113 protein-coding genes, 2 tRNA genes and 1 pseudogene (2 of these 116 only partly in view) are annotated in these 110383 nt (G+C 69.9%); 82 read left to right on the forward strand and 34 right to left on the reverse strand.

Annotation, left to right across the window (positions count from 1 at the left end):
* The 6 genes from ACV7JO_RS01960 to ACV7JO_RS01985 form a co-directional block, all read left to right on the forward strand.
* Positions 1 to 222: the 3' portion of a DUF8056 family protein gene (locus ACV7JO_RS01960; RefSeq protein WP_470354663.1), read on the forward strand. Its footprint begins 312 nt before the window's first position; only the last 222 of its 534 coding nucleotides appear in the window; the start codon falls outside the window, past its left edge; the stop codon is at positions 220 to 222.
* A gap of 54 nt (positions 223 to 276) precedes the next feature.
* Complete coding sequence (locus ACV7JO_RS01965; protein WP_470354664.1) at positions 277 to 1674, forward strand: cytochrome P450; 1398 nt, start codon at positions 277 to 279, stop codon at positions 1672 to 1674.
* Between the two features lie 53 nt (positions 1675 to 1727).
* Positions 1728 to 2273 carry an FxsA family protein gene (locus ACV7JO_RS01970; protein ID WP_470354665.1) on the forward strand — a complete coding sequence of 182 codons (546 nt, stop codon included), beginning with the start codon at positions 1728 to 1730 and terminating at the stop codon, positions 2271 to 2273.
* A gap of 84 nt (positions 2274 to 2357) precedes the next feature.
* Positions 2358 to 2431 (forward strand) — tRNA-Ile (locus tag ACV7JO_RS01975).
* Positions 2432 to 2714: 283 nt separating this feature from the next.
* Complete coding sequence (locus tag ACV7JO_RS01980) at positions 2715 to 2945, forward strand: Lrp/AsnC ligand binding domain-containing protein (RefSeq protein WP_470354666.1); 231 nt, start codon at positions 2715 to 2717, stop codon at positions 2943 to 2945.
* Between the two features lie 43 nt (positions 2946 to 2988).
* Positions 2989 to 3306 carry a DUF7991 family protein gene (locus tag ACV7JO_RS01985; protein ID WP_470354667.1) on the forward strand — a complete coding sequence of 106 codons (318 nt, stop codon included), beginning with the start codon at positions 2989 to 2991 and terminating at the stop codon, positions 3304 to 3306.
* On the opposite strand, the gene tmk is transcribed toward ACV7JO_RS01985, so the two are convergent.
* Entirely contained in the window at positions 3303 to 3893 is a 591-nt protein-coding gene (tmk, locus tag ACV7JO_RS01990; protein ID WP_470354668.1) for a dTMP kinase, read from the reverse strand. The genes ACV7JO_RS01985 and tmk overlap by 4 nt on opposite strands.
* 105 nt (positions 3894 to 3998) lie before the next feature.
* On the opposite strand from tmk, the gene ACV7JO_RS01995 reads away from it, so the two are divergent.
* The 5 genes from ACV7JO_RS01995 to cofG all read left to right on the forward strand — a co-directional run bounded on the left by ACV7JO_RS01995 (position 3999) and on the right by cofG (position 8811).
* On the forward strand, positions 3999 to 4901 hold the full coding sequence (locus ACV7JO_RS01995; protein WP_470354669.1) for a complex I NDUFA9 subunit family protein: 903 nt from the start codon (positions 3999 to 4001) through the stop codon (positions 4899 to 4901).
* 202 nt (positions 4902 to 5103) lie between these two features.
* The gene (locus ACV7JO_RS02000) at positions 5104 to 6288 is read left to right on the forward strand and encodes a tubulin/FtsZ family protein (RefSeq protein WP_470354670.1); all 1185 of its coding nucleotides are present in this window, start codon (positions 5104 to 5106) and stop codon (positions 6286 to 6288) included.
* On the forward strand, positions 6260 to 7042 hold the full coding sequence (locus ACV7JO_RS02005) for a hypothetical protein (protein WP_470354671.1): 783 nt from the start codon (positions 6260 to 6262) through the stop codon (positions 7040 to 7042). The genes ACV7JO_RS02000 and ACV7JO_RS02005 overlap by 29 nt, the downstream gene beginning before the upstream one ends.
* Positions 7043 to 7645: a 2-phospho-L-lactate guanylyltransferase gene (gene cofC / locus ACV7JO_RS02010; RefSeq protein WP_470354672.1), complete on the forward strand. Its 603-nt coding sequence runs from the start codon at positions 7043 to 7045 to the stop codon at positions 7643 to 7645.
* 53 nt (positions 7646 to 7698) lie between these two features.
* Positions 7699 to 8811: a 7,8-didemethyl-8-hydroxy-5-deazariboflavin synthase subunit CofG gene (gene cofG / locus ACV7JO_RS02015; protein WP_470354673.1), complete on the forward strand. Its 1113-nt coding sequence runs from the start codon at positions 7699 to 7701 to the stop codon at positions 8809 to 8811.
* 58 nt (positions 8812 to 8869) lie between these two features.
* Here the strand turns inward: cofG and cofH are convergent, their stop codons facing one another.
* On the reverse strand, positions 8870 to 10219 hold the full coding sequence (cofH, locus tag ACV7JO_RS02020; RefSeq protein ID WP_470354674.1) for a 7,8-didemethyl-8-hydroxy-5-deazariboflavin synthase subunit CofH: 1350 nt from the start codon (positions 10217 to 10219) through the stop codon (positions 8870 to 8872).
* Positions 10220 to 10391: 172 nt separating this feature from the next.
* On the opposite strand from cofH, the gene ACV7JO_RS02025 reads away from it, so the two are divergent.
* On the forward strand, positions 10392 to 11285 hold the full coding sequence (locus ACV7JO_RS02025; protein WP_470354675.1) for an NAD+ synthase: 894 nt from the start codon (positions 10392 to 10394) through the stop codon (positions 11283 to 11285).
* 36 nt (positions 11286 to 11321) lie between these two features.
* The gene (locus tag ACV7JO_RS02030; RefSeq protein ID WP_470354676.1) at positions 11322 to 12356 is read left to right on the forward strand and encodes a phosphoribosylaminoimidazolesuccinocarboxamide synthase; all 1035 of its coding nucleotides are present in this window, start codon (positions 11322 to 11324) and stop codon (positions 12354 to 12356) included.
* Positions 12357 to 12427: 71 nt separating this feature from the next.
* On the opposite strand, the gene ACV7JO_RS02035 is transcribed toward ACV7JO_RS02030, so the two are convergent.
* Complete coding sequence (locus tag ACV7JO_RS02035; RefSeq protein WP_470354677.1) at positions 12428 to 13393, reverse strand: formyltetrahydrofolate deformylase; 966 nt, start codon at positions 13391 to 13393, stop codon at positions 12428 to 12430.
* A gap of 121 nt (positions 13394 to 13514) precedes the next feature.
* Here ACV7JO_RS02035 and ACV7JO_RS02040 point away from each other — a divergent pair, with 121 nt between their 5' ends.
* Genes ACV7JO_RS02040 through purQ form a run of 4 tightly spaced genes read left to right on the forward strand, consistent with a single transcriptional unit; the run spans position 13515 to position 16073 of the window.
* On the forward strand, positions 13515 to 14408 hold the full coding sequence (locus ACV7JO_RS02040) for a GAF domain-containing protein (protein ID WP_470354678.1): 894 nt from the start codon (positions 13515 to 13517) through the stop codon (positions 14406 to 14408).
* Complete coding sequence (locus tag ACV7JO_RS02045; RefSeq protein WP_470354679.1) at positions 14405 to 15052, forward strand: DUF7504 family protein; 648 nt, start codon at positions 14405 to 14407, stop codon at positions 15050 to 15052. Before ACV7JO_RS02040 ends, ACV7JO_RS02045 begins: the two co-directional genes overlap by 4 nt.
* 39 nt (positions 15053 to 15091) lie before the next feature.
* Entirely contained in the window at positions 15092 to 15346 is a 255-nt protein-coding gene (purS, locus tag ACV7JO_RS02050) for a phosphoribosylformylglycinamidine synthase subunit PurS (RefSeq protein ID WP_470354680.1), read from the forward strand.
* A gap of 49 nt (positions 15347 to 15395) precedes the next feature.
* Complete coding sequence (gene purQ, locus ACV7JO_RS02055; protein ID WP_470354681.1) at positions 15396 to 16073, forward strand: phosphoribosylformylglycinamidine synthase I; 678 nt, start codon at positions 15396 to 15398, stop codon at positions 16071 to 16073.
* Positions 16074 to 16296: 223 nt separating this feature from the next.
* On the opposite strand, the gene ACV7JO_RS02060 is transcribed toward purQ, so the two are convergent.
* Genes ACV7JO_RS02060 through ACV7JO_RS02070 form a run of 3 tightly spaced genes read right to left on the reverse strand, consistent with a single transcriptional unit; the run spans position 16297 to position 19180 of the window.
* Positions 16297 to 17373, reverse strand: a complete 1077-nt coding sequence (locus ACV7JO_RS02060; protein WP_470354682.1) for an archaeosine biosynthesis radical SAM protein RaSEA — start codon at positions 17371 to 17373, stop codon at positions 16297 to 16299.
* A 38-nt stretch (positions 17374 to 17411) separates the two neighbouring features.
* The gene (locus ACV7JO_RS02065; protein WP_470354683.1) at positions 17412 to 18779 is read right to left on the reverse strand and encodes an outer membrane protein assembly factor BamB family protein; all 1368 of its coding nucleotides are present in this window, start codon (positions 18777 to 18779) and stop codon (positions 17412 to 17414) included.
* A gap of 41 nt (positions 18780 to 18820) precedes the next feature.
* A complete protein-coding gene (locus tag ACV7JO_RS02070) occupies positions 18821 to 19180 on the reverse strand; it encodes a VanZ family protein (protein ID WP_470354684.1) in 360 nt (119 codons plus the stop codon).
* Between the two features lie 137 nt (positions 19181 to 19317).
* On the opposite strand from ACV7JO_RS02070, the gene ACV7JO_RS02075 reads away from it, so the two are divergent.
* From ACV7JO_RS02075 to ACV7JO_RS02105, 7 genes are all read left to right on the forward strand, one after another.
* Positions 19318 to 20772 carry an SLC13 family permease gene (locus tag ACV7JO_RS02075; protein WP_470354685.1) on the forward strand — a complete coding sequence of 485 codons (1455 nt, stop codon included), beginning with the start codon at positions 19318 to 19320 and terminating at the stop codon, positions 20770 to 20772.
* 111 nt (positions 20773 to 20883) lie between these two features.
* Positions 20884 to 21534 (forward strand): helix-turn-helix domain-containing protein, encoded by a 651-nt coding sequence (locus ACV7JO_RS02080; protein ID WP_470355741.1) that lies wholly within the window; start codon positions 20884 to 20886, stop codon positions 21532 to 21534.
* A 128-nt stretch (positions 21535 to 21662) separates the two neighbouring features.
* Positions 21663 to 23588: an ABC transporter substrate-binding protein gene (locus ACV7JO_RS02085; protein WP_470354686.1), complete on the forward strand. Its 1926-nt coding sequence runs from the start codon at positions 21663 to 21665 to the stop codon at positions 23586 to 23588.
* A gap of 172 nt (positions 23589 to 23760) precedes the next feature.
* Positions 23761 to 24756 (forward strand): ABC transporter permease, encoded by a 996-nt coding sequence (locus tag ACV7JO_RS02090; RefSeq protein ID WP_470354687.1) that lies wholly within the window; start codon positions 23761 to 23763, stop codon positions 24754 to 24756.
* Positions 24753 to 25673: an ABC transporter permease gene (locus ACV7JO_RS02095; RefSeq protein WP_470354688.1), complete on the forward strand. Its 921-nt coding sequence runs from the start codon at positions 24753 to 24755 to the stop codon at positions 25671 to 25673. The genes ACV7JO_RS02090 and ACV7JO_RS02095 overlap by 4 nt, the downstream gene beginning before the upstream one ends.
* Complete coding sequence (locus tag ACV7JO_RS02100) at positions 25670 to 27781, forward strand: dipeptide ABC transporter ATP-binding protein (protein ID WP_470354689.1); 2112 nt, start codon at positions 25670 to 25672, stop codon at positions 27779 to 27781. The genes ACV7JO_RS02095 and ACV7JO_RS02100 overlap by 4 nt, the downstream gene beginning before the upstream one ends.
* Before the next feature lie 3 nt (positions 27782 to 27784).
* Complete coding sequence (locus tag ACV7JO_RS02105) at positions 27785 to 29137, forward strand: hemolysin family protein (protein WP_470354690.1); 1353 nt, start codon at positions 27785 to 27787, stop codon at positions 29135 to 29137.
* A 13-nt stretch (positions 29138 to 29150) separates the two neighbouring features.
* Here ACV7JO_RS02105 and ACV7JO_RS02110 read toward each other — a convergent pair whose 3' ends face one another.
* Positions 29151 to 29603 (reverse strand): universal stress protein, encoded by a 453-nt coding sequence (locus ACV7JO_RS02110; RefSeq protein WP_470354691.1) that lies wholly within the window; start codon positions 29601 to 29603, stop codon positions 29151 to 29153.
* Between the two features lie 125 nt (positions 29604 to 29728).
* Positions 29729 to 31516, reverse strand: a complete 1788-nt coding sequence (arcS, locus tag ACV7JO_RS02115; RefSeq protein ID WP_470354692.1) for an archaeosine synthase subunit alpha — start codon at positions 31514 to 31516, stop codon at positions 29729 to 29731.
* 122 nt (positions 31517 to 31638) lie between these two features.
* Here arcS and ACV7JO_RS02120 point away from each other — a divergent pair, with 122 nt between their 5' ends.
* From ACV7JO_RS02120 to ACV7JO_RS02140, 5 genes are all read left to right on the forward strand, one after another.
* Complete coding sequence (locus ACV7JO_RS02120) at positions 31639 to 32505, forward strand: SDR family oxidoreductase (RefSeq protein WP_470354693.1); 867 nt, start codon at positions 31639 to 31641, stop codon at positions 32503 to 32505.
* Between the two features lie 42 nt (positions 32506 to 32547).
* Entirely contained in the window at positions 32548 to 32793 is a 246-nt protein-coding gene (locus ACV7JO_RS02125; RefSeq protein WP_470354694.1) for a hypothetical protein, read from the forward strand.
* 209 nt (positions 32794 to 33002) lie between these two features.
* Positions 33003 to 34196, forward strand: coding sequence for a poly-gamma-glutamate biosynthesis protein PgsC/CapC (locus tag ACV7JO_RS02130; RefSeq protein ID WP_470354695.1), 1194 nt, complete (start codon positions 33003 to 33005; stop codon positions 34194 to 34196).
* Positions 34193 to 35476 (forward strand): Mur ligase family protein, encoded by a 1284-nt coding sequence (locus tag ACV7JO_RS02135; RefSeq protein ID WP_470354696.1) that lies wholly within the window; start codon positions 34193 to 34195, stop codon positions 35474 to 35476. The genes ACV7JO_RS02130 and ACV7JO_RS02135 overlap by 4 nt, the downstream gene beginning before the upstream one ends.
* Entirely contained in the window at positions 35473 to 37590 is a 2118-nt protein-coding gene (locus tag ACV7JO_RS02140) for a CapA family protein (RefSeq protein WP_470354697.1), read from the forward strand. Before ACV7JO_RS02135 ends, ACV7JO_RS02140 begins: the two co-directional genes overlap by 4 nt.
* 15 nt (positions 37591 to 37605) lie before the next feature.
* On the opposite strand, the gene tgtA is transcribed toward ACV7JO_RS02140, so the two are convergent.
* Both tgtA and ACV7JO_RS02150 read right to left on the reverse strand, forming a co-directional pair.
* Entirely contained in the window at positions 37606 to 39078 is a 1473-nt protein-coding gene (tgtA, locus tag ACV7JO_RS02145) for a tRNA guanosine(15) transglycosylase TgtA (protein ID WP_470354698.1), read from the reverse strand.
* Between the two features lie 48 nt (positions 39079 to 39126).
* On the reverse strand, positions 39127 to 39672 hold the full coding sequence (locus ACV7JO_RS02150) for an NUDIX hydrolase (RefSeq protein WP_470354699.1): 546 nt from the start codon (positions 39670 to 39672) through the stop codon (positions 39127 to 39129).
* A gap of 85 nt (positions 39673 to 39757) precedes the next feature.
* On the opposite strand from ACV7JO_RS02150, the gene ACV7JO_RS02155 reads away from it, so the two are divergent.
* Both ACV7JO_RS02155 and ACV7JO_RS02160 read left to right on the forward strand, forming a co-directional pair.
* On the forward strand, positions 39758 to 41686 hold the full coding sequence (locus ACV7JO_RS02155) for a glutamate-cysteine ligase family protein (RefSeq protein ID WP_470354700.1): 1929 nt from the start codon (positions 39758 to 39760) through the stop codon (positions 41684 to 41686).
* Between the two features lie 78 nt (positions 41687 to 41764).
* Positions 41765 to 42241, forward strand: a complete 477-nt coding sequence (locus ACV7JO_RS02160; RefSeq protein WP_470354701.1) for a redoxin domain-containing protein — start codon at positions 41765 to 41767, stop codon at positions 42239 to 42241.
* Positions 42242 to 42319: 78 nt separating this feature from the next.
* On the opposite strand, the gene ACV7JO_RS02165 is transcribed toward ACV7JO_RS02160, so the two are convergent.
* The 3 genes from ACV7JO_RS02165 to ACV7JO_RS02175 are packed head-to-tail and all read right to left on the reverse strand — an operon-like array spanning position 42320 to position 44680.
* Positions 42320 to 43330, reverse strand: coding sequence for a DUF1611 domain-containing protein (locus tag ACV7JO_RS02165; protein ID WP_470354702.1), 1011 nt, complete (start codon positions 43328 to 43330; stop codon positions 42320 to 42322).
* 44 nt (positions 43331 to 43374) lie between these two features.
* Positions 43375 to 44268 (reverse strand): Vms1/Ankzf1 family peptidyl-tRNA hydrolase, encoded by an 894-nt coding sequence (locus ACV7JO_RS02170; protein ID WP_470354703.1) that lies wholly within the window; start codon positions 44266 to 44268, stop codon positions 43375 to 43377.
* A 46-nt stretch (positions 44269 to 44314) separates the two neighbouring features.
* Positions 44315 to 44680: a DUF5802 family protein gene (locus ACV7JO_RS02175; RefSeq protein WP_470354704.1), complete on the reverse strand. Its 366-nt coding sequence runs from the start codon at positions 44678 to 44680 to the stop codon at positions 44315 to 44317.
* Positions 44681 to 44805: 125 nt separating this feature from the next.
* On the opposite strand from ACV7JO_RS02175, the gene ACV7JO_RS02180 reads away from it, so the two are divergent.
* The 3 genes from ACV7JO_RS02180 to ACV7JO_RS02190 all read left to right on the forward strand — a co-directional run bounded on the left by ACV7JO_RS02180 (position 44806) and on the right by ACV7JO_RS02190 (position 47755).
* Positions 44806 to 45438, forward strand: a complete 633-nt coding sequence (locus ACV7JO_RS02180) for a DUF1405 domain-containing protein (protein ID WP_470354705.1) — start codon at positions 44806 to 44808, stop codon at positions 45436 to 45438.
* Between the two features lie 95 nt (positions 45439 to 45533).
* Positions 45534 to 47057, forward strand: a complete 1524-nt coding sequence (locus ACV7JO_RS02185; RefSeq protein ID WP_470354706.1) for a hypothetical protein — start codon at positions 45534 to 45536, stop codon at positions 47055 to 47057.
* Positions 47058 to 47107: 50 nt separating this feature from the next.
* Positions 47108 to 47755: a metalloregulator ArsR/SmtB family transcription factor gene (locus ACV7JO_RS02190; protein WP_470354707.1), complete on the forward strand. Its 648-nt coding sequence runs from the start codon at positions 47108 to 47110 to the stop codon at positions 47753 to 47755.
* Here ACV7JO_RS02190 and ACV7JO_RS02195 read toward each other — a convergent pair.
* Positions 47747 to 48250 (reverse strand): hypothetical protein, encoded by a 504-nt coding sequence (locus ACV7JO_RS02195; RefSeq protein WP_470354708.1) that lies wholly within the window; start codon positions 48248 to 48250, stop codon positions 47747 to 47749. The genes ACV7JO_RS02190 and ACV7JO_RS02195 overlap by 9 nt on opposite strands.
* Before the next feature lie 138 nt (positions 48251 to 48388).
* Between ACV7JO_RS02195 and gatD the strand changes: the two genes are divergently transcribed.
* The 3 genes from gatD (at position 48389) to ACV7JO_RS02210 (ending at position 52316) form a co-directional block, all read left to right on the forward strand.
* Entirely contained in the window at positions 48389 to 49636 is a 1248-nt protein-coding gene (gatD, locus tag ACV7JO_RS02200) for a Glu-tRNA(Gln) amidotransferase subunit GatD (RefSeq protein ID WP_470354709.1), read from the forward strand.
* A 54-nt stretch (positions 49637 to 49690) separates the two neighbouring features.
* On the forward strand, positions 49691 to 50578 hold the full coding sequence (locus tag ACV7JO_RS02205; protein ID WP_470354710.1) for a GNAT family N-acetyltransferase: 888 nt from the start codon (positions 49691 to 49693) through the stop codon (positions 50576 to 50578).
* Between the two features lie 88 nt (positions 50579 to 50666).
* A complete protein-coding gene (locus ACV7JO_RS02210) occupies positions 50667 to 52316 on the forward strand; it encodes a histidine kinase N-terminal 7TM domain-containing protein (RefSeq protein ID WP_470354711.1) in 1650 nt (549 codons plus the stop codon).
* A 7-nt stretch (positions 52317 to 52323) separates the two neighbouring features.
* Here the strand turns inward: ACV7JO_RS02210 and ACV7JO_RS02215 are convergent, their stop codons facing one another.
* Genes ACV7JO_RS02215 through ACV7JO_RS02225 form a run of 3 tightly spaced genes read right to left on the reverse strand, consistent with a single transcriptional unit; the run spans position 52324 to position 55796 of the window.
* Positions 52324 to 52602: a ubiquitin-like small modifier protein 1 gene (locus ACV7JO_RS02215; protein WP_470354712.1), complete on the reverse strand. Its 279-nt coding sequence runs from the start codon at positions 52600 to 52602 to the stop codon at positions 52324 to 52326.
* Positions 52603 to 52644: 42 nt separating this feature from the next.
* Positions 52645 to 54513 carry a TrkA C-terminal domain-containing protein gene (locus tag ACV7JO_RS02220; RefSeq protein WP_470354713.1) on the reverse strand — a complete coding sequence of 623 codons (1869 nt, stop codon included), beginning with the start codon at positions 54511 to 54513 and terminating at the stop codon, positions 52645 to 52647.
* Entirely contained in the window at positions 54510 to 55796 is a 1287-nt protein-coding gene (locus ACV7JO_RS02225) for a potassium channel family protein (RefSeq protein ID WP_470354714.1), read from the reverse strand. Before ACV7JO_RS02225 ends, ACV7JO_RS02220 begins: the two co-directional genes overlap by 4 nt.
* A gap of 30 nt (positions 55797 to 55826) precedes the next feature.
* On the opposite strand from ACV7JO_RS02225, the gene ACV7JO_RS02230 reads away from it, so the two are divergent.
* Positions 55827 to 56996 carry an NAD-binding protein gene (locus tag ACV7JO_RS02230; RefSeq protein ID WP_470354715.1) on the forward strand — a complete coding sequence of 390 codons (1170 nt, stop codon included), beginning with the start codon at positions 55827 to 55829 and terminating at the stop codon, positions 56994 to 56996.
* Between the two features lie 149 nt (positions 56997 to 57145).
* Positions 57146 to 58441, forward strand: coding sequence for a DUF6498-containing protein (locus ACV7JO_RS02235; RefSeq protein WP_470354716.1), 1296 nt, complete (start codon positions 57146 to 57148; stop codon positions 58439 to 58441).
* 32 nt (positions 58442 to 58473) lie between these two features.
* Here ACV7JO_RS02235 and ACV7JO_RS02240 read toward each other — a convergent pair whose 3' ends face one another.
* The 3 genes from ACV7JO_RS02240 to ACV7JO_RS02250 form a co-directional block, all read right to left on the reverse strand.
* Complete coding sequence (locus ACV7JO_RS02240; RefSeq protein ID WP_470354717.1) at positions 58474 to 59937, reverse strand: HPP family protein; 1464 nt, start codon at positions 59935 to 59937, stop codon at positions 58474 to 58476.
* A gap of 57 nt (positions 59938 to 59994) precedes the next feature.
* Positions 59995 to 60720 carry a nucleoside phosphorylase gene (locus ACV7JO_RS02245; RefSeq protein ID WP_470354718.1) on the reverse strand — a complete coding sequence of 242 codons (726 nt, stop codon included), beginning with the start codon at positions 60718 to 60720 and terminating at the stop codon, positions 59995 to 59997.
* A gap of 93 nt (positions 60721 to 60813) precedes the next feature.
* A complete protein-coding gene (locus ACV7JO_RS02250; RefSeq protein WP_470354719.1) occupies positions 60814 to 61650 on the reverse strand; it encodes a DUF63 family protein in 837 nt (278 codons plus the stop codon).
* Positions 61651 to 61746: 96 nt separating this feature from the next.
* Here ACV7JO_RS02250 and deoC point away from each other — a divergent pair, with 96 nt between their 5' ends.
* The 4 genes from deoC (at position 61747) to ACV7JO_RS02270 (ending at position 66071) form a co-directional block, all read left to right on the forward strand.
* The gene (gene deoC, locus ACV7JO_RS02255; RefSeq protein WP_470354720.1) at positions 61747 to 62385 is read left to right on the forward strand and encodes a deoxyribose-phosphate aldolase; all 639 of its coding nucleotides are present in this window, start codon (positions 61747 to 61749) and stop codon (positions 62383 to 62385) included.
* A 48-nt stretch (positions 62386 to 62433) separates the two neighbouring features.
* Positions 62434 to 63717: a tRNA (N(6)-L-threonylcarbamoyladenosine(37)-C(2))-methylthiotransferase gene (locus ACV7JO_RS02260; protein ID WP_470354721.1), complete on the forward strand. Its 1284-nt coding sequence runs from the start codon at positions 62434 to 62436 to the stop codon at positions 63715 to 63717.
* A gap of 668 nt (positions 63718 to 64385) precedes the next feature.
* Positions 64386 to 65162, forward strand: a complete 777-nt coding sequence (locus ACV7JO_RS02265; RefSeq protein ID WP_470354722.1) for a 2-keto-4-pentenoate hydratase — start codon at positions 64386 to 64388, stop codon at positions 65160 to 65162.
* Positions 65163 to 65309: 147 nt separating this feature from the next.
* Positions 65310 to 66071, forward strand: a complete 762-nt coding sequence (locus ACV7JO_RS02270; protein WP_470354723.1) for an IclR family transcriptional regulator — start codon at positions 65310 to 65312, stop codon at positions 66069 to 66071.
* Positions 66072 to 66109: 38 nt separating this feature from the next.
* Here ACV7JO_RS02270 and ACV7JO_RS02275 read toward each other — a convergent pair whose 3' ends face one another.
* On the reverse strand, positions 66110 to 66889 hold the full coding sequence (locus ACV7JO_RS02275) for a 2-keto-4-pentenoate hydratase (protein WP_470354724.1): 780 nt from the start codon (positions 66887 to 66889) through the stop codon (positions 66110 to 66112).
* Between the two features lie 138 nt (positions 66890 to 67027).
* Between ACV7JO_RS02275 and ACV7JO_RS02280 the strand changes: the two genes are divergently transcribed.
* From ACV7JO_RS02280 to dmpG, 3 genes are all read left to right on the forward strand, one after another.
* Entirely contained in the window at positions 67028 to 68521 is a 1494-nt protein-coding gene (locus ACV7JO_RS02280; protein ID WP_470354725.1) for an aldehyde dehydrogenase family protein, read from the forward strand.
* 165 nt (positions 68522 to 68686) lie between these two features.
* Complete coding sequence (locus ACV7JO_RS02285; protein ID WP_470354726.1) at positions 68687 to 69628, forward strand: acetaldehyde dehydrogenase (acetylating); 942 nt, start codon at positions 68687 to 68689, stop codon at positions 69626 to 69628.
* Positions 69621 to 70652 (forward strand): 4-hydroxy-2-oxovalerate aldolase, encoded by a 1032-nt coding sequence (gene dmpG, locus ACV7JO_RS02290; protein ID WP_470354727.1) that lies wholly within the window; start codon positions 69621 to 69623, stop codon positions 70650 to 70652. Before ACV7JO_RS02285 ends, dmpG begins: the two co-directional genes overlap by 8 nt.
* Before the next feature lie 358 nt (positions 70653 to 71010).
* Here the strand turns inward: dmpG and ACV7JO_RS02295 are convergent, their stop codons facing one another.
* Entirely contained in the window at positions 71011 to 71385 is a 375-nt protein-coding gene (locus ACV7JO_RS02295; protein WP_470354728.1) for a VOC family protein, read from the reverse strand.
* Positions 71386 to 71486: 101 nt separating this feature from the next.
* On the opposite strand from ACV7JO_RS02295, the gene ACV7JO_RS02300 reads away from it, so the two are divergent.
* From ACV7JO_RS02300 to ACV7JO_RS02315, 4 genes are all read left to right on the forward strand, one after another.
* Complete coding sequence (locus tag ACV7JO_RS02300) at positions 71487 to 72452, forward strand: amidohydrolase family protein (RefSeq protein ID WP_470354729.1); 966 nt, start codon at positions 71487 to 71489, stop codon at positions 72450 to 72452.
* A gap of 123 nt (positions 72453 to 72575) precedes the next feature.
* A complete protein-coding gene (locus ACV7JO_RS02305; RefSeq protein ID WP_470354730.1) occupies positions 72576 to 73535 on the forward strand; it encodes a VOC family protein in 960 nt (319 codons plus the stop codon).
* Positions 73536 to 73713: 178 nt separating this feature from the next.
* Positions 73714 to 75024, forward strand: a complete 1311-nt coding sequence (locus ACV7JO_RS02310) for an amino acid ABC transporter substrate-binding protein (protein ID WP_470354731.1) — start codon at positions 73714 to 73716, stop codon at positions 75022 to 75024.
* 127 nt (positions 75025 to 75151) lie between these two features.
* Positions 75152 to 76498 carry a methyl-accepting chemotaxis protein gene (locus tag ACV7JO_RS02315; protein WP_470354732.1) on the forward strand — a complete coding sequence of 449 codons (1347 nt, stop codon included), beginning with the start codon at positions 75152 to 75154 and terminating at the stop codon, positions 76496 to 76498.
* A gap of 175 nt (positions 76499 to 76673) precedes the next feature.
* On the opposite strand, the gene ACV7JO_RS02320 is transcribed toward ACV7JO_RS02315, so the two are convergent.
* Both ACV7JO_RS02320 and ACV7JO_RS02325 read right to left on the reverse strand, forming a co-directional pair.
* Positions 76674 to 77588, reverse strand: coding sequence for a cation diffusion facilitator family transporter (locus ACV7JO_RS02320; protein ID WP_470354733.1), 915 nt, complete (start codon positions 77586 to 77588; stop codon positions 76674 to 76676).
* A 26-nt stretch (positions 77589 to 77614) separates the two neighbouring features.
* Complete coding sequence (locus ACV7JO_RS02325; protein ID WP_470354734.1) at positions 77615 to 78199, reverse strand: HIT family protein; 585 nt, start codon at positions 78197 to 78199, stop codon at positions 77615 to 77617.
* Positions 78200 to 78441: 242 nt separating this feature from the next.
* Here ACV7JO_RS02325 and ACV7JO_RS02330 point away from each other — a divergent pair, with 242 nt between their 5' ends.
* Positions 78442 to 78639, forward strand: coding sequence for a DUF7835 family putative zinc beta-ribbon protein (locus ACV7JO_RS02330; RefSeq protein WP_470354735.1), 198 nt, complete (start codon positions 78442 to 78444; stop codon positions 78637 to 78639).
* Between the two features lie 36 nt (positions 78640 to 78675).
* On the opposite strand, the gene map is transcribed toward ACV7JO_RS02330, so the two are convergent.
* Positions 78676 to 79572, reverse strand: coding sequence for a type II methionyl aminopeptidase (gene map, locus ACV7JO_RS02335; protein WP_470354736.1), 897 nt, complete (start codon positions 79570 to 79572; stop codon positions 78676 to 78678).
* 141 nt (positions 79573 to 79713) lie between these two features.
* Here map and icd point away from each other — a divergent pair, with 141 nt between their 5' ends.
* Positions 79714 to 80976 carry an isocitrate dehydrogenase (NADP(+)) gene (gene icd, locus ACV7JO_RS02340; RefSeq protein ID WP_470354737.1) on the forward strand — a complete coding sequence of 421 codons (1263 nt, stop codon included), beginning with the start codon at positions 79714 to 79716 and terminating at the stop codon, positions 80974 to 80976.
* A gap of 99 nt (positions 80977 to 81075) precedes the next feature.
* Here icd and ACV7JO_RS02345 read toward each other — a convergent pair whose 3' ends face one another.
* Positions 81076 to 81870 (reverse strand): hypothetical protein, encoded by a 795-nt coding sequence (locus ACV7JO_RS02345; RefSeq protein ID WP_470354738.1) that lies wholly within the window; start codon positions 81868 to 81870, stop codon positions 81076 to 81078.
* A gap of 105 nt (positions 81871 to 81975) precedes the next feature.
* Between ACV7JO_RS02345 and ACV7JO_RS02350 the strand changes: the two genes are divergently transcribed.
* Together ACV7JO_RS02350 and ACV7JO_RS02355 are read left to right on the forward strand one after the other, a co-directional pair.
* The gene (locus ACV7JO_RS02350) at positions 81976 to 82500 is read left to right on the forward strand and encodes a DUF5817 domain-containing protein (protein WP_470354739.1); all 525 of its coding nucleotides are present in this window, start codon (positions 81976 to 81978) and stop codon (positions 82498 to 82500) included.
* Positions 82497 to 82847, forward strand: coding sequence for a hypothetical protein (locus ACV7JO_RS02355; protein ID WP_470354740.1), 351 nt, complete (start codon positions 82497 to 82499; stop codon positions 82845 to 82847). The genes ACV7JO_RS02350 and ACV7JO_RS02355 overlap by 4 nt, the downstream gene beginning before the upstream one ends.
* Here ACV7JO_RS02355 and ACV7JO_RS02360 read toward each other — a convergent pair.
* The 3 genes from ACV7JO_RS02360 to ACV7JO_RS02370 form a co-directional block, all read right to left on the reverse strand.
* Positions 82838 to 82972: a hypothetical protein gene (locus ACV7JO_RS02360; RefSeq protein ID WP_470354741.1), complete on the reverse strand. Its 135-nt coding sequence runs from the start codon at positions 82970 to 82972 to the stop codon at positions 82838 to 82840. The genes ACV7JO_RS02355 and ACV7JO_RS02360 overlap by 10 nt on opposite strands.
* 103 nt (positions 82973 to 83075) lie before the next feature.
* On the reverse strand, positions 83076 to 84287 hold the full coding sequence (gene hmgA / locus ACV7JO_RS02365) for a hydroxymethylglutaryl-CoA reductase (NADPH) (protein WP_470354742.1): 1212 nt from the start codon (positions 84285 to 84287) through the stop codon (positions 83076 to 83078).
* Positions 84288 to 84398: 111 nt separating this feature from the next.
* On the reverse strand, positions 84399 to 84818 hold the full coding sequence (locus tag ACV7JO_RS02370) for a DUF8059 family membrane protein (protein WP_470354743.1): 420 nt from the start codon (positions 84816 to 84818) through the stop codon (positions 84399 to 84401).
* 209 nt (positions 84819 to 85027) lie between these two features.
* Here ACV7JO_RS02370 and nadA point away from each other — a divergent pair, with 209 nt between their 5' ends.
* From nadA to ACV7JO_RS02395, 5 genes are all read left to right on the forward strand, one after another.
* A complete protein-coding gene (gene nadA / locus ACV7JO_RS02375) occupies positions 85028 to 86155 on the forward strand; it encodes a quinolinate synthase NadA (RefSeq protein ID WP_470355742.1) in 1128 nt (375 codons plus the stop codon).
* 2 nt (positions 86156 to 86157) lie between these two features.
* A complete protein-coding gene (locus ACV7JO_RS02380) occupies positions 86158 to 87723 on the forward strand; it encodes an L-aspartate oxidase (protein WP_470354744.1) in 1566 nt (521 codons plus the stop codon).
* Entirely contained in the window at positions 87723 to 88565 is an 843-nt protein-coding gene (nadC, locus tag ACV7JO_RS02385; RefSeq protein ID WP_470354745.1) for a carboxylating nicotinate-nucleotide diphosphorylase, read from the forward strand. Before ACV7JO_RS02380 ends, nadC begins: the two co-directional genes overlap by 1 nt.
* Positions 88566 to 88666: 101 nt before the next feature.
* Positions 88667 to 90154 (forward strand): sensor histidine kinase, encoded by a 1488-nt coding sequence (locus ACV7JO_RS02390; RefSeq protein WP_470354746.1) that lies wholly within the window; start codon positions 88667 to 88669, stop codon positions 90152 to 90154.
* A 39-nt stretch (positions 90155 to 90193) separates the two neighbouring features.
* Positions 90194 to 90859, forward strand: coding sequence for an RNA 2'-phosphotransferase (locus ACV7JO_RS02395; RefSeq protein WP_470354747.1), 666 nt, complete (start codon positions 90194 to 90196; stop codon positions 90857 to 90859).
* Between the two features lie 31 nt (positions 90860 to 90890).
* On the opposite strand, the gene gpmI is transcribed toward ACV7JO_RS02395, so the two are convergent.
* A complete protein-coding gene (gene gpmI, locus ACV7JO_RS02400) occupies positions 90891 to 92450 on the reverse strand; it encodes a 2,3-bisphosphoglycerate-independent phosphoglycerate mutase (RefSeq protein ID WP_470354748.1) in 1560 nt (519 codons plus the stop codon).
* Positions 92451 to 92613: 163 nt separating this feature from the next.
* On the opposite strand from gpmI, the gene ACV7JO_RS02405 reads away from it, so the two are divergent.
* Both ACV7JO_RS02405 and ACV7JO_RS02410 read left to right on the forward strand, forming a co-directional pair.
* Complete coding sequence (locus ACV7JO_RS02405) at positions 92614 to 93006, forward strand: DUF7522 family protein (protein WP_470354749.1); 393 nt, start codon at positions 92614 to 92616, stop codon at positions 93004 to 93006.
* Between the two features lie 39 nt (positions 93007 to 93045).
* Positions 93046 to 94296 carry a DNA double-strand break repair nuclease NurA gene (locus ACV7JO_RS02410; RefSeq protein ID WP_470354750.1) on the forward strand — a complete coding sequence of 417 codons (1251 nt, stop codon included), beginning with the start codon at positions 93046 to 93048 and terminating at the stop codon, positions 94294 to 94296.
* On the opposite strand, the gene ACV7JO_RS02415 is transcribed toward ACV7JO_RS02410, so the two are convergent.
* Positions 94293 to 94628, reverse strand: a complete 336-nt coding sequence (locus ACV7JO_RS02415; protein ID WP_470354751.1) for a DUF7113 family protein — start codon at positions 94626 to 94628, stop codon at positions 94293 to 94295. The genes ACV7JO_RS02410 and ACV7JO_RS02415 overlap by 4 nt on opposite strands.
* 104 nt (positions 94629 to 94732) lie before the next feature.
* A complete protein-coding gene (locus ACV7JO_RS02420) occupies positions 94733 to 95533 on the reverse strand; it encodes an endonuclease/exonuclease/phosphatase family protein (RefSeq protein ID WP_470354752.1) in 801 nt (266 codons plus the stop codon).
* Positions 95534 to 95776: 243 nt separating this feature from the next.
* On the opposite strand from ACV7JO_RS02420, the gene ACV7JO_RS02425 reads away from it, so the two are divergent.
* The 5 genes and pseudogenes from ACV7JO_RS02425 to ACV7JO_RS02445 all read left to right on the forward strand — a co-directional run bounded on the left by ACV7JO_RS02425 (position 95777) and on the right by ACV7JO_RS02445 (position 99882).
* Positions 95777 to 96052: a hypothetical protein gene (locus ACV7JO_RS02425; protein ID WP_470354753.1), complete on the forward strand. Its 276-nt coding sequence runs from the start codon at positions 95777 to 95779 to the stop codon at positions 96050 to 96052.
* Complete coding sequence (locus tag ACV7JO_RS02430) at positions 96049 to 96477, forward strand: type II toxin-antitoxin system VapC family toxin (RefSeq protein ID WP_470354754.1); 429 nt, start codon at positions 96049 to 96051, stop codon at positions 96475 to 96477. The genes ACV7JO_RS02425 and ACV7JO_RS02430 overlap by 4 nt, the downstream gene beginning before the upstream one ends.
* Before the next feature lie 350 nt (positions 96478 to 96827).
* Positions 96828 to 98638: pseudogene (locus ACV7JO_RS02435) on the forward strand (ATP-binding protein).
* A gap of 59 nt (positions 98639 to 98697) precedes the next feature.
* Complete coding sequence (locus ACV7JO_RS02440; protein ID WP_470354755.1) at positions 98698 to 99399, forward strand: Bax inhibitor-1 family protein; 702 nt, start codon at positions 98698 to 98700, stop codon at positions 99397 to 99399.
* A 51-nt stretch (positions 99400 to 99450) separates the two neighbouring features.
* Entirely contained in the window at positions 99451 to 99882 is a 432-nt protein-coding gene (locus tag ACV7JO_RS02445) for a universal stress protein (RefSeq protein WP_470354756.1), read from the forward strand.
* Positions 99883 to 99913: 31 nt separating this feature from the next.
* On the opposite strand, the gene ACV7JO_RS02450 is transcribed toward ACV7JO_RS02445, so the two are convergent.
* Positions 99914 to 100357 (reverse strand): universal stress protein, encoded by a 444-nt coding sequence (locus ACV7JO_RS02450; protein ID WP_470354757.1) that lies wholly within the window; start codon positions 100355 to 100357, stop codon positions 99914 to 99916.
* Between the two features lie 91 nt (positions 100358 to 100448).
* On the opposite strand from ACV7JO_RS02450, the gene ACV7JO_RS02455 reads away from it, so the two are divergent.
* Both ACV7JO_RS02455 and ACV7JO_RS02460 read left to right on the forward strand, forming a co-directional pair.
* Entirely contained in the window at positions 100449 to 101006 is a 558-nt protein-coding gene (locus tag ACV7JO_RS02455) for a response regulator (RefSeq protein WP_470354758.1), read from the forward strand.
* Positions 101007 to 101187: 181 nt separating this feature from the next.
* Positions 101188 to 102546, forward strand: a complete 1359-nt coding sequence (locus ACV7JO_RS02460; RefSeq protein WP_470354759.1) for a PAS domain-containing sensor histidine kinase — start codon at positions 101188 to 101190, stop codon at positions 102544 to 102546.
* Positions 102547 to 102657: 111 nt separating this feature from the next.
* Here the strand turns inward: ACV7JO_RS02460 and ACV7JO_RS02465 are convergent.
* Positions 102658 to 102729, reverse strand: a tRNA-Gly gene (locus tag ACV7JO_RS02465).
* A 387-nt stretch (positions 102730 to 103116) separates the two neighbouring features.
* Here ACV7JO_RS02465 and ACV7JO_RS02470 point away from each other — a divergent pair.
* The 14 genes in view from ACV7JO_RS02470 to ACV7JO_RS02535 are tightly spaced (at most 4 nt apart) and all read left to right on the forward strand, a layout consistent with a single transcriptional unit that may run on beyond the window.
* Entirely contained in the window at positions 103117 to 103962 is an 846-nt protein-coding gene (locus ACV7JO_RS02470) for a putative RNA uridine N3 methyltransferase (protein WP_470354760.1), read from the forward strand.
* 3 nt (positions 103963 to 103965) lie between these two features.
* Positions 103966 to 104982: a 50S ribosomal protein L3 gene (gene rpl3p, locus ACV7JO_RS02475; RefSeq protein WP_470354761.1), complete on the forward strand. Its 1017-nt coding sequence runs from the start codon at positions 103966 to 103968 to the stop codon at positions 104980 to 104982.
* 3 nt (positions 104983 to 104985) lie between these two features.
* Positions 104986 to 105726 (forward strand): 50S ribosomal protein L4, encoded by a 741-nt coding sequence (gene rpl4p / locus ACV7JO_RS02480; RefSeq protein ID WP_470354762.1) that lies wholly within the window; start codon positions 104986 to 104988, stop codon positions 105724 to 105726.
* The gene (locus ACV7JO_RS02485) at positions 105723 to 105980 is read left to right on the forward strand and encodes a 50S ribosomal protein L23 (protein WP_470354763.1); all 258 of its coding nucleotides are present in this window, start codon (positions 105723 to 105725) and stop codon (positions 105978 to 105980) included. Before rpl4p ends, ACV7JO_RS02485 begins: the two co-directional genes overlap by 4 nt.
* 2 nt (positions 105981 to 105982) lie before the next feature.
* Complete coding sequence (locus ACV7JO_RS02490; RefSeq protein ID WP_470354764.1) at positions 105983 to 106705, forward strand: 50S ribosomal protein L2; 723 nt, start codon at positions 105983 to 105985, stop codon at positions 106703 to 106705.
* A complete protein-coding gene (locus ACV7JO_RS02495) occupies positions 106702 to 107124 on the forward strand; it encodes a 30S ribosomal protein S19 (protein WP_470354765.1) in 423 nt (140 codons plus the stop codon). The genes ACV7JO_RS02490 and ACV7JO_RS02495 overlap by 4 nt, the downstream gene beginning before the upstream one ends.
* 2 nt (positions 107125 to 107126) lie before the next feature.
* Entirely contained in the window at positions 107127 to 107588 is a 462-nt protein-coding gene (locus tag ACV7JO_RS02500) for a 50S ribosomal protein L22 (protein ID WP_470354766.1), read from the forward strand.
* Positions 107588 to 108496, forward strand: a complete 909-nt coding sequence (locus ACV7JO_RS02505; protein ID WP_470354767.1) for a 30S ribosomal protein S3 — start codon at positions 107588 to 107590, stop codon at positions 108494 to 108496. Before ACV7JO_RS02500 ends, ACV7JO_RS02505 begins: the two co-directional genes overlap by 1 nt.
* Positions 108493 to 108708 (forward strand): 50S ribosomal protein L29, encoded by a 216-nt coding sequence (rpmC, locus tag ACV7JO_RS02510; protein WP_470354768.1) that lies wholly within the window; start codon positions 108493 to 108495, stop codon positions 108706 to 108708. The genes ACV7JO_RS02505 and rpmC overlap by 4 nt, the downstream gene beginning before the upstream one ends.
* Positions 108708 to 109040: a ribonuclease P protein component 1 gene (locus ACV7JO_RS02515; RefSeq protein ID WP_470354769.1), complete on the forward strand. Its 333-nt coding sequence runs from the start codon at positions 108708 to 108710 to the stop codon at positions 109038 to 109040. The genes rpmC and ACV7JO_RS02515 overlap by 1 nt, the downstream gene beginning before the upstream one ends.
* Positions 109031 to 109363, forward strand: a complete 333-nt coding sequence (locus ACV7JO_RS02520) for a 30S ribosomal protein S17 (protein ID WP_470354770.1) — start codon at positions 109031 to 109033, stop codon at positions 109361 to 109363. The genes ACV7JO_RS02515 and ACV7JO_RS02520 overlap by 10 nt, the downstream gene beginning before the upstream one ends.
* The gene (locus ACV7JO_RS02525; protein WP_470354771.1) at positions 109363 to 109761 is read left to right on the forward strand and encodes a 50S ribosomal protein L14; all 399 of its coding nucleotides are present in this window, start codon (positions 109363 to 109365) and stop codon (positions 109759 to 109761) included. Before ACV7JO_RS02520 ends, ACV7JO_RS02525 begins: the two co-directional genes overlap by 1 nt.
* Before the next feature lie 4 nt (positions 109762 to 109765).
* The gene (gene rplX / locus ACV7JO_RS02530; RefSeq protein ID WP_470354772.1) at positions 109766 to 110128 is read left to right on the forward strand and encodes a 50S ribosomal protein L24; all 363 of its coding nucleotides are present in this window, start codon (positions 109766 to 109768) and stop codon (positions 110126 to 110128) included.
* Positions 110125 to 110383 carry the 5' end (the start) of a 30S ribosomal protein S4e gene (locus ACV7JO_RS02535; RefSeq protein ID WP_470354773.1) on the forward strand. Its footprint extends 455 nt past the window's final position, so 259 of the gene's 714 nt are visible here — the first part of the coding sequence; its start codon is at positions 110125 to 110127; its stop codon lies off the right edge, out of view. The genes rplX and ACV7JO_RS02535 overlap by 4 nt, the downstream gene beginning before the upstream one ends.

Genomic DNA, 110383 nt, shown 5'->3' on the forward strand with positions numbered 1-110383 from the left:
ACCGGCTCGACCGTCGGTTACGACCGCGCGCTGGCGCTGTCGGGCGTGACCTTCCTGCTGTCGCTGTACGTCGGCCTCGTGATTTCGGTCCCGCCACAGCTCCAACAGCCCACGGCCAGCCCCGTCGTCGGCGCGCTGTACGACCTCCCCCAACTCGCCGGCCTCCTCCCGCCCGCGCTGGCCGCCGGCCTCGTCTACGCGGTCCACCGTCGACTCCGGTAGGTTCCGTTCGGACCCGACGAAAGCGACAACAGCGCCCGGTCCCAACGCCGGGGTATGTGCGCCCGACGGCGCGGCGAGCGGGACGAACGGGACCCGGACCGACGCGGCCCGGTGACGCCGGGTGACCGACCGCCCCGACCGGGTCGCCTCCCGCCCGTGACGAACACGCTGGCGATGTTGCGGGACCCGCTGGCCTTCTACGACCGCGTGGCCGGCATGGACGCCGATGTCGTCGGCTACAGCGTCGCCGGCACGACGGGCTACTTCCTCACTCACCCGGCCCTCGTCGAAGACGTGCTGGTCACGAACCCCGACGCCTACGAGAAGGGGCGGCTCCTCCGAAGCACGCTCGGCCAGTTCGTCGGCGAGGGGCTGTTCCTGCTGGAGGGCGCGGAGTGGCAGCGCCAGCGGACCGCCCTCCAGCCGGCCTTCTACCGCGAGCGCGTCGCGGCCTACGGGGAGACGATGACCGCCTTCGCCGCCGAGACGGCCGCCGGGTGGACCGACGGCGAGACGGTCGACCTGCTGCCGGCGATGCAGTCGCTGACGCTTCGCATCCTCGGGAAGACGCTGCTGGACGTGGACGTCGAGACGACCGCCGACGCGCTGGAGCCGCTGCTGTCGGCGCTCCGGGAGCGCCTCGACCCCCGGCGGCTGTCGGCCTACACCCCGCTGTGGGTGCCGACGCCGACGAACCGGCGGGTCCGCCGGGCGCGGGCGGCCTTCGAGGCGACGCTCGACGACATCGTGGCCCGCCGCGAGCGCGAGGACGCCGCCAGCCGCGAGGCTCGCGACGACGTGCTCTCGCTGCTGCTCTCGCTCCCCGCGGAGCGGCTGGACCGCGAGCGCCTGCGCCACCAACTGCTCACGTTCCTCGTCGCCGGCCACGACACGACGGCGCTGACGCTGACCTACGCGTGGTTCCTGCTGGGCCACCACCCAGAGGCACAGCGCCGCCTCCACGCGGAACTGGACGCGACGCTCGGCGACGCCGACCCGACGCCGGCGGACCTCCCGGACCTCCCCTATCTCGACCGCGTACTCACCGAGGTCCTGCGGCTCTACCCGCCGGCGTTCACCGTCTTCCGCCAGCCCACCGAACCGGTGGAACTGGGCGGGTACGCGGTCGAACCGGGCGCGCAGTTGACGCTCCCACAGTGGCTCGTCCACCGCGACGAACGGTGGTACGACGCGCCCGACAGCTTCCGGCCCGACCGCTGGACCGACGGCTTCGAGGCCGAACTCCCGGACTACGCCTACTACCCCTTCGGCGGCGGGCCGCGCCACTGCATCGGCATGCGCTTCGCGCGGCTGGAGGCCAAGCTCGCGCTGGCGACCATCGCGCAGCGCTACCGGGTCGAGGCGGTGACCGAGCCGCCGCTGTCGCTGGCGATGCGCATCACGCTCTCGCCGACCGACTCCGTCGCAGTACGGCTCCGCGAACGGGACTGACGAGCCGCCGTCGCTCTCGAAAGGGGTTTGGGGCCGGCCCTGCAAGCGGGGGTATGCTCCGGGTCATCGGGCTCCTGTTGCTCATCCCGCTGTTCGACGCGGTCCTGCTGGTGGCGCTTGCGACCGGGGTCCTCTTTCCCGTCCCGCCGCTCGTGGTCGTCGCGCTCGTCGTCCTGACGGCGCTGATCGGCATGCTGCTCGTCCGCGCCGAGGGCCGGGCGACGCTGCGCGAGATACAGCGCAAGCTCGCACAGGGCGAGGTCCCCACCGACGAACTCGTCGACGGCGGCCTGCTCATCGCCGCCGGGGCGTTCTTCCTCACCCCCGGACTGGTGACGGACTTCGTCGGCCTGCTCATCGCCGTCCCGCTCACCCGCTACCCCATCCGGCTGGCGGTCACTCGCTGGTTCGTCGGCCCCTACATCGACGCCAAGACCGGCGGCTTCGCCTCCGGGCAGGTGTACGTCGGCGGCTTCCCCAACGAGGACGGCGCGGGCCCCGGTCCCGACGCCGGTCGCCCCGGTCCCGACGACGGCGGCGACGGCATCGACCCGACGACCGCGACCGACATCGACTTCGAGGAGTCCGACGAGGACTGACCGCCCTGTGGCGGTTTCTCACGGCTCTGCTGGCGAAACGTTACCCTTTTCAATACCCCTCGGGTACACCAAGACGCGCCCGTCGGGCCAATAGCTCAATCAGGTTGAGCGCTCGGCTGATAACCGGGAGGTTCGCGGTTCAAATCCGCGTTGGCCCATCCCGATTCCTGCCCGTTCCCAGCTTTTCCGAAAGCGGCGCTACAGCCGCTCTTCGGGAATTTTTCGGCGGAATTGGAAAAGTGCCGTCGAAGGTACTTTTTATTAGCTCGCAAGGAAACCTTGCGGACACCGAAGCCGTCTGGCGGTTACTATAGCTCAAGCCGTTCCCGGCGGAATCACCGGAGGTGGGTCCGGCCGTGCCCGCCCTCGGCGGGCCGGGAGTCCACGCTTCGCCTGTCACCGCAGGAACCTTTTTGGCTCCATGACACGACATACCAAAGCATGGTACGAGCGTTCATCATGATAAAGACCGTCGCCGGCAAGTCGGACGAACTGCTGGCAGCGGTCCAGTCCTCGGCGGGTATCACCGAGGCCCACATCGTCGCGGGGCAGTACGACATCATCGCCGAGGCGACCGGCGACGAGGTGTACGACGTGATGCAGTCGGTCGCCACGCGGGTACGGGAACTAGACGGCGTCGCGGACACGCGGACGTACATCTGTCTGGAGTAGCGCGGTCCGACACGGCAAAGAGCGTCGGGCCCCAAGCAAGTGCATGGTCACCGTCGTCGGACTCGTCGGGCTCGTCGTCATCGTGCTGGTGAACAGTGCCGTGACGGCCCTCATGACGCGGTTCTTCCGCGTGCGGCTCAACACGCGCTGGGGCGGGCTGCTCTACTCGGTATTGCTGTGTCCGGTCGCGGTCGTCGTCGTCGCGGTGATACTGTCGGTGCCCGTCGGGCCGTTCGTCACGCTCGGACGGGGGACGTTTCTCTCCGTGACGGTCGTCCTGCCGCTGGCGGTCGGCATCACGTTCGACTACTTCTGGATGCCCTCGCCCGAGGAGGTCACGCTGCCGACGTCGACGGACTAAGCGCGGTCGCTCACCGCGGCGCGGACCCGTTCGTACACCGCGTCGGGGTCGGCTCTCGCGTCGACGCGGACGAACCGGTCGGGGGCGGCGTCGACGAGCCGTTCGTAGTTCGCCCGCACGTCGGCGAGGTAGTCGGCCGTCTCGAACTTGTTGGTCGCGCCGCTGCGGCGCGCGGCGGTCTCCGGGTCGAGGTCGAGATACACTGTCAGGTCCGGCGGCCGGGTCCACGGCGCGTGGACCGCGCGGACGTACTCCAGCGGGTCGTCGAAGGCGTCGTGGCCCGCGAGCGTCGCCCCCTGATAGGCGTACCGCGAGTCGGAGTAGCGGTCCGAGACGACCAGTCGGCCGGCGTCGAGGGCCGGACGGACGGTGTCGGCCAGATGGGCGGCGTGGTCGGCGGTGTAGAGGAACAGTTCGGCGAGTTCGTCGGCGTCGGCGTCGTCGATGGAGCGCTGGACGGCGTCGCCGTACCAACTGTCGGTCGGCTCGCGGGTGAAAACGGCGTCCTCGAAGGCGTCGTCGGCCCGTAGCCGCTCCCAGACGGTCGTCTTGCCGCTGCCGTCGAGGCCCTCCAGCGTGACGAGCATACCCGACCGTCGACGCCGGGGACCGTAAGACCCCCGGACCGGGACGCGGTGGGGCCAAACTAGTTGCGCCCTACCTTTAGGTGGCCCGCCGTCGTCCGGTCGACCATGGACGTACTCGTAGTCGGCGGGACCGGATTCGTCGGACAGCACCTGTGTCGGGAACTCGACGACCGCGGCCACGAGGTGACCGCGCTGTCGCGGAACCCACACGACGCGGACCTCCCAACCGGCGTCGTCCGCACGGAGGGCGACGTGACCGACTACGACAGCATCGAGGGAGCCTTCGAGGGACAGGACGCCGTCGTCTTCCTGCCGGCGCTGACGCCGCTGTTCGAACCCGACGGCGGCAACGAGATGCACGAACGGGTCCACCTCGGCGGAACGAGAAACGCCGTGCGGGCGGCGGAGGCCCACGGCGTCGACCGGTTCCTCCAGATGAGCGCGCTCGGCGCGGACCCCGACGCGGCGACCCACTACCTCCGCGCGAAAGGCGAGGCCGAGGCGGTCGTCAGAGAGTCCTCGCTGGACTGGGTCGTCTTCCGTCCCTCCATCGTCTTCGGCGAGGGCGACGAGTTCGGCTACTTCGTCAAGCGACTCAAGCGGATATTCGCGCCGGGCGTCCCGCTGTATCCGCTGCCGGGCGGCGGCGAGCGGGCCCACTTCCAACTCATCTGGGTCGCGGACCTCGTTCCGATGCTGGCCGACGCGCTCGAAGACGACGAACACGTCGGCGAGACCTACGAGGTCGGCGGGCCCGAGCGGCTGACCCTCCGGGAGGCGACCGAACTCGTCTTCGAGAGCGAGGGCAAGTCCGTCACCGTCGTCCCGCTCCCGATGCCACTGGCCAAGGTCGGCCTGCCGGTCCTCGGGGCGCTCGGGTTCCCGATGGGCAGCGACCAGTACGAGGGGCTGGACTTCGACAACGCGCCCGCCGACAACGACGCGCCCGCGTTCGGCTACGACCCGGCCGAGATGCGGAGTTACGCCTCGTATCTCGGGCTCGACTGAACGGCGTCGGAGTCGTCCGGACCGGCCGAGCCGACGGCCGACAGCGGTCACCGCCCGCCCGGTTCTCTCCGGGCACGGCCGGGCGGCCGACCCCGGCCCCTTCGGCCGTTTCTGTTACTCAAGTGGGCTTTCATGGCTGAGATTTGGGCAAAAAACTTATACGCGCATTCCTACTTAGGCCTTTTAAGCGGAGTACCATATAATGAAACTCGCGATGATCGGCTTCGGGCAGGCCGGCGGCAAGATTGTGGACAAGTTCCTCGAGTACGACCGGAACACGGGCTCGGGGATAGTCCGGTCGGCCGTGGCGGTCAACACGGCCAAAGCCGACCTGCTCGGGCTGGAACACATCCCGGACGAGAATCGAGTGCTCATCGGTCAGGCGCGCGTCAAGGGTCACGGCGTGGGCGCTGACAACGAACTCGGCGCGGAGATCGCCGAGGAGGACATCGACGAGATTCAGGGTGCCATCGACAACGTCCCGGTCCACGAGGTCGACGCCTTTCTCATCGTCTCGGGACTTGGCGGCGGGACCGGCTCCGGCGGCTCGCCGGTACTCGCCAAACACCTCAAGCGCATCTACACCGAACCGGTCTACGGACTTGGCGTCCTGCCGGGCAGCGACGAGGGGGGTATCTACACGCTCAACGCCGCCCGCTCGTTCCAGACGTTCGTCCGCGAGGTCGACAACCTGCTCGTGTTCGACAACGACGCGTGGCGACAGACCGGCGAGTCCGTCGAGGGCGGCTACGACCACATCAACGAGGAGATCGTCCGTCGCTTCGGCGTCCTGTTCGGGGCCGGCGAGGTCGGCGAGGGCGACAACATCGCCGAGAGCGTCGTCGACTCCTCGGAGATAATCAACACGCTCGACGGCGGCGGCATCTCCACCGTCGGCTACGCCTCCGAGGAGGTCGAAGTCTCCTCGGGCGGGGGCGGCCTCCTCTCGCGGTTCAAGGGCGGCGACGACGCGGCCGACGACGGGATGGACACAGTCAACACGACGAACCGCATCACGTCGCTGGTCCGGAAGGCGGCGCTGGGCCGGCTCACACTCCCCTGCGAGATAGACGGGGCCGAGCGCGCCCTGTTGGTGATGGCCGGGCCGCCGGCCCACCTCAATCGGAAGGGAATCGAGCGCGGGCGCAAGTGGCTGGAGGAGCAGACCGGCTCCATGGAGGTCCGGGGCGGGGACTACCCGACCCAGACGAACAAGGTGGCCGCCTCCATCCTGCTGGCCGGCGTCCACAACGTCCCGCGAATCAAGGAACTGCAGCAGGTCGCCATCGAAGCGCAGGACAACATCGACGACATTCGCCAGCAAAGCGAAGATAACTTGGAGGAGTTGGTGGAAGACGATGAAGATGAACTCGATCCGCTGTTCTAGTCGCGCGATAACGCTGCTTTGCGTCGTCGGCCTGCTCGCCTTCGCGGGCACCGCTAGCGCTTTTACCGTCTCGGCCGACGGCGTCCCCGGCGAGTCCGGGGTCGACGAGGAGGTCAGCGTCACCTACACCATCGACGACCCCTTCACCGACGCGCCCAACCAGTGGACCCTCGCCGCACAGACCGAACTCCGCAACGTCAGTTGGACGGTCACCGTCTTGCGGGCCGGTAATCAGGTGAGTCAGGACACCTACGGCGACCAGAACGTCACGCAGGACCTCGACATCGACAACAACGGCGACCAAGTTCGGGTGGAACTGGTCGGAACGACCCCGGCCATCGAGAACTACACCTACCAGCCCGAGGAGACGTACCTCGTCGCGTCGCTCGACCGCATCAGCGGGAACAACCGCGAGGAGTTCCAAGTCGACAGGGCCCACCACTACACCGAGGAGAGCCGCGAGGCCCGACAGGCCATCGAGTCCGCGCAGTCGGCCATCGACGCGGCCGGCGGCAACGAGGAGGCCGAGGGGCTGGTCAACAACGCTATCTCGGCCTACGAGAACGAGAACTTCGGCAACGCCGTCGACCTCGCCAGTCAGGCCGAGTCCACCGCCCAACAGGCCCAGCAGAGCCAACAGACCACGCGGACACTTCTGCTCGCCGGTGCCGGCGTCGTCGTCCTCCTCCTGCTGGGCGGGGGCGGCTACGTCCTCTACCAGCGCCAGCAGGGCGACGACTACGACAGGCTGTAGATGCGGACCGTCGTCCCCGTCTCGGGGTCCGACCCCAAGACGCGCCTCGCTCCCGTTCTCGACGCCGACGAGCGCCGCGCGTTCACCGAAGCGATGCTCGCGGACGTACTCGACGCGCTGACGGCCGCGGGTCGTGACCCCGAGGTGGTCTCGACGGCCCCGCTGGACTGCGACGCGCCGGTCACCGTCGACGACCGCGGGCTGGACCCGCTCGTCAACGACCTGCTCGGCGACGGCCCGCTCGCGGTGGTGATGGCCGACCTGCCGCTGGCGACCCCCGGGAGCCTCGCCCGACTGTTCGACGCCGACGCCGACGTGGTCCTCGCGCCCGGACTGGGCGGCGGGACCAACGCCGTCGTCTGCCGCCACGAGGGCTTTCGCGTCGACTACCACGGCGTCTCGATTCGGGACCACCGCGCCATCGCCCGCGCGGCGGGTGCGACCGTCGCCGAGGTGGACTCCCGGCGGCTGGCGACCGACATGGACGAACCGACCGACCTCGCCGAGGTGTTGCTCCACGGCGACGGCGCGGCCGCGGACTGGCTGGCCGACGCCGGTTTCGAGGTGGTCGCCGCCGACGGCCGCGTCGGCGTCGAGCGGTAGCCGGCGACCCGACGACCTGCACGCTTTTGCGTCCCGAGCGCGGAGGGGCGGACGTGATTCCGGGCGCGGACGAACACGGCGTCGACCTCTCGGTAGCGGACGGCGACATCGAGCGCCTGCTGTCGGTGACGCCGGCCGACGTGGCCGCGGCCGACGAACTCTCGTACTGCCGGAACGTCTTCGTCCCGCTGACGACGGCCTGCCGGTACACCTGTACGTACTGCACCTACTACGACCCGCCGGGCGAGGCCGACCTCATGAGTCCCGCGGAGATACGCGAGACGTGCCGTCAGGGGGCCGACGCCGGCTGTACGGAGGCGCTGTTTACCTTCGGCGACGACCCCGACGACCGCTACACCGCCGTCCACGACCAACTGTCGGCGTGGGGGTACGACTCGATTCACGACTACCTGCGCGCGGCCTGTGAAATCGCGCTGGCGGAGGGGCTGCTCCCCCACGCGAACCCCGGCGACCAGACCCGCGAGCAGATGGCGACCGTCGCCGACTGCAACGCCTCGATGGGCGTGATGCTGGAGACCACCGCCGACGTGCAGGCACACGGCGGCCCGCGGGCGAAGTCCCCGGGCCAGCGCCTCGCCACCATCGACACGGCGGGCGAGTTGGGCGTGCCCTTCACGACGGGCGTGCTGGTCGGTATCGGCGAGGACTGGCACCACCGCGCCGAGAGCCTGCTGGCTATCCGGGCGCTCCACGAGCGCCACGGCCACGTGCAGGAGGTCATCGTCCAACCGGTCGTCGAGAACGAGCGCTGGCGGGGCGGGTCGCCCGACCTCGCCACGATGCGCCGCGTGACGGCGATGGCCCGCGCCGCCCTGCCCGAGGAGGTGTCGGTGCAGGTGCCGCCGAACCTCGCCCCGGCCCGGGACCTGACCGACTGCGGCATCGACGACCTCGGCGGCGTCTCGCCGGTGACCGACGACCATATCAACCCCGACTACGAGTGGCCGGCGCTGCGGGAACTGGCGGCCGTCGCCGAGAGCGCGGGCGTCCCCCTGCGCGAGCGGCTCCCGGTCTACGAGCGGTTCGTCGACGAGGGGTGGCTCCCCGAGCGCGTCGAGCGCGCCATCGCGGGTGACGACGCGGCCGGCGAGCGGTTCCGCGCCGTGCTGGAACGGGGCGAGAACCCGGTTCCGGCCGGCGACTGACGGGACGGACCGCCGCCCCCGCGGCAGGCGCGGCCGGTTCGGAACGGACGGTCGGCCCTCACTCCAGCAGCGGCGTTCCGTCGGCCCGCGGGCCCAGCGTCGGCCCGAGAACGTCCGCCTCGGGGTCGACGACCCGGCGCTGTTCGTAGTCCGTCGAGCGCTCGACCGGCGTGCGCCCGATGGCCCGAATCATGTCGCTGTACTCCTGTACCGAGCGGAACTCGCCGTGGTCGCCGCCGGCCCGCTTGGTTATCTCCTCGGAGAGGATGGTCCCCATGAAGTCGTCGGCCCCGCAGGTGAGCATCTTCAGGCCGCGGGCGTCGCCGTACTTCACCCACGAGGACTGGATGTGGGTGACGTTGTCGAGGAACAGCCGCGAGACGGCTATCATCAGTTCGTCCTCGTCGGGGCTCGCGCCGCCCTCGACCAGCCCCCGCTCGTACAGCGGCGTCGCCTCGTGGACGAACGATAGCGGGACGAACTCCGTTATCGCGCCGGTGCGGTCCTGTAGCTCCCGGACGCGAGCGAGGTGTTCGGCCCGGTGGCGGTCGTTCTCGACGTGGCCGTACATGATGGTCGCCGTCAGGTCCAGCCCGACGCTCGCGGCGGCGGTCATCGCGTCCAGCCACTCGCCGGTCCCTATCTTCCCCGGGCAGATGACCTCGCGCACCTCGTCGACGAGAATCTCGGCGGCGGTGCCGGGGACGCTGTCGAGGCCGGCCGCCGAGAGCCGTTCGAACACCTCCTCGTAGCTCCAGTCGGTACCCCGGCGGGCGTGGTAGGCCTCCTCGGGCGTCATCGAGTGGACGTGGACGCCGTCGACGCTCATGGCCCGCAACTGCTCGCAGTAGGTGCCGGGGTCGGTGTCGTACTCGGCGGCCGGCCGGTAGTTCAGGTCCGCCTGCTCGCTGGCGGCGAGTATCTCGCGGTGGTCGGCGTCGAGCGCCAGCGCCGGGTGGAGCCCGGACACTGAGCACACCTCGTAGATGCCGCGCTCGACGGCGTTCCGGACGATTTCGCGGGACTCCGGGGGCGTCTTCGTGAACCCGCCGTGGTCCTGCTGGTAGTCGCTGCGGAACTGCTCGGAGCGGTCCTTGAAGTTACAGAACTGACAGCCCGTGTTGCAGGCCGTCGTCACGTTGTTGTTGAGGTTGGCGACGAAGGTGACCTCGTCGCCGACGACCTCGGCCCGGCGGCGGTCGGCGGCCTCCAAGACCTGTTCTTTCCGGCGCTGGTCGATGCCCGCGCGGTCGGTGCCGGTCGAGAGGAGTTCGACCCCGTCCGCGACGGTCAGGCGCTCGCCGTCGCGGGCCTTCGCCAGCGCGTTCTCGAACGACTGGTCCGTCGTCGGCCGGCGTTCGAAATCGAACTCGCCGGCCGGCGACGCCCGGTCGAGGGGGTCAGCCATTGCCACACCGAACGGTCAGGACGGCCAAAAGCGTGTGGGTCGGCGGGTGGCCGTCGCGGGAGCGGCGCGGTCGCACGGCTACCGACCGACGTACCAACACACTAGCCCTCCTCGGAATCACGTAAGGTGTTTAAGGGGTAGCGGTAAGTGTGGCAACTCCCTCGCTCGGCCCATGACCGGAAACGCAGACGCACGCCCCGCCGACCGTCCCGACCTATTGTCCCGTGCGGACGCGGCGGCCGTCGAATCGACGCTGACCGCGTTCCTCGAAGACCGGGTCCGCGCCGCCGACGCCGACGGCGTGGTCGTCCCGATGAGCGGCGGCCTCGACTCGTCGGTGGCTGCCGTCCTCGCCGCCGAGGCCCTCGGCAGCGACCGCGTCCTCGGTCTCGCGCTCCCGTGTCACAAGACCGACGCGACGGCCGCCGCCGAGGCCGCCGCGGTCGCCGAGGCCCTCGACATCCGGTTCGACCGGGTCCACCTACGCCCGCTCGTCCAGCAGTTCGAGCAGTCCGTGCGGCCGTCGCTGGACCCCGAGGCCGGCGACGGGGCGGTCCCGACGCCGGACCGGGCACTGGGAAACGTCGTCGACCGGTTCCGGATGACCTGCGCGTACTACGCCGCCAACCGGACGAACTCGCTCGTCGTCGGGACCGCGAACCGCTCGGAGCTGTTGCTGGGCTACGTGACGAAACACGGCGACGCCGGCGCGGACTGCTTCCCGCTGGGGGAGCTCTACAAGACCGAGGTGCGGACGCTGGCCCGCGGCCTCGGCCTCCCCGACGTGGTGGTCGAGTCGACGCCGACCGCCGGACACTACCCCGGTCAGACCGACGCCGATGACCTCGGCGCGCCCTACGACCGCATCGACCCGTTCCTCCGCCGGGTCGTCGACGAGGGCATCGCCGTCGACGCGGCCGCCGAGGCCGCCGGACTCGACGCGGCGACGGCCGACCGCCTCGCGGAGATGTGCCGGGAGACGGTCCACAAGCGGGCCCGCCCGCCCACGCCCGACCGCACCGACCGAGCGCGCCGCCCGGTCGCGGCGTGGCGCGGCGGCGAGTGAGAAACGTCTTTGTCCCCCGCGGGGAACTCGCCGACAATGACGAGCGTGAAGAACTTCCGCGTGGACGAGCCCGCGACGGCCGACCGGCTGGGCCGTGGCGCGTTCGCCTTTACCGACGCCTACTCGGTGTTCGACTGGGGGCAGATGCCCGACCGGATTCCGGACAAGGGAGCGTCGCTGTGCGCGATGGGCGCGTTCAACTTCCAGCTGTTAGAGGAGAACCACATCCCGACCCACTACGAGGGCGTCCGCGTCGACGGCCACGACGGGACCCTCGATCTGGGCGAGGCGCTGTCGACCGGCGCGGTCCCCGAGGAGATGGTCATCGAACTGACCCAAGTCCCGGACCTGCCGTTCGCCGACGGGGCCTACGACTACGACGCCTACCACGCCGCGGCCGGCGAGAACTACCTGATTCCGCTGGAGATAGTCTTCCGGAACCGCGTCCCCGTCGGCTCGTCGCTGCGGAGCCGCACCGACCCCGCGGACCACGGGCTGGACTACGACGAGTGGCCCGACGAGGTCGTCGACCTCCCGGAGCCAGTCGTGGAGTTCTCCACGAAGTACGAGGAGCAGGACCGCTACCTCGACCGCGCGGCGGCCGACCGCATCGCCGGTGCGGCCGACATCGACCGGCTGGCGGAGGTCGCCCGCGCCGTCGACCACGTCGTCACGCGTCAGGCCGAGGACGCCGGGCTGGTCCACGAGGACGGCAAGATAGAGTGTCTCTACTACGAGGGCGAGATTCGAGTCGCCGACGTGGTCGGCACGTTCGACGAGAACCGCTTCTCCTACGACGGCCAGCAGGTCTCGAAGGAGGTCATCCGCCAGTACCACAAGCGCACCCAGCCCGCGTGGGTCGAGGCCGTCGGCGAGGCCAAGCGCGCGGCGACCGAGCGCGGCGTCGCCGACTGGAAGTCCCTGTGTGACCGCTCGCCCGAACCGCTGGACGAGTCGGTCGTCGAGGCCGCCCGCGACCTCTACTGCGCCGGGACGAACGCCTACGTCGACGGCGAGGTGTTCGACGCGCCCGCGCTGGCGACGGCCGTCGAGGCCGTGCGGGACCTCTGAGCGGCGGCCGAACACGGACAGCCGACCGACGACCGCGGAAAAGCGCGGCGGTGCGTCGGCCAACGGCGGCGCTACTCGCCCTGTTCGGCGACGAACTCCCCGAGCCCGTCGATGGGGCGGTCGGGGTTCTCGCGGTCGAGGTCCTCGGGCGCGCCCAACTGCGCGTCCGTGTTCTCCGGGTCCCGGAGCTTCGTCCGGCCGCGGTGGACCGTCACCTCGTCGTCAAGGTGGAGCTTGATGGCCTCGATGAGCGCCTCGGCTTCGAGGGGCTGGCCCAGCTGTTGGAGCTCTTCCTCGGTGGCGTCGTCGGGGACGTTGAACGCCCGCTGGGTGATGATGGGGCCCTGGTCGAGGTCGGTCGTGACGTAGTGGGCGGTGACGCCGGCGATGCGGACGCCCTCCTCGATGGCCTGCATGTACGCCGACGCGCCGGGGAAGGCGGGCAACAGGGACGGGTGGACGTTGATGATGCGGCTCTCGTAGCGAAAGACCACGTCCGGCGAGAGGATGCGCATGTACCGGGCCAGCGCGATGAGGTCGACGTTGTACTCCGCGAGAAGGTCGAGCAGGCGCTCCTCGTCGGGGGTGCCCTTCTCGTCCCCGATGTCGTGGAAGGGCACGTCGTACTTCTCGGCCAGCGGTTCGAGGTCGTCGTGGTTCCCGATGACCACGTCGATGTCGGCCCCGAGGTCGCCGTTGGCCCACGCCTCGAACAGCGCTTCCAGACAGTGCGATTCCTTGGTGACGAGGACGGCGATGGACTGGGTCTCGCGGTCGGCGGGGAACCGGACCTGCACGTCGACGCCCAGTTCGTCGCCCAACTCGTGGAGGTCCTCCCGAAGTTTCTCCTCGGTCGTCACCATCTCGGCGGTGTCGACGTGCATGGTCATCCGGAAGACCCCCTCCCGGACCGCTTGGTCGAGGTCCTCGATGTTGATGCTGCGCTCGAACAGGAGCGAGGTGACTTCGGCGATGAGACCCGTATCGTCGTCGCCGACGACGGTAATCTCGGTCAGGCCGCGGGTCACGCCCGCCACCTCGACGCGTCTCGACGGTTCATTTGGCGTCTGTTCGACGGGAGCGATGCAAAAGCCTTCGTTTTCGGGAGGCGGCCGCTACGGACAGCAGAGTTTTGTGTCCCTGTACGTATGTACTGGTGTGCCTACCGATTCGCCCACGGTCGTCTGTGCGGACCCCGACGAGGACGAGTGCGCGGCGACGGCGGCGGCACTGGAGGAGGCGGGACTTGCCACCGTCTCGGCGGCCTCGGTCGCCGACGTGGACGCGGCCCTCGACGCCGACACCGACTGCGTCGTGACGGCGTCTTCCTTCCCCGACGGCGACGGTTTCGACGTGGTCGACGCCGCGCGGTCGGTCGCGCCCGACTGCGCCGTCGTCCTCTACACCGAGACTTCGCCGGCGGCGCTCCCCCGGGGCGGCACCGACCAAGTCGTCGAGTACGTGCCGCGGTCGGTGCCGGCTTCCCGGAACCGCGTCGTCGATGTCGCGTCGCTGGCCGCCGCCGAGAGGACCCAAGCGGCCTACCCGATTCCCGAGGACGAACCCGAGCGCGTCGCCGCCGTCGAGTCCTACGACGTGGCCTCGCTGGCGGCCACCGAGACGTTCGACCGCCTGACCGCGCTGATGACGGCCCACTTCGACATCGCCGTGGCGTTCGTCGGTCTGCTCGACGAGCACGAGGAGCGCTTCGTCGCCTGCGAGGGCGCGAACTGGCGGACGCTGGCCCGCGAGGACAGCATCTGCACCTACACCGTCCTCACGGACGACGTGATGGTCGTCGAGGACACGCACGAGGACCCGCGGTTCAGCGCCAACGACCGCCTCGACGAACTCGACATCCGGTCGTACGCCGGCGTCCGCCTCACCGACGACTCCGACAGCGCCATCGGTGCGGTCTGCTGTATCGACGACGAACCCCGCTCGTACACGCGGGCCGAACTGGACGACCTCGAACGGTTCGGGGCCGAAGTCGAGGAGCAACTCCGTCTGCGCCGTCGGCTCACGGCCGCCGAGGAGGGGGATGCCGAATGAGTACACAGCAAGACGCCTACCGGTTCGACGGGACGCCGCTGTCGCCGGTCGAACCGGGGACGAACCTGCTGGTCACCGGGCCGATACTGGGCGGGACACGGGAAGTGGCCCTGCGCCTGCTGCTGGCCGACGGTGACGACGGCGTGGTCGTCGTCACGACGGACACGACGGCGAGCCAGACGCTCGCCGACTGCGAGGCCTACGGCGACGTGGCCGGCGGGCGCGTCTGCGTCGTCGCCGCCGGCGGCGAGAGCGACGACCTCGGCGACCACGTCTCGACGGTGCCGACGCCGGGCGACCTGACGGGTATCGGCATCGAGTACTCCGGGCAGTACGAGCAGGTGTACGCCCGCGGGTACGACCACGTCCGGACGGGCATCCACACGCTGACCCCGATGCTGGTCTACGCCGACGACGTCCGCCCGGTGTTTCGCTTCGTCAACACCGTCACCGGCCGGGTCCGCTCGGCCGACGGTATCGGCGTCTGCGTCCTCGACCCCGACGCCCACGACGAGCGGCTCGTCGGCACCATCGCCCAGCCCTTCGACGGCCGCGTCGCCGTCCGCGAGACCGACGACGGGCCGGAGGTTCGCGTGACGGGGCTGGCCGACCAGCCCGACGAGTGGACCGCCCTCGACACGTAAACACAAGCGTTTTCTCCGGTGCCCGCCCGCTTGCCAGTAATGACCGCCTACACCGCGACCGTCACCGTCCGGCTCAAACGCGGGGTCCTCGACCCCGAGGCCGAGACCACCCAGCGCTCGCTGGAACGGCTGGGCTTCGAACTGGCGGACCTCCGGTCGGCCGACGTCTTCGAACTCGACCTCGACGCCGAGAGCGTCGACGCCGCCGCCGCCCGGGCCGACGAGATGGCCGAGCGACTGCTGGCGAACCCGACCATCCACGACTACGACGTGGAGGTCGAACGGGCCGAATGAGCGCCGCCACACCGACGCCAGCGCTTGGTTCCCGCGCGGGGTGGTCGGCGTGACCGTCGCCGTCGTCCAGTTCGGTGGCTCGAACTGCGACCGGGACTCCGTCCGGGCGCTGGACACGCTGGGGTTCGATGCCGAACTCGTCTGGCACGAGGACGGCCTGCCCGACGACGCCGACGGCGTCATGCTGCCCGGCGGGTTCTCCTACGGTGACTACCTCCGGGCCGGCGCGATGGCCGCCCGCTCGCCCGTCATGGACGAGGTGCGCGCGGCCGCCGCCGACGGGACGCCGGTCCTCGGGGTGTGCAACGGCGCGCAGATCGGCTGTGAGTCGTCGCTGACCCCCGGCGCGTTCACGACCAACGAGAGCGCCCGCTTCCAGTGCGAACACGTCCACCTCCGGGTCGAGAACGCGGACACGCCGTGGACGCGGAGCTACGACGAGGGCGAGGTCGTCGAACTCCCCATCGCCCACGGCGAGGGCCGCTACGAGATCGCCGACGACCGCCTCGCCGAACTGGAGGCCGACGACCGCGTCCTGTTCACGTACTGCGACGCCGACGGCGAGGTCACGCCCGAGGCCAACCCCAACGGCTCGAAACACGCCGTCGCCGGCGTCACCGGCGAGGCCGACCACGTCGCCGTGATGATGCCCCACCCCGAGCGGGCGTCGCTCGACGACCTCGGGCGCACCGACGGGACGGGGGTCCTCGAAGGGTTCGCGGAGTAACGTCGCCGCTTTTCGCCGTCTTCACCACCGACAGCGTCGCCGCTCACCGGTATGCCAAAGGGTAGGATGGGAGTGGGACCGACGGAGCGTGTGACAGGTTCCGAGGTCCCTACACGTGGGTATGGGTTGGGGACACTAAAGGGCCAGCCTACCGGAGTGAAAGTGAAAGTGGTCGGTCGGACCGTCGGCCGGAGCGCCCGGCGCTACGGGTTGGCGACGCCCCTCAGCGGGCCAGCGGCAGCGAGTAACTCGTCTCGCGGTCGAGTACGGCCTCCCACGTCCGCTCGCACTCGCAGTCGACCTGCTCGAAGACGGTGGGGTCCTGTCGCAGGTCGAAGTCCTTGATGGCCCGCTGGACGGTGTCGTCGCAGTCGCCGCAGTTGTGCGGGCCGCGGTCGCTCCCGTGGCCGACGGGGTCCGAGACGACGATGACGTCCTCGTCGGCGGTCGATTCGAGCACTTCCGCGACCGACCAGAGCCACGGCGGCCGGTAGCCGCCGTCGTGGTACAGCTCCTCGACCATCGTGTAGCGCTGGACGTTGCAGGGGTTCATCGAGACGGTGTGACAGCCGTCGACGCCGGCACAGCGCCGGACGGAGCGTTTCATGTCCGCGACGGCCTCGGACTCCGAGAGGAAGGGGGGTTTCAGCAGGAGGTACGCCTTCACGCCCGCGCCGGCCGCTCGGGACTCGGCACAGGCCGCCTCGAAGTCGGCGAACTCGAAGTACTTGTTGACGCAGTCGCGGCGCACGCGGTCGGTGGCCGTCTCCAGCCCGACGGCCACGTCGGTCTCCAGTCCGGCGTCGACGAAGTCGGCGACGCGCTCGCGCTCGACGAAGTCGGGCAGGGACTCGACGACGATGCGCTCGCGGTCGGCGAACGTCTCGGCGACGGCCTGCCGAGTCCGGGCGGGCACCTCGCGCTCGTCGAGGAAGCTCCCGGAGGTGTATATCTTCACGAGGCCGCTCTCGCCGTCGGCGTTCTCGGCCTCGTGGTCGAGGCAGTGCCGAATCTGGGCCATGAGGTCCTCGTGAGCGACTTCGCCGCCCTCGACGGACTCGGCGACGTAGCCACACATCGTACAGCCGCCGGCGCGGGCCCACCGGCAGCCGCCGGTGTTGAGGATGATGGTGAGGCTCTGGTAGACGCCGTCGGGCGTGTTGTCCTCGTCTATCCACACCCGCGTCGGCTCGCGGGGGTCGTAGCTCGCGTCGTTGCGCGACCGCACCTCCCGCATCACCGCGTTGTGGGCGTCCATGCCCTTGTCCCGCTCGTAGACCTCCGGACTGGGCTTGCTCATTACGCCGGCGTAGCCGACGGGCGCGTATATCGGCTTCGTTAGCCCGGCCGGTCGAACGCCAGCAGCCGGCCGCCCACGGCCGCGTAGGCCCGCCCGCCGACGCCGGCCACGTCGAAGACGGTATCGGTCGGCCGGTAGACGGCGGTCGCCTCGCCCGACCGGTCGTCGACGGCGAACAGGCTGGTGAAGTCGGCGGCCTCGGGCGTGATGGCCTCGGCGACGACCGTCCCGTCGGTCGCGGCGGCCGGCCAGCCGTTGTTCGAGGGCGTCTCGTAGCGGAACCGCCGGCCGCCGCCGGGCACGTCGAAGGCGTCGACGGCGTCGGCCCCCACCCCGGCGCGGGCGTACAGCGTCTCGCCGTCGGGGGCCAGCAGGGGCCACTGCCCGTAGCCGTCGACCTGCCAGCGGACGGTGCCGTCGGCGTCGTAGGCGACCGTCGCCTCGCCCAGCGCGTACAGGCGGTCGCCGGCGGCGAGAAACGAGTCGACGGGGCGCTCGTCGCGCCACCGAACCGCCCCGTCGGAGTCGAGCGCGCGGAGCCGCGACCCGTCACCGGCCGCGGTCGCGGCGACGACCCCGTCGCCGACCGGACACAGCGCCCGCGGCTCGCCCGCCTCGACGCGCCAGCGCTCGGTCCCGTCGGTGTCGAGGCCGACCACGCGGTCGCGTGCGCCCACTGCCACGCCGCCAGCGTAGGTGGTCGCGGCCGTGACCCCGGTGTAGCTCCGCCCCCAGCGAACGTCTCCGTTCGCGGCGTCGACGCCGTAGAGGACCGTCGTCAGCGGCTCGTCGGGCGTGTCGTGGGTGCTGTCGGGGACGAAAAACTCCCGCCCGCCGACGACGACGGTGTCGTCCCGGACGCCGGCGACGGCGAGTTCCCGCTCGCGGCGCAGCGACCACCGCTTCGCGCCCGTCTCGGCGTCCAGCGCGTGCAGCGCGCTCCACTCGAACTCCGAGACGCGCCCCGTGACGACGTACAGCGTCCCGTCGGCGGCGGTGACGCTCCACTTGTCCCGTGCGTTCGTCTGCGAGAGGTGCGACCCGGTGACGCCGTCGCCGTCCAGTTCCGTCCGCCAGCCGAACCCCTCGCGCTCCGGTTCGACCGCCGCGACGGCCGACCGCGCGCCGTCGTCGCTCGTCGTCGCGTAGAGGTCCGTCCCGTCCCGGGTCAGCGCCAGCAGGTTCCCGAGGTCAGTGTCGGCGGTCCACGCCGGCTCCCACGTCGGGGGCCCGTTCGTGGGCGTCTCCGTCGCCGTTTCGCCGGTGTCGGTCACCGTTTCGTCGTTGTCCGTCGCCGACGCGCTCCCAGTCGCCCGGTCGGTTGCGGTCCCGCCGTCGCCGGCGCAGCCGGCGAGAGCGGCCAGCCCGGTGCCGGCGGCGGCGAGGAACCGTCTGCGAGAGGGCATACCGGCCCTCTCGCGGCCGACACAAAGGGCCTTCTGCACGCTCAGTCGCGGTTTGAGCGACCGACGAGCAGCCACGCGCCCGCGACCACCGCCCCGGCGGCGTTGGCAGCGAGGTCGGCGAGGCTGGGCGTCCGCGTCGGAACAGCTGCCTGTGCGACCTCGATGCCGGCCCCGTAGGTCACCGCCGCTGTGGCCGCCGCCGCGACCGTTCCCGCGCCGGCGCGTCGGCCCCGCACGAGCGCAGCGGTCAGCGCTGCGTAGCCGACGACGTGGGCGAGGAGGTCGGGCCGTACGGGCAGCGCCGACCCGCCGCCGGTCGGGACCGGTACCAGCGAGGCGACGAGCAGGAGCGCCGCCGCGGCCAGCGCCGGCGCGTTTCGCCGGGCGAACGCGTCGTCCATACCGCGTGCAGGTGCGGTGGGCGGATAAGCGAGACGGTCGCCGCGACACGGGGCCGGTTCACCACTGACGGGACCGACAGGGGGCAACGGTTACACGCTCCACCAGATACTTGCCCGCCACCGGCGAGGCAGGGGTAATGGGCGACCGGACCGGTCCCACGGCGCGACTCTCGGCGGTGTTCCCGGAACCGGCGGTCGTCGGCCTCCTCGCCGCCGTTCTCCTCCTCGTCGGCGGCGTCGCGCTCCCGCCCCCCTCGGGCCTGTCGTCGGCCGGTCAGCGGGCGCTCGCGGTGTTTCTCGCCGCCGTCGTCCTCTGGCTGTCGAAGCCGGTTCCCTACGCCGTCTCCAGCCTGCTCGCCGTGACGCTGCTGTACGCGCTGGGGACCGTCGACGGCTTCGCGGCGGCGGCGACCGGCTACGCCTCGACGCTGGTCTTCTTCCTGCTGGCGCTGCTGTTGCTGGGCAACGCCGTCGCCGAGGTCGGTCTCGACCGGCAGCTGGCCCGGCGGCTGCTCTCGGCCGAGAGTACGCCCCGGCGGACGCTCGGTTCCGTCGCGGCCAGCGTGCTGGCGCTGGCGCTCGTCATGCCCTCGGCGATGGCCCGCGCGGTGACGTTCGTCCCCATCGTGAAACAGCTGACCGACGGCTTCGGACTGCCGGAGGGAAGCGGGTTCGAGCGGGCCGCGTTCTTCCTGCTTGGACACGTCAACCCCATCGCGTCGATGGCGCTGATGACCGGCGGCGGGATGGCGCTGGTCACCTCCGGCATCGTCGACGCGACTGTCCGGCCCGTGACGTGGGTCGAGTGGGCGGTGCTGATGCTCCCGCCGACGGTGGTCCTGTACGCACTGGCCGCGCTGGCGGCGGCCGCGCTCTCGTCGGTCGAGACGACGCCGACCGTCGGCGGGGCCGCCGACTCCGACGCCAGCGAGGCCGCGCCGCTGGTGACCGACGGCGACGGGACGCCGCCGCTGACGCGGGACCAGCGGGTCGTCGGCCTCGTCACGCTCGGTGCCGTCGTCGGCTGGGTCGTCGGGTCGTTCGTCGGCGTCCCGACGGTGTTACCGGCGGTACTCGCGGTGACGGCGCTGTCCCTGCCCCGCGTCGGCGTCGTCACTTCGGAGGCCGTCGGGTCGGTGAGTTGGGGCATCGTCCTCCTCATCGGCGCGATGCTGTCGATACTCGACGCCCTGCGGGCGACCGGGGCCGTCGACTACGTCGTCGACCTGCTCACCGCCGCGGTCCCGTTCGCGGCGCTGGCCCACTGGCAGGTCGTCGCCGTGTTGCTCGCCATCGCCGTCGGCGTCCGCGTCCTGTTCTCGACCGGGTCCGCGGCCATCGTCGTCGCGCTCCCCATCGTGCTGGAGTTCGGCGATGTCTTCGAGGTGAACCGGCTCTACCTCGCCTTGGCCGTGTTGCTCGTCGTCGGGTCGACGACGGTCCTCCCGTTCAACACGACTGCCGTGTTGGTGTCGATGGACCGTGGCCCGCTGTCACACCGCGACGTGCTGACCTTCGGGCTGGTGGCGATGGCGCTTTCGGCCGCCGTCGCCGCCGGCGCGTGGACGCTCTACTGGCCGCTCGTGGCCTGACAGCGGCTCCCCGTCGGAGAGCCGTGAGACATTTATACGCGAGCGGGGTCTTGGCGACACGGAGGGACAGCCATCTTACGCGTCGAGTTCACGACGATGCCGACCGGTGTGATGGAGAAGCTCTACCGGCGGCTGTCGGCGGTCCGGAGCATCGAGCTCGACAACGCCTTCTACGTCGAGGACGGGACGTGGATAGAATCCCTGACCGTCGCGGCCGGCGAGTCCTTCGACGTGGCGGCGACGCTCGACGACGTCTCGGGCGTCTCGCTGTTTTACACCAGCGAGATACCGACGGCCTCGACGGACGTGGACATCCAGCGCATCACCGTCCTCGCGACCGAGTCGTACCCGTTCATCCTCGGACTGGTCCTCCGACAGGAGGCCATCCCGAACCGCATCGTCCTGCAGGAGGGTGGCTTCGAGGTCGTGACGACCACGCGGGACTGGGACCAGTTCCGCTCGCTGGCCGACGAGATACAGGCCACGCTCGGCGAGTTCGAACTGCTGTCGGTGACACAAACCGAGGAGCCCGGCGAACCGCTCGACAGCGGTCGGTTGACCGAGGTCCTCGTCTCGAAGCTCACCGCGGACCAACTGGAGATACTGGAGACGGCGTACAACCGGGGCTACTTCGACGTGCCCCGCGAGACGTCCGAGACCGAACTGGCCGAGGCGCTCGGGGTGGCGCAGTCGACGGTCAGCGAGCGGCTCCGGACGGCCGAGCGGACGCTCCTCGAACTCATCTACGGACCGCGGTCGTAACGAACGAGGAGATATCCTCACGGACGTTCTAAACTTTTCCGTGATAGCCGACCCGACTTAAAGTTCGATAGGTATCGGCGCGGATAGGGAGTAGAACGATTCCAGATAGCCCGGAATATGGGGGCGGGATGACCCGGAAAGATAATGATGGATTCGAGAACGGAACCGGTCGACGACTGACCCGGCGGGGGTACCTCGCCGCGACGGCGGCGACGCTCGGGACGAGCGCCCTCGCGGGTTGTGGCGGCGGCGGTGACGGCGGCGGCGGTGGCGGCGAGAGCCTGACGCCGAACGCCCCCTCGGGCACGCCCGAGACCGTCGAGACGCAGTACTGGCGCGACTGGGAGACCATCGACGCCGACTCGCCGCCGCTCGACTACAGCGCGACGGCCGGTGCGGTGCTGGACCCGCTCCCCGTCGAGTTCTCCAGCGAGGACGACCCGTGGATGCGCGAACACGCGCTGATGGTCCAGCGCGGTCTGAACGACCTCGGCATCGGCGTCGAACTCAACGACCGTCCGCTGAACCAGCTGTACGCCCAGAGTTGGGCGACGAAGGGGATGGAGGCCGTTGTCTCGATGAGTACTCACGGGCCGGACCCCCAGCGCGGGCTCGACCCCAACCCGCTGTTGATGCGCCGGACCGCGGGCAGCCTCTCGAACTACGACAACTACTACCACCCCGAGCTACAGGAGGTCCTGACAGAGCAGGCTCGGACCACCGACCGGGCCGAGCGCGAGGAACTCGTCGACCGCGCACAGGAGATATTCACCGAGGACGTGGGCGCACTCATCACGCTGTTCCCCGACGTCATCACGGCGGTCAACACCGAGAAGTGGAGCGGCTACGTCGAGACCCCGGGCAACGGCCCGACGAAGGACTCGTTCGTCTGGTCCGAGGTCAACCTCCAGCCCGAGACCGACGACCGGACCTACGTCAAGGGCGTCACCACGTCGATGAACTCCCTGAACCTCCCGTGGGCCGCCGGCGGCGCGGAGGCGAAACGCCTGACGTTCGTCTACGACGGCCTGTTCGACGCGACGCCGGACCTCGACGTGGTGCCGGCCCTCGCCACTGGTGGCGGCTTCGTCGACGACACGACCGTCGAACTCACGCTCCGCGAGGGCGTCGAGTGGCACGACGGCGAGCCCTTCACCGCCGAGGACGTGAAGTTCACCGTCGAGCTGTATCAAGAGTACTCCTCGACCAGTCAGGTCCCCTTCTACGAGCCCATCGAGTCGGTCGAGGTGCTGGGCGACCACGAGGTCCGCTTCAACCTCACGGGTCCCGACGCGGCGTTCATGACCCAGCGGGTGGTCCGCAGCGTCATCATCCCGAAACACACGTGGGAGGACGTCGACGACCCCTCCCAGCACAACCCGGACGCCCCGGTCGGTACCGGTCCCTTCCAGTTCGAGAACTGGGAACAGGGGACCCGCTTCGAGGTGTCGCGCAACGAGGGCCACTGGATGTTCGACGACGACTGGCGGGCCGACGCGCTGGGCGACCACGCCGAACGTGGCGAGGGCGTCGAGGGAGTTATCTGGATAAACGTCGGGAACATCGACTCGATGATCGGGTCGCTACAGGGCGGCGAGATAGACGCCGTCGGGACGACGCTCTCGAACGGACAGGCCGACCGTGCCGCGAGCGCCGGGAGCGTCGAGAAGATGTCGACCGGCAACTTCGCGCCGCTGGACACGAAGCTGATGTTCTCCTGCCCGCTGGTGCGGGACAAGGAGTTCCGCGTCGCGCTGGCGAAGGCCGTCGACGCGCAGGGCTTCGCCGAGGGCGTCCTGCAGGGCCGGGCGACCGTCCCCAGCGGCGAGAACCCCATCTCCGACCTCACGCAGTGGCACACCCCCGAGACGACCGACTACGAGTTCGACATCGAGGGCGCGAAGAGCATCCTCCGACAGGCCGGCTACACGTTCGACGGGAACGACAACCTCCGCTTCCCCAACGGCGAGGCGTGGGGGGCGTTCGTCGAGCGCGTCCAGCCCGAGAACACCCACATGCGCCGGTCGGAGCTCGACCAGCCCGACTTCTCGTGAGGACACGGACGATGTACACCGACACCACGACCGACCGACGCCCGAACGGGCGGCAGGCACGCGAGCGGGGGCGGCCCGGGACGACCGGCCGTACTCACGCCGCCGTGCCCGTCGCTTCGCCCGCGTGTAGCGTCGCATCGCCGTCCAACACCGGGGCTCCGGAGGTGCGCCGATGAGCCAGTTCCAGCGCTTCCTCGCCAAGCGCCTCGTCATCTCGGTGGCGCTGACGCTGGTGGCCGTCTCGGTCATCTTCGTCGTCCTACGGCTGCTGCCGGGCAGTCCCTTCGAGGCGCTCGTGACCTCGGGGAACCTCAACCAACAGCAGATAACCGAAATCCGGGCCACCTACGGCCTGAATCAGCCACTGTGGCGGCAGTACATCACCTACATGGGGAGCATCCTGACCTTCGAGTTCGGCTACTCCATCCTGCGGAGCCAACCGGTCTGGAGCGTCCTCGAACCCCGGCTGGTGAACACGCTCATCCTGCTGGTGCCGGCGCTGGTGACGACGGCCGTTCTCAGCTCCGCCGTCGGGATGTACGCCGGCTGGAACCGCGGGAGCGCCCTCGAGAAGTTCAGTATCATCTCGACGACGTTCCTCCGGTCGACGCCGGTGTTCATCACGGGCATCATCTTCATCATCGTCTTCGCGTACAACCTCGACCTCGTGCCCGCGTTCGGGATGCGGTCGGTGACGGCCTCGCCGGAGGGGTACGCCGACACGTTCCTCTCGCTGGACTTCGTCCACCACTACATCCTGCCCTTTACCGTCGCGGTGCTGTACTACAGCGGCGACTTCCTGTTGCTCGCGCGCAACGGCGTCGTCGAGAAGCAGGGCTCGGAGTTCCTGAAGCTCCACCGCGCGAAGGGACTCTCCGAGATGCAGCAGTTGGCCCGCGCCGGGCGCAACTCGATGCTGCCCATCCTGACGTACTTCGCGCTCCGGCTGGGGATGATATTCCAAGGCCTCATCCTGCTCGAAGTCGTGTTCGGCTGGCCCGGCATCGGCCGCGAGCTGGTGCTGGCCATCCAGCAGCAGGACTACCCGCTGGTGCAGGCCGCCGTCTTCATCATGGCGTTGGCGGTCATCATCGCCAACCTCGCGGCCGACGTGCTGTACGCGTACTTCGACCCGACCGTCTCGACTGGGGGAGGTGGGGCGGCGTGAGTACCGAGACCAAGCCCAAGGCGGCGTTCTACGAGCGCATCGACCGCGTCCGCGAGATCGTCGTCGACCAGTTCGCGTTCCTTCGGCAGGACCGACTGGCCTTCGCCGGCGTGGTCGCGGTGGCGACGTTCGTCTTCCTCGGGCTGTTCGGCCCGTTGCTTGCCCCGCACGACCCCATCGAACACACCGTCCGGGACCCGTCGGGGTCGGTCCTGCGGCTCTCGGCCCCGACCGGCGCGGCGGTGCTGGGGACGACGGCCTACGGGAAGGACGTGTTGAGCCAGTTCCTCGCCGGCGCGCGGCCGACGCTCATCGTCGGCCTGTTCGGCGGGCTGGGAACCGGCGCTATCGGCTTCCTCGTCGGCCTCGTCAGCGGCTACTACGGCGGCTGGGTCGACGAACTGTTGATGCGACTGACCGACTTGACGTTCTCGCTGCCGTTCATGCCGATGGCGCTGCTGTTGCTCACCTTTGTCACGCCGAACGTCTGGCTGATGACGGCCATCATCGCCGGCTTCCTCTGGAAGATGCCGGCCCGGGTCGTCCGCTCGGAGGTGCTGTCGGTGCGGGAACGCACGTTCGTCAAGTCCGCCCGCGCGAGCGGGGCCAGCGACCTGCGGACGATGCTGTACCACGTCGGCCCGAACGTCCTGCCCATCGGCTTCCTGTACACCGCCTACGGCGTCGCGTGGGCCATCGCCGCACAGGCCAGTCTCGCCTTCCTCGGCTTCGGCGACCCGACGATGACCAGTTGGGGCCGGATGCTCCGGCAGGTGTTCGAGTCCGGGAACCTCCGCGTCGCGTGGTGGTGGGTCCTCCCGCCGGCGCTGGGTATCGCCGCCGTGACCACCTCGGTGTTCCTCATCGGCCGCGCCTACGAGGAAGTCATCAACCCCGAAATTCAGACCGACCAATGAGCCTACTCGAAGTCGAAGACCTCAAAGTCACGTACAGCACCAACCCCGACGAGGACGGCACCGTCCACGCCGTCAACGACGTGTCGTTCGACATCGACGAGGGCGTCAACTACGGGCTGGCCGGCGAGTCCGGCTCCGGCAAGTCCACCGTCGCGGAGGCCCTGCTGGGGCTGCTCCCCGACAACGGCACCGTCGAGCGCGGCACTATCCGGTTCGACGGCCGCGACCTGACCGCTCTCTCCGAGGCCGAGCGCCGGGACGTACTCTGGGAGGACATCGCCTACATCCCACAGAGCGCGATGGACTCGCTGGACCCGGTGATGTCCACCGGCGAGCAGATAACGCAGGCCATCCACAACCACCGCAACGTCTCCGACGCGAAGGCCCGGAGTCGGGTGCGGGAGCTGTTCGAGATGGTCGGGCTGGACCCCGACCGCATCGACGACTACCCACACGAGTTCTCCGGCGGGATGCGCCAGCGCGTCACCATCGCCATGGCGCTGGCGCTTGAGCCGGACCTCATCATCGCCGACGAGCCCACCACCGGGCTGGACGTCATCGTTCAGGACAAGATTATCGACAAGATTCTGGAGATACAGGACCGGATGGACAGCTCTCTGCTGCTCATCACCCACGAGATCGGCGTCATCGCGGAGACCTGCGACGAGCTGTCGATACTGTACGGCGGGAAGGTGATGGAGCAGGGCAGCGTCGACAACGTGCTGGTCAACCCCACGAACCCCTACACGATGGGGCTGAAGAACTCCTTCCCGGAGATAGAGGACGGCGACGCCGACCCCGTCGCCATCCCGGGGTCGCCGCCGGACCTCAACCGGGAGCCGACTGCCTGCGTCTTCGCGGACCGCTGTCCGTTCGCCACCGATGAGTGCCGCGACGCCCACCCGGACCTCGTGGACCTGCCCAACCGGAACCACCGGTCGGCCTGCCACCGCGTCGACGAGGCGGCCCAGATGCGCCGGGACGCCACCGACCCGGAGACGTGGGGCATCCCCGACGCCGGCGGCGCGGACTCGGACCGGGGCGAGGTCGTCTTGGAGACGACCGACTTGGAGAAGTACTACGAGCAGAGCCAGTCGCTCGTCAGCAAGCTCCGCGGCGAGGACCCCGACTACGTGAAGGCCGTCGACGGCGTCTCGCTGTCGGTGCGGCGCTCCGAGGTGTTGGGAATCGCCGGCGAGTCCGGCTGCGGGAAGTCGACGCTGGGCGAGACGATGGCGCTGCTAGAGGAGCCCACCGGCGGCGAGTTCGTCTTCGACGGCGAGCCCTACGAGCACTACCGGGACGGGAACCTCGAGGAGTTCCGCCGGAAGGTCCAGATAATCTTTCAGGACCCGTTCGACTCGCTGAACCCCCGACAGACCGTCCGGAAGCTCGTCGGCGAGCCCCTGACTATCCACGACTACCGGACCGACGAGCGCGAGCGGGCCATCGTCGAGACGCTGGAGAAGGTCGGGCTGACCCCCGCCGAGAAGTTCCTCGACCAGTACCCCCACGAACTCTCGGGCGGCCAGCGCCAGCGCGTCGCCGTGGCGAAGGCGCTCGTGTTGGACCCCGACTTCCTCATCTGCGACGAGCCGGCGTCGATGCTCGACGTGTCGCTGAAGGTGAACCTGCTGAACCTCCTGCGCGGGCTCGCCGACACCGAGGACATCGGCGTCGTCTACATCTCCCACGACCTCGCCAGTCTGGTGCAGGTGTCGGACCGCCTCGCCATCATGTACCTCGGGCGGGTCATCGAGGAGGGTGACGTGGAGTCCATCGCGGCCCGGCCCAAACACCCCTACACAACGTCGCTGCTGTCGGCGGCCCCGGAGAAAGACCCCACGGCCGACCGGACACGCGTCCTGCTCGACGGCGAGCCACCCGACCCCGTCGACCTCCCCTCGGGGTGTGCGTTCGCGCCCCGGTGTCCGAAAGCCGCCGAGGAGTGCTGGGCGGGGGAGCCGCCCATCGACGAGGCCGGCGACGCCGACCACCGCGCGGCCTGTTACTTCCCGGACGACGAGACCGAGGAGACGGCCCTCGACGCCGCAGCGAGTGGCGACAGTGCCGAGTTCCCGGCCGACGCCGACTCGCTGAGCGACTGAGCCATGGTCGGCTCCGTCCCCGGCGTCGCGGCCGGTCCGGCCCTCGTCGCCGCGGTCGGCGACCTCCCGACCGACGCCGTCGCACTCGCCGGGGCGGGCGTCCTGCTCGTCCTGTTGGTGCTGTCGGCGTTTTTCTCGTCGGCGGAGATAGCGATGTTCTCGCTGGCCCGGCACCGCCTCGCCGCGCTGGCCGAGGACGGCGTCGACGGGGCCGCCGCGGCCGCGTCGCTCAAAGACGACCCCCACCGGCTGCTCGTCACCATCCTCGTGGGGAACAACCTCGTCAACATCGCCATGTCCTCGGTCGCAACGGGGCTGTTCGCCCTCTATCTCGGCCGCGGGCAGGCGATAGCGGCGGCGACGCTGGGCGTGACGGCAGTCGTCCTGCTGTTCGGCGAGAGCGCCCCCAAGTCCTACGCCATCGAGAACACCGAGTCGTGGGCGCTGACCGTCGCCCGGCCGCTGAAGCTCTCGGAGTACGCCCTGTATCCGCTGGTCGTCACCTTCGACCGGCTCACGCGCGTCCTCAACCGCGTGACTGGCGGCGGCTCCGCCATCGAGACCTCCTACGTCACCCGCGAGGAGATACGCGAGATGATACGAACCGGCGAGAGCGCGGGCGTCATCGACGCCGACGAGCGCGAGATGCTCCGGCGCGTCTTCCGCTTCAGCGACACCATCGCCAAAGAGGTCATGACGCCGCGGCTGGACGTGACCGCGGTCCCGCGGACCGCGACCGTCGACGAGGCAGTCGCGGCCTGCGTCGAGAGCGGCCACACCCGCCTCCCGGTCTACGAGGGCGACCTCGACACCGTCGTCGGCGTCGTCGAACTCGGCTCGCTGGTCGCCGCCGGCGTCGACGGCGACGACGCGCTCGACGCCCACGTCGCCGAGACGCTCCACGTCCCCGAGACCAAGGCCGTCGACGCGCTGTTCCGCGAGATGCGCGACGAGCGCGTCGAGCAGGTCGTCGTCGTCGACGAGTTCGGGACGACCGAGGGTATCGTCACGACCGAGGACGTCGTCGAGGCCGTCGTCGGCGAAATCCTCGACGACCAGGAGGCCGACCCCGTCGAAGTCGTCGACGACCGGACTGTCCGCGTCGAGGGCGGCGTGACGATAGACGCCGTCAACGACGTGGTCGGCGTCGAGTTCCCGGAGGGCGAGGAGTTCGAGACCATCGCCGGCTTCGTCTTCAACCGCGCCGGGCGGCTGGTCGAACCCGGCGAGACGCTCGCCTACGACGGGACGGAACTGACCGTCGAGGCCGTCGACGCCACGCGCATCGAGCGCGTCCGCATCACCGAGGCCGACCCCGCGACCGCCGACGGCGGCTCCGTGGAGGCGTCGGGATGACCCGCGGGCCGGGCTACTCCCCGTCGCCCATGACGGTCACTATCGGCCGGTCGGCCTCCAACAGCACGGACTGCGTGGTGCTGCCGAACAGGGCCTTCCCCGTCGGCGAGCGCTTCCGGCCGCCGACGACGACGTACTCGGCCCCGACTGACTCGGCGACCGACAGTATCTCCGGCACCGGTTCGCCGACGCGGCCGTGGGTCGAAATCATCCCGAAGTCGGGGTCGTCGAGCGCATCCACGACCGCGTCGTTGGCGACGTTGGCCGCCGCGTCGGCGCGCTGTGACTTGCTGTACTCCTCTATCGCGCCGGACTCCTCGACCGCCTCCTTTCGCTCCTCGAACTCCGCTTGGGTGACCGTGTGCAGGACGTGCAGCTCCGTCTCGTAGGTCGAGGCGAGGTCGTAGCCGGTCTCGACGACCGCGCCCTGTGCCCCGGTCGCGCCAACCGCTGCGAGTATTGACATACTTAAAATATAGGTGAGTTGACATTTATAGCTATGGGTACGAGCAGTATCCGCCGGCCGCGGCTGTCCGGTCGACTCCGAGAAACGGCCGCCGGCCCGGGCGGGGCCGCTGCCGCGCACCCGCGTTACAGCTCCTCGACGTGGCGCATCTGGACCGCGATGCCCCGCGTCGAGTCGGCCATCTCCGCGCCGTGCATCTGCGCCCGGCCGACGCCGAAGGCGGCGTCGCCACGCACCACCACGTCGTCGCCGACGCGGATGTCGTCGCTGGCCCCGACCACGCCCGGCGCGAGCACGGAGCCGTGGGGGACGAACGGCTCTATCTCGACGGTTTTCGTCGGCACGTCGCTGTCGACCCAGCGGCGCGCCCCGGCGACTGTCAGCGAGAGGACGCCGTACTGCTGGGCGAGCGCGGCCAACTGCTCGCCGTCGCCGTCCTCGACGCGCAGTTGCGGGTACCGGCCCGGCGTGGCGATGTCGCCGAACAGTTCGTCGCCCGCGCCGGGGCCGAACTGGTAGTCCGCGACGGCCCGGACGGTGTTGTGCTCGCGCTCGCGCTTGGGGTAGCGGTCCCACCCCTCCAGTTCGGCCGCGAGTTCGCCCAGCGACTCCGTCGTCGTCGGGTGGTCGGCGACGGTGTAGGTGAACTCCCGGTCCAGCGACTCCGCGACCCGCTCGCAGATGTCGCGGTACCCCTCGCCGGGGACGTGCGCGACGACCTCGGGGTAGTCGGCCCCGTCGAGGTACCGCCGGAGTACGTCGGCGACGAACTCGATTTCGGTGGCCGTCCAGCGCCCGGTCACCACGGAGTCGTAGTGTTGGGCGGGATAGGTGAGTTCCAGTTCCTGCGGGACGACGCCGATGGGCGAGGTCATCGACACCACGTGGGCGCGCCACTTGATGGCGTCGTGGTACTGCTCGTGGCTCTGGGAGTCGCTGTAGGGCTTGCGGGCCGAGCAGGGGACCAGCACCAGCGGCCGGTCGGTAAAGCGGGGGACGTACCGCTCGGTGACCCGCTGGGCGAAGCGCTGAATCTCGACCCGGCGGATGCTGTCCCCGCTCGCGGCCGACAGTTCCGCCCGGCGGATGAGCGGCGTCCGCCGTTCGAGGTAGCCGTACTGCTGGTCGAGTCGCCGGAACGTCGCGGTGAGCCAGTTGTCCTGCCGGGCCTGCCCCTCGACGTAGTCCCGCAGGCGGCCGTCCCGGATTCGGCGGCGAACCCGGCGCAGTTCGGCGGCGAGGGCGTTGACGTTGTGCTCGACGCAGGCCTCGCGGTCGAACTCCTCGCGGGGCACCCGACAGGCCGGACACGCACAGGGGAGTTCGTCGAGGTCCTCCAAGAAGTACGCCTCGTCGGTCGTCAGATACCGCCCCTCGGTGCCGCGGACGACGGCGCGGTGGGGGTCGACGAGGTCGACGCCGGCGTAGACCAGCGTGGCGACGTTGCGCGGCGTTGCGACTCCCGGGAGGTACAGCGCGGTGTCGGTCGGCGTCGCCTCGCGCGCGGTCGTCACGGCGTCGACGAACGCCGCTGCGTGGCCGGCGTAGCCCGATGCGCCCGAGAGGACGGTCACGTCGGCGTCGTGGCCGGCGGCGGTGTCGGGCGCGACGACGGCGGCGCTGGGGAACTCCACGTCGGGGTAGTCGACGGCGAAGGCCTCCCGGACCTCCTCGGGGGTCCCGGCCGGCAGCCCGCGGTGTGGCAGGACCGTGATTTCGCGCTCGTCGCCGGCCGGCGCGTCCCGGCGCTCGGCCCAGCGACTGCCGGCGTCCCGCAGGAGCGCGTGGACGTCGCCCGGCGTGTCGGCGTCCACGTCGTCCACCAGCGCCGGCGTCGTCACGGACTCGGCGAGGCGCAACTCCCCGACCCGCGCGGCCGCGTCGCGCTCGTGGACCTCGAAGTAGTCGGTCATGCCCACCCCTCGGCCGTCGGCGCTGAACTATCTTGCTCTTCGGCGGCCGCACGCTCCGAAACCCGTCGCCCGTTTCCGGCCGTGTAACGTGGTATTATACCCCAGACACCCCAACCGGGGGCATGGCACCGACGAAGCCGGACCTCGCCGGCAGCACCGCCTTCATCACTGGGACGACCCGCGGCATCGGGAAGGCCGTCGCGCTGGCGCTGGCCGAACAGGGCTGTAACGTCGTCTCGACGGGCAAGACCACCGAGGACGGCGACTACGGCGAGGACCGGGAGTTGGAGGGGTCCATCGAGCAGACGGCCCGCGAGGTGGAGGAACGGGGGGTCGAGGCCCTGCCGATACAGGTGGACGTGCGCGACCCCGACAGCGTCGCGGCCGCCGCCGAGCGGGCCATCGACCGCTTCGGCGAGGTCAACGTCGTCATCAACAACGCCAGCGCCATCCAACTGGCCCCGACCGAGGACTTGCCCCCCGACCGCTTCGACCTCCTGACCGAGGTGAACGTCCGGGGCACCTACCTCACTGCCCGGGCCTTCGCCGACCACCTGAAGTCCGTCGACCGGGACGCGTGGGTGCTGACCAACGCCCCGCCGGTGACTGTCGACCGGGCACCCGGTCACGCCCCCTACGCGTGGTCGAAGCTCGGGATGACCTTCGTCACGCTCTCGCTGGCCGCGGAACTGGGCGGCCACGACGTGGGCTGTAACGCCTTCTGGCCGGTCACCGCCATCGACACGCGGGCGACGCGGTACTTCGGGCTGGGCACCGAGGACGACTGGCGCAGCCCCGCCATCGTCGCCGACACCGTCCTCGAAATCCTCTCGCGGGACCCCGCGACGTTCACCGGCAACGCCGTCTACGACGAGGCGCTGCTCCGGGAGGCCGGCGTCGCGGACTTCGCCGAGTACAACCTCACGCCCGGGGACCCGGAGCCGATTTCGGCCCGGATGGTCGACCCCGACTACGAGCGGCCGTCGTAGCCGCGCCGGTCGGCTTTTGGCCGTTGCGGACCAACGACCGGCGTGGTCCGCTCCCGCATCGCGACGGCCGCCGTCGGCCTGCTCGTGAGCGTCGCCGTCACCGCCGCGCTGTGGTGGTACTTCGACACCCTCGCCGTCTTCCTCGTCCTGCCGTTCGTCCCCTTCCTGTTCCGCGGCCGGGCGACCGAACGCCCGCCGACGAAGGCCTGCCCGCGCTGTGACTTCCGGACCGACAGCGACGCGTTCGACTACTGCCCGCGGGACGGGACGCGGCTGGAGCAGGCGTAGCGAGCGCCGTAGTCGCTCGCTACGCCCGCCGACGGCCCAGTCGTGTAAGCGTTCTATCGTTCGATTTCTTGGTACGCTGTCTCACGCCCTTTCCGGCCCGAAAGGGCGGCGAACACAGCTGTCGATAACACACAATGTATTTATTGCCCCGGGAATCACCTAGCGGTCAGACTGCCGTACCGCGTACAGCGAGGGTGTGGGGACACGAGATGCTAATCGCGACGACGATTATGCTGTTGGGACTTCTGGCGGGCATCGCAGCGGCGCAACTCCGCGGGCTCCGTCTGGGCGGCGTCATCGTCGTCCCGCTGGTCGCGGTGTACCTGCTCCGGAGTTTCGGCACGTTCCCGGTGTTCGTCACCAGTATTCTGGCGGCCTACGCGGCCATCGCGTACGTCAAACGTCGGCTCCCGCTGTACGGGCGTCAGCTGTTCGTGTTCTCGGTGCTCGTCGGGGCGCTCGTCCCCGTCACCGCGTTCGAACTCGTCGCCTTCGGGTTCGACTTTCAGGGGGCGGTCACGGGCGTCGAGTTCGTCGGCAGCATCCTCCCCGGTATCGCGGCGTACAACTTCCACCGGCTCGAACTGGAGGAGCGAGTACTCGATGCGGTCGTCAGCCTCGCGGTCTTGCTCGGGCTGACGGTCGTCGGTATCCTGTTGACCATCGTGGTCGGGCTGACGCCGCTGTCGGATACTCTCTCGCCGCTGTTGCTCAGCCCCGAGTCGGACATCGCCATCGCGTTCGGGCTGACCGTCGACCGCCCGCCGCTGCCAGTCATCGCGTCCAACCGGCTCACGCTGGGGTTGGTCGCGTTCAGCATGGGCGTCACCGAGTTCCTGCGGGCGCGGTACGGGCTCCGCATCGCCGGCGTCATCGTCCTCCCGCTGGTGGTCCTCATCGGCTTCCGGAACGCGTGGCTGCTGCCCTGTTGGGTCGTGACGAGCGCCGTCGTCTACGCCGGCGTGCAAGCGGTCCACCGCTGGACGCTGCTGTACGGCCGCGTCCTGCTCGCCGTGGGAGTCATCTTCGGCCTGTTCTCGATGCTCTCGCTCGTGGTCGTCGTCCCGACGCGACACGGTCTCCTCCCCTTCTTCGTCGGGCTGTTCGGCGGAGTCACCGCGTACAACCTCCACGTCGTGCCGCCCGCCGAACGACGGGCGACGGTCGCCGTGACGGCCGCGGTGTTCGTCGCCGTCGTCTTCCTCGCGCGGCTGGCTATCGTCCCGCCGCCAAGCGGCTTCCTGCAGGACGTGCGGCAGGTGCATCTCGCGGTCGGTGGACTGGCGCTCCTGCCCGGCGGCGCGGTGCTGTATCGCCTCGAACGGAGCCGTCCGGACGGACTGGTCGGCCGCGTCGAGGGAGCCATCCGGAACGAGGAGCGACGCGAGGGTGAGCCGTCGTGAGCCCCGACTGGCGACGCGCTCTCGACGAGTTCGGCGACCTGCTCCCGACCGACGGGGACGACTTCCGACGGCTCGCCGGACTGGCCGGACGCGGCGTGAGCGAGGCGCTGGGGGCCGGACCGATACACCGCCGTCGGCTCGCCGACATCGACATCCGCATCGCCGTCGCCGGCGTCCGCGGCAAGTCCTCGGCCGTCCGCTGGCTCCACGACGCTTTCCACGGCCGGGGCTACGACACGCTGGCGAAGGTGACCGGCGACCACCCGCGCGTCATCCACAACGGCACCGTCGAGGACATCGGCCGGGGGTCGCAGGTGCGCCTGTACGAGAACGAGCGCGTCCTCCGGTCGTTCGCGGACGCGGACGTCGACGTCGCCATCTTCGAGAACCAGGGTATCCGACAGTACACGACGCGGCTGGTCAACGAGCGGTTCGTCGAGCCAGACGTCGTCTTCGTGACGAACGTCCGCGAGGACCACCTCGACACGCTCGGGAGCAACCGGGTGCAGATAGCCCGGTCGCTGGCCCGGAGCGTGCCACGCGGGACCCGCGTCGTCTGTGGCGAGGCCAACGAACAGCTCCGGGGGTACGTCGCGGCGGAACTCGACCGGCGCGACGCCCCGGTCACGTTCGTCGACCCGCCGGCCGAGCGGCGGTCGGTCCCCGGCGCGGAGGTGGTGTACGGGCTCGACGAGGTCCTCGCGGCGGTCGGTGAGCCCCCGCTCCCGGACGCGACGCTCGCCGAGTACGCCGAGTCGTTCCGTCCGGCGTGGCGACGGCTTCCGGCGGGACGCCTCTACAACGCGGCGGCGGTCAACGACGTACAGAGCACCGAACTCGTCCGGCGCGCGCTGCTCGGCGGGACTGAGACCGTCGTGACGCCGCTGGTCAACCTCCGGGCGGACCGGCGGGGCCGGACGGCCTCGTTCATCCGGTATCTCACCGAACTGTACGAGGACGGCGCTATCGAGCGCGCACACGTCGTCGGCGACACCCAGCACCTGTTCGACGTGAACACCCCCTTTCCCGTCGTCCGCCACGACACCGGTCGGCGCTCGGCCGACGCGGTCCTCGACGACACGCTCGCGGCCGGCGACCCGGTCCTCGTTGTAGGCAACACCGTCACGGCGTTCATGCGGGACCTCCAGCGGGCCATCGACGCGAGAGCGCTCGATAGCACCGCCCGGTCGGGGGAGGCCCGGTCGACGGCCGCCGAGGCCGACGCCGACGACGAGACGCTCCCGGACGCCGTCGACGCGCCGCCGGAGGGAGCCGGATGACCGAGTACACGTCCAGACGCCGGGTCCTGCGGGCGCTGGGTGTCGGCGTCTCGGCCGGCGTCGCCGGCTGTGGGGGCCTGACCGACGTGTTCCCCGAGGCGGGACGGGACGACGACGCGCCGCAGGTCCCCGACGGTCGCCTCGCCGGGCGCGTCGGGGACACCGACGGCGCGCCGGTCGCCGGGGCGGCCGTTACCGCGCTGGGACGGGACAGCCGCCGACTCGCCGCGACGACGACCGGCGACGACGGCCGGTTCGCGCTCGAACTCGACCGGCCCGTGTGGCTCCGGGCGACCGCCGACGGCTACATCGAGCGGGTGGTCGCCGCCACCCCGGGGACGCCGGTGGACGTGACTCTCGTCGGCTCGGCGGGCACCGCCGCGCTCGCGTTCGGCGGCGACGTGATGTTCGGCCGCCGGTTCGAGGAGCCGTCCTCGGACCGCCTCGACCCGCGACACACCATCGAGCCCAGCAGCCGCGCGGACCACGAGCGCGTCCTCGACTACGTCGAACCGCTGCTGTCGAGCGCCGACCTCACGTCGGTCAACCTCGAATCCCCCCTGACGACGTCACCGGTCCGCCACCCGGAGAAGGCGTACACGTTCACCTCCCACCCGGTCGCCGGCGACGCCCTCGCCGACGCCGGCGTCGACTACGCCGCGCTGGGCAACAACCACGCGTTCGACGCGCTCGCACCCGGCCTCCGAGACACGGTGCGGACCCTCGACAGTGCCGGCATCGCCCACTCCGGGGCCGGGTTCGACACCGCGTCGGCGTGGCGGCCGGCGACGGCGGAGATAGCTGGCCTCTCCGTGGCGCTGGTGTCCTGCTCGGACCTCGTCGGTCCCCGGGACGGCTTCCACTGGTCGGCCGACCGGACGGCGGGCCGGCCGACCACCGTCACGCAGGACGGCGAGTCGTACGCGGTACCCGCCGGCGTCGGCGTCGCCGAGGCCGCGCCCGACGCCCTCGCCCGCCGCGTCGAGCGCGCCGGCCGTCGCGCCGACGTGGTGGTCGTCCAGATTCACGGCGGCGAGCCCTACCGCCCCCGACCCACCGAGCGGATGCGGACGCTCACCGACGCCGCGGTCGACGCCGGCGCGACCCTCGTGGTGAACCACCACCCCCACGTCGTCGGCGGCATCGAGCGCCGGGACGGGACCGTCGTGGCGTGGTCGCTCGGAAACCTCGTCTTCGACCAGACGCTGTGGCCGACGTTCCCGACGTACCTCCTGACGGCGTACGTGACCGCCGACGGCGTCGCGCGGGTCGTCCTCGACCCGCTCCTCGTCGACGGGTTCGTCCCCCACGGCGTCGTCGGGAAGCCCAACCGGACGGTGACGTGGCGGACCGCCGGCCGCTCGACGCCCGACGCCCGCGTGACCCGTACCGGGCTGGCGCTTGGCGCGGGCACCGAACCGCCGTCGACGGCGACGGTATCGCTCACCGGCGAGGGGACGGTCTACGGCCGACGGACCGGCTGGGTTCGGGACGTGGACTCGGGCGACGTACGGCTCGGCCGCGACCTGCTCCCGACCGGGACCTTCGAGAGCGTCGACGTCGACGGGACCGGCTACGACGGGGCGCTCTGGCGGTTCAGCCGGGGCCCGAGCGCGAGCGGTGCGACCTTCGGCGTCGACGGGAGCGGCGGCGTCCGGTTGCGCCGCATCGCCGGCAACTCGGCCAACGTCGTCCTTTCGAACAGTCACCGGGTTCCCGTCGACGGCCCGCTGACCGCGAGCGTGAACTACCGGTCGGCCGCGAGCGCAGGCCTCGAACTGGAGGTGGCGTGGTACGCCGCCACGACCGGTTCCGCTATCGAGCGCGAGCGGTGGTCCCTCGGCGCGACCGGCGACGAGTGGCGCGTGGCCGCCCGACGCGTCGACCCGCCGAGCGGCGCGACACACCTCAACGTCCTCGTCTCGCTCTCGCCGCCCAACACCGGGACTCGCACCGCGACCCTCGACGACGTGCGGCTGATAGAGTGGGCACCGGCGACCGTCGACGGCGGGCGCTCGTTCGACCACGCCCGCGTCGACGGCGACGCGACGGTGACGATGGGGGTGCCGGCCCGCCGCGACGCCGACTGGCGGCCGCTGTACCGCGACGGGTGATGTCGGCCGCCCGCGTCAGTCCCGGTCGTGTAAGTCCCGCACCGTCACGGCGTCGGGTACGCGCTCCAGCGCCGTCGCGGGCCAGCCGTCGTGGGCCAGCGTGAACTCGACGCCGGGGTGGCAGTCGACCAACCGCGCGACGCCGTCGGCGGCGGCCTCGTAGGCCGCGCGGTCCAGTCGGGCGGGCGTCTCGGCGGTCAGCGGGTACGTCCCGGCGAGTTCCCGCGGGTACGGGCCGAACGGTGGCTGTAGCCCCCACGACTCGTCGTAGTCGTCGTTGGCGTTGCCCGGCGTCAGCAGCACCGACTCGCCGGCTATCTCGAAGCGGTCCAGCCGCTCGTGGTGGCGCAACACCTCCGGCCGGCGGGCGCTCTCGGCCGAGGTGTAGAAGAAGGCGTCTTTGGAGACCGCGTCGGTCCGCTCCAACTGCGCGGCGTGGTCCAGTAACGCCCGGTAGCCGTCGAGGACCGCCGGGTGGCCCCGCGCCCGGGCGTCGACCAGTTCCAAGAGGTTCCCGGCCCGGATGGCCTGCCGGACGCGGCGTATCTCCCCGTAGGTGACGTAGAGGTTGTGCCGGGCGAGCAGTTCCTCGCGGGCGTCGGCGTCCATCCCGTCGAGGTCCGCGGGCGCGTGGTCGACACAGACCGGACATTCACAGGGGAAGTACGCGAGGTCGTCGACCTGCTCGGTGCCACGGACCGTGAGGTAGCGGTCGTCGCGGGCGTACAGCGCGTAGGCGGCGGAGTCGAACAGGTCACACCCCAGCGCGGCCGCGAGCGCGAACATCATCGGGTGGCCCGCGCCGAACAGGTGGACCGGCCCGACCTCGCCGAGCCCGCGCTTGCAGGCCGCGACCACGTCCGCGAGGTCGCCGTAGCGGTACTCGTTCATCAGCGGGACGACCGCGCCAAGCGGGAACACGTCCAGTCCCGACGCGGCGGCGTGTTCGCCGGCCCGCTCGCGGAGGTCGGGGTAGGTCGACCCCTGCACCGGCGCGGTGACGAGCATCTCGCCGGTGTCGGCCTCGGCGGCCGTCGCCAGCCGGGACTGCGTGGTCGCCAGTTCCTCGGCGGCGCGCTCGCGGTCCACGTCGGGCGGCGTCGGCACGTCGACCGGCGTCCCGATGTCGCTCCCGATGTCCCGCTGGAACCGGAGTATCTCCTCGGTGGTCACGTCGATGTCGCCGTACTCCGCGAGCTGGAACGACCCCGAGTCGGTCATGATAGCGCCCGAGAAGTCCAGCAGGTCGTGTAGTCCCCGTTCGAGGACCGGCTCGCGCAGGTCCTCGGAGCCGTGGAGGATGTAGCTGTTCGTGATGAGTATCTCCGCGCCGAACTCGGACTCCAGCGTCGACGGGGCGACCGTCTGGACGTGGGGGTTGACGACGGGGAGGATGGTCGGCGTCTCGACGGTGACGCCCGCCCGGGGGACCTCCAGTTCGCCCAGTCGGCCCGCGGCGTCGTACTCGCGGACCTCGAAGTGTGTCATGCCACGCCGTCGGTCGGGCGCGCGCCTAAGGGTTGTGTTCCCCGCCGCTCACCGCTCGAACAGCGCGTAGTGCATGATACCGGTCGCCGAGCGTCCGTCCCGTAGCTCGCCGTCCCGAACGGCCGCCAGCAGCTCCTCGAACGCCGCCGTGTCGACGCGGATTGACTCGTCGAAATCGAGGTCCCGCTCGGCCGTCGGCTCGCACCCCTCGGCGACGAAGTAGTGAAAGACCGAGTCGCAGTAGCCGTTGGCCGGCTCGGCCGTGTAGAGGTGGGCGACGCTGTCGGCCTCGTAGCCGGTCTCCTCCCGTAGCTCGCGGGCGACCGCAGCCCGCGGCTCGGCGTCGGCGGCCTCCATCGACCCCGCCGGCAGGCCGCGGTTGACCCGCTTGACCGCCTGCCGCCACTCCTCGATGACGACCACCTCGCCGTCGGGCGTGAACGGCAGGACGACGACGCTGTCGCCCTCCCGGAGGTAGTCGAAGTCCGTCTCGGTGCCGTCGGGCAGGACCACGTCCTCGTGGACCACGTCGAAGCCCGGACAGGTGTAGGCCCGTTCGCTGCCGACCGTCTCCCACGCGAGTTCGTCCGCCATACGTCGCTGTCGCCTCCCGCCGGCAAACGTGTGGTGGTCCCGCGCCGGCGGGATACTTATACCGGAGAACGAACACATAGCTGGCATGGACGACGTCGTCGACCTGGTGACCAAGTCGCTCGCAGACGAGTCGGCCGCCACGTTCGCGGAGCGGGTCGACGAGCAGGCGGCGGGGCTGCGCGACGCCATCGAGGCCGGCGAGTTCGACAACGAGGCGTTCTCGGTCGGACTGGAGGTGGAGCTGTACGCCGTCAATGCGGAGCCGGAGCCGCCCGAACCCGACGACGGGACCGAGACGGACGACGGCGACGCGGAAGGGAGCGACGAGGCGGACGCCGCGGACGCCGACCTCGGGAGCGGCGGCGGCAGCGCCCCGTGGAGTGGCTCTCTCGACGCGCCGGCGGAACCGGGGAGCGGGAACGGCGCGTCGCTGGAACCCGACGACGGGGGCGGGCCGTCGCTAGAGCCCGACGACGGGTCGGACTCGGAGACGGATGCCGACCGCTCCACGGAGCCGTTCGGCCCGGGCGAGGGACCGTCGCTGGACGTGGACCCGGACAGCCCGCTGGCCGACGACGGGCCGGAGAACCCGCTGGCCGACGCGGAGCCGGCGGTAGCGGCCGACGACGACGGCGACGACGAGCCCTACATGGACCCGGCGGCGTGGGAGGGGCGCTTGACGCGACTGCCCGAGGCGGTGTTCGAGGGCGCGGCCAACAAGGAACTGGGGCTGCACAACGCCGAGGTCAACACCGAGCCCGACACCTTCGACGGCACCGGGTTGGAGGTGCAGACGACGGCCGTCGAGATGCGGACCAAGCAGGCCCGCCAGCAGGCGAGCAAGCACCACTGCGACCTGATTCTGGACGCGATGTGGACCGTCCCGCCCGAGGAGGGCACCGAGTCCTATCTCTCGGCCCACGACCGCCGCGAGGGCGTCGTCTTCGCCGACAACATGCGACAGGCCCCGCGGTACGTGTCGCTGGACAACGAGGCGCTGCGCCACGCCGGCGGCGAGATTCCCTTCGACGTGCCGGGCTACGAGGGGACCTTCCCCACCATCCTCTTCGAGTCGCTGGCGACCTCCATCCAGCCCCACCTCCAGATTCCCGACAGCGACGCCCTGCCGGCCCACTACAACGCCGCTATCCGGACGCTCGGGCCGTTGCTGGCCCTGTCGGCGAACTCGCCGTTTCTCCCGGCGGACATGTACGACGATGTCGACGGCGAGTGGCTCTGTGCCAACACCCACCACGAACTCCGCATCGCCGCCTTCGAGCTATCGGTCAACACCAGCGAGAACCCCAAGGTGCGGGTCCCGCGGGACATCGACGCGGCGACGGACGTCGTCGACCGCGTCGTCGCCGACGACCTCTTTGGCCCCTTCCTCCGGGAGTGGCTCCACGAGGACGAGCGCGAGTCGCTCCACGACGCCGTCTGGGAGTTCGACCACAAGCGCGGGACCTACTGGCGGTGGCTCCGCTGTGTCGTCGGTGGCGACCCCGTCGAGGGGGCCAGCGACGAGCGCTCGCTGCGCATCGAGTACCGACCCCTCCCCACCCAACCCCACGTCAAGGACGTCATCGGCCTCCAGACGCTCACCGTGGGGCTCGTCCGGGGCCTCGTCGCCGTCGACCACCCGCTGGCCGAACTGCCGTGGCAGGAGGCGAGACGGAGCTTCTACGCGGCGGCCCGGGACGGTCTCGACGCGGACCTCTCGTGGGTGACCGTCCACGGCGAGCGGACCACGGACCCTGCGGTCGTCTACGACGAGGTGTTCCGGTACGCCCGCGAGGGGTTGGCGACACAGGGCGTGCCCGAGGCCCGCATCGACGAGTACCTCGGTCCCATCGAGCGCCGCTACGAGGCCGGCGAGACGCCGAGTTCGTGGAAGGTCGCCCGCGTCCGCGCGCACCTCGACGACGGGTGCGCCCTCGACGAGGCCATCGCCGAGATGCAGCGGGACTACCTCGCAGCCAGCGACACGCACCACTCCTTCGACGAGTGGGTGTGAGCCAGCGGGCGGCCGACGCCGCCCCCGTCGTTCGCCGTTAGGCAGTGCCTTTTTCGGCTCCGGCCCGAACCGGGACACATGGTCTCAGAAGGAGACTCCGCACCGAGCATCGACGCGACGATAGCCAACGGCGAGGTCGAGGCCTTCGACCTCTCGAACCACCTCGGCGACGGGCCCGTCGTGCTCGCCTTCTTCCCCGGCGCGTTCACGCCGCCGTGTTCCAACGAGATGGTGGCGTTTCAGGAGCGCCTCGGCGACATCGAGGCCGCCGGGGGGACGCTGCTGGGCCTCAGCGCCGACTCGGCGTTCTCGCTCAACGCCTTCCGCGAGGAGCACGGACTCGAGTTCGACCTCGTCAGCGACATGAGCCGCGAGGCGATTCAGGCCTACGGCCTCGAAATCGACATCGGCGACCTCGGCCTGTACGGCGTCGCCAACCGCGCCGTCTACGTCCTCGACGACGAGGGCACCGTCACGTTCGCGTGGGAGACCGACGACCCCACGAACGAACCGGACTACGCGGCCGTGCTGGACGCCGTCGAGGCCACCGCGTAACGACCGTCTCGACGCCGCCGATTCTTGCGCTCCAGACCGCCGGGCAGTCGTGACGCCGTCCGCGACCCGGCGGGGTGGTCACGGGAGCGCGTCGAGTACCGCGTCGGTGACGCCGAAGCGGACGGGGTCGGCCGCGGGCGCGCCGAGAGCCTCGCCGTAGTCGGCCACGGCGTCTCGGGCCGCCGGCTCGGCCAGATGGCTCGTGTTCACTGCACCGGCGACTACCTCGCTGCCGGCGACCGGTGCCGACAGGCGCTCGTACAGGTCGACACACTCCGCGACCGGCGGAATCTCGACCGACTCGTAGCCGTGAATCCGCTTCCGGCCGGCCTCGTGACACAGGACGAGCGCGTCCGGGGCCGCGCCGTGGAGGACGCTCGCCGTTACGCCGGCGTAGGCGGGGTGGACGAGCGACCCCTGTCCCTCGACGACGAGCAGGTCCCGGTCCGCGGCCGCCTCGACCAGTCGCTCGACCGCGCCGGCGGCGTAGTCCGCCACCACTCGGTCGACGGCGATACCTTTCCCCTCGATGGCGACGCCGGTCTGGCCGGTCGGGACGACAGCGGCGTCGACGCCGCGTTCGCGGGCCGCGTCCCGGAGTTCGAAGGCCGCGGTCATCTTCCCCGTCGAGCAGTCGGTGCCGACGGTGGCGACGACGGCGGTGTCGACCGCGCCCGCGCTGCCCTCGGCGACGGTGAGGTCGTCGGGCGGCCGCCGGAGGTCGCGCAGTTCGCCGCCACCGTCGGCCGCGAGCGCCGCGAACTCCTCGTCGTCGGCGAGGAAGTCGTGCAGGCCAGCGACGACGGTACAGTCCCGTTCGAGCGCCCCGCGCACGTCGGGCCGCCACGACTCGTCGAACGCGCCGCCGATGGGCGACACGCCGACCACGAGCGCGTCCACGTCGCCCACGTCGGCCATCGAGGCGACGATGGGGGCGTCCTGTACGTCCGGCAGGAACTCGCCGACGCGCCGGCCGGCGTGCTCTCGGTCGACGACGTCGACGACCTCGTGGTCGCCGTAGCGCAACAGCCCCACAGCGGTCTTCGCCCGGTCGGGGAACGACTCGTGAGTGAGGAGGGCTACTCGCATGCCCGGACCGACACCGCCCGCCGGCCTAAAACTGTGGCCCGACCCTAGGGCACCCGCAGGGACACCGTCCAGAACGACCGGACGGCGTCGGAAAGCGCTGGCTCTGGCTCCCCGGTCGCGTCGACGGCCGCGACCGCGGCCGCCCGGTCGGCGAACTCCTGGACCACCGAGGATTCGCCGACGACGTACAGCGTCTCGGGGTCGGCGGCGTCTATCGCAGCCCGACAGCGGTCGAGGTGGCTCGCTATCTGCTGGTCGCGCAGGCGTTCGAACCGCGACTGCGAGAAGCCGCCCTTCGAGTGTTGGCTCTTGAGTTCCGAGTCGAACCCGTGGAAGGCGGTCCGCTCTCGGCCGTCGTACTCGCCCAGCGCGAACAGGTCCGACCGCACGAGTGCGACGGTGTGTTCCCCGGTCGGTTCGAGCCACGCGGGCTCCAGTCGCACGCGGTCGGCCCACGCGGCGAAGGGGTCTGGCGGGGCCGGGAGGTCGAGACAGGCCGCGAGCACGCCGGCATCGTCGGTCACCGCCAGACAGGGCGCGGCGCTGGCGACCAGCGGTGCCCGGTCGCCGAAGGCCTCCCGGACCCGCTCGGGCAGGTCGTGCCCGTCGGCGACGTAGGCCGTGAACACGCCCTCGGGGCCGGTCTCGAACGACGCCAGCCGCGCCCGGACCGCCCGGACGCGGTCGCCGTGCAGTCGCTCCTCGACGCGAAACGAGCGGTCGTCGGCGTCGCCGCCCAGCCGCTCGACGCGGTCTTCGAGCTCCGCCACGCGGTCCTCCAGTCGGTTGACCTCGCGCTCGGCGCGCTGGCGCTCCGTCGTCGCCTCGGCCCGGCGCTCCTCCTCGGCGTCGAGTTGCCGTTCGAGGTGGCGATTGTCCTCTTCCAGTTCGTCGATGCGCGCTTTCAGCGACGCGCGCCCGAGCAACCGGTCCAGCATCGTCTCGACGGCGGGCGGCGACGGGCTTAAAAGTGGCCGACGCGGCTCAGACCGCGCTGCTCGGCTGGCTTGGCAGGCCGTCGGCGACAGAGAGCAGTTGCGCGGCGTGGTCGGCCTTCGCGAGGAACACCTCGCGGAGACTCGGCGGGTTCCGGACGTTGGCGTCGTCGAGGACGCCTTCGGGGACGGCGAGGGTGTCAGCCGGCACCTGCTCGTCGCCGCGGACGGCGAAGTGCTGTGAGCCGAGTTTCATCACCAGCGGGAGGTCTGTCCGCTCGACGCCGGAGCCGTCGGCGTACAGCTGCTGGTTGACTCGCTCGTGTTGCTCACGACACATCGCGGCCGCCCCGTCGGCGGTGGGCTCGACGTAGAGGCGACCCAGATAGTATCCGCGGGAGAACTGTTCGAACATCGGGACAGTTGTATGTGTGGTAGTGACACACATAAGCTTTCGGCGGTACCCTTTTGCCGTCTCGCAATTCCACCGCTCCGGAGCGGGACCGACAGACCTTCCCGGGGGCCGGCCGGTGTGGCCGTATGGACGCTGGGCCGCTCCCGCGTCGGTACGCCCGCTACTATCTGGAGCAGACCCCGAGTCTGGTGTGGCTCCTGTTGGTCAACGCCGTCGCCGTGTTGGTCGGCGTGCGCTACTACGTCGAGACGATGCCTGCCGTCTCGACGTTCCTCTGGCCGCTGTACGCCGACTCGCCGACCGCCGTCTTCCTGATGGCGCTATCGCTGGCGACGCTGTTGCCCTTTCTGGGCCGGTCGCTGGACGCCGTGCCCGCGAACCTGCCGCTCGCGTACCTTCACACGTTCGCGTTCGTCTGGCTGGTGAAGATGGGCGTCTGGACGTTCGTGGCGCTGAACCTCGGGTTCGACGCCTACTACCCCGACCCGTGGGCGTACTTCGGCATTATCGCCACGCATCTGGGGTTCGTCGCCGAGGCGTTCCTGATTCCACACTACGGCCGGACGACCCGGGGCGCGCTGGCGCTGGCGCTGGTGACGGCGTTCGCCAACGACGCGCTCGACTACGCCTTCGGCTACTACCCGCCGCTGCGGTACGACCCCGGCGCGGGACTCGCTGTCGCGACCGTCGGGGTGTCGCTGCTGGCCGTCGCCCTCGCGTGGCGCTGGCTCCCGAGACTCGACGAGGCGTCGGCATAAACGCTATTGGACGGTCTCAGACAGTCACGGGCGTGCGTGAACGGCGCGAACGAAGGTGGCGCTTTTTAGTTCGGGTGGGTCATGTACGGGTACGGATGAGTCAACGCCAGCCCGTCGTGGTCGTGCTGGTCGTCGTCCTCGCGGCGCTCGCGCTCCCGGCCGTCGCCGCACAGGAGACGGCGACGCCGACGCCGACGAACGGGAGCGACGACGGCGGCGCACTCGGGACGCAACTGACGGCGTTCGCCCAGTCGAGTTCGGCCGCGGCCAACGACACCGTCGCGAACGGGATGTGGCGGGTCGGCTTCGAGCGGGCGAACGACTCGGTACGGCCCGAACTGGTCGACAACCGCACTCGCCGACTCTCACAGCGTCTCGACCGCCTGCAGCGACAGAACGAGACGCTCACGGAACGACACGAGAACAGGTCGCTGCCGGAGCCGGCCTACGTCGCACAGCGGAGTCGCCTCGCCGCCCGGATAACGTCGCTCAAGACCGCGGTCAACGACACCGACGCCGCCGCCGCGTCGGCCGGCGTCGACGACGCGCGACTCGCCCGCCTCAAGCGCAACGCGAGCGACCTCTCGGGGCCCGAAGTCGCCGCCATCGCCCGTGGTCTCGGTGGCGGCCCACCCGCCGCCAACACGACACGCGGCCCGCCCGCCGACGCTGGAAACGGCAGCGTCGGGCCGCCCGCGGCTGTCGGCGAGGCGGACGGCAACGGCACCGACGACCCCGACGGTGGTTCGGGAAACGCGACCGGTGACGGCGGCCCGCCCGTCGGCACCGGCGGCGACGGGACGCCCGGTTCGAACGGCCCGCCCGACGAAGCGGGGCGTGACGACGGCCAGACGGGCAACGCACCCGCGGACGGCGGTCCGCCCGACGACCCCGGACCGCCAGACGACGCGGGCAACGGGAACGCCGGCCCGTCCGACGAGGGCAGCGACGGCAACGGAAACGCTGGGCCACCCGACGACGCCGGCCCGTCAGACGATGCGGGCAACGGAAACACCGGGCCACCCGACGACACCGGTGACGACGATGGCAACTCGGACGATGGTGGTCCCAGCAGTGACGACGGTGGTGACGACAACAGTGACGACGGCGACGACAGTAGCGCCGGCAACACCGGTGGTCAGGCCGGAAACGCCGGTTCCGGGGCCGAGGAGTCGGGCGGCGACAGCGGGAGCGACGGAGCCACCGGAGGCGGTGGAAGTGGAGATAGCGACAGCGGCGCGGACGACGGCGACGGCAGTGACGGGGCCGCCGGCAACGGTGACGGCGACGCTGGCAGTGCCGGAAGCGGCGATACAGACGGTAGCGACAGCGGAGACGGCGGTGCAGACGGCAGCGACAGCGGGGACGGCAGTGCAGACGGTAGCGACGGCAGGGACGGTAGTGCAGACGGCGGTGCAGGCGGTAGCGACAGCGGAGACGGCGGTGCAGGCGGTAGCGACGGCGGGGACGGTAGTGCAGACGGTAGCGACGGCGGAAGCGATAGCGGGACCGCCGGAAACAGCAACAGCGGCAATGGCGGCGGAAGCGACAGCGGAAGCGGCGGCAATGGCGGCGACGCCGGCAACGGCCGCGGCCCCCCGAGCGACCGTGGGGCGTGACCGGTCACAGGAGACATCCTTTTTACCGACGACACGTTAACCTCGGGTGAATGGACTCCGCGGAGTTGCTCGACCTTCTCGGGAATGCCAACCGGCGGCGGATACTCCGGTTGCTCGCACACAAGCCGTGTTACGTCACGGAGATAAGCGAGTACCTCGGCGTCAGTCCGAAGGCGGTCATCGACCACCTCGGAAAGCTCGAAGACGCCGGCCTCGTCGAGTCACGGACCGACGAGCAGCGCCGCAAGTACTTCTCGATAACGCGGAACCTCCGCCTCGAAGTCCGCGTCTCGCCCTACGAGTTCGGGACCAAGAGCGCCTACCCGGCAAACCCCGGCTTCGACATGTCGACCTGTCGGCACCTCTCCATCGAACTCGGCGAGAAGTCCGGGAGCGACCTCCGTGACCTCGCGGCCGAACTCGCGAAGCTCGAACAGCTCGAAAACGAGCTTTCGCTGGCTCAGCGCTGGGTGCAGGGACGGGTGACGGACGTGCGGGACCGCATCGCCGACAGCACCGAGAACGGTGACGGTCGGCTCTACGCCGAACTCGTCAGCGCCGTCGCCAAGGGTGCCTCGTCGGTGCCGGCGCTGGCCCGCGAGGTCGAAGCCCCCCCGGAGATGGTCGAGGAGGCGCTCCGGGAACTGTCGTCGCTGGGCGTCCTCGAACGCGGCGGCGACGGCTGGCAGCTAGCCTAAGTCGGCGGTCAGCCCCGCCCGTAGGTCACGGCCGAAGTAGTGCCCGACGAGCGCGAGCACGCCGCCGACGGCCGCGGCGACGCCGACAACGGCGAAGGCGCTCAGGCTCTCGGTCGCCACGCTGGCGGTCAGCAGTTGCGTGAACAGCGACGAGACGGCCAACAGACAGCCGACGAGAGCGCCGGCCACCCCGTCCTCAACGTACCGGCGCTCGCTCGCCAACAGGCCGTGGAGGAAGGCCCCGGCGGGGACGCCAAGCGCCGCGGCGAAGGGGACGAGCGGGACGAGGCTCGCCAGCACCGACCCCCCGACCATCGCGGCGGCGGCGTAGAGGAACGCGCGGGCGGAGACGTAGCTCCCGCCAGCGTCGGCCTCGCCGGCGTCGGCCCGCTGGTCCGTCCCGATGCCGTCGAGGTCGGTGCCGACGCCGGTGTCGGCGGCCGGGTCGACCGACGACTCGCGTTCTCGCTCCCGGTCGGTCGTTCGCTCGGACATACCCGAGAGTCGGGGCGTCGCGGGTATGGACCTTTCGGCGAGCCGAGTGATCCGGCGAGCGGCCCAGCCCCGCTCGCGGTCGGCCGCCGCCGGTGGCAAACGAGTGGCTTCAAGTCGCGCCGGCGGAAACGGACGGCCATGAACGCAGGCGACCGGGTCCGCGTCGAGCGCGCGGCCCAAACCTACGAGGGCGTCCTGTTGCCCTCCAGCACGCCCGACCACCTCGTCGTCAAACTCGACGGCGGGTACAACGTCGGCGTCGACCGCGACGAGGCCGCCGTCGAGGTGCTGGAGTCGGACGTCTACGACGTGGAGAGCGCACAGGACGAGAGCGGGACCTCCGAGATAGCGTTCGACGACGACCTCCCGACGGTGTCGCTCATCTCGACCGGCGGGACCATCGCCTCGACCGTGGACTACCGCACCGGCGCGGTGACCGCGCAGTTCGACGCCGAGGACGTGTTGCGGGCGGTGCCGGACCTCGCCGGGATGGCGAACTACCGCGGGCGCGTCGTGGCGAACATCCTCTCGGAGAACATGACGCCGGCGGTCTGGCAGGACCTCGCTCGCGCCGTCCACGAGGAGATAGCGGCCGGCGCGGACGGCGTCGTCGTGATGCACGGCACCGACACCATGCAGTTCACGGCGTCGGCGCTGGCGTTCATGCTCGACACACCGGTCCCCGTCGTCTTCACGGGGAGCCAGCGGTCGGCCGACCGCCCCTCCTCGGACAACGTGATGAACGCCGTCTCGGCCGTCGAGGCCGCCACGAGCGACTGCGCGGAGGTGCTGGTCTGCATGCACGCTGACGCCTCGGACGACCGGTGTGCCCTCCACCGCGGGACCCGCGTCCGCAAGAACCACACGTCCCGCCGGGACGCCTTCGAGACGGTCGGCGCGAAGCCACTGGGGGAGGTGGACTACGACACCGACGGCGACAGCGCGGTCTCGTTCCGCCGGGACCACGCCGAGCGCGGCGAGGCGGAACTGGCGCTCCACGACGCCGTCGAGACCGACGTGGAACTGGTGAAGTTCACCCCCGGGATGTCGACGGACCTGCTCGAAGCGGCCGCCGCCGACAGCGCCGGCCTCGTCGTCGAGGGGACGGGGCTGGGACACGTCAACACGGACTGGATAGCGGTCCTCGACGACCTCGACATCCCGGTCGTGATGACCAGCCAGTGTCTGGAGGGACGGGTCTGTGACCGCGTCTACGACACGGGCCGGGACCTGCTCGACGCCGGCGTCGTCGAGGGCGAGGACATGCTGCCGGGGACGGCGACGGTGAAGCTCATGTGGGCGCTCGAAAACGTCGACGACGTGGCCGACGCGATGGGAGAGTCGCTGGCGGGCGAGATACAGCAGCGGTCGACCCCGTGGCTGTAGGGGCCGCACGTTCCAGCGCCCGACTTTTTTAACCGCGGGACCGTCGGGACAGGTATGACTGCGACGGTGCGACAGGCGCGGGCCGACGACTACGACGACGTGGTCGCGTTCGTCGAGGACGTGTGGGCCGACCGCGACACGGCCGAGTACGTCCCGGCGGTCTTTCGCGACTGGGTCGAGACCGACGGACCGGACCAGCGAACCGTCGTCGCCACCGTCGACGACACCGCCGTCGGGGTCTGTCAGGGCGTCGCACTGACCGGCCACGAGGCGTGGCTCCAAGGGATTCGCGTCGACCCCGACCACCGCGGCGGCGGCCACGGGCTGGCGATGGTCGACGACCTCCTCGGGTGGGCCAGCGACCGCGGCGCGACGGTGGCCCGGAACATGGTCTTCTCGTGGAACGATGCGGGGCTGGGCCAGTCACTGGCCGCCGGGTTCGAGCCGGCCTGCTCGTTCCGGTGGGCACGGCCCGACCCCCGCGAGGCGACGCCGTCGACGCCGGTCTCGAACGACCCGACGGTGGCGTGGAGCTACTGGACCGACAGCGACGCCCGGACGGTGCTGTCGGGGCTGGCGCTGGACCGCGGCCGGTCGTGGGCGCTCTCGGAACTCACACACGACGGCCTCTGTGCGCTGGCCGAAGACGGGGCGGTGTTCGCGGTCGGCGGCGACGGCACGCGCGGGATGGCCTGTCGGGTCCGGGAGACGACCGACCCCAGCGGCGGCGACCGCCTCGCGGAGTACGCCGTCGGCGCGTGGGAGGACGCCGACGCCGCGGCCGCGCTGTTCGACGCGGTGCGGGCCGACGCCGCCCGACTGGGCGTCGACGCCACGCGGGTCCTGATTCCGGAGACGCCCCGACACGTCGCCGAGGCGGCGGCGGTCCGGGCCGACATCAGCGACTGGCCGACGTTCGTCTGCGGGGCGGACCTCACCTGAGAGTCGCCGGTGGGGCCGGCCCCGCCATTATCACTCGCTGGAATCGCCCCCAAGCAGTCAAAAGGCCGGGGTCCCGTGGTGGGGACACGTGCAACTGTTGGGGTATCCGCTCGCGCTCGTCGTCTACGTCGTCGCCTACGGCGGTGCGGCCGCCGGCTGTCTGGCTGCCGTTCCTCGCGCCCGGCGTGTCGCCGACCCCGACACCAGACGGGGACTGGTCGGGCTGTTGGTCGGCAGCGGCGGGTGGGCTGCCTTCGAACTGTCGTACCTGCTCGCGCCGACACCGGCGACGAAGTACGGGGCGTACCTGCTGAGTCTCGTCGTCGGGCTGACGACCGTCGGGGCGTGGCTGTACTTCGCTTCCGCGTACACCGGACGGTCGTTCCACCGCGCGGCCTCGTACCGCCGGGCGGCGCTCGTGACGTATCTCGCCATCGTCGCGGTCAAAGTGACCAACCCCCTCCACGGGCTGTACTTCCGGACGACGTTCGTCCGGACGCCGTTCCCGCATCTGACGATAGAACACCAGCTGTTTCACTGGCTCGTGACGGGGCTGTCGTACGCGCTGGTCGCCGTCGGCTTCTTCATGCTGTACGAGGTGTTCCTCGAGTCCGACTACGACACCCGCCCGCTGGCGGCGCTGGTGGCCGTCACCGGACTCCCCGTAGTGCTAGACATCGTCGGCTTCGCCAGCGACACCCTGCTCGACATCAACTACGAGCCCCTCGGGGTCGCCGTGTTCGCGCTCGGGGTGCTGTACGTCTTCGACACCGTCTTCCTCGCGGTTCAGCTCACCGACGGGGTGGACGACCCGGTGGTGTATCTCGACGACGCCGGACGCGTCCGGGAGTACAACAACCTCGCGCTGTCGGCGTTCCCGCAACTGGACGGGGCGGTCGGTCAGCCACTGGGGACCGCGCTCCCGCGGGTACAGTCGGCCCTCGACAGCGAGACCGGCGTGCTGGAACACGAGGGCGAAGACGGGACCGAGTTCTACCTCGTCAGCACGACGGGCTTCTCGCTCGGGCAGGTCGACATCGGCCGGATGGTCGTCTTCTCGGACGTGACCACCGTCGAGCGCCAGCGCCGCGAACTCGAACGGCAGAACGAACAGTTAGAGGGGTTCGCCGCGGCCATCCGCCACGAGCTCCTGAACACGCTCCAAGTCGTCCGGGGCCGAGTCACCATCGCCGGCGAGGCCCTCGACGGCGGCGACGTGTCGATGGCGCGAGACTCCCTCCGGACGGCGGGCTCGACGGCCGAGCGGATGACGGATGTCGTCGACCGGTTGGCACAGCTAGCCCGGTACGGTCAGACCGTCGAAGAGACCCGGCCGGTCTCGGTGAGCGACGCCGTCACGGCCGCGCAGACGACCGACGAGGCCGAAGCCCTCGCGGTCACAGTCCGGACCGACGGGACCGTCGAGGCCGACCCCGACCGGCTCCGGGCCGTCTTCGAGAACGCCTTCCGCTTTGCCGCCCACAACGACGCGTCCAGCGTGACGGTGTCCGTCGGCAGCGACCGGCTGACCGTCACCGACGACGGGACGCCGCCGGCCCGGGCGGACTCGTCGGCGTACTTCGAGTACGGGAAAGCCGTCCCGGACAGCGAGGCGGGGCTCCCACTCCCGAATCTCCGGATGCTCGCCGAGACCCACGGCTGGGACGTGACCATCGACACGGACTACCGCGACGGCGTCCGGTTGGTGGTCACCGGCGTGCGGACGACCGAAGTCTGACGCAGGTCTACCCGCCGCTGACGGGCGGGAACAGGGCGAGTTCGGTGTCGCCCTCGACCGTCGTCGCCAGCCCATCGCCGCCGGCGAAGGGGTCCTCGCCGTCGACCAGCAGGCGGACGTGGTCCGCGAGCGTCCCGTCGTCGTCGAGCACCTCGGCGGCCAGTTCCGGCCGGTCGGTCACCAGCGCGTCCAGCGCCGCCTCGACCGTCGCGTCGTCCCCGGCGTCGACGGTGACGGTCTGTCCGCCAGCGGTCTCGCGGAGGTGTGCGAACAGCTTCCACTCCATGTCCGACGGACGGACGGCGGCGGCAAAGAGCGTTCCGGACCGTCACTTCGAGCCGTCGGTCGCGTCGGCGTCTGCCCCGTCCCGCTCGTCGCCCTCGGCCGCGTCGGCGTCTGCCCCGTCGGCCGCGTCGCCCTCGGTGGTGTCGGCTCCGGTCCCGACCCCGTCCGGGTCCCGGAGGAGGTCGTCGAGGTCGACGTCCTCGTCGTCGCCCTCCGGGAGCGAGCCGAGGATGTCGTCCGCGTCCTCGGGCGCGCCGGTGTCGGCCGCGGCGTCGTCGGGTCCGTCGCCCTCGTCTGCCGGCGTGTCGTCCCCGTCGTCGGGACCACCGTTCTCGCTCGCTGTCGTCTCACCGTCTGCCGCTTCGCCGTCCCCGTTCGCGTCGTCGCTCTCGGCGTCTACCGTGTCGGTCGTGGTCGCCGCGCTATCGACCGCCTCGCCCGCGCCGTCGTCTCCCTCGTCCGGGGACGCGGTTCCGTCGCCGTCCGCGTCGTCAGTCGGTCCCGGCAGGTCGCCGGGGTCGGGGAAGGCGTCGCCGTCCGGTATCTCCGGGTCCGCTCGCGCGCTCGGGTCGGGTCCGTCGCTTTCGGTGCCGCCCGCGGCCCCGTCGCCGTCCCTGCCGGCGGGACCGTACTCCGCGGCCGACTCGGCGTCGCTTCCGGCGCTCGCCCCGGCCGCCGCGACGGCGGAGTCAGGTTCGTCGGTGCCGTCGTCCGCCGACTCGTCGCCGCCGGCCGGGTCGTCGGTCGCCGTCGCGGCCGCCTCCAGCCGTCGGAGGGCGTCTGGCGTCGCGATGACGTAGACCGTCTCCGCGGGCGACAGCGCCCGGTCGCGGCCGGGAATCGTCACCGGCGGGGCGTCGGCGCGGGTGACGGCCGCGACGGTGACGCCGAGGCTCCCGACCGTCGCGCCGTCGAGGCTGCTGCCGGCACCGACGGTGACGGTGCCCATCGTCTCGTCGGCGGCCCGCAGCAGCGACGCGAACTCCCGGTCGGGGCGGTCCTGCACCGGCAGAGTGACGAGCTTGTACCGCGTCGTCGGGTCGAGTTTCGGCGTGTCCGCGGCGTCGATTGCGACCGTCGCCACCTCGCCGGCCACGCCCCGGAGTTCGCCGGTCAGGACTCGCTGGAGCGGGTCGGTGGCCCACACTTGCACGAGGTCGCCGGCGCTGGCGGCGTGGGCCGGGTCCGCGCGGACGGCGACGGCGTTGGTCGCCGGAGGTAGCGTCGGGCCGATGCCGGCCGCTCGGGAGCCGACGGCGAGGTACTCGACGCTGCCGTCGTCGGCCAGTTCTGCGTCGACGTGACCGACGCCGTAGTCGGTCTTGAGTCGCGAGACCAGCCGCTCGCGCAGTTCCGCCTTGGTCAGCCGGCGCGGGAACAGGAACCGCCGGCCCGACAGGCTCTCCTTGGTCGCCGCCGGCATCGGGTCGTAGCCGACGATGTCGTCGATGTCCGCCGGGAGTTCGACGGCGGTGACGCGCCCGACTGTCTGGACGATATCGCTCAGGTCGGCGTCGATGTCCCGGCCGCCGGTCGTGGCAAAGAGTGTCACGCCGGCCCGGTCGCCCACCCGCGCGCCGACGTACGCGCCGCCGCCGCCCGCGCCGAACGCGGCGAGGTTGAGCAGGACGGTCCCCGCGGCGAGTACGCCCTCGTCGCCGGTGATGACCTCGCTCAGTGCCGTCGTCGCGCCGACGTAGAGCACGACCGCGGTGAGGCCGAACAGGAGCGCGAGCCCGCTCGGGACGCGCTCGCGGACGTACCACCGGTACCCCAACGCGGCGGTGGCCGCCGGCGTCCCGGCCAGCAGGGCGACGGCGAGGAGCCACGCCGCCCCCTCGACGAACGCCGCCGTCGTCTGGCCGAGTTGCAGGCCCGTCCCGGCCTGCAGGGCCGCGGCGGCCGCCGTCATACCGCGACCGCCTCCGTGAAGGCGTCGAGCGCGTCCCGGCTCCCGACGGCGTACAGTTCGTCGCCGGCCGTCAGTGCCGCCTCGCCGTGGGGCGCGAGCTGCCAGCCCCCCGGTTTCCGCACCGCGAAGACGGCCACGCCGTGAGTCTCCCGGACGCGGGCCTCGCCCAGCGTCGTCCCGTCGAGCGGACCGCCGGCGCGGACGGTGAGCCGCCGGAAGCGGTCGCCGGCCCGCCGGAGCAGGGAGACGAGTTCGTACTCCCGGCGGGTGCCGCGAGGTTCGACGACGACCTTCGCTTGCGACGCCCGCAGGAGTGGCTGTACGTCCGTGCGGTTGACCGCCACCGTCAGCCGGCCCTCGCCGCCGTCGGTCGTCGGGGCCTGTACCGGCGTCGGCGGCCGCTCGGCGTCGGCGACCTCGGGCTCGTCGGGCGTCTCGACAGCGGCGTCGGGGTCGCCCGACCGAGCGCTGACGACGGTCCCCCTGACCTGCACGTCGGCGGTCAGCAGCGTCACCTCGTCGTTGCGGGCCAGCCCCGTCGGCAGGAGGGCGTCGACGGAGACGGCGTGGCGGCCGTCGCCGACCCGTTTCGAGAGCCCCGAGAAGGGGGGCGCGGCCACGACGGTCGCCCGCCCGCGCTCGTCGATGGAGACGGCCACGTCGCCGAGGTCGAACTCCGTCTTCAGCCGCTCCTCCATCCGCTCTTCCAGTTCGCCGATGCGGAGGTCCGCCGGGAACGTCCACTCCTCGCCGCGTATCTCGGCCCGGAGCGGTTCGGGCAGCGGCGGGTACCCCTCCATGTCGGCCACCTCGCCGACGATGCGGATGCGCGCCTCGCTGCGCCCGCCGACGAACTCGAGGGCGTCGGCCGAGAGCGTCCGTTCGCGCAAGCCACGCAGGGAGAGCCGCTTGGGGAACTCCGCCCCCATCTGGTCGCCCTTGCTGTGGGCGTACAGCGACGCCATGGCGACCAGCAGGATGGCAGTGACGACCCGCCCGGCGTCGGGGGCCTGCGTGATGCTCGTGTCGGCCAGCGCCAACAGCCCGCCGCTGACGCCCGCCAGCGCGATAGCCAGCACGGCGACCCCGAACCCCGGGACCGTCACCCCCGTGAAGTACTTGAACGAGAACCCGAGTGCCCACGACGCCAGCGCCGGGATGACGCCCACGAGCAACCCGAGGTAGATTCCCATCAGGATTTCGACGGGGACGGAAGCCATGTCCCCACGGTGAGTGGCCGGCGATAAATCGCTTCCGCCGGGTCGGCGTCGCGGACAGTACATTTAGGCCCCTCCGGAGCAGACGGGGACCACATGGTTCGGTCACGGGACTGGTTGAGCGCGCGGGCGGCGATACTCCTGCCGGCGCTGGTGGCGCTGCTGTCGTTTGCGACGGGCGTGGCGAACATCACCGACGTGACCATCGCCGGCCCGCTCGCGGCCTACGTCCCGACGAGCATCCAGCAGACCGCCGGGTTCACCGGGACGCTGACCGGCTTCACCCTGCTGGTCGGGGTCTTCGGTCTCCGGCGGCGGCTCCGGGCCGCGTGGCTGGTCGTCGTCGTCCTCATGCCGGTGTCGGCCCTGCAGGGGCTGGTGCAGGCTTCCGCCTTTTCCGTGCCGATGGTGGTCCTCTCGTTGGTCTCTCTGCCGACGCTGCTGTTGAACCGCCGGCGGTTCGACCGGGAGATAGACCTCTCGACGACCCAACTGGCTGCCGGCGCGGCGCTCGTGGGCGCGCAGGTGTACGGCACCGTCGGCACCTACGCGCTCCGCGAGGATTTCAACAACGTCCGGACGCTGACCGACGCCTTCTACTACACGCTGGTCACCGCGAGCACCGTCGGCTACGGCGACGTGACGCCCACCTCGGAGTCCGCGACCCTGTTCGCCATGTCCGTGGTCGTCCTCGGGACGGCGAGTTTCGCCATCGCCTTGGGGTCACTACTGGGCCCGGCCATCGAGAAGCGGTTCGCGCAAGCACTCGGAAACATGACCGACGCACAACTGGACTTGCTCGAGGACCACATCGTCGTCCTCGGCTACGGCGACCTGACGGAACCGATACTCGAAGAACTCACCGGCGTTGTCGACTTCGTCGTCATCACGCCCCAACAGGAGACCGCTGCGACCCTCCAGCAGCGGGACGTGGCGGTGCTGACCGCCGACCCAAGCGACGAGGAGCCGCTCCATCGGGCCGGCATCGCCGACGCCAGCGCCGTCGTCGCCGCGACCAACGACGACGCACAGGACGCGTTGGCTATCCTGACCGCGAGCAACCTCAACCCCGACGCCACCGTCGTCGCCGCGGCGACCGAGCGCGAGAACGTCGAGAAACTCCGGCGAGCGGGCGCGGATACGGTCATCAGCCCGGCGGTCATCGGCGGCCACCTGCTCGTCCAGTCGGCACTCGGTCGGGAGGGGATGGAGAACATCGCCGACCACCTGCTGGACGTCACGGACGAGAGCGACGCGGACATCTGAGCCGGCGGCGCTCGCAGCTACACTGCCCCGTGTCGGCTATCACGGCCGCAAGCAGCCACCGCACCCGCGACAGCGCGTTCTCCCGCTCTCGCCCGATACCGGAGTCGAAACCCGTTCTTTCATGCGTCGGTGGTCGCTACGTCGGTTCGATGCCCGCCGCTGGACTGGCCCCGGACACCGACAGCCGTCGGACGGCCCTCCTCGGCGTCGCCGCCTCCAACGCCGTCCCGGTCGTCGGCGTCGTCGCGCTGGACTGGAGCGCGACCGCGTTGCTGTTGCTCTACTGGTTCGAACTCGGCGTCGACGCGGTGTGGGCGCTCGTTCGGGCGCTGTTCGCCGGTCGCCCGCCGGCTCTCGACACGGGGGCCTTGCTCGTCGGCCCGGTGGCGGCGCGAGAGCCGACCCTCTCCGTGCCGGGGACCGACCTCCGGATACATCTCGCGACGGTCGTCACCCTCCCGCTGGCTGTCCTCGTCGTCGCCGCCGCGTGGTTCGTGACCGGCGCGCTCCTCGTCGGCCCGGTGCCCGAGCCCAGCGAGGCGACGATAGAGAGCGTGACGCTGGCCGCCCTCTGCATCTTCGTGGTGACCGGGGCGACGACGGTGCGCAACTACTTCTACAGCGGCGAGTACCGCAAGCACAACTCCCAGACGGCGTTCGGTGGGCTCCTGTTCAGAATCGCCACTGTGTTCTTCGGCGGCCTGCTCACGGTCGTGCTGGTGACGAGCGCGACGGTGGGGCCCGAGGCGGAACTGGGCGCGCTCGACCCGGCCGTCGCCGGGTTACCGCTGGTGTTCGCCATCGTCTCGCTGAAGTTCGCGTCCGACTTCTTGGGCGTGTACAGCGACCGCCTCGCCGTCTACTTCCAGTCGTACGACCGGGAGTACGGGTGGCAGGCCCCGCCGCCGGAGCCCCACTCAGTCGACGGGGCGCTCCCTGACGCGTTCGAGCGGGCCCGCCCCGCCCGCTGGGGGCGACTGCTCGGCGGCCCGCTCCGGCTCCGGGCCCACCCCGGGAGCGTCACCCTCGGCGGACTGGGACTGTTCGCCGCGGTGCCGTTCGCGCTCGGCGAGGCGTGGGTGGTCGTCGCCGCGCTCGTCGCAGTGAGCGTCGCGGTGCCGACCCTCTTGCTGTGTCTGGACCACCTGCTTCGGTACGGCGCGGTCGAGTACCGGGTCGCGCCCGACGCCGGCGCGCTCGTGGCCGCCGACCGGCTGGTCGAGACGCCGCTGTGGCGCGTCGAGGCGGGGGACGAGACCGGCCTCCGCGTCGAGCGGACCGCTGTCGACGCCCTGCTCGGAACCGAGACGGTCGTTGTCGACCACGGCGACGGCGAGTACCGGCTCCCCCACCTGCCCGACGCCGACCCGGTGGTCGCGGCGTTCGACCGCCAACCAGAGCGGTCCGAGTGCCCCTTCGACGGCGGACTGCCGCTGGCGGGCTGAACGGCGGCCGTCACGCCGTCGCCGGCGCGGACTCAGGGCCGGTTCCGGTCGACGATGGCCACGTCCGTCTCGACGCGCTCCAGTCGTTCGAAGGTGGGCGGCGAGACGAACCGCGAGGCGGCACTGCGGTCCCGGCTCGCGCCGATGACGACGAGGTCGTACTGCGGGGCCGTCGCCGCGAGGAAGTCGTGGATACCGGTCCGCGAGACGCGGGTCTCGGTCGCGCCGTCGAAGGGTTCGACGAGGTCCGCCAGCATCTCCTCGGCGCGCCGGCGGTTCCCGCTCTCGCCGATGCAGGTCGCCACCGCGGCGTGGCCGGTCCGGCCCGCCAGCCGGGTGGCGAAATCGACCATGTTGTGGGCCACGTCGCTGGTCCCCCGGACCGGGACCAACACCCGCTTCCAGCGGACCGCGTCCCGGCGCGACCGGTGGACGAGCACGTCGACGCGCCCGTCCAGCAACCGCCGGAGATACGGCGTCAGCGCGCCGTGACGGCTCTCGTAGGGGGCACAGATGAGGTCGCAGTTGGTCGCCGCCGCCGTCTCGGCGGTGGTCGCCGCTGGCGAGCCGTCGTCGTGGGCGACCACAACCTGACAGGGGACGCCCGCGCGGGTCTCGATGCGCCCGGCCTCGGCTTCGAGTCGGTCGACGCGCTCGCGTAGTTCCGCGTCGATGTCGCCGTCGGAGTCGGGGGACGGCTCGGCGGCGGCGAACCGGGAACGGCCGGCGTCGCGGTCCAGCAGCGCCCGCTCGGCCGCCGCCTTCTCGGTCCCCGACACCATATCGAGCAGGACCACTTTCCCCGCCTCGTGGGCGGCCGCGAGCCGCGCGGCAAGCATCGCCGTCCGGCCGGCGGTGTCGGTCCGCATCGGCACCAGCACGTGGTCGTCACCGCTCGTCGACCCGTAGAGGTACGTCGCGCGGCGCTCGTAGACCCGCTCGCGCCAGACGGCGAACACCACGGCGACGAGGGAACTCGCCAGCACGATGCTCCCGAGGAAGACCAGCCGCTGGTTGGGCCGGACCAACAGCGCCAACAGCGCCGTCGAGTACGCCGACGGCTCCTCGATGTCGAGGGGCCACGTCACGACGCCCGTGGCGAAGACGGCCAGCCCCGCCGCGACGGCGTTGGTCCCCACGTCGCCGGCCGGCGTCGGCAGCGACGCGGAGAGCGCCAGCGCCCCCAGCCCGCAGGCCGCTCCGAACGTGAGGCCGGCGACGAACCGCTTGGGGTCGGAGTACTGCCCCGTCGGGTCGACGAACAGGGTGTAGGTGCCCGACGCCAGCGGCGGGAACAGCAGGAAACTCAGCCGCGGAATCGACTCCGCCATCCCGGTCACGACCGCGATGAGCAGCGGGGCGAGCACGAGCACCGACAGGTGGACGACGGTGTCGGTCGTCTCGGCCCACGCCCGGAACTCCCGCAACTCGCGCCGTTCGACCCGCCGGGCGCGGCGGGCCGCGGCGACGACGTACTGGCGCGCGCGGTCCAACATATCCGCTGCAACGGCCGACGGTCCCGTAAGCTTTCGCCGGCGGGCGACCGACCGCGCCTACAGCGACGCCGCGGCCGACAGCGAGATGTCGATGGCCCGCTCGACGTTGTTCTTGGCCTTCTCGGGCAGTTCGTCGGCGTCGGTCTCGCCCTTCTGGGTCCCCTCGACGAGGTTGCCGTCGACGGTGCAGATAGCGCCCGCCCGCAGCCCCTTCCGGCGGGCCAGCGAGAAGAGGGCGGCGGCCTCCATCTCGACGGCCAGCAGGCCCGCTGCCTCCCAGTCGCGGACGTAGGCGTCGGTCTCGGCGTAGAAGGCGTCGTCGGTCGCCACCGGGCCGACGTGGACGGCCTCGTCGTTTGCGTGGGCGGCGTCGACAAGCGCCGAGAGCGCCTCGTAGTCGGGGACCGCGGGCACGGTGTCAGACTCGTAGCGGGCGGTCGTCCCCTCGTCTTTGGCCGCGCCGGTGGCGACGACCATGTCGCCGATTTCGATGCCCGACTGGAGCGCCCCCGTGGTGCCCACTCGCAGCAGCGTCTCGACGCCGACCGCGTCGAGTTCTTCGACGGCGATGGCCGCCGAGGGCGACCCGATGCCCGTCGAGCAGATAGTCAGTTCGCGGCCCTCGTAGGTGGCGTTGACGACCTTGTACTCGCGGTTCTGTGCCACTTCTTCGACGTTCTCGCAGTGGCCGGCGATGCGGTCGACGCGGCCGGGGTCGCCGGGGACGAGCGCGAGGTCGGCCACGTCGCCCGGTTCGACCAGCAGGTGGGGCTGTTTCGCCATGGCCGGGCGTTCGACGGCGGCCGGTAAAACCGGACGGGGTTCGCCGGCCCGGTCGCCGGAGTCGGTGGGTGCGTTGCCGTCGCCGCCGCTTGGCTACACCGGCACGAACAGGAACAGGACGATGTTGTTGGTCGCCGGCCCCAGTCCCACGGCGGCGATGACCGACAGCAAGAGGCTGGCCTCCCGCGGTTCGTCCTCCAGATACTGGTGCATGAGGACGACCACAGCGCCGGCGACGACGAGTTTGACGAGCAGGAACAGCCAGCCGGTCCCCAGCACCGACGCCGTCGGGAGGCTCCCGGCGAAGTGCATGATGGCCGCGGGGACCGGCGACCGCTCGGTGATTCCGATGACGTCCGCGCCGACGGCCGTCGAGACGCCGTCCAGCGCGTGGGCGAACACCACCACCGGGGCGGCGTAGCGCGAGCGCACGATGACCGGCGTCCGCCACAGCGCAAGCACCAGCAGCGTGACCGCCGCGACGACTGTCGCTACGACCACCGACAGCGACGGCCAGACCAGCGCCAGCAGGCCCGACCGGTAGGCCATTTGGACGGCCAGCACGAGCAGGACCGTGAGTACGCCCGTCCCGACCAGCCCGAGGTTTCGGGAGACGTTCTCCGTGTGGCCCCGCTGGACGCCCACGAGCGTCAGCGCCAGCCACGCCGCGCCGAGGGTGACGTAGGTCGTGACGTACACCGCGGGCGCGCCAAACAGCGGGCGGACGGCCGGCGAGTAGGCCCCTATCGACGGCTGGTAGAAGGCGTGTAAGGCCCCGCCGACGGCCATCCACGGAGCCAGCGCCACTACGGTCCGCTGGTCTATCGGCGGTTCCAGCGCGTACAGGACCGCGGTGACGACGAGCGCTCCGGCGACGAGCGCGGCGAGATACGGTAGGGGCGGCAGCGCGAACCCCATCGGCAGTACCATGTGCCAGAGGGCGAGTCGCCGGGTGGAAAAGCTTCCGACTACGCTCCTCGCGTCGCTCCCCGGGACGTTTACGTGCCCGCCGGTTGTCGTCGGGCTATGGACGACGTTCCCGACCGCATCGAACACACGGTGCTGGGACCGACAACGACGCCCGACGACGTGCTGACCTGTCTCGACACCGCCGCGGAGTTCGGGATGCGGGCGTGTGTCCCGCCCGCCACCGTCTCGCTGGCCGACGGCTACGTCGACGTTTCTCTCTCGACGGTCGTGGATTTCCCCCACGGACAGGGCACGACTGACGCGGTGGTCGCGGCGGCCAAGCGGGCGTGGGAGGACGGGGCGGACGAACTCGACCTCGTCGCCAACGTCGGCCTGCTGAAAGCCGGCGACGACGACGCCCTACGGGACCACCTGACCGAGGTCGTCGCCGCGGTGCCGGTGCCGGTCAAAGTCATCGTCGAGGCCCCGCTGCTCTCGGAGGCCGAACTCCACCGCATCGGCCAACTCGCGGTCGACGCCGACGCCGCCTACCTCAAGACCGCGACCGGGTTCTCCGAGGGCGGGGCGACCGTCGCCGACGTGGAACTGCTGAGCGGCTACCGGCCCGTGAAAGCCAGCGGCGGTATCGGGTCGTGGGAGCGCGCCGAGGCGATGTTCGCGGCCGGGGCACAGCGAATCGGGGCCTCCAGCGGCGACGCCATCGTCCGGGAGTGGCGCGGCGCGACCGGCGAGTGAGCAACGAGTCGTCGCCCTTTTGACCGCCTACGTCTCAGTAGGGAACGAATGGCCCGCTATCACATCGAGACGTACGGGTGCACCTCGAACAGAGGTGAGACCCAGCAGATAGCGCAGGCGCTGCGCGAGGGGGGCCACCACCCCGCCGACGACGCCGAGTCGGCGGACGTGGCCATCCTCAACACCTGCACGGTACTGGAGAAGACCGAGCGCAACATGCTCCAGCGGGCCAAAGAACTGGACGAGCAGACCCCCGCGGACCTGATAATCACGGGCTGTATGGCGCTGGCACAGGGCGAGCAGTTCCGCGAGGCCGGTGTCGACGCGGAGGTGCTCCACTGGGACGACGTGCCGGGCCACGTCCTCAACGGCGAGTGCCCGACCGTCACGCCCGACACAGAGACGATACTGGACGGTGTCGTCGGCATCCTCCCCATCGCCCGAGGCTGTATGAGCGACTGCTCGTACTGCATCACCAAGCAGGCGACGGGTCGCATCGACTCCCCCTCGGTTGCCGAGAACGTCGAGAAGGCCCGGGCGCTGGTCCACGCCGGCGCGAAGGAGCTACGGGTTACCGGGCAGGACACCGGGGTCTACGGCTGGGACACCAACCGGGGCGAGAGCCTGCTCCCGGAACTGCTCGACCGCATCTGCACCGACATCGACGGCGAGTTCCGGGTCCGCGTCGGCATGGCGAACCCGAAGGGCCTCCACGGCGTCCGCGAGGAACTGGCGCAGGTGTTCGCCCGGCACGACGAACTGTACAACTTCATCCACGCGCCGGTCCAGTCGGGCAGCGACGACGTGCTCGCGGACATGCGCCGCCAGCACAGCGTCGACGAGTACCTCGACGTCGTCGAGACGTTCGACGCTCATCTCGACTACTGGACGCTCTCGACGGACTTCATCGTCGGCTTCCCGACCGAGGAGCCCGACGACCACGAGGACTCGATGGCCCTCCTGCGGGAGACCCGGCCCGAGAAGATCAACGTCACGCGCTTCTCGAAGCGGCCCGGCACCGACGCCGCCGACATGAAGGGGTTGGGCGGGCAGACGAAGAAGGACCGCTCGAAGGCCATGACCGACCTGAAGATGGAGGTGACCGGCGCGGCCTACGAGGACATGGTCGGGCGCACCTCCGAGGTGTTGCTGGTCGAGGACGGCACCGACGAGTCGCTGGTGGGCTACGACGAGGCCTACCGGCAGGTCGTCGTCGCCGACGCGGAGGCCCGCGGGCTCGAACTTGGCGAGTTCGTCGACGTCGAAGTGACGAGCCACAACACCGTCTACGCCTTCGGTGACCCGGTCGAGCGCGCGCCCGTCGCGGACTGACCGCGGACCGGCGCGCCCATCTCACCGACCCGCCGAGCCGACCGCGCTCGGCTAGAGTACCCTCCGGACTACCGAAGTAACCGCGAAGCTCCAGCCGATAGCGAGGGCGAACTGCGGGACGGTCCGGAAAAGCGCCGCCGGAACGGCGACCCAGCACGGTACCGCGGAGACATAGCGTTCCCTTCTCGAACCGGACGATGTGTCGTCACCGAGAGCAGTCTATAGAAAAACAAGCGTATTTAGGCGGAAGATGAGTTCATAAGAGAGAGAAAATGAATACTGCACGAGAATATAAGATAGTATGGCAGAATACACTCCCGGAAGTGACCTATATTGCTGTAAATGTCTGTGGATGTGGTGGGGTCGGCTCTGGACTCACTGCCACGGCTCCCGCGATATGCCCGCGGTCGCGAGCAGTGTAACGGACGTACATCTGTTACCTGAAATTTCCACATTGAAAACGGACGCCAGTGGCCGCGGTCGACACCGGCCGGCAACCCGTTCCCAGCCGTCGCTGGCGGGTCTCGACTGTCGCTCTCGGCCCGGTGGGCGGGGCAGCCGACGGCCCGAACCATCCCGTTTTCGCATCGAAAAAGCGCTGCCGGCGGGGGTGGCGGTCGCCGATTCCAAACACCTTTGCCCCCGGGTACAGTTGTATCACGATGCCAATGGACGAGGACACACGCGAAGCGCTCGCCACGTCGCTGTACGACGCGTTGCGGGCCAACGACCCCATCGACCGCCTCACCGCGTCACACGACCTGACGAACGAGGACGCCTATCGCGTCCAGTCCCGACTCGTCGAGAAGCGCCTCGACGACGGGGCCAGCGTCGTCGGCCACAAGGTCGGACTGACCAGCGACGGGATTCAGGAGCAACTCGGCGTCGACGAACCCGACTTCGGCCGCCTGCTCGACACGATGTTCGTCGAGGGCCGGGTGATACCGGGCGACGACCTCATCGAGCCGCGAATCGAGCCCGAGATCGGCTTCCTCATCGGCGAGGCGCTCGACCCGCCGGTGACGTACCTCGACGTACTCGACGCGACGCGGGGCGTCGTCCCGGTCCTCGAAGTCATCGACAGCCGCGTGCGCGACTGGGACATCCGCATTCAGGACACCATCGCCGACAACGCCTCGTCCGCGCTGTATCTCACCGGCGAGACGGTCAGCGCACACGCCGACCGGGACCTCTCGTTGGAGGGCGTCAAGCTCTACCGGAACGGCGAACTGACCGCCTCCGGCGTCGGCGCGGCCGTCCTCGACCACCCCGCGCGGTCGGTGGCGTGGCTCGCGAACACGCTCGCGGACCTCGACGAGCGCCTCGAAGCCGGCCACGTCGTCCTGAGCGGGTCGCTCACGCCGGCCGTCGACGTGCGCACCGGCGACGTGCTGACCGCGGAGTTCGCCTCTATCGGGTCGGTGACGGCCCGCCTCGACGGGTAGCCGGCGGCCGCCACGTTGTACAGTCACTCCACCTCTCGTTTTCACGTCGAAAATCCGCTACTGTCGGAGTTTCACACCGAAAACTGACGGGGAGTGAATTTTGAGATAGAAAATACATTTAAGTGGATGGGGGCTGTAGCCCAGCACATGCCCCACAAAGCGAACCACCCCGTCCGAACGACCGAGAAGTCCCTGCGCCTCGCGGCGACGTTGCGCGACGTAGACGGCGCGCGCATCCACGAACTCGAGGACCACCTCGACATGACGACGGGGGCCATCCACAATCACCTGAGTACGCTCCGCGAGCACGGCTTCGTCGTCAAGGAGGGCAACGAGTACCGCCTCAGCCTCAAGTTCCTCACCTTCGGCGGGCACGTCCGGAGCGGCTACGAGGTCTACCGGCTCGGCCGGCAGAAAGTCGACCAACTCGCCAACGACACCGGGATGCTGGTGAACCTGATGACCGAGGAGAACGGGCAGGGGGTCTACCTCCATCAGGCAAAGGGGGACTACGCGGTCACGCTCGATACGCACGTGGGCTACCGGATTCCGCTGCACAACATCGCCATCGGCAAGGCCATTCTGGCCTCGCTCCCGCGGTCGTACGTCGAGGAGATAATCGAACACCGCGGGCTGCCGAAGGCGACGGAGAACACTATCACCGACCCCGACCGGCTGTTCGAGGAACTCGAAGCCATCAGAGAGCGGGGGTACGCCACCGAACACGAGGAGCGCACCGAGGGGCTGGCCTGCATCGGCGCACCGATACAGGTCGAGGACGAACTACTCGGGGCGGTCAGCATCTCCGCGCCCACGAAGCGGCTGGGCGACGACAAGTTCGACGACGAGATAATCGGACAGGTCCAGAGTACCGCGAACGAACTCTCCTTGGAAATAAAGTTCAACTGAACGCGGGGCACGCTCGGCCGTCGCGCCGTCGCTCGCGCCTACTCCGCGCGGAGGTCTATCGTGCCGAGGGTGGCGAACTCGACGTTGAACACGTCGCCGGGTTCGACGTCGATGGCGGCCGAGACGCCGCCGGTCATGACGAGTTCGCCCGCCTGCAGTCCGTCGTCGAGTTCGGCGAGCCGGTCGCCCAGCCACGCCACCGCCCGCGCGGGATTGCCCATGATGTCCGCGCCCATGCCCGTCGCCTCCAGTTCGCCGTTGAGCGTCACCGTGACGCTCTCCATGGCGAGGTCGACGTCGCTCAGGTCGTGGAACCGCTCGCCGATGACGAGCCGGCCCGTCGAGGTGTTGTCGGCGATGACGTCCTGCGCCGTGGGGATGGTCCAGCCCTTGTACCGGCTCTCGATGAGTTCGACGACCGGGACGACGGACTCGGTCGCGGCGAGCACGTCGGCCGTCGAGACGGGTGCGGCAACGTCCTCGCCCAGCACCAGCCCGATTTCGGCTTCGAGCCGGGGCGAAATCATCTCGGAGGCGGGAATCGGTTCCTGTTCGAGGACGTTCTCCTCGGAGATGTAGCCGAAGATGGGCTCTTGGATGCCGAGTTGCTCCTGTTTCCCCTCGCTGACGAGGCCGAGTTTGTGACCGATGCCGTCGGTGTTCTCGCGTACCTTCGAGACGACCCGGCGCTGAATCTCGTAGGCTTCCTCGGTCGTCAGTTCCGTCTCGTCGGAGATGGGGTCGACCGGCTCCTTCGTCTCGTAGGCGTCGTACAGCGTCTCTGCGAACTCCGCTAGCTCTGTCTCTGACAGACTCATACACTGCGTTAGCGTGAGTTCTCACTTAGTCTTACCGTTTGGGCGACTCCGCCGGCCGCCGTCGCTCGCCGGGTCGCGGCGGCGTCGCCCGTGACAGTAGCACTTTTATGCGAGTACGGCGATTAGCCGATAGAGACGATGTCAGAACCAGTGACTCCAGACCGCGCACCGGACCTGTCGCCCGACGCCGACTGGAACGCCATCTACGTCGACGGCGAGTGGCGCGCCGTCGAGGACCGCGACCGCATGGCCGTCGAGAACCCCGCGACGCGCGAGGTGTTCGCGCAGGTCCCGGCCGGCACGGCCGCGGACGTGGACGACGCCTACGACGCCGCCAGCGACGCCCAGCAGGCGTGGGCCGAGACGACGCCGGACCGGCGGGCCGAAATCGTCAGGGAGACCGCGACCCTCATCGACGAGTACGAGGCCGAGATTCGGGAGCTACTGGCCGTCGAGGGCGGCAGCACGAAGTCGAAACAGGACATCGAACACGGCGGGACGGTAACCTTCGTCCACGACGCCGCGTCGTTTGCCTTCCGGCGGACGGGCAGGCACAACCAGTCGAAGATTCCCGGCAAGGAGAACATCGTCCAGCGCCAGCCCGCCGGCGTCGTGGGCGTCATTTCCCCGTGGAACGTGCCGCTGAAGCTCTCCATCCGGGCCGTCGCGCCCGCCATCGCGCTGGGCAACAGCGTCGTGTTGAAACCCGCCGACGACACGCCCATCACGGGCGGTCTGCTGCTGGCGCGCCTGTTCGAGATGGCCGGCCTCCCCGACGGCGTCCTCAACGTCGTCACCGGCCCCGGCCCGACAGCCGGCGACCGGACGGCCTCCCACCCCGACAGCGACGTCGTCGCGTTCACCGGGTCGACCGAGGTCGGACGCAAGGTCGGCAAAAACGCCGTCGACCACTTCGCGCTCCCGGCGCTGGAACTGGGCGGCAACAACGCCCACGTCGTCCTCGAGGACGCCGACCTCGACCACGCGGTCGACGCGGGCGTGTTCGGGAGCTTCTGGAATCAGGGGCAGGTCTGCATCTCCATCAACCGCCATCTGGTCCACGAGTCGCTGTACGACGAGTACGTCGAGCGACTGGCCGAGCGGGCCGCCGAACTCCCCGTCGGCGACCCGCGCGACGACGAGAACGTCGTCGGGCCGATAATCAACGAGTCCCAGCGCGACCAGATAGTCGACTTCGTCGAGCGGACCGTCGAGAACGGCGCGACGCTGGAGGCCGGCGGTGACCACGACGGCCTGTTCGTCGAGCCGACCGTGCTCTCGGGGGTCACCAACGACATGCCCGCCGCGTGTAACGAACACTTCGGGCCGGTCGCGCCGGTCATCCCGTTCTCGACCGACGACGAGGCGGTCGAACTCGCCAACGACACCGAGTACGGGCTGGCCGGCTCGGTCCACTCCGCCGACCGCGGCCGCGCCCGCGACGTGGCCGACCGCATCGACGTGGGGATGATGCACGTCAACGACCAGCCGGTCAACGCGGAACCGCACGTGCCCTTCGGCGGGATGAAGAGCTCCGGGACGGGCCGGTACAACGGCGACTGGATAATCGAGGAGTTCACCGAATCCAAGTGGACCTCCGTCCAGCGCGAATCCCGGGACTACCTGTTCTAGGGGCTCCGACCGCACGCGGGACGCGAATCGCTCGTCTTCCGACGAACCGCCTGCCGTCGAAATCCTCTGCTCCGCTGGCGGTCACGGTCGCCGACGCGGCCGGCCGTGACCGGACGGGTTTCCCGTTCCAGTACACCTAAATAGCACAATCGGGTAACCGTTGGTATGGGACTCAAAGCAGCGATAGTCGGGCCCGGGAACATCGGGACCGACTTGATGTACAAGATACTGGACCGCAGCGAGTCCATCGACCTACAGCGGATGGTCGGTATCTTCCCGGTCGAGGAGTCCGACGGGCTTCAGGCCGCCGTCGACGAGGGCATCGACGTCGGGACCGAGGGGATAGACAGCGTCAAGGAACACGCCGACGAGTTCGACGTAGTGTTCGAGGCGACGAGTTCGCACGTCCACGAACAGAACGCGCCGGTCTACGAGGACCTCGGGCTGTTCGCCATCGACCTCACGCCCGCCGCCGTGGGTCCCTACGCCGTCCCGGTCGTCAACCTCGACGACGTGGTCGGCGAGACGCGCAACGTCAACATGGTCACCTGCGGCGGGCAGGCGACCATCCCGATAGTCCACGCCGTCGACCGGGTCGCGGACGTGCGCTACGCGGAGATGATATCCCACATCGCCTCGAAGAGCGCGGGGCCGGGCACCCGGAAGAACATCGACAAGTTCACTCAGACCACCTCCGCCGGGCTGGAGGCCGTCGGCGGGGCCGACGACGGGAAGGCCATCATCACGCTCAATCCCGCCGAACCGCCCATCATGATGCGGAACACGGTGTACACGATGGTCGACGAGGCCACCGATGTCGGCGAGGTGCGCGACTCCGTCGCCGACATCGAGTCCGAGATTCAGTCGTACGTCCCGGGCTACGAGGTGACGCTCGAACCGGAAGTGAAAGACCAAGACGACGTGGCCTTCGACCTCGACGACGAGGTCATCCTCACGACGATGCTGGAGGTCGAAGGCGAAGGGCAGTACCTCCCGCCGTACGCGGGCAACCTCGACATCATGACCAGCGCGGCACTCGGCACGGCCGAACGCATCGCGGCGCAACCGACCGACGCGGGCGCACTCGGGGGTGTCACCGATGACTGACCCGCGGCTCGTGGATATGACGCTGCGCGACGGGATGCACGCCGTCGACCACCAGTTCACGCCCGAGGAGATGCGGGAGGTCGCCGCCGCGCTCGATGCGGCCGAGATGGACGTGGTCGAGGTCTCCCACGGCGACGGGATGGGCGGCTCCTCCATCAACTACGGCATCTCCGCGGCCGACACCGAGGCCTACCTCGACGCCGTCGCCCCGGAGCTTACCGACACCGAACTGTCCGTGCTCCTGCTCCCGGGTATCGGCACCGTCGAGGAACTCGACATGGCCGCCGACCGCGGCGCGGACATCTGCCGCATCGCCACGCACGTCACCGAGGCCGACGTCTCCGAGGAGCACTTCGAGTACGTCACCGACCGCGGGCTGGAGGCCAACGGGCTCCTGATGCTCTCGCACATGGCCGAGCCCGAGACGGTGCTCGAACAGGCCCGACTCATGGAGGCGTACGGCGCGGACGCCGTCTACGTGATGGACTCGGCCGGCGCGATGCTGCCGGCGGACGTGCGCGAGCGGGTGGAGCTGCTGACCGACGAACTCTCCATCGACGTGGGCTTTCACGCGCACAACAACCTCGGGCTGGCTATCGGGAACACGCTGGCGGCGCTGGACGCCGGTGCGGTGACCGTCGACGGCTGCCTGCGCGGACTCGGCGCGGGGTCGGGCAACGCCCAGATGGAGGTGCTCGTCGGCACGCTGGAGAAGGCCGGTTACGAGGTCTCCCCGGACTTCTTCAGCGTCATGGACGCCGCCGAGGACGTGCTGGTGCCGATGATACACGACGACGAGATGCCGAAACTGGACAACGACTCGCTGGTGCTTGGCTACGCCGGCGTCTACTCCTCGTTCCTCCGGCACACCCGGCGGGCCGGCGAGAAGTACGACATCGACCCGCGCGCGATTCTGGTCGAACTCGGCGACATGGAGGTCGTCGGCGGACAGGAGGACCTCATCACCGACGTGGCGAAGCGACTGAGCGAGAGCGGGGCCGCAGCCGCCGAGTCCGACGACTGACGGCCCGCCCGGACGGGCACGGGGCCGTCGCGGTTGCCGCGGCCGGCGGGCCATCCGCTCACCGACCCACGATTCACCGTTCACGACGCCGTTTTCACTGTCCGTCTCCAGAGAGAGTGTCTGCGCTGCCCGAGCCGTTCGGAAGCGCTTCCGGGTAGTGAACCGACCGCTTCTCTCGGCCACACCCGGATTTTCAAAAAGAAAAGGAGTTGGCGGCGGATAACAGTAGTACGGCCATTAGCCGGCGTGTCACGCGCCAGTGGCGACCGGGTCGCCACTGGTGCGTCACAGGAGTCGCCCGAATCGGGCGCGAAGACGCCGAGAAACCCGCTCTCGCGGATATTTTGTACGTGAAAAACTAGTCGAACTCCTCGACCAGTTCGATGCCGTAGCCGTCGGGGTCCTCGATGAAGGCGACGCGGGCGTTCGCGCCCTCGGAGGTGAGCGGGCCGCGACGGAGCGTACAGCCGGTCTCCTCGACGAGACGCTCGACTTCGGCGTCGGTGTCGTTGACGGCGACGGCGACGTGGTCGTAGCCGTCGCCCGGCGTGACCTCCCGGTCGGGGTGGTACTTGAACTGTATCTCGGTGTCGCTCTCGCCGGCGACGTAGACGTTGCGCGCGCCCTCCCCGCTCTCGAATTCGCGGGTCTTCTCCAGCCCGAGCGCGCCGACGTAGAACTCGAGCGTCGCTTCGATGTCCGATACCCATATCGCGCTGTGGAGCACGTCCATACACTGACGATAGCCACAGCGGCACATAAATCGCCCGGACGCCGCCCGGTGTGTGGTTTTAAGTCGTCCGTCGCTCACTGTACGGACGTTCACACGACGCCATGACTACGACTATCGACGCCTTCACGCACGCGCTGACCGAGGAGTTCTACGAGACGCTGGTCGAGAACTACGAGTTCTCCGGGCTGAGCGGCCGGCCGGCGTTCCTCTGGGACACGGAGCAGCGACTCGCCGACATGGACGAGTACGGCATCGACAAGCAGGTCGTCTCGATGGCTCCGCTCCCGTTCTGGAAGGGGCTGGACGACGAGAGCGCGCTGGAGATAACGCGCCTCGCCAACGACGAGATACGGCGGCTCGCCGACGAGCACCCCGACCGTATCATCCCGGTCGGGACGGTGCCGAAGGTGACCGACGACCTGATGGCCGAGTTCGAGCGCTGCACCGAGGAGTTGGACCTCGCCGGCGTCCAGATATTCTCCAACATCGACGGCAAGCCGCTGGACCGGCCGGAGTTCGAGCCGCTGTTTGCCACGGCCGAGCGGACCGACACGCCGCTGTGGCTCCACCCGCAACTGCACGAGTGGTACGGGTGGGCCAGCGAGTACATGGACCACCGGCTGTTCGGGTGGCCCTTCGACACGACGCTGGCCCTGTCCCGGCTGGTCTTCGGCGGCGTCACGCAGGCCTACGACTTCGACCTCGTCTCCCATCACGGCGGCGGCATGGTGCCGTACTTCAGCGGCCGCATCGACGGCTTCTACGAGACGCGGATGCAGTACCCCGAGAACTACGCCGACACGGACCTGCCGGACCTCGACCAACCGGTCAGCGACCACTTCGGCGAGTTCTACGCCGACACGGCGCTGGGCGGTGCCGTCTCGGCCCACGAGTGCGCCCACGACCTCTTCGACGACACGCTCGTGTTCGGCACCGACTACCCCTTCGGCCCCGACCGCGGCCGGGCCGGCATCGAGTCCGGCCTCGCGGCCGTCGCGGAGATGGACGTCGACGAGGGGACCCGCGCCGACATCGCGGCTGGGAACCTACAGGCCCTGCTGGACTGAGCGCCGGTCCCGTCCGCGTCCGCTCGTCCGGGCGGCCCCGACCTGTCAACGGGGGAAGCGACACACAAATATACCTCTACAAACAATCGTGCTGATGGACGACGGAAATTCACAGATTCGATTATGACATCACCAATCGCCAAACTCGGACACGTCGCCGCGTACACACCGGACTTGGAGGAGTCGCTGTGGTTCTTCAGCGATGTCCTCGGACTGCAGGTCGTCGAGAACGACGGGGAGACAGCCTACCTCCGCGGGATGCGGGACTGGGAACACCACTCGCTGCGCCTCACCGAGGCCGCGGAGGGCGGCGTCGACCACGTCGCGTTCAGAACCCACAGTCAGGAGGCCCTCGATGGTCTCGCCGACCAGTTCGAGGCCGCCGGGACGGACGTGGAGTACCTCGACGCCGAGGAAACCGACGCCGGACAGGGCAGCGCCGTCCGCATCGAGCAGTTCGGCCACCCCTACGAGTTCTACTACGAGGTCGAGAAGCCCCAGCCTCCGGAAGGCAAGCGCTCGAAGCTCAAGAACCGCGGCTACAGCGAGTCCGTCGCCAACCGCATCGCGCCCCGCCGCATCGACCACGTCCACGTGCAGGACGGCGGCGAGGCGGCGGTCGAACACGCCGACTGGCTGCAGGAGGCGCTGGGGAACCAACTCAACGAGCGGTACTGGACCGACGACGGCGAGCCGTGGGGCTGGTGGCTCTCGGTCACGCCGCTGCCACACGACATCGCCATCCACCGGGAACCCCCCGAGACCGACGCGCAGTTCCACCACATCGCCTACCACCTCGACAGCCTGCAGGACCTCTGGGCGGCCGCCGACGTACTCGCGGAGCACGGCATCGAACTCGACGGCGGGCCGGGTCGCCACGCCATCACCCGCGCGGACTTCCTCTACGTCCGGGACCCAGCGAGCGACGTCCGGGTGGAGCTGTTCGCCGGTTCGGGCTATCTCAACTTCGAACCCGACTGGGACCCCATCGAGTGGCAGGAGTCGGAGATAGGCGGCGAGAACAGCCACCAGTGGATAGGGCAGGGGCCGCCGTGGGACGGCCTCGACTACCGCCGCGAGTGAGCCCGGACCCGGAACCGCGGCGGTTCTCCCCGGCTTCGCACCGGTAGCAGACGACCGGCGGTCGCGCTTTCTCGGTCGTACGACGGGCCGCCAGCGGCGCGGTTCGCGGCCCGTCTCGCCGACTGCTGGCGGAAGTTTTATGATTAATGACTGAGGATGAGGAGTCGTAGCACGACCCATGACATCACGACGGACGTTCATCAAAGGCAGTAGCACCGCGGCTATCGTCGGTCTCACGGGACTCGCCGGCTGCAGTAGCTCCGGCGGCGACGGTGGCGATGGCTCTTCGGGCGACGGTTCCTCCGGCGACGGCGGCTCGGGGGGGTCCGACGGGGACACCACCACCGGCGACACCGGCGGGGGTGGCGGGACGTACACCATCGCCGCGACGGTCCCACAGAGCGGGGCGTTCTCCGCGCTCGGGCCGGACCTCCGGCGGGGGTACGAGATGGGTATCGAGCGGATGAACGCGAACGGCGGCGTCGCCGGTAACGAGGTCGAACTCATCCTCCGTGACGACGAGAGCGACCCTCGTACCCTACAGGAGAAGCTCAGGACCGTACTCAGCAACAACGACGTGGACATGATATGGGGGAGTTTCGCCGGCGTCCTCGTCATCGCGACGAGTTCCATCGCCGAGCGCGAGGGGATTCCGATGCTCGGCGTCGCCTTCTCCGACGACGAACTCCACGCCGAGAACGGCTTCGAGTGGACCTTCGCCCCGTTCCCGAAAAGCAGCGACCACGTCAGGGGCACCCGAAGCCTGCTCGACACGATTCCGGAGGCCGAACGGCCCTCGAACATCGGTCTGTGGGTCCCCAACACCGACTGGAGCATCGAGATGGCGGACTTCTGGGAGGAGGAACTGGCGAGTTCGGGATACGAGACGGTGTTCCGCGCGAAACACCAACTGCACGCCCGGGACTTCAGCACGCTCATCTCCCAGTCTGAGTCGGCCGGCGTCGAGGCGCTGTTGGGGACGCCCGCGCCCGACGGCGGCATCACCGCGATGAAGCAGATAAATCAGTCCGACTTCACGCCGGATTTCATCCAGTTCACCCGCGCCGCGGACACCTCGGGGTGGAACAGCGCGCTGGGCGCGGCCGGCCGCCACGTCGTCATGTCGCCGGGGTGGGTCCCGGGGCTGACCGGGAACGGCAACGAGCAGATGACCCAGACGTTCCGCGAGAAGTACGACGTCGCACAGAGCGACCTCCCGCCGGTGATGCTGGGCGCGAGCTACAACCTCACGCAGGTCGCCGAACAGGCGATAAACGCCGCCGGGAGCACGGAGAAGTCGGCCGTGCAGTCCGCGCTCCAGAGCAACTCCTTCCAGACGGTCGTGGGGGAGTTCAGCTTCGACGACGTGGGCCGCCCGGACGGGCTGACGACGCCGATGGGGCAGTGGATAGACGGGAACCAACACCTCGTCAACCCGGAGACCGACGGCGAGGCGTACCGCGACCTCGTCTACCCGATAGAGCGGTGACGGAACGGGCGGGAGCGGGCGGATAGGGCACGGAACGAACGAGGCGCTCGGTGGCATCCGAGTATCAGATGCGATACTCCACCCGAACCGTTTTTGGGCTTCTCACGCCAGCATACGTACACGAACAATGAGTGAGGTAAGCGAACCGGCCGGTGTAGCGGCACCGTCGCTGTACGACCCGCCGGAGGACGCCGACGAACTGGAGCGGGCCCGCGACGAGCGGGACTTCTGGAAACACATGTTCGAGGACCTGATAGAGCGGTTCCCCGAACCGGTCCTCACCATCGACGACGGGGGCCGCATCGCCCACTGGAACGAGGCCCACGAGGAACACATCGGTCTGGACCGTTCGGAGGCGCTGGGCGAGGTCGCGAGCGACCTCATCGGGACCGCCGACGTCGACGAGATACTCGCCGACGAGGTGTTCCGCGAGGACCGGACGATTCGGGAGGACGACGTTCGGACGACCGTCGACGAGGACGGCGAGGAGTGGCACGTCCGGGCCGCGGGCCAGCCGCTGCACGCCCCCGACGGAACCGTCGTCGGGGCGTTCGAGTACGTCAGCCGGGTGACCGACCTCGTCGAGCAGCGCCGCCAGATAGAGCGGATTCAGGAGCAACTCAGCACCGACGTGAGCACCGCCGTCTCGTCGTTGCTGGACCGCTCCAGAGAGGTCGCCGACAGCAGCCAGTTCATCGAGGAAACCACCGACGAGCAGGTCTCCCGCCTCGCGGCGGTCAGCGACGAAGTGACGGACCTGAGCGCGACCGTGGAGGAAATCGCGTCCAGCGCCGAGGAGATAAGCGAGGAGAGCGGCCACATGGAGGAGTTGGCCGTCGAGTCCCAAGCGAAAGTCGAGGCGGGGCTCGACCGGGTCGACGAGGTGGCGGACGCGGCCGACGACCTCTCGGAGAACGCGGCGGCGCTGGAGTCGACCTTCGACGACGTGGCCGACGTGATGGAGGTCATCACCGACATCGCGCAGCGGATAAACCTCCTCGCGCTGAACGCCAACATCGAGGCCGCCCGGAGCGCCGACGGCGGCTCCGGATTCACGGTCGTCGCCGACGAGATAAAACAGCTGGCCGAACAGACGAGTCAGGAGGTCAGCACCATCGAGGCGGCAATCGAGGAGATGGCCGCCGTCACCGACGCCACCACCGACAGCGTCGAGCGGACGACGACGGCCGTCGGCGAGGCCGTCGAACAGCTCCACGTCGTTGACGAGAACCAAGCCGACATCCGCTCGGCAATCGAGGAGACCAAACAGGGTATCGAGCAGATAGCGAGCGCCACCGATTCACAGGCCGTCTCGGCCTCCGAGGTGTCGACCATGGTCGACAGCGTCGTCGAGGAACTCGAAGGTATCACCGACGAGATAAGCGACCTCGCGGACGCGAACGAGTCGATGACCGAGGAAGTCCAGCACGTCCAACGACGTGTGCAGGAAGTCGAGACGGAGATAAACAGTTGATTTGTGGCTTCTCGGAAATACGAATCTATTTTGCCAACTTTCGAAACTATTGCGTGACATATCGGACTGTAAACGACGAAATAAGCCTATAAATGCAGATACGAATTCGGAATGGGGGAAGATAAAAAGATAAAACACACTCTATGTGGGGAAAATGGGAATGTGGACGTAAAAGTCATCCGCCGTCGGCGAGCCGCTCCACTTCGTCGTCGTCTTTCCACTCGCCGAGTTCCCTCGGGTCGACGTGGACGAACACGTCGTCGACTTCGGGGATATCCTGCACCGAGTGGATGACGGCCGTCTCGATGTCGTGGGCCTCGTAGAGCGTGAGGTCGCCTTCGACCTCGATGTGGAGGCTCACGTCGATTTCGGGGCCGACGTAGTGGGCGATGACGTCGTGTGCGCCCTCGACCTGCGGGTGTTCCAGCGCCCGACCGAGGATGTCCCGTCGCAGGTCCTCGGGCGGCGCGGCCCCGACGAGGTAGCCGACGTTGTCCCGCACCACCTCGACGCCGGTGTAGAGGATGCCGACGGCGACGACGATGGCCGCGAGCGGGTCCGCGAGCGGATAGCCGGCGGTCGCGCCGGCCACCCCGACCAGCGCCGCCCCTGCGGTGAGGATGTCGTTGCGGTTGTCCTTGGCCGTCGCCACGAGGGCGGGCGAGTTACTGCCGTCGCCGACCCGCAGGCAGTAGCGGTAGAGGCCGTACTTCACGACGGCGGTGAGCACGAGGACGCCGGCGGCGGCCGGGCCGCGCGTGACCGCCACGTCCCCCGACAGCACGGCGAGGGCCGACTGCCAGAGCACGACGCCGCCGGCGACGAAGATGCCAGCGGCGACGAACAGCGAGACGAACGGCTCGATGCGCTCGTGGCCGTGGGGGTGTTCGAAGTCCGGCGGCCGCGTCGTCAGGTACAACCCCGCGACGACCACCAGCGAGTAGACGGCGTCGGCCGCGCTGTTGACCGCCTCGGACTGGACGGCGAGGCTCCCGGTCGCCATCCAGACGCCGCCTTTCAGCGCCGCCAGCGCGACGTTGACCCCGAGGACGAGCAGGCCGACCCGCCGGAGCGTGGCGCGGCGCGACATCGTTGGCCGTCGTTACACGCCCGCGGTCAAAGCCCCTTCCCCTTCTCGTCCCCCGCACCGTCGGTCGGGGGCGCGTCGACGCTGACCGCGCGGTCCGGGCCGGGCACCGAGGTCCCGTCTTGGTCGGCGAAGGCCGCGTGCAGGCGGTCGTAGGTGTCGTCGACGGCCTCGACGATGACCTTCGTGTCGCCGACGACGGGCATGAAGTTCGTGTCGCCCTCCCAGCGCGGGACGACGTGGGTGTGCAGGTGGTCGTCGATGGACCCGCCGGCGGCCGACCCGCCGAGGTTCAGGCCGGCGTTGAAGCCGTTTGGCTCCATGGCCTCTTCGAGTGCGGCCAGCGTCCGCTGTTTCAAGCGCGCGTGGTCCAGCAGCGTCTCCCCGTCGAGGTCGCCGTAGGCCCCGGTGTGGTCGTGCGGGATGACCATCGCGTGGCCGGGGTTGTACGGGTAGTTGTTCAACAGGACGAACGCGCGCTCGCTCCGGGCGACCACGCGGTTGTCCCGGTCGTCGCTTGCGTCCCGGAACGCACAGAACACGCAGTCGGCGTCCGGGTTCCCGTCGGCCCGCTCGACCCACTCGATTCGCCACGGCGCGAACACCTGCTCCATGTCCCCGCGGACCGCCCGCGCGGCCAAAACAACTTCGCCCGCCGCTACCGACGCAATATAAGCGTGTTGGCCGTTCATCTCTCGAACCCGGCTACGACCGGACGAGCGCCGCCGGTGAACGTTCTCCGGACGCCTCGGCTAGTAACTCCCGAAATTCGGGCGCAGTCGGCCGATAAACGGTCCTAAACGGCGGCCAACGGTCGGGGGTTTTTACGTCGCTGTCCGCCCGACTACTGAGCGAGATGGCAGCGACCAACGGCGGTGCCGACGTGTCGGAGGCGTGTGCGAACTGCGACCGCGAGACGCCCCACGCGGTCAGTCTCCGGATTCTGACGGAGAGTTCCAAGCCGGAGAACGCGGCGTTCTCGCGCGAACCGTACCGAGTCAGCGAGTGCCGGGTCTGCGGGACGACGACGACGACGCGGATGAACGACGCCTGACGCGCGGTCCGAACGCGGTCCCCACGAGAAGACGGCCTACCGCGACCGCGTCGTCACTTCGACGCCGTCGTCGGTGACGATGACGGTGTGTTCCTTCTGGCTGACGAGTTTCCCCGCTTCCTCCTTGAGGACGGGGTAGCCGTGGACGAGGTCCTGCTGTTTCAGGCGGCGCAGCGCCATCTTCGCCCGCGGGGAGTCGAGCCACCGCGCGGCGAACGGTAGCGTCTTGAACTCCTCGGCGACCTGTTCGAGCACCTGCCGGGCGGTCCGGTCCCGGACGGTTCCCTCGCGTTCGAGTGCGAATATCTCCTCGTCGGACCCCTCCTGTACCTTGCCGCGCCCGTCGGTGGCGAACGGCTCGATAGCCACCACGTCACCGGGCTCCAGCACCGCGCCCTGTGCGACCGCCCGGTTGGGGATGTTCGGCGCGGTGTGTTGCTCCCAGTGGCCCAGTCCGTGCCCGGTGAGGTTGACGACGGGGTTGAAACCGTACCCTTCGATGACCTCCTCGACGGCCGCGCCGATGTCGCCCACGTCGACGCCCGGGCCGGCGACCTCCAGCGCGGCGTCCAGCGCCTCCGCGGAGGCGGCGGCCAGTTCGTCGTGGCCCGAGAGGTCGACGGTGACGGCGGTGTCGGCCAGCCAGCCGTCGACGTGGACGCCGATGTCGAGGTTCACCATCTCCTCGCCGAACGTGCTGTCGTCGCCCGGTTCCGGCGTCGCATGGGCGGCCTCCTCGTCGATGGAGATGTTGACCGGGAAGGCCGGTTTCCCGCCCAGTTCCCGGATGCGGTCTTCGGCCCACTCGGCGATTTCGAGGTGGGACGCCCCGACCTCGACCCGGTCGGCCGCCTCGTCGCGCACCTGCGCCAGAATCTCGCCGGCCTCGCGGCACTTCTCGTACTGCTCGGCCTCGAAGTCCACGTCGCTCATGCTCGACACCTCGCACCCGTCGCCCGAAAGCGTTTGCGTTCGCGCGCCCGATGGCACGAGCCCGTCGCCCGCGGAATGTTCCACGTTATCACATCTACGTGAAAGCGGCAGTCCTTTAGGCGCGACTGTCGATGCGCGGGTATGGGCTACGAGTACGACAAAGTCGAGGTGCCCGCAGAGGGCGAGCAGATTCAGGTCACGGACGACGACGAGCTCGACGTCCCCGAGACGCCGATCATCCCCATTATCCACGGGGACGGCATCGGGACCGACGTCGGCCCGGCCGCACAGAAGGTCATCGAGGCGGCCGCCAACGCCACCGGCCGCGACATCGCGTGGATGCGCGTGTTCGCCGGCGAGTCCGCCCGCGAGAAGTACGACGAGAACCTGCCCGACGACACCGTCGAGGCCATCAAGGAGTTCAACGTCGCCATCAAGGGCCCGCTCACGACACCCGTCGGGGCCGGCTTCCGCTCGCTGAACGTCGCGCTGCGTAAGACGCTCGACCTGTACGCGAACGTCCGCCCGACCTACCACATCGAGGGGGTTCCCTCCCCGGTCTCCGAACCCGAGCAGATGGACATGGTCACGTTCCGGGAGAACACCGAGGACGTCTACGCCGGCATCGAGTGGGAGGCCGGCACCGACGAGGTCCAACAGGTCAAGGAGTTCGTCGAGGAGGAGATGGGCGAGGACGACGTCATCCACGACGGTCCCGTCGGCATCGGCGTCAAGCCCATCACGGCCTTCGGCACCAAGCGCCTCGTCCGCGAGGCCATCGACTACGCCCTCGAAGAGGACCGCGACAGCGTCACGCTGGTCCACAAGGGCAACATCATGAAGTTCACCGAGGGTGCCTTCCGCGACTGGGGCTACGAGGTCGCCGAGGAGGAGTACGGCGAGAACGTCATCACCGAGGACGAACTCTGGGAGGAGTACGACGGCGAGGCCCCCGAGGACGCCCTCGTGGTCAACGACCGCATCGCCGACAACATGCTCCAGCAGCTCCTGACCCGCACCGACGAGTACGACGTCATCGCCACGATGAACCTCAACGGGGACTACATGTCCGACGCCGCCGGCGCACAGATCGGCGGCCTCGGCATCGCGCCCGGTGCGAACTTCGGTGAGGCCCGCTGTCTCGCCGAACCGGTCCACGGCTCCGCGCCGAAGTACGCCGGCGAGGACAAGGTCAACCCGACCGCGATGATTCTCTCGGGCCGACTCATGCTCGAGTACATGGGCTGGAAGGACGCCGGCCAGCTCGTCCGCGACGCCGTCGAGGAGACCATCTCCTCGGGCGACGTGACCTACGACCTCGAACGCCAGATCGAGGGCGGCAACAAACTCGCCACCAGCGAGTTCGCCGACGCAGTCGTCGAGAATATCGAGCGACTCTCGTAGAGAGCCGCTCGTACTCTGACGCCGTAGCCGTCAGAATATCGAGAAGCTCGCGTAAGGCGCGGAACGACTCACCGACCCCATTTCTTTCGGTGCGCCCGGTCAGCGGCCGTACCGCGACTCGCTGGCGTTTTCGACCCACGCCGGCCGCCGGACCGCCGTCGCTCCGATGTCGGTCACGCGTGTCTCACGGACGACCCGGACCGGCCGCTCGCGCAACGCGGCGTCGTAGGCCACGCGGCGCGCGACGACGACGCCGTCGGCCCGGACCCGCAGGCGCACCGTCACGTTGTGTGGCTCGTCGACGAACAGGGGCGTGATGAGGCGGTCGGGGTCCCGGACGGATGTGCCCGCGAGGACGGCACCGCCGCCGGGCCGACGCGCGACGCGCGTCTCGACGGCCGCGAGCGTCGCCTCGATTCGCCCGCTCGCGGCGTGGTCCGAGACCGGACCGCCGTGCTGGGAGGGCCAGCGGATGGCCGTCGGGCCGCCGCTTCGCTCCCGGTACCGGATGGCGACGCTCGTCCCGTTGGTCCAGTAGTCGACCCGCGTTGTCAGGCTGTCCGCGGGGAACCCGGTGACGTTCTGGTGGAACCGGCCGCTGTAGGTGGTGGCGTTGCGTTCGACGTGGCGGACTCGGTTCGTCTCCCGGAGCAGTTCCCCGTCGGCCCCGGTTATCCGCTGGCGCGTCCGGAGCGTGTAGTTCGTCACCGCGAGCGCGCCCTCGTGGGCTCCTGCGACCGCCGACGGGACGGTGGTCTCGGCGCTGATTCCGGGCGGGTACCGGAACTCGTCGGTCGGGACCGGCGCGGGCGTCACCGCCGCCTCGCCCTGCGTCCCGACGCCGGCACAGCCGCCGAGAACGGCCAGTACAGCCACTGCGACGTGGAGCCGCATCGTCTACACAAAGTGCCCCAACGGGAAACCCCTGTCGGGGGCGGGGTGGTCGCGTGTGCGTGCGACGCCGGTGGATTCACTACCGTCCGCGCCCCAGCCACGGGCATGTACGCGGTGGTCGGCTGTAGCGACTGTAGCTTCCTGTGGGTCGTCGACGGCTCGCCCGACACCACGCAGTGTCCGCGCTGTGGGACCCGTCGGAAGCACGCCAAGCGCCGGAAGTTCGTCGAGACGGACGACGAGGCCCACGCCCGCGAGGTCCGCGCGTCGATGCTGGCGAACCGGCAGGACCACGGCGACGCCTTCGCCGAACTGGACTCCTACGCCGAGATGGAGCGGCAGGTCGAGACCGCCGGGGTCGACGACGAGACCTACCTCGACGCGTCCGGGGTCGACGCCGACGCGGCCGCGGCGGCCGGCGAGCGCGCCACACAGGGCGCGACCGGCGGAGCGAGCCGGAAGGAGACGGTGCTGGCCGCGCTCCGGGACCTCGACGAGCCGACGGCCGACGCGGTGGTCGAGTTCGCCGGCGAGCGGGGCGTCCCGGCCGACTACGCCCGGGACGCGCTGGCGAAACTGGTCCGCGCCGGCGAGGTGACCGAATCCGGCGGCACCTACCGCCTGCTGTGACACCCGCCACGTCGCTGGAGTTCGAACCCGGTCCCGCCGCCGTCGGGTCGCTCGTGGGGGTCGCGGGACTGCTCTTTCTCCTGACGCCGGTGGTCGGGCCGGTGACGTTGGGGGCGCTCACCGTCAGCCCCGCGGCGCTGTCGGCCGTCGCCCTGACCGCCGGGTTCGCGCTGGGCGCGGTGGTGTTCGCCCGGCGAGGACACCGCCTGTTCGCCGCGGCCCACGCGGTTTTCGGCGTCGCGTGGGCGCTGCTGGTGCTGGGACCGCTGCTCGGCAGCGGGGACCTGCTGCTGGCCGGCGTGGTCGTACTCGTCGCCGGCGTCGGCTACCTCCTGAGTCAGCGCTGAAGGAGGCCGACGGCCTCGGCCACGGCGGCCAGCGCGGCGGCCGTCGTCGCGGCCAGCCGCGCCAGCCTGAGCCACCGCCGCGTCGTCGATACCTGCGCGTCGCTGGACGTGTCGTCTCGCGTCATGGGTGGGCGCGCCCGCCGGGGCTCCCGGGCGGACGCGTCACCCCGTAGCGAGCGCCGGGTGATAAACCGGAGCCACGCCCCCGGAGCGGAAGTGAAAGTGACCCTACCGGCCCAGTTCCGCGTGGGCCGACGAGAGGTGCCGGGAGGACAGCGCCGCGAGCAGGGAGAGTTCGCCGGCCAGCGCGCCGGCCGCGACGACCTCCGCCAGCGCGTCGGCGTTGCTCCCGGGCGGGTCGCCGCCGCCGCCGTAGCCAAGCACCGACAGCGCTTCGGACTGGGTGGGCAGGCCGGTGCCGCCACCGACGGTCCCCACCTCCAGCGAGGCGATGGTGACGGAGGCGTACAGCCCCTCCTCGCGGGCGTCGACGGTGGTGATGGCGTTGCTCCCCTCGACGACCTGCGCGGCGTCTTGGCCCAGCGCGAGGAAGGCGGCAGCGACGACGTTGGCCGCGTGGGCGTTGAAGCCGAGCGCGCCGGCCTTGGCCGAGCCGACGAGGTTCTTGCGGGTGTTGGCCTCGGCGATGGCGTCGGTGGTCGTGTCGAGTCGGTCCTCGACCTGCTCGTGGGGGACGAGCACGTCCGCGGAGACGGTCCGGCCCCGCCCCTCGACGGCGTTGATGGCGGCGGGTTTCTTGTCCGAACAGAGGTTGCCCGATAGCGCCACGAGGTCGGCGGGCGTCTCGGCCTCGACGACCTCGCAGGCGGCCTCGGTGGCGATGGTCGCCATGTTCATCCCCATCGCGTCTTTCGTGTCGTAGACGAACCGTAGGAAGACGCTGTCGCCGACGACGTAGGGCTCCACGTCCTGTAGCTCGCCGTGGCTCGTGGTCGCCTCGGCGGCCTCGGCCAGCGCGGCCGTGTTCTCGCGCACCCACGCGGACACCTCACCGGCGGCCGCCACGTCCTCGACTTTGAACACCGGCGCGCGGGTCATCCCCGACTTGAGGACGCGAGCGGTCGCGCCGCCGGCCGTCCGGATGGTCGAGACGCCGCGGTTGACCGAGGCCAGCAGCGCGCCCTCGGTCGTCGCCAGCGGGAGGTAGTGTTCGCCGTCGGCGGCCCCGCCGTCTATCGGGAGCGGGCCGACGACGCCCATCGGAATCTGGGCGGCCCCGACCATGTTCTCGACGTTCGACTCGGCGTCGGCGGCGTCGAAGGCGTACTCGCCGACCGTCGAGAGGTCGGCCCCGGTCTCCTCGGCCAACAGGTGCCGGCGGGCGGCGGCGGCCGTGTCGGCGTCGGCGTGGTCCTCCAGTTCGTAGAGTCGCAACTCGCCCTCGCGGACGCGCTGTGCGAGGTCGGCGGCGTCGGTCATACGGACCCGGTCGCGGGCCGCCCCCCTAACAGTTGCTCTTGCGGGCCGCCACGTGGGCCGTCACCCGACCCGGTGTCGCGTCGGCGAGGGTCGACGACGGGCGCGGACGGCTCAGTCGTCGGCCGGGATGGTCCCGGCCGGCCCGCCCTCGGAACCACCGGCTTCGCCCGTCACCGTCTTGTAGAACATGATGAGCATCGACGCGATGAGACAGCTCCCCCAGAGGAAGCCGGTGGGCATGAGCATCGTCAGGCCGAGCCCCTCGCCGAGCCAGACGATGCCGGGGATACCCCACTGCCCGGCGACGAACAGCCCCGTCACGGCCCGCCGGAGCCGTCCCGTCACGCCCAGTGCGGGGACGGCAAAGCCAATCACTATCGCCAGAATCGACAGGACGCCCAGATGGGCGTGCCCGCCGATCATCCATCCCGGGACGCCGGTGCCGCCCGCGAGGCGGACGAACTGGTACATCCCGACGAACATCATCACGGTCAGTCCGAGAAAACCCGATGCCTTGAGTGCTCGCGTCATCCATCGCCGGGAACATGTTCGAATCTATTAAATTTTGTCGACAGCGGGCACTGGCTCCGGGCCCTTGTCACTAGATACCAATTAAGGCGTTCTTCAGTCTTCCGTATACCTACCTGTACACTGCTCACCCGGGTGTATTGAAGATAAAATCTTTTCAACAAGCGGGTCCGAACGATACGATACTCATAGGAGGGTCAATCGTGCCCGAAATGGAAACAGCTGCGTTCGAAACGGACCTCAGCCTCTTCAAGTACGACAACCTCGAACAGCTCCCGGCGGCGTACCGGGACCTCGGGGCGGACGAACGGACCGAGCGCATCGAGCGCGCGCTCGAAACACTGGGCGACGACGTGGTCATCCTCGGCCACAACTACCAGCGCCGGGAGATAGTCGAGCACGCCGATTTCGTCGGCGACTCCTACCAGCTCTCCACGGAGGCCGCCGACTCCGACGCCGACTACGTGATATTCGGCGGCGTGACGTTCATGGCCGAGTCCGCCGACATCATCACCGCCGACGACCAGCGCGTGATTCTGCCGTCGATGGAGGCGTCCTGCCCCATGGCGGGGATGGCCGAGGCCCTGCAGGTCGACGCCGCGTGGGCGGAACTGACCGCCGCCACGGACGACGACACCGACATCGTCCCCATCACGTACATGAACAGCTACGCCGACCTCAAGGCCTTCTGTGCCGAGCAGGGCGGGCTGGTCTGTACGTCCTCGAACGCCCACGACGCCTTCGAGTACGCCTTCGAGCGGGGCGACAAGGTGCTCTTTCTCCCCGACAAGCACCTCGGCGAGAACACCGCCCACCGGCTGGACATGGCCGACGAGACCGTCGAGTGGGACCCGTGGGACCCCGAGGGGACCGACGCCGCGGCGGCCGTCGAGAACGACGTCATCCTCTGGGAGGGGTACTGTCAGGTCCACGAGCGGTTCCGGGCGTCCCACGTCGAGGACATCCGCGCCGACCACCCCGAGGCCAACGTCATCGTCCACCCCGAGTGCCGCCGCGAGGTCGTCGAGGCCGCCGACGTGGCCGGTTCGACGGCCGCCATCCGCGAGGCCGTCGCCGAGGCCGACCCCGGCGACACGTGGGCCATCGGCACGGAGATTCACCTCACGCACCACCTCCAGCGGTGGCACCCCGAGGTGAACGTCCTGCCGCTGTGTGGCGAGGCCTGCATGGACTGCAACGCCATGCGCCAGATAGACCCGAACTACCTGACGTGGGTGCTGGAGGAACTGGTCGCGGGTCGCGAGCGCAACGTCATCGAGGTCGCGCCCGAGGAGAAGGAACTGGCGCAGGTCGCGCTCGACCGGATGCTGGAGATATGACCATGCCGGACGGAGACGCCGCCGACGTGCTCGTCGTCGGTTCCGGTATCGCGGGGCTGGCGGCGGCGCTCGCGGCCGCCCGCGAGGGCAGCGACGTGACGCTGGCGACGAAGGCCGCCCGCCCCGAGGGGGCCTCCTCGTGGTGGGCGCAGGGCGGCATCGCCGTCTCGCGGGACGACCCCCAGCGGTTCAAGCGGGACATCCTCGCGGCCTCCGACGGCACCGCCGACCCCGACGCCGTCGACGTGCTGGTCGGGAACGCGAACGCGGCCGTCGAGGACGTGCTGTTCGAGACGCTGGGCGTCGAGTTCGACCGCGCCGAGGGACCGGCGGACGCGACCGACCGGGCGTCGGCGACGCCCGCGGACTCGGCGGCGCTCGACTACACCCGGGAGGCGGCTCACAGCGAGGACCGCATCCTCCACGTCGACGCGGCGACGGGTAAACACGTCCACGTCCCGTTCCTGAACCACCTCGACGCCCGCGACGGCGTCGAGATTCTGGACGACACCGCGGCGCTGGACCTCCTGACCCACGAGGGGCGGGTCCACGGCGCGATGCTGGAGTGCAACGGCGACGTGTGGCCCCACTACGCCGGGAGCGTCGTCCTCGCCACCGGCGGCATCGGCGACCTCTACCCGCGGACGACCAACCCCGACAACACGACCGGCGACGGCGTCGCCATGGCCGCGCTGGCGGGCGCGGAGATACGGGACATGGAGTACGTCCAGTTCCACCCGACCGCCTGCGTCGTCGGGGACGAGGACGGCACCGCCGACGGCGGCGTGGCCTTCCTCGTCAGCGAGGCGGTGCGGGGTGAGGGCGGCCTGCTGCGCAACGGCGACGGCGAGCGGTTCATGCCCGACTACCACGCCGACGCCGAACTCGCGCCCCGCGACGTGGTCGCCCGCGCGGTGCAGGCCGAGCGCGACGACACCGGCGAGGTGCGACTGGACGTGTCGCCGCTGGACTTCCCCGCCGAGTTCCCCACGCTCGCCGAGAACTGCGACGAGCACGGCGTCGACTACGCCGACGGCATCCCGGTCGCGCCCGCCGAACACTTCCTCTGTGGCGGCGTCGCCGTCGACGACCGCGGCCGGACCACGCTGGACCGCCTCTACGCCGTCGGGGAGTGCGCCCGCACCGGCGTCCACGGCGCGAACCGACTGGCCTCGACCTCGCTGTTGGAGGGGCTGGTCTGGGGCCTGCGGGCCGGCGAAGACGCCGCCGGGAACGCCGTCGAGCGAGTCGAGGCCCCGGACCTGCTGGAGCGCGACCCCGACCTCCCCGCGACGTTCGCCCGCGACAAGTTCCACCGCCTGCGCCGCGTGATGGACGAGCAGTTGGGCGTCGAGCGCGACCCCGCGGAGCTGCACCGCGCGACGGCGGTCCTGCGCCGGCTCAAAGGCGAGGTCGACGCCTACGTCCGGACCCGGACCTCGCGGTCGCTGTACGAACTCCGCAACGCGAGCGTCACCGCCCTGCTGGTGGCCCGCCACGCCGCGGCAAACGACGAGAGCGTCGGCACGCACAACCTCGCGGCCGCCGAGCCGCGGGCCGGCGACTGATGCTCACCGACGCCGACGTGGAGCGGTGGCTGCGCGAGGACGTGGGCCACCACGACGTGACGAATCAGGTTCCGGGCGAGACCGAGGGCCGCCTCGTGGCGAAAGCCGACGGTGTGGCCGCCGGTCTCGACGCCGCGCGGGCGGTGTTCGAGTATCTCGACTGCGCTGTCGAGACGCCGGTCGCCGACGGCGACCGCGTCGCGGCCGGCGAGACGGTCCTCCGGGTCGACGGCCCGGCCCGCGAGGTGTTGCGCGGCGAGCGGGTCGCGGTCAACGTCGTCGGCCACGCCTCCGGCGTCGCCACGGCGACCCGGCGAGCGGTCGACAGAGCCGCGGCGGCGGCCCCGGACGTGCGGGTCGCCGCCACCCGGAAGACGACGCCCGGCCTGCGCGGCGTCGAGAAGCGCGCGGTCGCGGCCGGCGGCGGCGACACCCACCGGCTGGACCTCTCGCACATGGTGATGGTCAAGGACAACCACGTCGCCGAGATGGGGCTGGAGGGCGCGGTCGCGCACTTCCGCGAGCGGGCCTCCGTCGCCACGAAACTGGACGTGGAGGTCGAAGCCCCCGCGGACGCGCCGCGGGCGGCCGACGCCGGCGCGGACATCGTCCTGCTTGACAACATGACGCCCGCCGAGACGGCACGGGCCGTCGACCTCGTGGCCGACGCCGGCGGCGAGGCCCTGACCGAGGCCAGCGGCGGCATCACCGCCGAGACGGTGGCCGACTACGCGGCGACGGGCGTCGACGTGGTGTCGATGGGGTCGCTGACTCACTCCGCGCCGACGCTCGACTACTCCTTTCGGACCGGGTATGCCCGCCCGGACGTTTCGTCTCGGTGACCGTCTCGCCGTCGACTCGACGCGCTCGTGCGGACGGCCGCCGATACCTATGGAGGGAAGAAATTTTGAAGGATTGATACGAACGGGCGTGTAGCACTGGCATGGCAGGCACACACAGGATAGCCGTAGTATCGGCGGGTAGCGGTGCCGTAATCGACGACGCCTCGGCGGCGGTGGCCGCCGAACGGGTCGCCCCGCCCGCCGCCGTCGACCGTCTCGTCGCGTTCGACGCGGTGGTGGCCGACTACGACCTCCCCGAGGGGGACGGACTCGACCTGCTTGACGCGGTCCGGTCGGTCGCCTGTGACCTCCCCTTCGTCCTCCGCGCTCCCGACGGCTCCGCAGAACTGGCGAGCCGTGCGCTCGACGCCGGCGCGACGGACTTCGTCGTCGACCCCGGGCCGGCGGTCCTCGCCGAGCGCGTCGTCGAGGCCGCCGAGACGACCGCCCGGCGAAAGCGCGACCTCGAACGGACGAACGCGCTGCTGTCGACGCTGCTCGATACGCTCCCGGTCGGTGTCCTCGTCGAGGACGCGTCCCGCCGGGTCGTGACGGTCAATCAGCGGCTGCTCGACCTCTTCGACGTGCCCGGCGACCCGGCGGAGATGGTCGGCCGGGACTGCGCGGCGATGGCCGAGACCGTCAGCACGGCGTTCACGGAGCCCGAGCGGTTCGTCGCCGGCATCGACGCGCTCGTCGACGCCCGAACGGAGCGCCTCGGCGAGGAACTCCCCCTCGCGGACGACCGGACCTTCGAGCGGAGCCACGTCCCGGTCGAACTCCCCGACGGCGAGGGCCATCTCTGGACTTACCGCGACGTGACCGAGCGGACCACCCGCGCGAGCGAACTCGAAGCCCGGAACGAGCGCCTCGACGAGTTCGCCTCCGTCGTCAGCCACGACCTCCGGAGCCCGCTGAGCGTCCTCGAAGGCTCGCTGACGCTGGCCGAGGAGAGCGGCGACCCCGAGCACTTCCAGCGGTGTCACGACGCTATCGAGCGGATGGACGACCTCGTCGAAGGGTTGCTCCGGCTCGCCCGCGAGGGCCGCACCATCGACGACCCGGAGCCGGTCGCCGTCCCCGACGCCGCCGAGAGCGCGTGGAACGCGGTCGAGACGGACGACGCCGTCCTCGCTGTCGAGGCGTCCCTGACGGTCGCCGCCGACCCCGAGCGCCTCCGTGACCTCCTCGGGAACCTCTTTCGCAACAGCGTGAAACACGGCGCGAGCGCGGCGGGAGACGCCGGCGACCCGGCGAGCGCCGCGGCGCGGGCGCGGGACGAAGGCGGCGCGACACCCGCTCCCGAGTCCGGCGCGGCCGAACGACCGAGCGCGGGACGCGGCGGCTCGGTCACCGTCCGGGTCGACGAACTCGACGACGAGTCGGGGTTCGCCGTCGCCGACGACGGGACCGGGCTCCCCGGCACAGACGACGTCTTCGAGGCGGGCTACTCGACCAGCACGGACGGCACCGGCTTCGGGCTGGCTATCGTCGAGCGAATCGCCGAGGCCCACGGGTGGACGGTCCGCGCGACCGAGAGCGAGCCCGGCGGCGCGCGCTTCGAGTTCACCGGCGTCGAGACCCGCTGAGCCGCCGCACTTTTGCGCCTCGCTGCCCGACTCGCGGACGTGCCATCCGCGCTCCGCGACTGTCCGGACCACGGCGCGTTCGCCGGCGACGCCTGCCCGGCCTGTGGCGCGCCCGGCGACCACGTCCTCTCGGGGGCGCGTCGCCGCCGGCTCTCGAAGTTCGTCTCCGGAGCGTTGCGTCACTTCCCCGGGGACGCCGGTGTCGAACTCGACGCCGCCGGCTGGACGCCCGTCGCCGACCTCCGCGGGGCGGTCGAAGCGAAGTACGCGTGGGCCGACGGGGACGCCCTCGCCGCGGTGGTCGCCACCGACCCGAAGGGGCGGTTCGAGCGCCGGACTGCGGACGGACGCCACGAGATACGGGCGGCCTACGGCCACTCGGTCGACGTGTCGCTGGACGCCGCCGACACGCCGGTCCCGGACGTGCTGTACCACGGCACCGCGCCGGCGGCCCTCGACGCCATCACTGCCGAGGGGCTCCGGCCGATGTCGCGCCAGCGGGTCCACCTCTCGGCGTCGGTCGAAGCGGCCCGCGAAGTCGGCCGTCGCCACTGCTCGGACCCCGTCGTGCTGACCGTCGACGCCGCGGCGATGACCGCCGACGGCCGCCGCGTCGTCCGCCGCGGCGAGGCGACGTACACGACCGAGCGCGTCCCGCCGCGGTACCTGACCCGCGAGGGCGACGCCGCGCTCGGCGAGCGGTAGCGGCCCCACCGCGTTCCGTCCCGCCTCCGACTCACTCCACCAGCGGCGTGCCGGTCATCGCCGCCGGCCGGTCGACGCCGACGAGCGACAGCAGCGTCGGCGCGAGGTCCGCGAGCGTCCCGCCGTCGCGGGCCGTCAGCCCGCCGGCGGTGCCGTCGGGCGCGAGGTAGACGAACGGGACGGGGTTGGTGGTGTGGGCGGTGTGTGGGTCCTCGGCGGTACCCATGTCGTCGGCGTTGCCGTGGTCGGCACAGACGAGGACGTGCCCGCCGGCGGCCCGTATCGCCCCGACGAGGCGGCCGAGTTGCTCGTCGACGGCCTCGACGGCCGCGACGGCGGCGTCGAAGTCGCCGGTGTGGCCCACCATATCGGGATTGGCGTAGTTCAACACGAGCGCGTCGGGGTCGTCGCCCTCGATGCGTTCGACGGCGGTGTCGGTCAGCTCCGGCGCGCTCATCTCGGGCTGGTGGTCGTAGGTCGCCACGTCGGGGCTGTCGACGATAGCGCGCATCTCGCCGTCGAACTCCACCTCGCGGCCGCCGTTGAGGAAGTAGGTGACGTGGGGGTACTTCTCCGTCTCGGCCATCCGGAGCTGGGTCAGGCCGGCCGCCGAGAGCACCTCGCCCAGCACGTCCGCGGGCTGGTTCGGCGGGAAGGCGACGGGCACGTCGAAGGTGGCGTCGTACTGGGTCATCGTCACGACGCGGGTCTCGGGCGGGTCGGTGTCTCCGCCCCAGTCGTCCGGGCGGATGTCGGCGAGCATCCGCGTCAGTTGGCGGGCGCGGTCGGCCCGGAAGTTGAAGAAGACGACCGCGTCGCCGTCGGCCAGCGCGGGGCCGCCCTCGACGAGCGTGGGCTCGACGAACTCGTCGGTGTCGCCACGGTCGTAGGACTCGGTGACGGCGTCGACGGCCGAGGGGGCGGTGTGGTCGGCCGCGCGGTTCACGATGGCGTCGTAGGCCCGGCGGGTCCGCTCCCAGTTCCGGTCGCGGTCCATCGCGTAGTAGCGCCCGGAGACCGTGGCGACGTGGCCCGTGCCGTGTTCGTCGGCGTGGGCTTCCAACTCGGCGAGGTAGCTCTCGCCGCCGGTCGGCGAGGTGTCCCGGCCGTCGGTGAAGACGTGGGTGACGGCGTCGGCGTCGCGCTCGCCCGCGAGTTCGACGAGCGCGTGGAGGTGGTCCTGATAGGAGTGGACACCGCCGTCCGAGACCAGCCCCATGAAGTGGACGCGGCCGCCGTTGTCCGCGGCGTAGTCGAACGCCGACAGCACCGTCTCGTTCTCGAAGAAGGGCGGGTCCTGCGCGCCCTCGTCTGGCGGGGAATCGCCCCGCGAGCGGGCGACGCTGTCGCTGACCCGGGCCGAGTCCTGCTTGACGACGCGGCCCGCGCCGATGTTGAGGTGGCCCACCTCGGAGTTGCCCATCTGGCCCGCCGGGAGGCCGACCCGGCGGCCGTGGGTCTCGAGCGTGGTCGTCGCGCCCGACGCCCGGTAGCTGTCGAAGTTCGGCGTGTCGGCGGCGGCGACGGCGTCCCGGACACCCTCGTCCGGGTTCAGCCCCCACCCGTCCAGAATGATGAGTCCGACCTGCATGTACGTCCGGTCGACAGGCCGGCCCAATAGCGCTTCGGTCGCTTCTGTTCGTGGGAACCGTCCGCATCGGCAGCCGACGACCCTGCGACTTCGTGCGGATACGCCACACTCCGCGGGTGCCGGGAACCCCGATGTTAAGAGGCTGGACCGTCTCCGTGCACGCATGAGTCGGAACATCCTCTCGGACGAGCTCGCCGACAGCATCGTCACGACGGCCCGGACGGCGACCGGCGACTCGCTTCGCTCGGTGACGTACTTCACACGTGCGAACTTCGAGCAACTGTACCTGCGGGAGGACCTCGAACGCGACGCGGACCTCAACGACTTCGTCGGCCACGAGTGGCAGGGGTACAAACAGACCAAGAACGCCTACCGCGACTCCGAACTCGGCGAGTACAAGTTCACCGTCCGGGCGTTCTCGAACGGCTACCTCCTCCGGGCGACCACCGAGCGACAGGGCGTGCTCATCACGACCGACGGCCTCTCGATGCAGTCCTACGAGGAGATCGCCGAGGCCATCGAGCGCCTGCTCCGCGAGCAGTCCGGCAAGGAGTAACGACGAAACGTTTTCCGCCCCCGTCTCGAACGACGGGGCATGACGCTGGACCCGGTACATGTCGACGGTATCGCGCAACTGGCCGGGCAGGTGCGCCGGACCGTCGAGACGAGCGACCGCGACGCCGCGGCCGAGCGGGTGTGGGCGGATTTTCTGGACCCGCTGTGGGCCGACGGGACGAAGGTGCTGGAACCGATGGGCCAGCAGCGCCGCCGGAAGGTCCCCGTCGAGGACATCGCCTTGGTGGACCCGCCGTTCCCGACACAGCACGGCCTCGACTCCGGGACCATCAACCCGACGACGTTCAAGAACGGGCTAGTCATCGACGTGGCCCAAGCGGCGATGAGCGCCGTCCCCTCGGACGTGGAACTCCACCGCGGGCGGACCATCGTCATGGCCGTCCACTCCAACGACGCGACGCTGGACTTCGACGGCGACTGGCTGGCCGACGACCGCGGCTACGCGAAGCGGCGCGTCCTCGACGCGCCACAGGTCGACCGCTACGAGCAGCGGGTCGTCCACGCGCTGGCGCTGTACCTCGCCGAGAGCGAGCACGCCCTGACCAACGCCGAGGTGGTCGAGGACCTGTTCGTGCTCGACGGCCCCATCTACCCGACGGGCCTGCTCCGGTGGGCCGACCGCGGGACGGAACTGGCCGAGGTGTTGGCCGAGGACGCCCGCCCGCGGGCCGTCGTCGGCAACTACGTCGAACTCGTCGAGCGGTTCGTCGAACGGGACGTCCCCCTCGTCGGGTTCGTGAAGAACTCCTCGGCGAAGGGGCTGACGCGGGCGGTCCGGCGGAAGCACAACGCGCCGTGGGTCGACGACACCGCCTTCTTCCGGCAGGTGCTGGAGCGCCGCGGCGACGACGGGGAGCTACTGACCGACGCCGTGACGTGTACGAACTGGTTCCGCTCGCGGGGCGGCACCGACGGCGTGATGGCCGCCGCCGGCGACGCCGTGGGCGTCGACCGGACGCTCGACCCCGAACTGTACGAGGTCACCTTCTTCGCCGTCTACGACCCCCGGACGGACCTCGTCTTCCGGGTCGAAGCGCCCTACGCGTTCACGCGCGACGAGGACACCCGCGAGGCGCTGACCCGCCAGATTCTCCACGACGTGGCCGGCGAGCGCGGGCCGCCGCTGGCGGTGGCGAAGGCCGACGAACTCGCCGGCATCGACCGGCAGGGCAGCGAGGAACTCACCCGACGCATCGAGCGGACCTTCGAGGTCGACCGCGAGAAGGGGTACGACGACCAGCGGTGGGGGACCGTCGACGAGCAGTTCTAGGCCTCGCCGGCCTGTAGCACGGTCACATCCACGTCGCGGCCGTCGACGCCGAGCCGAGCGAACTGCGTCCGGACGTGGTCCTTGGCGGCCTCGATGGCCCGGTCGCGGGTCTCGAACCCGCGGGGCATCGGCGACTCGAAGCCCACGCGGAGTTCCCGGTCACCGATGGTCTGGACCTGTCCCCCGCTCTCGACCTCGTAGAAGGCGTCGCAGACCCAGACGTACGGCGTCCCCTCGTCGGGCGCGCCCTTGAACGACGGCGGCTCCTCGCCCGGTTCGTACAGCGTCCCGGTCAGCGCTGTCCCGCCGGCGCTGCCGCGGATGAGTAACATACCACACGCTAGGCCCTCCACGGGCAAAAGCGCCGCCCCGAAACCCTTTTCCTCCTGCGGTGTCCGACCCGCGTTACCACGCCACTACCGACTTCGCTCCGAACTCACGCCGAGGGCGGCACCACGTCGGCGACGACAGGGAGGTGGTCGGAGGGGTAGTGGTCGTCGTCGCGGTCGGTACAGGCGGCCAGTCGCGCCACGTCGCAGTCGTCGGTGACGAACACGTGGTCGATGCCCATCTCCGGCAGGAGGTCGTGGAAGTCCGTCCGGGTGGTCGTCGGGCCGTGGTAGCACTCGGCGCGGTCCCGGCTGTCACACAGCCGGCGGCCGTCGGCGAACCCGTAGCCGTCAGCGCGCTCGTGGGCCGGTTCGCCGACGACGCAGTTGAAATCCCCCATCACGACCGTCGGCTCCCCGGACACCACGCCGTCGAGGCGGTCGAGCGCGAGCGCGATGCCCTCCCGGCGGGCGCGCTCGCCGCGGTGGTCGAGGTGCGTGTTCAACACGACCAGTTCGTCGCCCGTCCCGCGCTCGCGCAGGCGGACCCACGTGGCGACCCGCGGGTGGCGCGCGTCCCAGCCGACGCTCTCGGCGGTCTCGGGCGTCTCCGAGAGCCAGAACGTCTCGGTCGCCAGCCGCTCGAACCGCTCGGGCCGGTAGCCGATGGCGGTGTGCTCGCCGCCGCGGCCGCGGTCGGTCCGCGGGTCGCCGACCCACTCGTACCCGTCGAGCATCGCTTCGAGTTCCCGCATCTGGTGGGCGATGGCCTCTTGGACGCCCAGCACTGCCGGCTCGTGGAACCGGACGGTGCCGGCGACGAGTCGGCGGCGGTGGGGCCAGCCGTCGCGGCCGTCGCTCGCGGCGTCGTAGCGGATGTTGAACGACATCGCCCGCACGGGTTTCATACGACCCCGTCCGGGGTCCACCCGGGTAAGGTTTCACTTCCGCCCCGAGCAACGTGTCATAGAAAAGCTGAGACAGCTTCACCAGTAGTCGATATGGGTCACACACCCACCACGCTCAGTGAACACTCCGCAGAAGCCTATCAGAAACGCCGTGCAAGATATAGAGGATACGTGCAGCAACCCTCGGTCGATTCACCAACTGTGGTAGAAAACTTTACGCAGTAGCATCTGCTACCGATGAGTATGACTACTTCGGTGAAGATGGACGACGACACCAAGTCCCGTCTCGAACGGTTACAGGCCGAGATTCGGCTCAAGACCGGGAGACGAGTGACACAACAAGACATCCTAGCACGGATCGTCGAGCACGCTGTTGAATCCAAGGCCGACCTCATCGACTCGTTCCGCGAAGAACGTGTCCCCGTTGTGGAATCCGAACGTGAGATGTTCCACGATGGGATGGTTTCCTCCGGGAGCACGACGACGGAAGACGACATCGACGACGTGCTGTACGGATGAGTGTCTTCGTCGATACTGGGGTGTTCTTTGCCCACCACGACACGGACGCAGATCGGCACGAGCAGGCCGTAACCGCGTTCGATGAGCTGCTAAACGGAGAGTATGGACAGCCGTACACGAACGACTACGTTCTCGACGAAACTCTCACGCTCACGCGTTCGAGGACGGGTTCGTTCGAGGCTGCAGATACCGTTGCCGGTCGCATTCTCGGTGAAGAGCCGTTTCCTCGCGTCTTCGAGATGATTCACGTCGGACCAGATGACGTTTGGGCGTCGCTAGAAACGTTTCGTCGATACGACGACCACGATCTTAGTTTCACGGACGCGACGATAGTCGCGCTCTGTGAGTCACGTGGTATCGATGCGGTACTGAGCTTCGACACGGACTTCGATGGACTCGTCGACCGTATCGAACCTAGTTACTAGGTGACTGCATGCGGAATTGTTGCTTCGATTTTTCCGAGTCTGCCAGAAACGTCGTGACCGACTCAGCCATCTTTTTCTTCGTCGCCCTTCCTCCCTCGCTCCGCTCGCTGCGGGAGGGCTCCTCGAAAAACATGGGTGAAAAAGGCCGACGGCTCGGCCTTCGGCCTCGCCGTCGGTGAAACGCCTCGCTTCGCTCGGCGTATGCTCGTTCACTGCTCTCTGCTCAGTTCGCACGGCTGCTGACCGGCTGATTCAATTGCTGATTGATGACGCAAATTCGTGAGGGTGTTTCTATGACACGCTCGTTCCGGGGGGAAAGGCGTTTGTCCCCCGCTGCCGTGGAACCGCGTATGTCAGACCTCGGGACTTCAGCGACTTCGACGGCGACGCGGGGGACGAGGACGACGACCCGAGTCCCGACGGCGACGCGGTCGACGACTTCGAGCGGATGGAGGCGTCGCCGGCCGGGACCGAGACCGGGCTGGGCGTCCTCTCGGCCACCGACGGCCTCCGCATCAGCGAGGAGAGCGACGAGTGTGTCCTCCGGGCGTACGTGACCGCGCGGAACCGTTCGGCGGTCCGCATCGGCAAGTACCTGCTGGTCCCCTACCCCGACGGCGAGCGGCTGTTCTGTCGCATCACGGCACTGGAGTACGCACAGGAGTTCCGGGCCGACGACGCCACGGAGATACACGCCCGCCGCGCGATGCGCGAGGAGGGCATCGACGAGCAGGACTTCAAGTTCATGGCCGAACTCGACCCGGTAGCCGTCCTCTACCGCGACGACGCGGGGGCGGCCGAGGGCGGGGACGGCGACCTCAAGCGCCGGATGACCGACCGCGTGCCAAAGCCCGAGACCGTCGTCCGGGAGGCCACCGACAAGACCGAGATAAAGACCGGGCTGAAGATTCCCGAGGACGGCGTCTTCCTCGGCCACCTCGCCGTCGGCGGCGAGAAGGTCGAGACCGCGGCCGAGCCCCCGACCATCGACTACCGGCTGAAAGACGACTACGACGCCGGCGACCCCCTCGTATTCCGGCACACGCTCGTCGCCGGCGGCACGGGGTCGGGGAAGACCCACACCTCGAAGAACGTCCTCCGGCAGTATCTGGGCCGGACCTACGGGATGGGCGACGGGCGCACCCCCGAACTCGCCGTCGTCCAGTTCGACCCCCAAGACGAGTACGCCCAGATGCACGACGACAACCCCGAGATGACCGACGGGTTCGCCCGCCGCTGCGAGCGGGAGGGCGTCGCCCACGGCGGCTACGACGACACCATCGCGCTCGTCCCGAAGGTCGCCGGTGCCGACTACAACGCCGGCCACCACCGCGCCGAGCAGGTCGAGTTCACCGTCCCGTTCTCGCTGGTCTACGAGAACCCGTGGCTCATCGCCGGGTCGAGTCTGAACGACAATCAGTACGGGGCCTTGGTCAACACGCTCCTCCCGCGGTTCAAGCGCCAGTACGGGGACAGCGGGACCTACGACCAGTTCCGGACGTTCCTCGACGACCCGGCGCTGAAAGAGGAACTCGACGAGGCCGGCGACGTCCACGAGGCCACCTTCGACGCCGTCAAGCGCCGCGTCCGCGGGTTCGGGGCCGTCTTCGACCAAGACGCCCGCCCTATCACCGACCAGATATCGCAGTTCGTCCGTCCCGGCGGCCTGACGGTAATCCCGACGTACCACATCACGGACTCCCGGACGGCCTCGACCGTCGTGCTCGCCGTGTCGAGCCTCCTCATCGACCAGAAGCTCTCGAACGACCCGACCTACGACCGCATCAAGGATACCCCTCTCGTCTTGGGGATGGACGAGGCCCACAACTTCCTGACCGACGCCGACAGCGTACAGGCCCGGCAGGTCATCGGGAAGTTCACCGAGGCCGCCAAGCAGGGCCGCAAGGAGCGACTGGGGCTGTACCTCATCACGCAGGACCCCCAAGACATCGCCGACCCCGTCTTCAAGCAGATAAACACGACCATGGTCCTGAATCTGGGCGACGAGGACGCCATCTCCGCCGTGAACATCCCGACGAACCTCGAATCGAAGGTCCCCTACATGGAGAAGGGCCAGCGTGTCGTCTACTCCCCGGACAACTCCGAACCGGTCGAACTCATCGGCCTCCCGACTTGCGTGACCCGCCACGGGCGGGACTGAGTTCCGTCCGCCGCGCGCGAGCAACAAAGCACTTCACACTCGCCGTTCTCTCGCCGGACGTGAGCAGCAACTTCGAGCGAGCGGCGGTCGGGGCGACCGGGACCGTCGACCGGAACCTGAGTCGCATCGTGGCGATGGGGACCGCGCTGGTCGCGGCGAACGTCCTCCTGATGCTGGCGCTGACGTACACCCCCGTCGCCGACCTCGGCGTCGCGCTGTTCTCGAACTTCTTCGTCGGTATCGCCGTCTTCGTCGTCACCGTCGGTGGCGGGTTCTGGCTCGCCAACAAGGGCATCCGACGCGGGAGCATGGGTCTCGCCGGGGCCGGCGTGGCGCTCGCGCAGACGGGCTACGGCCTCGTCGGGGCGGCCCTCCTCGTGCTCGCGCCGGCCGCACTGCGGGTCCCCGCGCTCGGCATCTCCGCGGTCGTCACCGGCGCTATCACCGCCGTCGTCGCCTCCGTCGTGTTTACGACGGACCGCTCGTTCGAGGGGTGGCAGCGCTACGCGTTCGGCCTGTTCATCGCCGGGTTCGTCGTCGGCGCGGTCGGCGTCTTCGTCGCCCCGGTGTTGTCCCTCGTCGCCGGCCCCATCTTCTTCCTCGGGTTCGTCTGTGACCTGACCTACGAGATATGGGCCGTCCGGGAGAACCGCTACGCCAGCGATTTGCGCAACGCGCTGGGCATCTACGTCGCCGTCATGGGCGTGTTCATCCACGTTCTCCAGTGGGTGTTGCGGGCCCTCTCGATGCTGGACAACTGACGCCGGCACCCGGGCCGAACTTTCATGCCGGCACCCGATGAACGGTAGCGCATGACACGGCAGATACTCGTTCCAGTCGACAGCTCCGAGCAGGCCGAGACCGCCGTGGCGTTCGCCGCCCGCGAGTTCGGCGACGCTCGGCTCGTGCTCCTCCACGTCATCAACCCGGCGGAGGCGGGGTACAGCGCGCAGGCCTCCATCCCGTCGTTCTCCGAGGAGTGGTTCGAGCAGCGCAAGGCGGCCGCCGACGACCTCTTCGAGCGGCTCACGGACGCGGCCCGCGACGCCGGGGCCGACGACATCGAGCGAGCGACGGAGGTCGGCCGGCCGACCCAGACCATCGTCGAGTACGCCGACGACCACGACATCGACCACATCGTGATGGGCAGCCACGGCCGCTCGGGCGTCTCGCGCATCCTGCTGGGCAGCGTCGCCGAGACGGTCGTCCGCCGGGCGTCGGTGCCGGTGACGGTCGCGCGGTGACGCGGTACCGGCTCCGCCGCTCCGATTCCGCTCAGGCGTGCCGGACGATGTGCACGTCGTACTGCGGGTCTTCGGAGACGGGCGCGCCGACGCTGGAGACCGGCGTGGACACGCGGCCGGCGTTCTCGCTGCCGATGAACACGATGGAGGCGTCCACGTCGTGGGCCACCTCGCGGATGGTCCGGACCACGTCGGTCGTGATGGAGGCCATCGAACTCACTTCCTCGGGCACCTCGTAGCGGAACTCGGCGTCGGGCGCGATGGCTGTGGCCTGTTCGCGCAGTCGGTCCGCGATGGCGTCGGGCGTGAACGGGTCGTCCGGCCCGACCCAGCCGCGGTCCAGCGCGTACTCGGGGTCGTCGGGGACCACGACCAGCGTCAGCACGTCCTCGCCGGTGTACTCCGCGAACTCCGTGGCGCGGTGCAGAGCGGCCGTCGAGAGGTCGGAGCCGTCGAAGGGGACGAGCAGTACCATGTCGCCACCCTCTCTCGGCTCGGATTTAACTGTTGGCCGAACGAGACCGACGACCCACACATTTATAGTCATTCCAGAAACACGATGGGGTGTGTCCGGGGAACGCGGCCCGCCGACGGTGCTCGTCGTCGAGGACGAGACGCGACTCCGCGAGGCCTACCACCGCGTCCTCTCGCAGTCCTACGACGTTCGCGTCGCGGCCGACGGCGAGGCGGCGCTGGCGCGGGCCGACGAGGACGTCGACATCGTCCTCCTCGACAGGCGGCTACCCGACACGTCGGGCGACGAGGTTCTCGGGGAGCTACAGGCCCGGAACCTCGACTGCTACGTGGCGATGGTTACGGCTGCCGACCCGGACTTCGACATCATCGACCTCGGCATCGACGATTACCTCGTCAAACCCGTGACGACCGACGAAGTGCGCGAGGCCGTCGAGCGTCTGCGCGCGCTGGCCGCCTACGACGAGACGTACCGCGAACTGAGCCAGAAGCGGGTCACGCACAGCGTGCTCGTCCACGAGAAGTCCGCCGCGGAACTCGAACGGAGCGACGAGTTCCAGCGCCTCCGGACGGAGATAGACCGATTGGAGCGCGACCTGTCGTCGATGGCCGACGCCTGCGCGGACGTGGAGCGCGACCTCGACCGCTAGCCCGCCGACAGTAACTTACGCGTCAACGGCGTAATTCACGTATCCTGTATCGCTCCGGCGCGACGGCCGACGGACAACTGACTCAGAGAGCGGTGGCGCGGTTCCCGGGTCCGACCGGTGGCGTGGGTCGCTCGACCCGTTCTGCGAACCATCGCGCGACCGGCGTGCGTGGGGCAGACCCGTGAAGCGAGTCCAAGTCCTCGTCGAGTCGGACGACGACGAAGCGGCCCTGTGCGGGGCGTTGCCGTCGGCGTACGAGTCGGTCGACGGAGCGGGCGTCCGGGACGCGGACTGCCACGTCGTCGACGCGACGACGCTCCGGCGACACCGCGACGCCCTGCAGTCCCGCCGGGCGAACGCCGGGTTTCATCCTATCGTCCTCGCCCGCGACACGGACGCTGAGAACGGGTCGACCGACGCCGAACCGTGGGCGTTCGTCGACGAGAGCGTGCCAGTGCCGGTCGAAGCGCCCGTCCTCCGGACGCGGCTGTCGAACCTCTTTGCCAGACAGGACCGGTCCGAGAGCGTGGACCGCGCCGGCCCGCTCGACGCCGTCCCCAACCCCGCGTTCCTCGTCGACGACGGGACTATCCGAGAGGGTAACGCGGCCTTCTGTGACCTCGTGGGTGTGGAGCCCGCGGCGCTCGACGGCCGGGCCGTCGAAGCGCTGTCGACACACGGGTTCGACCCGGATGCCGTCGCGGCCGTCGTCGAGGGGTCGTCGGACACCGACCGCATCGACGTACAGACCGAGGCCGGCACGCACCACTACGCGATGGCCGCTTGGCCCGCGTCGACCGACGGCGACTCGGCGACGGCGTGTGTGCTGACAGACATCTCCGACCTGAAGGACAAGACCGACCGACTTGACCAGTTCGTGAGCGTCCTCAGCCACGACCTCCGGAACCCGCTGCAGGTCGCGGAGATGCGGACTGCGGTCCTCAGAGAGGAGTTCCCAGAGACGGCCGACCACGCCGACTCGATAGCGGACTCGCTCGACCGCATCCGGACGCTCGTCCGGCAGATGCTGGCCGTCGCGCGGACCGGCCGGGCAGCCGTCGACCGCGAACCGGTGGCGCTGGCGACGGTTGCACGCGACGCGTGGGAGACGGTCGAAACGGACGACGCGACCCTCTCGGTCTCTGTCTCGTCGGCGTACACCGTCGCGGCCGACGAGGGGCGGCTCCGGCAGGCGTTCGAGAACCTCTTCCGGAACGCGGTCGAGCACGGTCCCGTGGACGACGCGGAGGCCGACGACGCCGAGTCGGCAACCGACGGCGACGCGGCGGCGAGCGACCTCACCGTCCGCGTCGGCCGCGCGGTCGACGGTTTCTACGTCGAGGACGACGGGACCGGTATCCCGCCCACCGAGCGCGACGCCGTCACCGAGATGGGGACTTCCTCGGAGTCGGGCGGCAGCGGGCTGGGGCTGGGAATCGTCAGCGACATCGCCGACGCCCACGGGTGGGTACTCACCGTCGGCGAGAGCGACGACGGCGGCGCTCGGTTCGTGTTCACTGGCACCGACACCACGGAGTAGGCGCGGCCGTGGCGGTGTCGTCGTGACTCGCGGGCTCGACTGCAGTGTGATTTCGCGGCTCACGGACCGACGAGCGCACGCGGCGCTCGTCGGGATTGTTCGCCGCAGGAATGCGCTGGCTGGGATTTGAACCCAGGTTGTGACCATGGCAAGGTCACGTGATACCAACTACACTACCAGCGCGCATCACGTCGCTCGGCGTCACCGCGCCGCGCTTCGTTGCAATTCAAGCTGGCGGGGGTGACAGTAAAAAGCCTTCCGTTTCGCGGGAAAACCGTGGGAAGTGAGGGCATTCTACGGGCCGGTGTGGCGGCTAGCCGTGTTTCGCCGGCTTGTCCCACTCCCGGTCGGTGTCGGCCGACGGGATTCGCATCGACGGGCGGGCCACGGGACGGCGTGACGTGACGCACCCTTTCGAAAGCGGCAAGCGTCGTGTGGTCGATTCACGCGCGAGCGCCACCGCTGGCCCATGTGAACTCCTCGCACCGCGCGCGTGAAGCGCGGTCTTTTTAAGGTAGGGAAGGGGACGTATCGGCACAGTCTAGTGGCGCGACGTGGAAGCGTCACGGCATGACGACCACCGTGCTCGTGCCGTCTTCCCTCACCCGGGAAGCCAACGACCGACGCGAGGCGACTCGCAAAATCGGATACGTGGCCCGCGCGGCCACCGTGTTCCGGGTCGACCGGCTGACCGTGTTCCCCGACCCAGCGGGCGAGGGGGCGTGGGAAGACGGGTTCGTCGAAACCGTGCTGCGGTACGCCGCGACGCCCCCGCACCTCCGAAAGGAGGCGTGGGGCAAGCGGGACGAACTAGAGTGCGTCGGCGTCCTGCCGCCGCTCCGCGTGCGTTCACAGACCGGCTCCGGATCCGAGGGTTCGGGGTCGTTAAGACAGGGAATCGTGACCGAGGTCGGAGCTGATGGGCGCGTTCGGGTCAATTGCGGACTGCAACACCCGATCTCCCTCCCCGTTCCCTCCGCGATAGAGGTCGAGGAGGGGGAGCGCGTGACCGTCAGGGTCTCTTCGCGACGGCCGGTCCGGGCGAAACTCGTCGAAGCCCCCACGCCGGGGTTCGGCGTCGACGCCGCGGACCTCGATGCGGCACTCTCGCGTGACGATGCGGGGCTCGCCATCGCGTCATCGCGATACGGCGAGCCCGCGTCCACCCGCCGTCTCGGCCAACTGGCCGGGCGACGGGACGCCGAGGGCGGCATGACAGTCGCCTTCGGGGCACCCGAGCGTGGGTTACCGTCGATACTCGACGTGGACCCGGGCTCCGTCGCCGGAGACCAGACAGACGACGACCCCACAGGGTTCGACCTCTGGCTGAATACGGTTCCGAACCAGGGCAGCGAGGTCGTGCGAACCGAAGAAGCGATGTTCGCCTCCCTCGCCTGCCTAACCCTCACGGAGTAAACGATGCCAGAAACAAGCAGACCACGCAAAGGCTCGCTGGGCTACGGCCCGCGCAAGCGCTCGACGAGCGAGACGCCTCGCTTCAACAGCTGGCCGTCCGACGACGGTCAGCCGGGCGCACAGGGCTTCGCCGGTTACAAGGCCGGCATGACACACGTCGTGCTCGTCAACGACGAGCCCAACTCCCCCCGCGAGGGGATGGAGGAGACCGTCCCGGTGACGGTCGTCGAGACGCCGCCGATGCGCGCCGTCGCGCTCCGAGCCTACGAAGACACGCCGTACGGCAAGCGTCCGCTGACGGAGGTCTGGGCCGACGAGTTCCACGGGGAACTCGACCGCGCACTGGACCTGCCGGAGGACCACGACCCGGACGCTGCGGAGGAACAGGTACGCGACGCCTTGGAAGCCGGCGACCTCGGGGACGTGCGTCTCATCACGCACACCGTTCCCGACGCCATCCAGAGCGTCCCGAAGAAGAAGCCCGACGTCATGGAGACGCGGGTCGGCGGCGGAGCGCTCTCCGACCGCCTCGACCACGCCCTCGACCTCGTCGCCGACGGCGGCGAGCACTCGATGAACGACGTGTTCCGCGCCGGTGAGTACACCGACGTGGCCGCCGTCACGAAGGGCAAGGGCACGCAGGGCCCCGTCAAGCGATGGGGCGTCCAGAAGCGGAAGGGCAAACACGCCCGGCAGGGGTGGCGGCGCCGTATCGGCAACCTCGGGCCGTGGAACCCCTCCCGCGTGCGCTCGACGGTCCCCCAGCAGGGGCAGACCGGCTACCACCAGCGCACGGAGCTCAACAAGCGGCTCATCGACATCGGCGAGGGCGACGAGCCCACCGTCGACGGCGGCTTCGTCAACTACGGCGAGGTCGACGGGCCCTACACGCTCGTGAAAGGCTCCGTGCCCGGGCCGGACAAGCGCGTCGTGCGCTTCCGCCCCGCGGTGCGGCCCAACGACCAACCGCGCCTCGACCCCGAGGTGCGCTACGTCTCCAACGAATCGAACCAAGGATAATCCATGCAGGCAACAGTACACGACCTGAACGGCGACGCCGACGGCGAGGTCGACCTACCGGACGTCTTCGAGACGCCGGTTCGGCCCGACCTCATCCAGAAGACCGTCCGCGCCGCGCAGGCAAACCGGAAACAGGACTACGGCTCCGACGAGTACGCCGGCCTCCGAACGCCGGCCGAGTCCTTCGGCAGCGGCCGCGGACAGGCTCACGTGCCCCAGCAGGACGGGCGCGCGCGCCGCGTTCCACAGGCCGTCAAGGGCCGCCGTGCCCACCCGCCGAAAGCGGAGAAGGACCGCTCGCTCGGCCTCAACGACAAGGAACGGCAACTCGCCGTCCGCTCGGCGCTGGCCGCTACGGCCGACGCCGAGACGGTCGCCGAGCGCGGTCACGACTTCGACCGCGACGAGGTGCCCGTCGTCGTCTCGGACGACTTCGAGGACCTCGTCAAGACGCAGGAGGTCGTCGACGTGCTCGACGCGCTCGACGTGCACGCGGACATCGACCGCGCTGACGACACGAAGATAAAGGCCGGACAGGGGAAGAGTCGGGGCCGGAAGTACCGGCGTCCCTCCTCTATCCTGTTCGTGACCAGCGAGGAGCCCTCGACGGCCGCTCGCAACCTCGCCGGTGCCGACGTGGCGACGGCGAGCGAGGTCAACACCGAGGACTTGGCCCCCGGTGGCCAGCCCGGTCGGCTGACCGTCTTCACCGAGTCCGCGCTCGCGGAGGTGGCCCAGCGATGAGTTCGGGCGTCATCAAGCACCCGAACGTCACGGAGAAGGCCATGAACGACATGGACTTCCAGAACAAGCTCCAGTTCGTCGTCGCCGACGACGCCACGAAGGGCGAGGTCGCCGACGCCGTCGAGAGCCAGTACGACGTGACGGTCGAGGACGTGAACACGCAGAACACGATGGACGGCGAGAAGAAGGCCGTCGTGCGTCTCTCCGAGGACGACGACGCCCAAGAAGTCGCCTCCAGAATCGGGGTGTTCTAACGATGGGACGACGAATCCAAGGACAACGCCGCGGTCGCGGGACGCCGACGTTCCGAGCGCCCTCGCACCGCTACAAGGCCGACCTCTCGCACCGTACCGTCGAGGACGGCGACCTCATCGCCGGGACCGTCGTGGACATCGAACACGACCCCGCCCGCTCGGCGCCCGTCGCGGCCGTCGAGTTCGAGGACGGCGAGCAACGGCTCGTCCTCGCGCCCGAAGGCGTCGGCGTCGGCGACGAACTGCAGGTCGGCGTCAGCGCCGAAATCGCGCCCGGTAACACGCTCCCGCTCGCGGAGATTCCCGAGGGGGTTCCGGTGTGCAACGTCGAGGCCAACCCCGGCGACGGCGGGAAGTTCGCCCGCGCGTCCGGGGTCAACGCCCAGTTGCTCACCCACGACCGCTCGGTCGCGGTCGTCCAGCTCCCCTCCGGGGAGATGAAGCGCCTCGACCCGCAGTGTCGCGCCACCATCGGCGTCGTCGCCGGCGGCGGCCGGACTGACAAGCCGATGGTCAAGGCCGGCAACAAGCACCACAAGATGAAAGCCCGCGGGACGAAGTGGCCCAACGTCCGCGGTGTGGCGATGAACGCCGTCGACCACCCCTTCGGTGGCGGCGGCCGCCAACACCCCGGCAAGCCCAAGTCCGTCTCCCGCAACGCACCGCCGGGCCGGAAGGTCGGGGACATCTCCTCGAAGCGGACCGGTCGAGGTGGTAACGAATGAGTTCTGAGTATCAAATCGGCCACGAGGGTGAGTTCACCTTCCGCGGCCACACGCTCGACGAGCTGCAGGACATGGAGCTCGAGGACGTCGCGGCACTGCTTCCCGCTCGACAGCGGCGCACCATCGAACGCGGCCTGACCGAGGAGCACCAGAAGCTCCTCGAGAAGGCCCGCGAGGCCGGCGAGGAGGAGACGGCGAACGACCCCATCCGCACGCACCTGCGCGACATGCCGGTGCTGCCCGCGATGGTGAACGTCACGTTCGCCGTCCACACCGGTCAGAGCTTCGAGCGCGTGAAAGTCGAGCCGGAGATGCTCGGTCACTACCTCGGCGAGTTCCAGCTCACACGCAGCGACGTCGAGCACGGACAGGCCGGAATCGGGGCGACACGCTCCTCGAAGTTCGTACCGCTCAAGTAACCATGGGAATCAGCTACTCAGTCGACGCCGACCCGGACACGACGGCCAAAGCCATGCTCCGGGAGCGGCAGATGAGCATCAAGCACAGCAAGGCCATCGCCCGGGAGATAAAGGGCAAGACGGCCGGCGAGGCTGTCGACTACCTCGAAGCGGTCATCGAGGGCGACCAGCCCGTCCCGTTCAAGCAACACAACTCCGGCGTCGGCCACAAGAGCAAGGTCGACGGCTGGGACGCGGGTCGCTATCCGGAGAAGGCCAGCAAGGCCTTCATCGACCTGCTGGAAAACGCCGTCGGCAACGCCGACCACCAGGGCTTCGACGGTGACTCCATGCGGATAATGCACGTCGCCGCCCACAAGGTCGGCGAGCAGCAGGGTCGCAAGCCCCGCGCGATGGGGCGGGCCTCGGCGTGGAACAGCCCGCAGGTCGACGTGGAACTCATCCTCGAGGAGGTCGAGAACTGATGGCGGACGAACAGCAGTTCATCGAGGACGGGCTCCAGCGGACCCAGATAGACGAGTTCTTCGCCGACGAACTCGGCCGCGCCGGCTACGGCGGCATGGACGTCGCCAAGACGCCCATGGGGACCCAAATCGTCCTCAAGGCCGAGAAGCCCGGGATGGTCATCGGTAAGGGCGGGAAGAACATCCGCAAGCTCACCACCGAGCTCGAAGAGCGGTTCGAACTCGACGACCCGCAGGTCGACGTTCAGGAGGTCGACGAACCCGACCTCAACGCCCGCATCGTCGCGGACCGGCTGGCAAACGCCTTGGAGCGTGGCTGGTACTTCCGCAAGGCGGGCCACACGACCATCGACCGCATCATGGAGTCGGGCGCGCTGGGTGCCGAAATCGTCCTGTCCGGAAAGGTCACGGGCGCTCGCTCGCGCGTGGAGAAGTTCAACCGCGGCTACATCAAGCACAACGGCGAACCCGCCGAGGAGATCGTCGACAGCGGCGTCGGCGTTGCCGTGATGAAGCTCGGTACCATCGGCGTCCGCGTGAAGATAATCCCGCCGAACGCCGAACTCCCCGACGACTTCGAGATATACGACGACGTCGAGGTCGAGGACTACGTCGCCGAGACCGACGGCGAGAGCGTCGAGGAACTCCTCGAGGGCGAGCCCGACGAGGAGGCCGACGCCGACACAGAGGACGACGACGACGCAGAGGCCGACGACGCCGACGCGGACGAGAGCGTCGAGGAAGAGGTCGTCGAAGAGGAAGTCGAGGTCCCGACCGACGAGGACGTCGAGGACGTCGACGTCGACGAACTCGAAGAGGCCGTCGACGAGGAACTCGACGAGGACGTCGAGGCCGAGGCCGAGGAGCTCATGGACGAGATGGACGACGAGGAGGGTGACGACGAATGACCGTCCTCCACGTCCAAGAGGTCCGTGACATGACGCCGGCCGAGCGCGAGGCCGAGATAGACGACCTCGAGACGGAGCTGCTGAACGCCCGCGCCGTGCAGGCGGCGGGTGGTGCCCCGGAGAACCCGGGCCGCATCAAGGAACTGAGGAAAGCCGTCGCGCGCATCAAGACGGTGCAGCGCGAGGAAGGCGACCTTCAGGAGGACGAATAATGCCACTGACACCCGAGACGCTCCCGCGCCACGAACTCGTCGGCCTCGACGTCGAGGTCGTCGCCGCGTCCAACCCGGACGCCGTCGGCATCGCCGGCGCGGTCGTCGCCGAGACGACACAGACGCTGGCGATAGAGGGCGCGACTCGGGTGTGGCACGTGCCGAAGGCGGACGCGACGTTCGTGTTCACGCTCGACCGCGAGGCGCAGCGCGTCTCGACGGACGGCCGCGGTGACGGGCCCCGAGCGACGACCGTCCGCGTCGACGGCGAGCGACTCGTCGCCCGCCCCGCCCGACGCACAGAGACTACAGGAGATTCACAATGGCGCTAGGACTGAACGTACAGGAACCGGAGGAGACCTGTACCGACCAGCACTGTCCGTTCCACGGAGAGCTCTCCGTGCGCGGCCAGACACTGGACGGTGAGGTCGCCTCCACCGACATGCAGAAGACCGTCGTCGTCGAGCGCGAGTACGACGTGAAGGTGCCCAAGTACGACCGCTTCATGAAGCGGCGGAGCCGCGTTCCGGCTCACGCACCCGACTGTCTCGACCTCGCGGTCGGCGACACGGTCACGATAGCAGAGTGTCGACCGCTCTCGAAGACGAAAAGCCACGTCGTCGTCGACGTGGGCAGCGAGGACGGTGAGAACTGATGGAGGCACTGAACGCCGACGTGACCCAAGGGCTGGAGAAGGGCTCGCTCATCACGTGTGCGGACAACACGGGAGCGCGCCAGCTGAAAGTCATCTCCGTCCACGGGTACTCCGGCACGAAGAGCCGCCACCCGAAGGCCGGACTGGGCGACAAGGTCACCGTCTCGGTCACCAAGGGGACGCCGGAGATGCGTCGCCAGGTGCTCGAGGCCGTGGTCGTCCGCCAGCGAAAACCCATCCGTCGACCCGACGGCACGCGCGTGAAGTTCGAGGACAACGCGGCCGTCATCGTCGACGAGAACGAGGACCCGCGCGGGACCGAACTCAAGGGTCCCATCGCGCGTGAGGTGGCCGAGCGCTTCGGTAGCGTCGCCTCCGCCGCGACAATGATCGTATAGAACCATGCCACGGAAACCAGACAAACAGCGAACGCAGCAACGACGCGCCCCGCTGCACGAGAAGCACAAGCAGGTGCGGGCCACGCTGACCGACGACCTCCGCGAGGAGTACGGTCAGCGCAACGTCCGCGTCAACGCCGGTGACACGGTGGAAGTGCTTCGCGGCGACTTCGCCGGCGAGGAAGGCGAAGTCGTCGACGTCGACCTCTCGGACGCCGTCATCCACGTCGAGGACGTGACCCTCGAGAAGACCGACGGCGAGGAGGTTCCCCGGCCGCTCGACACGTCCAACGTGCGCGTGACGGCCCTCGACCTCGAGGACGACGAGCGCGAGGCGCGGCTCGAATCGGAGGATGACACAGCATGAGTAACCACCAGAAGCGCCTCTCGGTGCCCGAGAGTTGGCCCGTAGAGCGCAAGACCGAAACGTTCACCGTCAAGGCCGGTGCCGGCCCGCACGGCGAGTCGGGGGTTCCCCTGCTCATCGTCCTGCGGGACGTGCTCGGCTACGTCGACACCCGCAAGGAAGCGCGCTACGCGCTCAACGAGGACAACGTCCGAATCAACGGCAAGGCGGTCTCCGACGAGGAGCGCCCGGTCGGGATGTTCGACATCCTCGCGT

This window comes from Haloarcula sp. MBLA0138, from assembly GCF_055632455.1.

Bases quoted from the DNA above. Each gene is read 5' to 3' on its own strand.
- ACV7JO_RS01965 (WP_470354664.1), top strand. From the start codon at position 277: ATGTGCGCCCGACGGCGCGGCGAGCGGGACGAACGGGACCCGGACCGA.
- ACV7JO_RS01970 (WP_470354665.1), top strand. From the start codon at position 1,728: ATGCTCCGGGTCATCGGGCTCCTGTTGCTCATCCCGCTGTTCGACGCG.
- ACV7JO_RS01980 (WP_470354666.1), top strand. From the start codon at position 2,715: ATGGTACGAGCGTTCATCATGATAAAGACCGTCGCCGGCAAGTCGGAC.
- ACV7JO_RS01985 (WP_470354667.1), top strand. From the start codon at position 2,989: ATGGTCACCGTCGTCGGACTCGTCGGGCTCGTCGTCATCGTGCTGGTG.
- tmk (WP_470354668.1), bottom strand. From the start codon at position 3,893: ATGCTCGTCACGCTGGAGGGCCTCGACGGCAGCGGCAAGACGACCGTC.
- ACV7JO_RS01995 (WP_470354669.1), top strand. From the start codon at position 3,999: ATGGACGTACTCGTAGTCGGCGGGACCGGATTCGTCGGACAGCACCTG.
- ACV7JO_RS02000 (WP_470354670.1), top strand. From the start codon at position 5,104: ATGAAACTCGCGATGATCGGCTTCGGGCAGGCCGGCGGCAAGATTGTG.
- ACV7JO_RS02005 (WP_470354671.1), top strand. From the start codon at position 6,260: ATGAAGATGAACTCGATCCGCTGTTCTAGTCGCGCGATAACGCTGCTT.
- cofC (WP_470354672.1), top strand. From the start codon at position 7,043: ATGCGGACCGTCGTCCCCGTCTCGGGGTCCGACCCCAAGACGCGCCTC.
- cofH (WP_470354674.1), bottom strand. From the start codon at position 10,219: ATGGCTGACCCCCTCGACCGGGCGTCGCCGGCCGGCGAGTTCGATTTC.
- ACV7JO_RS02025 (WP_470354675.1), top strand. From the start codon at position 10,392: ATGACCGGAAACGCAGACGCACGCCCCGCCGACCGTCCCGACCTATTG.
- ACV7JO_RS02030 (WP_470354676.1), top strand. From the start codon at position 11,322: ATGACGAGCGTGAAGAACTTCCGCGTGGACGAGCCCGCGACGGCCGAC.
- ACV7JO_RS02045 (WP_470354679.1), top strand. From the start codon at position 14,405: ATGAGTACACAGCAAGACGCCTACCGGTTCGACGGGACGCCGCTGTCG.
- purS (WP_470354680.1), top strand. From the start codon at position 15,092: ATGACCGCCTACACCGCGACCGTCACCGTCCGGCTCAAACGCGGGGTC.
- ACV7JO_RS02060 (WP_470354682.1), bottom strand. From the start codon at position 17,373: ATGAGCAAGCCCAGTCCGGAGGTCTACGAGCGGGACAAGGGCATGGAC.
- ACV7JO_RS02065 (WP_470354683.1), bottom strand. From the start codon at position 18,779: ATGCCCTCTCGCAGACGGTTCCTCGCCGCCGCCGGCACCGGGCTGGCC.
- ACV7JO_RS02070 (WP_470354684.1), bottom strand. From the start codon at position 19,180: ATGGACGACGCGTTCGCCCGGCGAAACGCGCCGGCGCTGGCCGCGGCG.
- ACV7JO_RS02075 (WP_470354685.1), top strand. From the start codon at position 19,318: ATGGGCGACCGGACCGGTCCCACGGCGCGACTCTCGGCGGTGTTCCCG.
- ACV7JO_RS02080 (WP_470355741.1), top strand. From the start codon at position 20,884: ATGGAGAAGCTCTACCGGCGGCTGTCGGCGGTCCGGAGCATCGAGCTC.
- ACV7JO_RS02085 (WP_470354686.1), top strand. From the start codon at position 21,663: ATGACCCGGAAAGATAATGATGGATTCGAGAACGGAACCGGTCGACGA.
- ACV7JO_RS02090 (WP_470354687.1), top strand. From the start codon at position 23,761: ATGAGCCAGTTCCAGCGCTTCCTCGCCAAGCGCCTCGTCATCTCGGTG.
- ACV7JO_RS02100 (WP_470354689.1), top strand. From the start codon at position 25,670: ATGAGCCTACTCGAAGTCGAAGACCTCAAAGTCACGTACAGCACCAAC.
- ACV7JO_RS02105 (WP_470354690.1), top strand. From the start codon at position 27,785: ATGGTCGGCTCCGTCCCCGGCGTCGCGGCCGGTCCGGCCCTCGTCGCC.
- ACV7JO_RS02110 (WP_470354691.1), bottom strand. From the start codon at position 29,603: ATGTCAATACTCGCAGCGGTTGGCGCGACCGGGGCACAGGGCGCGGTC.
- arcS (WP_470354692.1), bottom strand. From the start codon at position 31,516: ATGACCGACTACTTCGAGGTCCACGAGCGCGACGCGGCCGCGCGGGTC.
- ACV7JO_RS02120 (WP_470354693.1), top strand. From the start codon at position 31,639: ATGGCACCGACGAAGCCGGACCTCGCCGGCAGCACCGCCTTCATCACT.
- ACV7JO_RS02130 (WP_470354695.1), top strand. From the start codon at position 33,003: ATGCTAATCGCGACGACGATTATGCTGTTGGGACTTCTGGCGGGCATC.
- ACV7JO_RS02140 (WP_470354697.1), top strand. From the start codon at position 35,473: ATGACCGAGTACACGTCCAGACGCCGGGTCCTGCGGGCGCTGGGTGTC.
- tgtA (WP_470354698.1), bottom strand. From the start codon at position 39,078: ATGACACACTTCGAGGTCCGCGAGTACGACGCCGCGGGCCGACTGGGC.
- ACV7JO_RS02150 (WP_470354699.1), bottom strand. From the start codon at position 39,672: ATGGCGGACGAACTCGCGTGGGAGACGGTCGGCAGCGAACGGGCCTAC.
- ACV7JO_RS02155 (WP_470354700.1), top strand. From the start codon at position 39,758: ATGGACGACGTCGTCGACCTGGTGACCAAGTCGCTCGCAGACGAGTCG.
- ACV7JO_RS02160 (WP_470354701.1), top strand. From the start codon at position 41,765: ATGGTCTCAGAAGGAGACTCCGCACCGAGCATCGACGCGACGATAGCC.
- ACV7JO_RS02165 (WP_470354702.1), bottom strand. From the start codon at position 43,330: ATGCGAGTAGCCCTCCTCACTCACGAGTCGTTCCCCGACCGGGCGAAG.
- ACV7JO_RS02170 (WP_470354703.1), bottom strand. From the start codon at position 44,268: ATGCTGGACCGGTTGCTCGGGCGCGCGTCGCTGAAAGCGCGCATCGAC.
- ACV7JO_RS02175 (WP_470354704.1), bottom strand. From the start codon at position 44,680: ATGTTCGAACAGTTCTCCCGCGGATACTATCTGGGTCGCCTCTACGTC.
- ACV7JO_RS02180 (WP_470354705.1), top strand. From the start codon at position 44,806: ATGGACGCTGGGCCGCTCCCGCGTCGGTACGCCCGCTACTATCTGGAG.
- ACV7JO_RS02185 (WP_470354706.1), top strand. From the start codon at position 45,534: ATGAGTCAACGCCAGCCCGTCGTGGTCGTGCTGGTCGTCGTCCTCGCG.
- ACV7JO_RS02190 (WP_470354707.1), top strand. From the start codon at position 47,108: ATGGACTCCGCGGAGTTGCTCGACCTTCTCGGGAATGCCAACCGGCGG.
- ACV7JO_RS02195 (WP_470354708.1), bottom strand. From the start codon at position 48,250: ATGTCCGAGCGAACGACCGACCGGGAGCGAGAACGCGAGTCGTCGGTC.
- gatD (WP_470354709.1), top strand. From the start codon at position 48,389: ATGAACGCAGGCGACCGGGTCCGCGTCGAGCGCGCGGCCCAAACCTAC.
- ACV7JO_RS02205 (WP_470354710.1), top strand. From the start codon at position 49,691: ATGACTGCGACGGTGCGACAGGCGCGGGCCGACGACTACGACGACGTG.
- ACV7JO_RS02215 (WP_470354712.1), bottom strand. From the start codon at position 52,602: ATGGAGTGGAAGCTGTTCGCACACCTCCGCGAGACCGCTGGCGGACAG.
- ACV7JO_RS02220 (WP_470354713.1), bottom strand. From the start codon at position 54,513: ATGACGGCGGCCGCCGCGGCCCTGCAGGCCGGGACGGGCCTGCAACTC.
- ACV7JO_RS02225 (WP_470354714.1), bottom strand. From the start codon at position 55,796: ATGTACTGTCCGCGACGCCGACCCGGCGGAAGCGATTTATCGCCGGCC.
- ACV7JO_RS02230 (WP_470354715.1), top strand. From the start codon at position 55,827: ATGGTTCGGTCACGGGACTGGTTGAGCGCGCGGGCGGCGATACTCCTG.
- ACV7JO_RS02235 (WP_470354716.1), top strand. From the start codon at position 57,146: ATGCCCGCCGCTGGACTGGCCCCGGACACCGACAGCCGTCGGACGGCC.
- ACV7JO_RS02240 (WP_470354717.1), bottom strand. From the start codon at position 59,937: ATGTTGGACCGCGCGCGCCAGTACGTCGTCGCCGCGGCCCGCCGCGCC.
- ACV7JO_RS02245 (WP_470354718.1), bottom strand. From the start codon at position 60,720: ATGGCGAAACAGCCCCACCTGCTGGTCGAACCGGGCGACGTGGCCGAC.
- ACV7JO_RS02250 (WP_470354719.1), bottom strand. From the start codon at position 61,650: ATGGTACTGCCGATGGGGTTCGCGCTGCCGCCCCTACCGTATCTCGCC.
- deoC (WP_470354720.1), top strand. From the start codon at position 61,747: ATGGACGACGTTCCCGACCGCATCGAACACACGGTGCTGGGACCGACA.
- ACV7JO_RS02260 (WP_470354721.1), top strand. From the start codon at position 62,434: ATGGCCCGCTATCACATCGAGACGTACGGGTGCACCTCGAACAGAGGT.
- ACV7JO_RS02265 (WP_470354722.1), top strand. From the start codon at position 64,386: ATGGACGAGGACACACGCGAAGCGCTCGCCACGTCGCTGTACGACGCG.
- ACV7JO_RS02270 (WP_470354723.1), top strand. From the start codon at position 65,310: ATGCCCCACAAAGCGAACCACCCCGTCCGAACGACCGAGAAGTCCCTG.
- ACV7JO_RS02275 (WP_470354724.1), bottom strand. From the start codon at position 66,889: ATGAGTCTGTCAGAGACAGAGCTAGCGGAGTTCGCAGAGACGCTGTAC.
- ACV7JO_RS02280 (WP_470354725.1), top strand. From the start codon at position 67,028: ATGTCAGAACCAGTGACTCCAGACCGCGCACCGGACCTGTCGCCCGAC.
- ACV7JO_RS02285 (WP_470354726.1), top strand. From the start codon at position 68,687: ATGGGACTCAAAGCAGCGATAGTCGGGCCCGGGAACATCGGGACCGAC.
- dmpG (WP_470354727.1), top strand. From the start codon at position 69,621: ATGACTGACCCGCGGCTCGTGGATATGACGCTGCGCGACGGGATGCAC.
- ACV7JO_RS02295 (WP_470354728.1), bottom strand. From the start codon at position 71,385: ATGGACGTGCTCCACAGCGCGATATGGGTATCGGACATCGAAGCGACG.
- ACV7JO_RS02300 (WP_470354729.1), top strand. From the start codon at position 71,487: ATGACTACGACTATCGACGCCTTCACGCACGCGCTGACCGAGGAGTTC.
- ACV7JO_RS02305 (WP_470354730.1), top strand. From the start codon at position 72,576: ATGACATCACCAATCGCCAAACTCGGACACGTCGCCGCGTACACACCG.
- ACV7JO_RS02310 (WP_470354731.1), top strand. From the start codon at position 73,714: ATGACATCACGACGGACGTTCATCAAAGGCAGTAGCACCGCGGCTATC.
- ACV7JO_RS02315 (WP_470354732.1), top strand. From the start codon at position 75,152: ATGAGTGAGGTAAGCGAACCGGCCGGTGTAGCGGCACCGTCGCTGTAC.
- ACV7JO_RS02320 (WP_470354733.1), bottom strand. From the start codon at position 77,588: ATGTCGCGCCGCGCCACGCTCCGGCGGGTCGGCCTGCTCGTCCTCGGG.
- ACV7JO_RS02325 (WP_470354734.1), bottom strand. From the start codon at position 78,199: ATGGAGCAGGTGTTCGCGCCGTGGCGAATCGAGTGGGTCGAGCGGGCC.
- ACV7JO_RS02330 (WP_470354735.1), top strand. From the start codon at position 78,442: ATGGCAGCGACCAACGGCGGTGCCGACGTGTCGGAGGCGTGTGCGAAC.
- map (WP_470354736.1), bottom strand. From the start codon at position 79,572: ATGAGCGACGTGGACTTCGAGGCCGAGCAGTACGAGAAGTGCCGCGAG.
- icd (WP_470354737.1), top strand. From the start codon at position 79,714: ATGGGCTACGAGTACGACAAAGTCGAGGTGCCCGCAGAGGGCGAGCAG.
- ACV7JO_RS02345 (WP_470354738.1), bottom strand. From the start codon at position 81,870: ATGCGGCTCCACGTCGCAGTGGCTGTACTGGCCGTTCTCGGCGGCTGT.
- ACV7JO_RS02350 (WP_470354739.1), top strand. From the start codon at position 81,976: ATGTACGCGGTGGTCGGCTGTAGCGACTGTAGCTTCCTGTGGGTCGTC.
- ACV7JO_RS02360 (WP_470354741.1), bottom strand. From the start codon at position 82,972: ATGACGCGAGACGACACGTCCAGCGACGCGCAGGTATCGACGACGCGG.
- hmgA (WP_470354742.1), bottom strand. From the start codon at position 84,287: ATGACCGACGCCGCCGACCTCGCACAGCGCGTCCGCGAGGGCGAGTTG.
- ACV7JO_RS02370 (WP_470354743.1), bottom strand. From the start codon at position 84,818: ATGACGCGAGCACTCAAGGCATCGGGTTTTCTCGGACTGACCGTGATG.
- nadA (WP_470355742.1), top strand. From the start codon at position 85,028: ATGGAAACAGCTGCGTTCGAAACGGACCTCAGCCTCTTCAAGTACGAC.
- ACV7JO_RS02380 (WP_470354744.1), top strand. From the start codon at position 86,158: ATGCCGGACGGAGACGCCGCCGACGTGCTCGTCGTCGGTTCCGGTATC.
- nadC (WP_470354745.1), top strand. From the start codon at position 87,723: ATGCTCACCGACGCCGACGTGGAGCGGTGGCTGCGCGAGGACGTGGGC.
- ACV7JO_RS02390 (WP_470354746.1), top strand. From the start codon at position 88,667: ATGGCAGGCACACACAGGATAGCCGTAGTATCGGCGGGTAGCGGTGCC.
- gpmI (WP_470354748.1), bottom strand. From the start codon at position 92,450: ATGCAGGTCGGACTCATCATTCTGGACGGGTGGGGGCTGAACCCGGAC.
- ACV7JO_RS02405 (WP_470354749.1), top strand. From the start codon at position 92,614: ATGAGTCGGAACATCCTCTCGGACGAGCTCGCCGACAGCATCGTCACG.
- ACV7JO_RS02410 (WP_470354750.1), top strand. From the start codon at position 93,046: ATGACGCTGGACCCGGTACATGTCGACGGTATCGCGCAACTGGCCGGG.
- ACV7JO_RS02415 (WP_470354751.1), bottom strand. From the start codon at position 94,628: ATGTTACTCATCCGCGGCAGCGCCGGCGGGACAGCGCTGACCGGGACG.
- ACV7JO_RS02420 (WP_470354752.1), bottom strand. From the start codon at position 95,533: ATGAAACCCGTGCGGGCGATGTCGTTCAACATCCGCTACGACGCCGCG.
- ACV7JO_RS02425 (WP_470354753.1), top strand. From the start codon at position 95,777: ATGACTACTTCGGTGAAGATGGACGACGACACCAAGTCCCGTCTCGAA.
- ACV7JO_RS02430 (WP_470354754.1), top strand. From the start codon at position 96,049: ATGAGTGTCTTCGTCGATACTGGGGTGTTCTTTGCCCACCACGACACG.
- ACV7JO_RS02445 (WP_470354756.1), top strand. From the start codon at position 99,451: ATGACACGGCAGATACTCGTTCCAGTCGACAGCTCCGAGCAGGCCGAG.
- ACV7JO_RS02450 (WP_470354757.1), bottom strand. From the start codon at position 100,357: ATGGTACTGCTCGTCCCCTTCGACGGCTCCGACCTCTCGACGGCCGCT.
- ACV7JO_RS02470 (WP_470354760.1), top strand. From the start codon at position 103,117: ATGACGACCACCGTGCTCGTGCCGTCTTCCCTCACCCGGGAAGCCAAC.
- rpl3p (WP_470354761.1), top strand. From the start codon at position 103,966: ATGCCAGAAACAAGCAGACCACGCAAAGGCTCGCTGGGCTACGGCCCG.
- rpl4p (WP_470354762.1), top strand. From the start codon at position 104,986: ATGCAGGCAACAGTACACGACCTGAACGGCGACGCCGACGGCGAGGTC.
- ACV7JO_RS02485 (WP_470354763.1), top strand. From the start codon at position 105,723: ATGAGTTCGGGCGTCATCAAGCACCCGAACGTCACGGAGAAGGCCATG.
- ACV7JO_RS02490 (WP_470354764.1), top strand. From the start codon at position 105,983: ATGGGACGACGAATCCAAGGACAACGCCGCGGTCGCGGGACGCCGACG.
- ACV7JO_RS02495 (WP_470354765.1), top strand. From the start codon at position 106,702: ATGAGTTCTGAGTATCAAATCGGCCACGAGGGTGAGTTCACCTTCCGC.
- ACV7JO_RS02500 (WP_470354766.1), top strand. From the start codon at position 107,127: ATGGGAATCAGCTACTCAGTCGACGCCGACCCGGACACGACGGCCAAA.
- ACV7JO_RS02505 (WP_470354767.1), top strand. From the start codon at position 107,588: ATGGCGGACGAACAGCAGTTCATCGAGGACGGGCTCCAGCGGACCCAG.
- rpmC (WP_470354768.1), top strand. From the start codon at position 108,493: ATGACCGTCCTCCACGTCCAAGAGGTCCGTGACATGACGCCGGCCGAG.
- ACV7JO_RS02515 (WP_470354769.1), top strand. From the start codon at position 108,708: ATGCCACTGACACCCGAGACGCTCCCGCGCCACGAACTCGTCGGCCTC.
- ACV7JO_RS02520 (WP_470354770.1), top strand. From the start codon at position 109,031: ATGGCGCTAGGACTGAACGTACAGGAACCGGAGGAGACCTGTACCGAC.
- ACV7JO_RS02525 (WP_470354771.1), top strand. From the start codon at position 109,363: ATGGAGGCACTGAACGCCGACGTGACCCAAGGGCTGGAGAAGGGCTCG.
- rplX (WP_470354772.1), top strand. From the start codon at position 109,766: ATGCCACGGAAACCAGACAAACAGCGAACGCAGCAACGACGCGCCCCG.